Below are 115,343 nucleotides of genomic sequence, written 5' to 3' on the forward strand. Positions count from 1 at the left end.
TGCTCCACCCGCAGCCGCCGCAGCGCATCCTCCAGCGTACGCGCGATCGCTTGCGGGGAGCCGTCGAGCCCCCGCTTGCCGTCAATCTCTCCCAACACGCATTTACTCGCCAGCGTGAATTCGCCGCGCCGGTGCATCAAAGTGCGCCCCAACAGCTCTTCATTGCGGCCGAATCCGTAGATCGCGGCGGTATCGAAGAAGGTCACGCCCGAATCGAGCGCATGCAGCAGCAGCCGCTCCGCCTGCGCCTCATCGGGGCGCGGCAGATAGCCATGGCTCAAATTCATGCAGCCAAGGCCGATGGCGGACACTTCGAACGGTCCGATTTGGCGGGTGGGCAGCTGGGGCATGGGAACGTCCCTTGTTGGTGATGACCGGCGCGGGGTTATTCCGCAGCTTTGCTTTTGACGCAAACCATATCCATTCTCCTCCTACATGCCGTAAGCGCATCATTTTCCAAGGCAGATTGCGGAATTGAAGGATTTCTGCGATACCCTCCCCGGATAAGCTTCAACTTGCCGCTTGGGGACGGAAATGAACGCAGTAGTGGACCAGATTGGCGACCTGGCGGAAGCCGGCGAAAAGATGGTCGAAAGGCTGCGGCGCAAGGCTTTTCTGCCCGACAGTCGCAAGGAACTCAATGTCCGCTTCGGCATAGCGGAAGCTGCGCATCTGCTCGGCTGTTCCACGAATCGGATTCGCATGGCGGAGGATGACGGTCGCCTGCCCCCCGCCCCGCCGACCGAAAATGGCCGCCGCCCCGGTTATACGGTCGAAGAACTGCTGAACATGCGCCAAGTGCTGGGCGCTTCGCCCGAACGCGCGCCGCTCGACATCCCGGCGATCATCGCGGTGCAGAATTTCAAGGGCGGCGTCGGCAAATCCACTGTCACTACCCATCTCGCCCATTATTTCGCGGTGCAGGGCTATCGCGTGCTGGTCGTCGATTGCGATAGCCAGGCGACCACCACCACGCTGTTCGGCTTCAACCCGCATTTCAACATTCAGCGGGAAGAGACACTCTATCCCTATCTGTCGATCGATCCGACGCAGGTCGACCTTCTCTATGCGGTCAAGCACACCGCTTGGCCCAATGTCGATCTGATCCCATCGAATCTCGAATTGTTCGATGTCGAATATGAGCTGGCGGCCGCAGGCAGCGACGGGGGCTCCGTGCTTGCCGCGCGCTTCCGCAAGCTGAAGCAGGGACTCATGGATCTGGCGCGTCATTATGACGTCGTGCTGCTCGACCCGCCGCCGGCGCTGGGCACGATCAGCCTTGCGGTGATGCAGGCGGCCAATGCGCTGCTGGTGCCGCTCGCCGCCACGACGCCCGACTTCTGCTCGACCGTCCAATTCCTCTCGATGATGGATCAGGTCATCAACCAGCTGCAGACGGCCGGGATCGAGGTCGATTATCAGTTCGTGCGGCTGCTCTGTTCGAAATTCGACAGCAATGATCCCAGCCACTCGATGGTCCGCGCGATCATGGAGCAGAGCTTCGGCCCTGCCCTCCTCCCCATCCCGATCCTCGACAGCGCGGAAATCAGCCATGCGGCACTGCGCATGATGACGGTCTATGAGCTGGAGAAGCCGATCGGCACGCCCCGCACGCACAAGCGCTGCCGCGCCAATCTGGACGAAGCCATGGGCCAGATCGAAGCGCTGGTCCGCCAGGGCTGGGGCCGCGTCGCCCCCGCGCGGGAAGAGGATATCGTCAATGCGGCTTGAGGCTTTGTTCGCGCAGAGGCGCAGACGCGCAGAGATTTTGCACTTCGCCGCAGGGGAAACTCTCTCAGAGCTTCGGACCAGTGCCGCCGCTCGCGTTAAAAGAGCGGCTATGCGGCAGGCGCTTCCCCTTTGCGCTTTTGTGCCTCTGCGCGAACCAAAATCAACGCTGTCCTACACGCATATGTTCACCATATGTTCCCCGCGAATCGGAGGACAAGCCCATGGCGCGTAAGCAATCAGATTATCTGGCGGCCTTGCTGTCGGACGAGGCGGAGGCCCCAGCGGCCCCGTCGGCGGCTGAAAGCGCGCCCGCCACAGAGGTGGAAACACCCCCCTCACCTGCCCCGGTTCCCGTCCCCGCGCGTCCCGATCGGATCCGCAGTTCCACGCTGCTCGGCCGCGAAACTGCCCTCGCCCGTCTCGCGTCGGGTGAAGTTCGTCAGGTCACGCAATTGCTGCTCGATCCGGCGAAGGTCCGCATCTGGCGCGGCAACGCCCGGCTCTACCAGCATCTGACCGAGGAAAATTGCCGCGAGCTGATCGACTCGATCATTGCCGAGGGAGGCCAGAAGGTCCCGGCCGTCGTGCGCCGGATCGAAGGCGATCCCGATCATGACTATGAAGTGATCGCCGGCACGCGCCGCCATTTCTCGATCAGCTGGCTGCGCGCGCACAGCTATCCTGAAATGATGTTCGTGGCGCAAGTCGCCCAGCTGGACGATGAAGCGGCCTTCCGCCTCGCGGACCTCGAAAACCGCGCGCGTAAGGACGTCACCGATCTGGAGCGCGCGCGCAACTATGCCGAAGCGCTTGGCGCCCACTATGGCAGTCACCTTACCCGCATGGCCGAACGGCTGAAGCTCTCCAAGGGCTGGCTCAGCAAGATGATCAAGGTCGCGGGCATCCCTGACGACATTATCGACGCCTTCCCTTCCCCCGGCGATGTTCAGCTAAAGCCTGCATACCCACTGGCGCAGGCGCTGGATGACAGCAACGCAGCGCCCGCCATCGGAGCGGAAGCCGCCCGGCTTGCCACGACACAACGGGAACGGCGTGCCGCAGGCGCTCCGCCGATCCCGGCAGCCGAAATTCTCAAGCGGCTGCTAGACGCTCCGCGCATTGCCGTGTCGCAGCCCAAGGAAGAGCCCTTCACCTGGGTCACCCGCTACGGCCGCCCTGCCCTTACGGTGCAGTCGGCCAATCGTCAGGGCGTCACCATCCGCTTCCATGCGGGCTCCGGCGCGGACATGGAAACGCTCGGCCAGGCGCTACGCGATGCACTTGAACATCTGGAGCGCCAGGGATTGGGCCTGCAGCAGTGACGCGCTCGGGGGGGCACCACAACTCAGCCAGCCATCGCTCTTCCCACCTGCGGGAGGGGATTAAGCGGTGGGTCGCGATCGCAGCGAGCTTCGCTGTTTCCCCAGGGAAACAGCCGAGCGTACGACTTATCCCCCTACCCTTCCCCACCCCGTTTCCCCGGGGAAACAACGCAAGCTCCATGCCGCAGATTGGCGGCCGCCCATGAGCCGCGCCGGTAGAGCAGAGATCAACGACCAGTTCGAACTGTTCCTCCCCTACATCGCGGACATGCCGTTGCGCGACCAGCGCGAGATGATGGAGCGCCCGTTCTTCAGCCTCGCCAAATCGAAACGCGTCAAGCCGATCGACTACACGTCTCCTGACGGCAAGGCGTGGGTCCATGTCTCGGCCAATCCCGATTATGGGATGGCCACCATCTGGGACGCGGATATTCTCATCTATTGCGCCTCGGTCCTTGCCGACATGGCCCGGCGCGGCGTCAATGATGTGCCGCGCAAGCTGCATCTCATGCCCTATGATTTGCTGCGCGCTATTCACCGTCCAACCACCGGCCGCGCCTATGAGCTGCTTGGCCAGTCACTCGACCGGCTCGTCTCCACCACCATCAAGACCAATATCCGCGCCGAGAACCGCCGCGAAGCCACCTTCAGCTGGCTCGATGGCTGGACCCAGCTGGTCGATGAACGCACCGAACGCTCGCGCGGCATGACTATTGAACTGTCCAACTGGTTCTATGAAGGCGTGCTGATGCAGGGCGGTGTCCTGTCGATCGATCGCGCCTATTTCGACTTGACCGGTGGCCGCGAGCGGTGGCTCTACAAGGTCGCGCGCAAACATGCCGGCGGGGCAGGGGAGGGCGGTTTCGCCATCTCCATGCCCACCCTGTTCGAAAAGTCCGGTGCGGAAGGGGCCTATCGCCGCTTCAAGTTCGAGATAGCAAAGATCGCCGAGCGGGACCCGCTGCCTGGCTATACCCTCCTGCTCGAACAGGCCGAGGGCAAGCGCGAACCTTCGCTCCGCATGCGCCGCCGTCCTGCCGAAGCGCCGCAACAAGGCACCAGAAGATCAGCCGCTCCGGCGAGGAGCAGCGCGCCCGCTAATCCGGGGAGGTCGCAGGGCGCAGCCACCCTGACCCTCGATAACCCGGTCGAGCAGGCCGAGCCCATGTTCGACGCGCGCGACGTCATCCGCCGCACCGTCACCGGCCTCTCCACCAAGGCGAGCGCTGGCGAACTGACGGACGCGACCCTTGCCACGCTTCGCGCCGACTGTCCGGGCTGGGATTATCAATCGCTGCATCAGGACTTCCGCAACTGGATCGACGCTGATCCGAGCCGCACGCCGGTCAATTATCAGAAAGCCTTCATCGGCTTCGTGCGCCGTTTCCACGAAAAGAACCGCCACCGGCTCTGACCGGTCTTCTCCCGCGACATTCTGCACGCGAAGGCCGCATCGCGCTGCTTTTCCCACCTTGCCGTTCCCGAAGTGTCGGTAGGTTCGCAAGCACCCTGACGGTTGAGAGAGCCACGCCCGCATCTCGCCACTTTTGTCCACAGCATTTGAACGACATTCCAAGGGCGACCCGCAGAACTGATTCAACCATCCCCACGCTGCACGCCCCTGAAGGCGACCTTCGACATTCCAGGAACGCCATACGCACCTTCAGGAACGCTTTCCCGACATTTCAGGAACGCCACACCCGACACTAGAGGAACGCAAACACGATCTTCCGGGAACGGCCCCATTCCCCCGACTCGCGCATTTCGGCCAGATTCTAGGCCCAAAAAAGCTCTGTAACTCTCTAACTTCCTTAGAAACCTTGTAACTTAGGCCGAGATGGTCTTCCTTTTTGGAAGAGAGGATGAAGGCAAATAGGCAGCGGCCTGTCTGCCACTCATGTTCCCAACCGCTCGACCTGCGCCACCAATTTGGTCGCGCCCTGGTGCGAAATCCCGAGCAGCCGGGCGACCGCCGTCTTGCTAAGCCCCGGATAGGCCAGGCCAAGCCGCATCAACAGCGGCGCCTTGCTTCTCTTCGTTACCTGCAATTCCTCCGGCAGCTTCTTCAGCCGCGCTTCAAGCCGGTCCAGCTCCACCAGGCCCGTCTGCGCCTGCCGCCCAATCATCGCCGCCAAATTCTCCGTCAGCGTCTCCACATCCGCCCCAGGAAAGCGTGGCAGATCGACAAAGGAGGGCAATCGCCGCAGCGTCATCCCAGAAGCCTCCAGCGCCGCCGGAACATGCGCCGCAACGACCCAGCCCAGGTCCGACCGGCGTGGATCAAGACGCAGCTGCCGCCCGTCCGCCGTCGTCAGCAGCTGCCCACCGCTCACCGGGGCCGCCAGACTGTCCCTCGCCGCGATCAGCCGCTCTGCAACCGCCGCCAGCCCAGCGGCAGGGTAGGGGGCCTCCACGAGCGCCTGCACCGCCCGCCAGGCCGGGCCAAAGCGCACCAGATCCTCCGGGGCCCACAATTCTGCCTCCTTCCGGTCGTCCAGCAGCTGACGCGATATGTTCAGCGTTGCGCGCGCGATCGGATCGCGGCGACTTTCGCTCGCTGACAGCGCGAAATGGACGAGTGCGGCGATCGAAAGCGGATCGTTCAGCCCCTCGCTATGCCGCGGCGGCAATGTCCTTCCGCAGATCCAGTCCTGCAGATCCTTCACCCCGATCGGCACGGATGCGACCGTCGCTAGCATGGCCGCTCCTTTCAGCCGCGCTCGCGCCAGCCAGATGTCCGCCGCAGCACTGTTGGCGAGCCGCCCGTCAAGCCTCCCGAGCAAGAGCAATGCCTGTTCGGTCGATGATGAAAAAGCCAGCATTTCTCTGCTTTAGCGGCATATGCCATACAACTAAAGAAGCATGTTGGTTGTACCTACTTTTTCCTGCGCCTCAGAGGGCCGTTGCGCCCCTGAACGGTCCAGCCTGCGACACGGGGAAGGGCAGGCAAGAGGCCCGTCGCGGCATCTCCCTGAAAATTAACCATAAAAGTGACAAATTTTCGCCGAGGCGGAGAACCAACTGCCGACTTGAGTGTTGTGGACTTGGATCGATCCCGAAACGGCAAACCGATGGTGACATCGGGACGCAAAGTCTCCGGCCTTGTTTGCAAGGTAGCGGGGCTACCGAAGGAGCGAGGTTCAGGTGATTTGTGCAGTTTTCCGTTGCCATCCATAAATAGATAGTAGGCCGCGTTCCTGCACGCCTTCTGATTGTTCGACCCGTTCGCGTGGCCGTCTGCCCCCGCAGAAATGCGCCGGTCCAGATAGGAGAAGGCTAATGCAAGACGGACATTCCAGCGAACGGAAATCGCGCCGCGGCGCATTTCTAACCCTCACCGCCTGTTCCGCGGCCCTGCTGCTGCTCAGCGCCTGCGAAAGCAACGGCGGCACCCGCTTCTCGAGCGTGGGCGCGGGCTCCCCCGGAGCAGGGTCGGGCGGCAGCGCCGGCGGCGGCGGAACGGGTTCAGGCAGCGGCGGAGGCGGCACCGGCACTGATGGCGGCACGGGGTCCGGTACGGGCGGTGGTAGTGGTACGGGTGGCACAGGCGGTGGCACAGGGGGCGGCACTGGAACCGGGGGAGGCGGCACAGGCGGCACAGGCTCGGGCTCAACCGGCGCTGGCGGCACCCTGGGCGCCGCGCTCCAGCAAGTCTCCCCCGTCCTCGTCACTGCAGGCAACGCCGTCCTGGGCGTATCGGACGGGCAGGGCAGCGTCACCACCCCCGTCGCCACAGCCGTCCCGCTGCTTCAGCCCGTTACCGGCACCATCACCCGCGTCCTTAACGACACAGGAACGGTGCTGGTCGATGCGGGCGAAGGCCGCACGCTGCTGCTGCAAGGCGCGCAGGGCGTCGTCGGCGATCTCGTCAGCATCGATGTCGGCGGCCGGACGGTGATCCAGGGCCTGGACGGAACGACCGGTGCGATCGGCGTCGGCGCACTCGGCAGCACGCAGCCTGTCGGCACGGTGGCGAGCGTCGGCGTCCTCAACGCGGGCAATACGGTGCTGGCGTCCGTCAACGGCGTCGCCGGCGTCCAGGTCACCAACATCAGTGCACCCACGGGCGGCATCGCGACGAACCTGCTCGATGTGGCGCTGGGCGGCAATCAGCTGATCGGCAACGGCAGCCCCGCCGTGATCGAGGCCAATGTCCTGCCCGGCGGCCTGCCCACCAGCGGCACTGGCGGCACCGGGGGCCTGCTCGCGCCGGTCCAATCGGTGGTCGATGGCGTCACCTCCAACGCCTCCGGCCTCACCTCCACCGTTCAGCAGGTGGCGGGCGACGCGCTCGCACCGATTGGCGTTGGCGCAGGCGCAGGCGCAGGCGCCACGGCGGGCGGCACGACAGCGGGGGCCGGGGCAGGGGCAGTCGCGTCCCCCGGCGGCGTCCTCGCGCCGGTCACCGGAACCGTGTCGGGCACGCTCAACACGCTGACCGGCGGACTTGGCCTCACCGCTCCCTGACCGATGATCCGGAGGCGCTATCCTGCGCCTCCGGCCCTTTTCCTTCTCCTCCCCGGGACATCGCTGATGACGGCTGCGCTTCTTTCCGCCGCTGCGCCGCTCCTGCTGGCCGCGCAATCCTCGCCCACGCTTCTCGCGCCTCCGTTGATCGAGCAGGCCACGCAACCGGCCCCTCCGGAGCCCGCCGAGCCGCAAAGCACGCCGCCCACCGGCAATCTCGTCGCGGTCCAGGCCGGTGACGCCGGGACGATCATCCAGGGTATCGACTTCATCGGCGTACAAGCGCCAGAGCCTGTGGCCGCCGCCGCCCGCACCTATCTCGGCAAGCCCGCCTCGACCGAAAATCTGAACGCGCTCGCCCAGGCCATATCCGCCGCCTACGCAAAGAGCGGCATCGCCCTTTACACCGTCGCCATCCCCCAGCAGGACCTGTCCACCGGCCGGGTGAAGCTGTTGCTGGCAGAGGGCTTTGTCGAGGACATCGTATATCCGAATGGGGCGAGCCCGCTCATCCGCGCCTATGCCGAACGGTTGCGCGCGGAAAAACCGCTGACCCGCCGCGCCCTCGAACGTTATCTGTCCCTCATGCGCGACATTCCCGGCGCGAAGGTGGAGGTGAGCCTGCTCCGCGGCGCGAAGGCGGGAGGCGTCCGGCTGTCCGTCACGCCGCAGCGCAAATATAGCGACTTCAGCGTCGGCATCGACAATCGGACTCAGGCGGGGCTCGGCACCGGCCAGCTGCGCGCCTCGGGTCAGCTTTACAGCCTGCTGCGCGACGGCGACCGCACCGATGTGACGCTGCTCGCCGCCACGGACCTCAAACGCTATCGCTATGCGGGGATCAGCCATCAGACGCCGATCGGATCGGACGGCCTGACGCTGGGCATCGCCGCGTCGCATCTCGACACCCGGCTCAAAAATTTCCCCATCACGGGCGAAGCATGGACCCTCGGCGCATCGCTCAGCTACCCCATCATCCGCGGCTATAAGCGCAACCTGACCGTCAGCGCCGGTCTCGACGGCCTCAACAGCGATGCGGCCTTGCTGGGGTCGGTCCTGTCATCCGATCATATCCGCGCGGCCCGCGTCGCGGCGGGCTATTCGATGATCGGCAAGAAAAGCGTGTTGAGCGCATCGCTGGGCGTCGGGCGCGGCCTCGACATTCTGGACGCGCGCGGAACGCCCGGCTTCACCGACGCCGTCTTCACCAAAGTCACCGGCCGCATGGGCTATGACCGCATGCTCGGCAAACGCTTCGTCGGCCGGGTGCGCGTCGCGGGTCAATATAGCGCGGACCGCCTGTCGGGAAATGAGCGCTTCGCCATCGGCGGCCTGGAATTCGGCCGCGCCTTCGACACGGCTGTCTTGAGCGGCGACCGTGGCGCAGCAGCCTCGCTGGAACTCGCCTGGCGCCCGGATATAGCGGCCAAGCTCAAGGACAGCGAAGTCTATGGCTTCGTCGATGGCGCCAAAATCCGCGTCCTCCAGCGCGCCAGCCTGCCCGCCGCCAGCTATGACCTGGCTTCGGCAGGTGGCGGCGTGCGGCTCGCCTATAATCCCCACGCCTCGCTCAGCCTGGAAGGGGCAAAGGTGATCGACCAGGCTTATGATGGCGGGGACAAAGGCTGGCGCTTCAACATAGGCTGGCATGTGAAGTTCCGGAGGTGACGCGTTGTGCCTATCGTCACCCCGGACTTGATCCGGGGTCCCGCTTTTTCTCCGACAGCGCCATGGCAGCGGGACCCCGGGTCAAGCCCGGGGTGACGGACAGAGAACTCCGCCGCAATTCCCCGTCACCCCAGCGGAAGCTGGGGTCTCCTGCGAGGACCCGGCTCTCCCACTCAAAGATCCCAGCGTCCGCTGGGATGACGTCGGCAAATCAACCCTAAAGCGCCGCCTTCCAATGCTCATTCAGCGTCCCACCCACCCCGGCAATCGGATCGGAAGCAGGGAAGGGCAGGGCGGCCATCCTCTCGCGCGCGACAGGGTCCGGCGCATCCCGGCAAATGTCCCATTTCTGCCCGTCCGGATAACCACCCACGACCAGGAAATCCTCGCTGCTCTCCAACGAACAATGGCCCGTGCCAGTGGGCAACAGCAGCGCGTCGCCCGCGCTCACCTCCACCTCGCGTCCGCCCGGACCGCCGATCATCAGCCGCGCCGATCCGGCGGCGATGCCCAGAACCTCATGCGCGGTCGAATGATAATGGTGATAATCATAGATGCCGTCGCGCCACTGCGCGGGCCAGCCATGGCGGGCAAAGGCGTCTTCAAAGGCGCTCGCCGTCTCCTCGCAGGATGACGGGGCGATCGCCCGCCGGTACAGGATGACCGGCAATCGCCCATTATTGGGCACCCAATCATGTTCGGCCAGCAGATAGGTTTCGACCTGCACCCATACCTCCTTCGTTAATCGGGGTGAAAGCGCCGGAGGCCGCATGTCGATCCATCGGCCAGCCCTTATTCTTCCCGAACTTGAAAGCGGCGGCCGCCCACGCCATCTGTCGCGCGGCAAAATTCACGAGGAGGGCTGAACCTACGCCATGACGAACCTGACCGACGTTGCTCCGGAAACCCGTTCTTTTGAGGCGGACGTAGCCAAATTGCTGCACCTGATGGTGCATTCGGTCTATTCCGACAAGGATGTGTTCCTGCGCGAACTCATCTCCAACGCTGCCGACGCCTGCGAAAAGCTGCGCTATGAGAGCCTCAGCGATCCCGCCCTGGCCGGCAGCGACAGCCCCAGCATCACGGTCACGCTGGACCCTGACGCGCGCCAGATCATTGTCGAGGATAATGGCATCGGCATGAGCGAAGCTGAACTGGTCGAGGCGCTCGGCACCATCGCGCGTTCGGGCACTAAGGCGTTCATGGACCGCATCGCCACCGCCAAGGAAGCGGAAGGGACGCAGCTCATCGGCCAGTTCGGCGTGGGCTTTTATTCCGCCTTCATGGTCGCCGATCGCGTGGACGTCTTCTCCCGCCGCGCGGGCTTGGATCAGGCCGCGCACTGGTCGTCCGATGGCCTTGGCACCTACACCGTCCAGCCTGCCGAACTGGCCCAGGCGCCTGACCATGGCACCCGCGTGATCCTGCACCTGAAGGAAGACGCAGCCTCCTACACCGAACGCTATCAGACCCAGCGGATCATCAAGGATCAGTCGGGCCACGTCCCCGTGCCCATCTTCCTCAAGGAAAAGCCCGATGCGGAGGCCGAGCAGATCGCCGACGGCGCAGCGCTCTGGACCAAGCCCAAGAGCGAGATCAGCGCCGAGGACTATACCGACTTCTACCGCAGCGTCGCGGGCCAGTTCGACCAGCCCGCGCTGACGCTCCATTACCGGGCGGAGGGGCTGCACGAATATTCGGTGCTCGCCTTCATTCCCGAAATGAAGCCGTTCGACCTGTTCGATCCCGACCGGACTGGCCGCATGAAGCTCTATGTCCGCCGCGTCTTCATCACCGACGATGCGGAAATCCTGCCGCGTTACCTCCGCTTCGTGCGCGGCCTTGTCGACTCCAGCGACCTGCCGCTCAATGTCTCGCGTGAGATGATCCAGCAGAGCCCGGTCCTCGCGGCGATCCAGAAGGGGGTGAGCAACCGCGTCCTGTCCGAACTGGAAAAGCTCTCCGCCAATGACGGCGACGCCTATCTTAAATTCTGGGACAATTTCGGCGCGGTGCTGAAGGAAGGGCTCTATGAGGACTTCGCCCGCCGCGATCAGTTGCTCGGCCTCGCCCGCTTTAAATCCACGGCCTCCGGCGAAGGCTGGAGCTCGCTGAAGGACTATGCTGCGGCCATGAAGGAGAACCAGACGGCGATCTACTACGCCACCGGCTCCGATCTCGACCGTCTTGCCTCCTCACCCCAGCTCGAAGGTTTCCGCGCGCGTGGGATCGAAGTGCTGTTGCTCACCGATCAGGTGGACAGCTTCTGGACCACCGCTGGCGTCGATTATGACGGTAAGCCGTTCAAGTCGGTGACACAGGGCCTTGCCGACCTCAGCCTCGTGCCCTTCGCCGAAGGGGAAGAGGCCGCGCCCGCCGCGTCGGAAGAAGTGACCGGCTTCATCGACTTCGCCAAGGAACTGCTGAAGGATGAAGTGTCCGACGTCCGCGTGTCGGAGCGTTTGACCGAAAGCCCCGTCTGTCTCGTCGCGGCGGACCATGGCATGGACCGTCAGCTCGAAAAGTTGCTCGCCGCCGCCGGTCGCGGTGGGACGGCGTCAGCACCCGTGCTGGAACTCAACCCGCGCCATGGCCTCATCGCGAAGCTCAGCGCCTTGCAGGACGATTCCGCCCTGCGCGAGGACGCGGCCCGTCTGCTGCTGGACGAAGCCCGCATCGCCGATGGCGAACTCCCCGCCGACCCGCGCGCCTTCGCTGAACGGCTGGGTCGGGTGATGGCGAAGGCATTGGGCTGATCGAAGATGGCTGGCCCGGTTCGCCGGGCCAGCCCATCAGGCCATCGTCACGAATATTTCCGCCTCGATTACCCAGTCGCCGCCGATATTGCGCCATTTCGCGCTGTAGGCGCCCGACGCGACCGGCGAACCCGATCCCGCCGCCACCCCCGTCCATTCTCCCTGCTCCAACGCGATCGGCTCGACGGGGGAGGGGAGGATGCTCGTCGGCGTCCGCGTATAGATGGTGCGTTCCGCCGAGGCGAACTCGCGCTGCCACGCCAGCAACTGCGCCTTGCGCCCGGAAATCACCGCGCTGTCGCTGCCCGTCACCAGGATCGCGTCCCGCATCAACAGCGGCCCGATGGCGGTCAGCTCGCCCTCTGCCAGCGCCTTGTTGAACGCGGCGCGGCGCAGGCGGATGGCGAGGTCGGCGGTTGGGTCCACGGGCATATCCTATTTGATCCTATTTGACCGGATATGCGCACCTGCTTTTTCCAGGCAAGTTTAACTCGCCACTTCCTTCATGGAAAAACCGGCCGCCGCCCTTTCGCATCATTTCGCCGGACCTTTCCTGCCGCCGGGAACGCAGCCTCGCCAAACCCGTTAGGTCCCACAAACACAGCATAGGAGGCGGATCATGGATGCCCGGCGTGTCAGCCTTGGCCTAGGTCTATTCTCAATCGCCCTGGGAGTGGCCGAAATCGCCGCCACCCGCCGCATCGCCCGCGCCCTCGGCACCGACCACCGCGTCGGCCGAGCCACGTTGAAAGCCTTCGGCGCGCGCGAGATGCTGGCCGGCGCGGGATTGCTCGTCGCCCCCGCCCATTCGACCCTCGTCTGGAACCGCGTAGCGGGCGACGCGCTCGATCTGGCCGCGCTCGGCCTCGCCGCCCGCAAGGCTCCCCGCCATCGCGCCGTCTGGGGCGCCATCGCCTTCGTCGCGGGAGCAACGATCGTCGATGCGCTCGTCGCCCGCACCCTCGACAAGAGTACCGGCAGCGCCTTTCCGGCAAGGCGGGGAGCCAGATCATCGGGCAAGGGCGAGTGGTCCCGTTCCGCTCATCACCGAGAACGCCACCCCACCACGATTGAGCCGGACGACATGCCCTTCATCCGCGCGCCCGAAGTGACCCATCATTGACAGGACTATCATCATGATCCGCAAGCTCGCCCTTCTCGCCGGAGCCGGTTTCCTCGCCAAGAAGCTGCTCGACCGTTCGCGCGCAGACACATATTCGCCAAGCCGCAGCAGCACGCAATTTCGCCCGCAGGCAGCAGGCGGCTCCGCGACTTCGACCGGCCACGTGCCCGCCGATCTGCTGGGCGACAGCCATCCCGACGGCACCGTCCGGGCGGAGGATCACTACCGTCCCGATCCCACGGCGCCCGTCCCGCCTGAGGACCGCGAAAGCCTGCGGCCGGTGACCGCTCCAGCTCCCCACGATCCGCCCGGCCGCTGATCCCCTTCTACAAGGATGAAACCGTCCCGGCGCCGCTGCGTTGTGCGCATGAGCAGCGCGCGGCGCGTTTCGGGGTCATGACAGGCGGTGGATTTTCCGATCTTGATCGATAAGGTGGCGGCCGCGCTGAAGGGAGGTGCGGCTGAATGACTGGAATTTTTGATCGCATTTCAACCGGCAACCCCGGACTGGACAGCGTACTTGGCGGCGGTCTGCCGGCGAAACGGCTGTACCTGATCGAAGGCGCACCCGGATCGGGCAAGACCACTTTGGCGCTCCAGTTCCTGTTGGAAGGGGTGAAGGCTGGCGAGCCGGTCCTCTATGTCACCCTGTCGGAAACGAGCGAAGAGCTGTCGGTCGTCGCGGCATCCCACGGCTGGAGTCTCGACAAGGTAAATCTGTTCGAACTGGCGTCGGCGGACTCGGTGCTCGGCATGGGCCGCGATCAGTCTATTCTGCACAGCTGGGAAATGGAGCTGGGCGGCACCATCGAACTGATCCGGGAAGAAGTCGAACGCGTGAAGCCCCGGCGGATCGTCTTCGACAGCCTGTCGGAACTGCGGCTGCTGGCGCAAGACCCGCTGCGCTACCGGCGGCAGTTGCTGTTCCTGAAGCAGTTTTTCGCGCGCCTCGACACGACGGTCCTGCTGGTCGACGACCTAACCGGGGCGACCGGCGTGCGCGACAATCATCTGCACAGCCTTTGCCATGGCGTCATCACGCTCGAGCGGCTGACGCTGGATTTCGGCGCGGCGCGGCGGCGGATGCAAATCCAGAAGATGCGCGGCGTCGAATTTGTCGCGGGCTATCACGACATGATCATCCGCAAGGGCGGCATCGACATATTCCCCCGCCTGATCGCGTCGGAACATCATTCGACTTTCGTCGGGGAACCGGTTCCAAGCAACATCCCCGCGCTCGACGCAATCCTGGGCGGTGGACCTCAACGCGGCACCAGCACGCTGATCACCGGCCCCGCAGGCGCGGGCAAGACGACGCTCGCGCTGCAATATCTGGTGGCGGCATGCAAGCGGGGCGAGAACGCCGTCATCTACCAGTTTGACGAGCGCGTCGGCACGCTGATCAGCCGGGCTCGCGCCTTGGGGGTGGACCTGCAGGCATGGATGGAGGAAGGCAGGCTCTCGATCCGACAGATCGACCCGGCGGAAATCGCTCCTGGCGAATTTACGGCGATGGTGCGGCATGAGGTGGAGGAGCGGGACGCCCGCATCATCCTGATCGACAGTCTCAACGGCTATATGTCGGCGATGCCGCAGGAACAGCAACTGATCCTGCAGCTGCACGAATTGTTGTCCTATCTCAGCCATCGTGGCGTCGTGACCTTGCTGGTCAATCCGCAGCAGGGCTTTTTCGGGTCGATGAACGCCAATGAACTCAACGTGTCCTACATCGCGGACGTCGTCATCCTGCTGCGCTTCTTCGAGGCGGAAGGACGCATCCGCAAGGCGCTGTCGGTCGTGAAGAACCGCAGCGGCGCGCATGAGGACACGATCCGCGAACTGCGCATCGATGCGCAGGGCCTTCGCGTCGGCGCGCCGCTGTCCGAATTCAGGGGCGTGTTGACAGGAACGCCGGAATATCTCGGCTCCTCGATGCCATTGATGGAGGACCGGCCTGGCCGTGCATAAAACGGCATCCCCAGGCCTCAAGGTCCTTGTCAGCGCACCCTATGGCAACGACGCGGAGAGCGTAGCGCAACTGCTGCGCGCCGAAGGACAGCAGGTCCTCATCTGCCCGGCGCTGGCGGATATCGCCGAAGCGATCGATGAGCAGGTGGGCGTGGTGCTCGTCACCGAAGAGGCGCTGTTCGCCGATTTAGGCCCACTCCACCGCGCGCTGGAGGCGCAGCCTGCATGGTCGGACGTGCCGTTCATCCTGCTCGCCGGGCGGCAGGCGGGCAGACTGGCTTCCAGCGAAGCGGTGCGGCGGCGGCTGCCGGACAATGCGCTGAGCGTTATCCTGCTGGAACGGCCGGTCAGCGGCGAATCCCTGATGAGCGCGGTCGCTTCGGCAATGCGCGCGCGGCAGAAGCAGCTGCAGATACGCGACCAGCTCGCCGCGCTCGAGGCGGAACGCAGCCGTCTCAACATTCTCCTCGAAAACCTTCCGGTCGGCGTCGCCTTCGTCAATACCGACGGCAGTACGCTGCTGTGCAATCCTGCCTTCCTTCGCTTCCTGCCGACAGGCGAGATACCGGCGCTTCTGCCGAACGCGGATGAACTGTGGGAGGGCTATGACGAAAACGGGCGGCGCTTCACCCGCGACCGGTTCGTAACGATGCGGGCGCTGAAGGGGGAGCAGGTCACTGGCGTCGAGTTCCTGCACCATCCGCCTGACGGACCTTCGGTATGGACGCGGGTAAGCGGCGTGCCCTTGCGCGACGCGGGCGGCGCTGTGACAGGCTCCATTTCCGTCATCGTCGATATCGATGAGCAGAAGCGGGGGCAGCAGGCGCTTGCGGAGGCGGCGCAACGGCTGGAGCAGGAGGTCGATGCCCGCACGCGGGAACTGCGCGAGGCGCTGGCCCGGCTGGAGGCGGAGGCAGAAGACCGCGCCCGCGCCGAAGAAGCGCTGCGTCAGGCGCAAAAGATGGAGGCTGTCGGGCAACTCACCGGCGGTATCGCACATGACTTCAACAACATGCTGACCGGGATCATCGGCGCGATCGACATATTGAAGCGGCGGATCGCCAGCGGCCGTCTCGAAGATCTGGACCGCTTCATGGACGCGGCCAGCACATCGGCCCAGCGAGCCGCGGCGCTGACCGCGCGGCTTCTCGCCTTCTCAAGGCGGCAATCGCTCGATAGCAAGCCGACTGACATCGGCAATCTCATCCATTCCCTGGAGGATCTGCTGCGGCGTACGATGAGCGAGTCGATCGAGGTGGAGATCGTCTCGGCCGCTCCGCTGCCGCCCGCGCTGGTCGACGCCAATCAGTTGGAAAGTGCGATCATCAATCTGGCGATCAACGCCCGCGACGCCATGCCCGATGGCGGCCGGCTGACGCTGTCCTGCGAGGAACAGGAACTGGACGCAGCCTTTTGCGCGCGCAACCTGGGCGTTACGCCCGGCCGCTATGTGGTGGTTTCGGTGTCGGACACGGGCGTCGGCATGGACGCCGCGACGCTGGAAAAGGTGTTCGACCCCTTCTTCACGACCAAGCCGATCGGGCAGGGAACCGGGCTTGGCCTGTCGATGGTCTATGGTTTCGCCAAGCAGTCGAACGGCCTCGTGCGCATCCATTCGGCGCTGGGCCTCGGCACATCGGTCAGGATCTTCCTGCCGGTGGCCGATGCAGCGCCTGAGCATGATGCAACGGAAAGCGCGCCAATTCATCATGGCGACGGGCAATCGGTGCTGCTGGTCGAAGACGATGAGTCGGTGCGCCTGCTGGTGCGCGACGTTCTGGAAGAGCTGGGCTACAGGGCGACGGAAGCCGCCGATGGCCAGCAGGCGGTGCGCATATTGGAGGAAGGGCAGCGGTTCGACCTCATGATCTCCGATGTCGGCCTGCCGGGCATCAACGGGCGGCAACTGGCGGAGATCGCGCGCGAGCATCTGCCCGACCTGCCGGTGTTGTTCGTGACCGGCTATGCCGAAAGCGCCGCGGCGCGGGGCGGGTTCCTGTCCAACAATATGCAGATGATCGCCAAGCCGTTTCAGATCGAGATGCTGTCGGCCCGCATCCGCGAGATGCTGGAAAGCTAAACCTGGGCTAATATCTTGCCGTGCCACCAACGGCTTGCTCGGACATTGGTCCTTCGGGGGCTGAAGCCGAGGATATCGACATGCCCGTCATTGGCTGGAAACTCGACGAAGCGGAGCGTCCGGGCCTGCTTGAGCGCTTCCCGCCGCTTTGGCCCGATATCATCGCCGACCATATCACGCTGAGCGCCGACGCAAGCGCGAGCGATCCGCTTCCCCAAGAGCGCAGTGCGGCGATTGTGGGCAGCATCAGCGATGGTCAGGGGCTGCAGGCGTTGGTCGTAGCGGTCGGCGGTAGCACGGGGCGGCCGGACGGCAGCGTATATCACATTACCTGGTCGCTCGACCGAAGCCGTGGCCGCGAACCGGCGCAAAGCAATGAGGTGATCGCGGACCTCGGCTGGCGGCGTCTGCCCGATCCTGTCCCGATCCGCATCATCCCCGCCTGGCTTTAAGGCCATGCAGTTGCCTCTCCACTCTGACGTCGGCGATCCCATTGTTGGAGCGATGTTCGATCGCTTCGTCGAGCGGCGCGTCGTGCTGGTCGGCGAGGCTAGCCGTGGGACGAGAAAATGCAATCAGGCCCGTGCCGCCATCACCCGCATCTGATCGCCTGCAAGGCTTCACCATCGTCGGCGATCAGCGATGGCGGTCGAGATAGTCGGCGATGGCATTGACGCTGTGTCCGACCTGTTCGACCGCTTCCTCCAAAAGGGACCGCGATATCTGGAAGCGCTGAGCCCAATATTGCACTTCCAGATCGGAGGTGATCGATACATGTTTAAGGTCGCGGGGCACAGGAGGCGCCCTTTCTTCAAGTGTTGGTCGTGCGTCCAGGCTGGCCATGGCGAAATGCTTTCCTGCGGGATGGATCAGTTCTTATGGGTGCCGCCATGATCCAGCATCTCGATATGATGCTGCACCACCGGCACGATCTGTGCGGCCGCTGCCTTCAAGGGCGCGGCGGAGCCATTCGAGGCATAGCCCTGATGCAAGGCCAGCGCTTCCTTGTGGGCGGCCTTCTGCTGCTGCCAGTAAAGCTGGTCGCGGGTCTTGCCGCTGGCGTCGGTCAGCGCGGCGATCTTGCTCTTCTGATCTGCGGTCATATGCGGCGGGGCGGCTTTCACACCTGCCTTGGCAGCTGCGGCCTTCACCATGGCCGTGCTCTTGGCATGGTCGCGCACCATCATCGTGGCGAAGGAGCGGACCTTCGCATCCTTTGTCGTGCGCAGGACAAGATTGCTCGACGTGCGTTCGAAAAGGTCGCTTGCGCCCGCCGTGGCCACATAGGCGGACGGCGTCTGCGCATGCGCCGCGATGGGCAAGGCCGCGAACAGCGACGCGATGATCAGCGATGTCTTAGGCATCTTGAACTCCTCTCGGCGATAAGAGCGAGTTCCGGGAAATGATGTTCCGGAGGCCACGGAGGAAAGTTCATAACCTGCATTATGGCGCGCCGGATTCGTCGCAGACGGGCCAAAAGCGGCAGGAACCATAGGCGGGGCTGGCGGGTCTGGCGCAGGGAGCGGGGAATGCCTTCCCCCCACGCAACCATCTGCATCAGGAGAGCTTTGCATGGCCCGGAAGATCGGTGAGGACAAAGGCGCGAAAAGCGCAGCCCGCGAGTTTGAAACCAAGACAGGTGCGGGAGGCGAACTGCATCAGATTGCCGGATCGACCGGCGACGTGCTGACGACGCAGCAGGGCGTCCCCATTGCCGACGACCAGAACAGCCTTCGCGTGGGCGAACGGGGACCGACGCTGTTGGAGGATTTCCACTTCCGTGAAAAGATCTTCCATTTCGATCATGAGCGCATCCCTGAGCGCGTCGTCCATGCCCGCGGCTTCGGCGTCCACGGCACCTTCATCCTGAAAGAGAGCCTGGAAGAGTTCACGACCGCCAAGGTGCTGACGGAAGTGGGCGTGAAGACGCCGATGTTCGTTCGTTTTTCGACCGTGGTGGGGAATAAGGGATCGTTCGACCTTGCCCGCGACGTGCGCGGTTTCGCCGCCAAATTCTATACCAAGGAAGGCAATTGGGACATTGTCGCCAACAATATCCCCGTCTTCTTCATCCAGGACGCGATCAAATTCCCTGACTTGGTCCACGCCGCCAAGCAGACGCCCGATCGTGGCTTCCCCCAGGCGCAGACGGCGCATGACAATTTCTGGGACTTTATCAGCCTGACACCGGAATCGATGCACATGATCATGTGGGTCATGTCCGACCGGGCGATCCCGCGGTCCTTCCGCTTCATGGAAGGATTCGGCGTTCATAGCTTCCGCCTCATCAATGCAGAGGGGAAGGGGACGTTCGTCAAATTCCACTTCAAGCCCAAGCAGGGTTTGCAGTCGGTGATGTGGAACGAGGCGCTGAAGATCAACGGTGCCGATCCCGATTTCCACCGCCGCGATCTGTGGGATGCGATCGATCTGGGCAGCCCGCCCGAATGGGACCTGGGCGTGCAGATTTTCGACGATGACTTCGCCGACCAGTTCGAATTCGATGTGCTGGACCCGACCAAGATCATTCCGGAAGAGCAGGTGCCGGTGCAGCGCATCGGCAGCTTCGTGCTGGATGGCCACGTGGAGAATTTCTTCGCGGAGACGGAACAGGTCGCCTTCTGCACGCAAAATGTCGTGCCGGGGATCGGCTTTTCCAACGACCCGCTGCTGCAGGGACGCAACTTCTCCTATCTGGACACGCAATTGAAGCGCCTCGGGTCGCCCAACTTCACGCATATCCCGATCAATCAGCCGCGCGGCTGCCCGGTGCATAATTTCCAGCAGGATGGCCATATGGCGATGAACAATCCCAAGGGCCGGGTGAATTACGAACCCAATAGCTGGGGCGGGCCGCGTGAGTCTCCCGAACGCGGCTACCGCCATTTCGCAGCGGGCGAAGCGGGACCCAAGCTGCAGATCCGGTCCCCCAGCTTCAACGATCATTACAGCCAGGCGCGGCAATTCTATATCAGCCAGACGCCGATCGAGCAGAAGCATATCGGCGACGCGCTGGTGTTCGAACTGTCCAAGTGCGAGCGGATCGACATCAGGCAGAAGATGGTCGCGCATCTGCGCAACATCGATGAAGGATTGGCGACGGTGGTCGCCGGGGGCATTGGCCTGCCGAAGCTGCCCGATCCTGCCCCCGCCGCCGCTACGCCGCGCACCGACCTGCCGCCTTCCGAGGCGCTGAGCATCGTCCGCAACGGGCCGGAAAGCTTTGCAGGCCGTAAGCTGGGCATATTGGTCAGCGATGGCGCGCCGGTAGCGCTGGTGAAGGCGCTGGCGAAGGAAGTGGAGCAGCTGGGCGCGGTTTATGAGATCATCGCGCCGAAGATTGCCGGCGCGGCGCTGGACGATGGCACGATGGTTGAAGGCAAGCAGAAGATCGATGGCGGGCCGTCGGTACTCTACGATGCCGTCGCCCTGATCCTCTCGCCCGATGGCGCGGCGCAATTGGCGCAGGACAAGGCGGCTAAGGATTTCGTCAGTGACGCTTACGCTCATTGCAAGTTCATCGCCTATGTCGACGACGCCTTGCCTTTGATCGATCGCGCCGGGGTCACTGAGGCGGACATGGACGAAGGGCTGGTGCGGCTGGAGGGGCCGGACGATGTCGTGCCCTTCCTGGCGCTCTGCGCGAAGCTGAGGCTGTGGGATCGCGAGCTCAAGGTGGATCTGGACGCCGCGGGTTTCACAGCCGGGCGTAAGGCGCCGGTTAACCCGGATCAGGGAAAGTGAAGCTCACATTAAGTCCTTGATCATTTTGCCGACAGTGCCGCTCAGTTCATCGCAAGATGAACGGGCGGCCAACATGGGTAAAGTTTGGCTTATTCAGGTTGGCTATGCTGGCTGCGGGGGCTGAAACAGGGGAATCACCCATGTTAGGCCAGTTAGCTGCCAGCGAAGCACATTGCCATTTTCGCCCTCACCAGTTTCTGGCTCGCGAGGACGAACAACCCGATGCTATCTATCGAATCGATGAGGGTTGGGCCTGCCGGTACAGGCTGCTGCCGGACGGGCGCAGGCAGATCACCGGCCTGTTTCTGCCCGGAGATATTTGCGAGCCGCATTGGGCCCTGGGCAAGCGCCCTTCGCAACCGATCGTCGCGCTGACCAATGTCCGCGCGACCAGCCTGCCCTTCAGTTCGCATGGCGTGCTGCCCGCCGAAAGCCAGCAGGCCTGTTGGAAAAGCCTGGCCGAAATGATCGAGCGGCAGACTAACTGGCTGGTGACGCTGGGGCGCAAGACAGCGATGGAGCGGCTTGCCCATCTGCTGCTGGAACTGTTCGAACGCATGCGCTCCTCCGGGCTCAGCTATGGCCAGCAATGCGCCATGCCGCTGACGCAGATGGAGATTGCCGATATGACGGGCCTGACGCCGGTGCATGTCAACCGGACGCTGCAGACGATGCGGCAGCGGGGATTGGTGGAGTTGCAGTCCAAATGGCTGCGCATTCCAGATCTGGCCGCGTTGCGGGATGCGGCGGCGCTGACGAGCAACGAGGTGCTGGTCTAGGGGAGGTGGGCCTACAGCAATCACGTTCCTTTCGAGCGCGGTCGAGAAACGGAGAGCAGGGTTCTCGACTGCGCTCGAAAACACGAGACGTCAGGAGCTGGTCTGCTCAGGGCTTCTGAGCTCCCTCATGATCCGACCGCGTATTCGTGGTCGGCTGCACCTTGTCCTGCTTCGTCACGCGTGTGGGTTCGGGATCGCCGCCGCGCGCGGTTCTTTCCTCGTCGCGTGAGCCTATATCGCGGGCGGTATTTCCACCTGCCGCGCTGCCTTGGGCGGGGGCGGGCGGGTCGTCATGCAGGTCGCTGTCGTCGCGGCCTTCACTTCGATTCTGGTCCTCGATCATCATCTTGTCCTTGCTGTGCATTCCCGCCGGAAGCGGGATCGCTGTCAAAATCTTCCGGATTGCCGCCGCCGCCAGCGCCAGCGCCGCTGCCTTCCACGACGCCCGAGCCGGAACGCGCGCGGCGTCCGCGATTATCTTCGCGCCCGGTGGACAGGGGCAGCGGCTTTTCTGCCCGGATGTTGGCGTCTTCGTCGCCCTGATAGATGGGCGGCAGGTCCTTTGACGACTTGTCCCTAGTCATCGGCGCGGCGCGACTTTTCGCCTGCGCCCTCCTGCCCGGCGCGGCTGTCATCCTCTTCGCCCCGGCGTGTCATGGTTTCGGGATTATAATTGGACGGAATGGACCCGCCGCTGCGCGGATCACGCTCCGGCTCACGATCGAGCGTCGCGCTGGGCCGGCGGGCGGCGCCGGGGGGCTGATTTTCTGTCGAGATGTTGGGATTGCGCGTCTGCTGCGTAGGCAGGTCGCGCTTGCTGCGGGTCGGGTCGGTCATCGCTATTCTCCTCGGACGAGCGCGCTCAGGCGAGCTTCAGCCCCTCCTGGTTCATCCGGCGGGTGAGGGTGCTATTTTCCTTATCGCTGATCGCCTGCTTCAGCCGCGGGAAAAGGTCCTGCTCCTCGCGCCGAATATGCTCCTCGATATCGCGGCGGAACTGGGCAAGCTTCGCCTGGAAAGCCGTATGGTCGCGGGTGAGGTCCGTCAGTTCGTAGAGATACTGCTTCACCTGACCATGATCGTCGTTGAGAGCGTCGGCTTCCTCGCGCATGCCCGCGACGCGCATCGCGGCGTAGATAGCATTCTCCTCCTCCATCGCATGTTTGCCGAGCGCATGTTTGAGCTGAGTGAGCAGCATGCTGCGCCTTCCATGCGCGCTGGGGCTGGTGTCGCGCAGCTTGTCGAACAGCGCGAGCGTCATCTTGTGCTCCAGCGCCAGCGCCTTGTCCCACTCGCCCGCAAGCACGGTGGGAGCCTGGACCGCGAACTTGCGTCCGGCTGCACCCAGCAGGGCAAGTCCGGCTCCGATGCCCGCGCCGATCAGCGCTTCGCGGCTTGAGCCGTGGGTGAAACGGTGAAGGGGTGCGTGCGCGCCCATGATGATCCTCCATTTGCCTGAATGGTTCGACAACGACCCTCGCCCGGCCCCGTTCCCCGCCCATTCGATCACAGGAGAAAGCCCCTAACGCAGGTTAGTGAGCGGCGATTTTCGCGCTTTAAAGCGGAACGCCCCATGGTCGCGCTGGTTGGCTGGGGATCAGCACAGACCCGAAAGAGAGAGGAGCGCAGCATGGGTGACATACTGACGCCTGACCAGCAGGACGACGCCCCGGCGACGACCGGAAAGGAAGGAAGCGATGCCACCGCCAAGACGGTGACGATCAACCGCCCCCGGCAGGAGATTTATGAATTCTGGCGAAATTTCTCAAACCTGGCGCAGGTCATGGACAATGTCGTATCGATAGAGACGCTGGATGATCGGCGGTCGCACTGGACGGTCAAGGCGCCGGGCGGCAGCACGGTTGAATGGACCTCCCTGGTGACGGAGGACAGGCCGGGCGAACTGATCGCCTGGATGTCCGAAGAGGGCGCGGATGTGCCCAATAGCGGCCGGATCGAATTTCGCGACGCGCCGGGCGGACGCGGCACATGGGTGACCGCGACCATCCTCTACGATCCGCCGGCAGGCATCATCGGCAAGGTCATCGCGAAGATGTTCCAGCGTGAACCGCACATTCAGGCGCGGCGCGATCTGCGGCGGCTGAAGCAGCTCATGGAAACCGGCGAGATCGCCACGGCCGCGCGGACCAAGGCGCAATATAAGGAGGAGCAGAACTGATGCGCGCGCTCACCTGGCATGGAAAGCATGACGTCCGCGTGGATACGGTGGACGATCCGGAAATCATCAACCCGCGCGATGCGATCATCAAGATCACATCCACCGCCATCTGCGGGTCCGACCTGCATCTTTATGACGGCTATATCCCCACGATGCAGAAGGGCGACATATTGGGCCATGAATTCATGGGCGAGGTGGTCGAGGTCGGGGCGAAATCCAATCTGCAGAAAGGGCAGCGGGTGGTCGTGCCCTTCACCATCAGCTGCGGCGGATGCTTCCATTGCGACAAGCATCAATATTCCGCCTGCGAAAATGGCCTGCCTGCCGAAAACCAGGAAATTGCGCAGACGCTCTATGGTCATCCCATGGCCGGGCTTTTCGGCTACAGCCATATGACCGGCGGCTATGCGGGCGGACAGGCGGAATATGTGCGCGTGCCTTTCTCAGACGTCGGGCCGATCGTGATCCCGGATGGGGTGGAGGACGACAAGGTGCTGTTCTTGTCCGACATCCTGCCCACCGGGTGGATGGCTGCGGAAAATGCGGACATCGAGCCGGGTGATACGGTTGCGGTATGGGGTTGCGGCCCCGTCGGTCTGTTCGCGGTGCAATCGGCTTTCCTGATGGGCGCCGAGCGGGTGATCGCGATCGATCATTTTCCGCGCCGCCTGGAACTCGCCCGCCGCTTTGGCGCGGAGACGATCAATTATGAGGAAAGCAAGACCTATGAAGCGCTGATGGAGATGACCGGCGGCATCGGGCCGGACGCATGCATCGATTCCGTCGGGCTGGAGGCGCATGGCCTGTTCGCCGATAATGTGATCGACCAGATCAAGGTTTCGACCTTCATGGGCACGGACCGCGCCCATTCGATCCGCCAGGCGATCATCGCCTGCCGCAAGGGTGGACGGGTGTCGATGCCCGCCGTCTATGGCGGCTTCGTCGATAAATTCCCGCTCGGCGCCTTCATGCAGAAGGGGCTGACGCTCAAGACCGGGCAAACCCATGTGCAGCATTATATGCCCGGCCTTTTGAACGCGATCATGGACGAAAAGATCGATACCACCTTCCTCATCAGCCATCGCTTGCCGCTCGAACAGGCGGCGGAAGGCTATCGCATGTTCCACGACAAGCAGAATGAAGTGACCAAGATCGTGCTGAAGCCCGGCATGGATCAGGCGCAGCCGGCCTGAAGAGGAGAAGGATCATGGCTTCACGCAAACTCGCGATCGTGACCGGAGCATCGACCGGGATCGGATTTGAACTGGCCCATGTGGCGGCGCAGGAAGGATGCGACCTGATCGTCGCCGCCGACGAGCCCCTGATCGAGGCGGCGGCAAAGGATTTCGCCCGTCATGGCACTGATGTGCAATCGGTCGAAGCGGACCTTTCCACGTTCGAAGGGGTCGATCGGCTGCTTGCGGCGGCGGGCGGACGGCAGATCGATCTTCTGTTCGCCAATGCCGGTTGCGGCATCGGGCACAGCTTTCTGGAACAGGATGTGGCGGCCTGGCGGCGCGTGATAGACACCAACATCACCGGAACACTCTATTTGCTGCAGAAGGTTTTGCGGCAGATGGTGGGGCGCAATGATGGGAAGGTGTTGATAACCGGCTCCATCGCTGGCTTCATCCCCGGCGCTTTCCACGCCGTCTATAACGGGACCAAGGCGTTCATCGACAGCTTCGCGGACGCGATCCGCAATGAGATAAAGGATAGCGACGGGGTCACCATCACGAACCTGATGCCGGGCGCGACCGATACCGAATTTTTCGCGCGTGCCGACATGCTGGATACCAAGGTCGGCACGATGGAGAAGGACGATCCGGCGAAGGTGGCGCGCGACGGCTGGGACGCGTTGATCGCAGGCAAGGCGCATATCGTGTCGGGCTGGAAGAACAAGATCCAGGCCGCCGCCGCTCATGTCGCCCCGGCTGGAGTGCTCGCGGAAATGCACCGCAAGCAGGCTGAGCCGGGGACTGGTAAGGAATGATCGCGCACGGCTGCGCGCGGCTAACCTCTCCACGGTTCAGGGGATAGTTCAAAGCCTATATCCTTCAGCCTATTTGACCTTGCGGCGGACGCGCGGCGCGTTATGAAGAGCGCGCTGGGTCGCGCCGAGGGGGGCTCGCACGGACAGATCCGGCGAGGCTGGGGGATTAGCCTTGAGCGCTGTTTGGAAAATTGGTCGCACGCTGGCGGGGCTTGGCGCCTTGAGCCTGTCTTCCTTGCTGTCGGCGCAGGGCGGGGGCGACCGGCCGTTATTGCAGGACAGTTTCCGGATCGGCAGCGGCGGCGGCGCGCTCTGCCAGGCGCAGAGCGCCAATGGCGACCCTGCCGCTCGCACCATGTTCGATCGCGCCTGGACCGTGGTTTGCCGCGATGCCGCGCGGCCCGTTGGGCAGATTTATGCGCTGCGGCGGAGCGCGGGCGATAGCGACGAGGCCCTGCTGGAAAGGCTGGCGGCATCGCGCGGCGCAGCGGTGAATTGCAGCCCGGCGGGCGGGGTGACGCTGCCCGACGTGGGGCCTGTGACGGTCCGCAATTGCAGCGGACAGGCGGGCGCTTACCGCATTCTGGCGGTGGCCCGCGGCAAGACGCTCTATGCGGCGCAGGGCCTTGCCCCCTACGCAAGCGCGCTCGACCTTGGCCTGCGCACCGTGGTGCTTGGGCGGACGGTTCCGGGCAAGCTGGACATTGTGACGACCGGAGCGGGGAACAGCGCAGCCTTCGCGCGGATGCAGGCGGCTTCGCTCGACGCGCAGACAGTTCTGGCAGAGGGCTATCGCCGCAATGCGTCGGGCAATTATGCGGAAGCCGCCGAATTTTTCGACAGCCTGACCGACCGGCTGGCGCGCGATCCCGACACCCTGAAGCTGAGCCCCGCCGAGCGCGAGAACCGGCGTCATGAATATCTCGTCAATCATGGGCTGCAATTGTCCAATCTTGGCCTGTTTGATCAGGCCGACGCCGCTTTCGCGCAGGCGCGGGCGATCCCCACGGCCGATGTGGTGCAGCTGCGCTTGCGCCGCAATTTCGAGGCGGTGCACCATCTGAATCAGCAGGACCTGCAGGGTGCGTTGGACCTGCTCGACCATGGGCCGGAAGGCGGCGTGTCGGTCGGCGCGGACAATGACGGCGCCGTCACGCTGCCAAGCGAGGTCGCGGCTGAGCTGAGCAACGGGGCGCCGGAAGCCCGCGCGCTGGGTGTGCGCCAGGATGTGAAGCTGACCCCTGGTGAACGGGCCGCGATCCTGGACGCGCAGGCGCAGCAATTGCGGGGGACGATCCTGCGCCTGTCGGGTAAGCCCCGCGAGGCGCGCGCGGTGCTGGCTGAGGCGCTCACCGATGCGCAGCTCATCCGCGATGGCCGTGTGACATCAATTACCCGGCTCCGCGCACAATTGCTGGGCGAAATCGCCCTGACGCATGAGGCCGAAGGGAACTATGGTGCGGCGGAGGGGCAGCTTAGTCAGGCTGTCGCCCTGATCGCAGCGCAATATCCCGAGACGCTGGCGTTGAACGGCGCACGGGCGCGCTTGGGGGCGTTCCTGGTGCGGCGCGGACGGACCGAAGTGGCGCTCAAGATCTATCGCGCGATCACGGCATCGACGGTCGCGAGCCGGGGCACATTGACCGCGATGGCGAACCAGCTGCAGCCCTACTTCACGCTGCTTACCGCTGAGATGCCCAAGCGGCCCGAACTGGCATCGGACATCTTCGAGGCGTCGCAGCTTTTGGTGCGACCGGGCGCTGCCGAGACGCTGGAGCAACTGAGCCGCGAGTTGTCCGCCGGGGACAGCGAAGCGGCGCGGCTCTTCCGCCAGTCGGTTTCCTTGTCGCGTGACGTTGAGCGTGCGCGCATCGCGCTGGCGCAGCTGCGCGAGGAGAGCAAGGACGACGAGGCCACGCGAGAAGAGATCGTCCGGCGGCAGGCGGAAATCGATGCGCTCGCCGGGGATCAGGCCGCCACCCTGACCGCGCTTGCGGCCTATCCGCAGTATCGGGCCGTAAGCCCGCAGGTGCTGACGCTGGGCGAAATGCGGGCGACGCTCACGAACGGGGAGGGCTATTACAAGCTCGCACAGCTTGGTGATGCGCTTTACGCGTTGTGGATCGACGGGCAGGGCGCGACCGGCTTCCGCTTGGGCGCGAGCGCGAGCGGTGTCGCGCGCAAGGTGGCGGCGCTGCGCGACACGATCTCGATCCAGGCTGGCGGGGTGCAGACCACCTATGCGCTGGACCTGCCGGTGGCGCGCAGCCTCTATGTCGATCTGTTCGGGCCCGTCGATCAGCGGCTGAAAGGCGTCCGGCACCTGATCTTCGAACCCGACGGCGCGATGCTGCAGTTGCCCGTCAATCTGCTGGTCGCCAGCCAGCCAGGCGTCGATGCCTATGAGGACCGGGTCGAGAAGGGCGGCGACGAGTTCGACTTCCGCGGCGTCGATTGGCTTGGACGCGATCATGCGGTGAGCACGGCGCTGTCCGCACGCGCGTTCCGCGACGCCCGGCTGACCGCGCCGTCGGGTGCGCCGCAAAGCTATATCGGCTTTGGCGACAATGTTCCCGTTAAGGGGCCCACACTGCCAGCGCTGACCCGCGGCGCTTTACCGGGCGGCGCGGAAGATTGCGGCTGGTCGCCCGCGCAATGGAGCCACCCGATACCGGCGACGGAATTGCGGCAGGCGGCGCAGGCGATCGGCGGGCAGGGCAGCGAACTGGTGACTGGTGCAGCCTTCACCGATACTGCTCTGATGGAGCGCGGCGACCTTGACCATTTCCGCATCCTGCATTTCGCGACCCACGGACTGGTGACGCCGCCGCGTCCGGGATGCCCGGCGCGACCCGCCCTGCTGACGAGCTTCGCGCCGCAGGGCGCTTCGGACGGCTTGCTGCAGTTTGGCGAGATTTTCGACCTCCGCCTGAACGCCGATCTGGTGGTGCTGTCGGCCTGCGACACGGCCGGCGCGGCGGGGGCGGCAACCACGCGGGCGGCGGGGCTTTCGGGTGGCGGCGGCGCACTCGACGGGCTGGTGCGCGCCTTCATTGGTGCAGGAAGCCGGTCCGTGATCGCCAGCCATTGGCCCGCGCCGGAGGAATATCAGGCGACCGAGCGGCTGATGAGCGGACTGTTCGCCGCAGCGCCGGGCGAGCCGGTCGCCGAAGCGTTGCGCGCGGCGCAGATCAGGCTGATGGACGATGCCGACACGTCTCATCCCTTCTACTGGTCGGGCTTCGCCGTCATCGGCGATGGCGCCCGGCCGCTAATCGCCCGGCGCTGAGCCCTATGGCGGCGCGGGGCCTGCTGCGCCGGGGTGCGCGCGTGATGCAGGATGCCGGGCGCGGGCGGCTGGCGGGCACTGTGTTGCTGCTGTTCCTGGCGCTGTTCGTCGCCGGATGGGACTGGACGCGACCGCTGGGCGGCGCGGGGTCTCAGCGCGAGATGCCGACCGCCGACGCCGAACGGGGCCTGTATGATTGGCGGGTTGCGACCTTCGCGCCGCGCGTCGGGCAGGATCAGCGGGTGCTGATGGTCGTCTATGATGACCAGACGCTGATCGCGACGCGCAAGCGGTCGCCGCTCGATCGCGGGCTGCTCGCCCGGGCGCTGCGCAACCTGGATGCGATGGGCGCGAAGTCGATCGGCATCGATATCCTGTTCGATCAGCCGCAGGACGAGGATGGCGAACTGCTCGCCGCCCTCCACGCGATGCGCACCCCGGTATGGCTGGGCTATGCGAACTTCGGCGATAACCGCGAGCAGATCATTTTCGAGCAGCAGCAATATCTCGACCGTTTCATCGCCCAGGCGCGTACCGACCGGGTGCGGCCCGCGAGCATCAGGCTGGAGACGGACGCCGACAATGTCGCGCGCAGCTGGCCGCGCCCGACCGGCGGTCAGCCGCCGCTGCTGTCGCTCGCGATGCAGCCGTCGCCGCGCTTCGCCGAGTATCGCGGCGCGATCCGTTTCCGCATGCCGCTGCGCCAGGCGGACGGATCGGAGGAGCCCGTGATCCCGAGCCTGCAGATCGATCTGCTCGCCGATCCCGCCATGGCTCCCGCGCTCGCGCCGATGGTGAAGGGGCGGCATATGCTGATCGGCGGAGACATTGTCGATATCGACCAGTTCGAAACGCCGCTGTCCGGACGGCAGGCCAAATCGACCATGATCGGGCTGGAAGTCCATGCAACGATGCTGACGCAGCTGCTCGACGGCGCGCTGCTGCCCGCAATTCCGGGATGGGCGATGTGGGCAGCGGCGGCCCTGGTCGTGCTGGCAGCGGGGCTTACCAGCCTGGCGGAGTTGCGTTGGTTCTGGCTTGCGCCCGCGCTGGCCGTCCAGGCGTCGGCGATTGCGGGCTTGCCGCTCTGGCTTCAGGCGCGGGGATGGGACACGAAGGGGCTGCCCGCGGCCGGATGGGCGCTGGGCTGGGTAATCGCCTTTGCGGCGGTGAGCGCAGCGGCGCGCGCGGTAACCTCGCAGCAGCGCCGCTTCGCGCAGGCGGCGCTGGGCAAATATCTCCCCCGCGACATTGCGGCGCAGATATTGGCGGAACCTGAAAAGCTGGCGCTGCACGGCGAAAAGCGGCCGATCTTCACCCTGTTCACCGATCTGGAAGGCTTCACCAAGCTCAGCCACGCCATCGCGCCGGAAATGGTGGCGCAACTGCTTAACCGCTATCTCGACATGTTGAGCGATGTGGTGCTGGCGCATGGCGGGACGATCGACAAATTTGTGGGCGATGCCGTCGTCGCCTTCTGGGGAGCGCCGATCGCGCGGGACGATGATGGCCGGAACGCCGCGCGCGCCGCTTATGCGATGTGGCAGGCGGGGGAGGCGTTTCGCCGCGACCTGCCGCCGGGCGTGCCGCCGATCGGCCGGACGCGTGTCGGACTGCACCATGGCGACGCTATCGTCGGCAATTTCGGCGGCGAGGGGCGCATTCAATATACCGCTCTTGGCGACAGCATGAACACGGCCGCCCGGCTTGAAGCGGCGAACAAGGCGCTGGAGACGGCGGTGCTGGTGTCGCGCGAGGCGAAGGAGCGATCTGGCCTTGGGTGGTGGCGGCCCATGGGCCGCGTAAGGCTGCGCGGGCGAGCAACGCCGGTCGATCTGTTCGAACCCGCCCCCGATTTCGCCGAAGAAGACCGCGCGCTGCTGACGGAGGCTCTGGCGGCTTTCGATGCTGACGATAGCGAAGCGCGTGCGGCCGCGCTGGTGCGGATTAAAGCCTTGGCGGATCGGCATCCGGAGGATGCGGCGCTCGCCAATATGGTGTATCGCTATGAATATATTGGGGATGGAGGAACTTATGGTCTGGGCTAAGCGGGCGGGGGCGCTGATCGCTGTCGTCCTCATCAGCGTGACAGGCACCGCGCTGGCGGACACTTTGGTGGTGCGTGCGTCGGGGCCATCGGCGCGCAGCTATCCGCCCGGCGCGAAGCTGGCCGAGGGCGGATCTCTACTGCTGAAGGCCGGAGATGTGGTGACACTGCTGGACGCGAAGGGTACGCGGACGCTGCGGGGACCGGGACGCTTCGGCGTGACGGCGACGGCTACTGCGCCCGCCACCAATGTGACGCTGGCGGCGCTGCTGGATACCAAGCGGGTGCGACGCGCACGGACCGGAGCCGTGCGGGGCGCTGTGGGCGAAGCGCCTCCGGTGCTGAAACGGCCGAACCTATGGCTGGTCGATATCGCGCAGCCAGGGGCGCTTTGCGTCGCTGATCCGGCGGCGGTTCGCCTCTGGCGCGCAGATGCCGCGAAGCCGTTGAGCATGCGGATCAGCGGCGGTGCGCAGGCTGCGGTGAATTTTGCGGCAGGGGAAGCGATTGCCGCCTGGCCCTCTGCGCTGCCGGTGAAGGATGGCGCGACCTATCGCCTGGAGACAGGCGAGCGTTCGAACGAAATCCGCTTCGCACTGTTGAGCGCGGGTGATGCCGGACTCGATACGACCGCATCGGCGCTGATCGCGCGAGGGTGTCAGGCGCAGCTTGATCTGCTGATCGATACCGCGGCGCGTTAAGGGCTTGATAGCCGGGCCGGGGAAGGGCACAGCGCCCGCACCCGGACGGTCGCAGGACAGGGATGACAGGCCATAAGGCCGCTTTCCGGTCACGCTTTGGGGGAAATGGAACGTCTATGGGCTTGCTGGGGGCAGGGGCAATCAGTTTCACGCGGCGCGCGCGATTGGCGCTCGCTCTGACCGCGGTCGCGCCGATCGCGGCCATGGCGCAGGTCGCGCCGCGCGCCCCGACGCGGGAGGAACTGTCACCTGCGGAACGGCAGGGTGAAGTCGCGCCGCAGGGCAGCCGCCTGACGGTGGAAGGCGGAGTCGAACGTGCCCCCTGTCCGCTTGCTGACCCGCGTTTCGCCAATGTGACTGTGAACTTTGCCGCCGTGCGGTTCGATGGACTACGCGGGGTCGAGCCGGAGGCGCTGAAGGACAGCTGGAGCGATCTGGCGGGGCGCGACGTGCCGATCGCCAGTCTGTGCGAAGTGCGCGACCGGGCGGCGACCGCGCTGCGGCAGATGGGCTATCTCGCCGCTGTCCAAGTGCCCCCGCAGCGCATCGAAAAGGGTGGCACCGTCCGCTTCGACATATTGATGGCGCGGCTTGTGGCGATCGAAGTTCGCGGCGATGCGGGTAATAGCGAGCGGCTGATCGCGGCGCATATGGAGGCGCTGAAGGGGCAGCCGCTGTTCAATGTGCATGAGGCGGAGCGACATCTGCTGCTGGCGCGCGACCTGCCGGGCTATGATGTGCGGCTGGCGTTGCGTCCGGCGGGGACGGCTCCGGGCGAAGTGGTCGGCGAGGTAACGGTGGTGCGCCGCCGGGTTGAGGTGGACATCAATGTCCAGAATCTCGGCAGCCAGGCGGTGGGGCGCTTCGGCGGCCTGGCGCGGGTGCGATTCAACGACCTGACCGGCATGGGCGACAGCACGGTGCTCAGCATCTTCAATACCGCGCAGCCTGATGAGCAGACGGTGCTGCAGGCCGGGCACAGCATGGCGCTGGGCAGCGACGGGCTGCGGTTGTCGGGCGATTTCACCTATGCGTGGAGCAGGCCGGATATCGATGGGCTGGACCTTTCGTCAAAGACGCTGATCGCCACGGCGGGGCTGTCCTACCCAATGGTGCGGCGTCAAGTGCATACGCTGCTGGCGAGCGGCGGGTTGGAGGTCGTCGATCAGGATCTGCGCGTCGGCTCCACGCCTTTGTCGCGCGACCGGCTGCGGGTGCTGTTCCTGCGGCTGGAGGGCGAGATGATCGATCCCGATAGTCTGGTCAGCACGGCCGGCTATTCCGGGATCGAGCCCAAATGGCGGATCGGCGGCAATGTGGAGCTGCGCCAGGGTCTGGCCGGGCTTGGGGCGAGCGAGTCATGCGGCAATGTGGCGGCTTGCGTGCCGACGAGCCAGCTGGGCGGGGATGCCTCGGCCTTCGTGATGCGGGCCGGGCTGCAGGCGGAATATCGGCCCATTCCGGAACTGACCTTCGCGCTCGCACCCCGAGCGCAATATAGTCCCGATCAGCTGCTATCCTATGAACAGATCAGTGCGGGCAACTACACGGTCGGGCGCGGCTATGATCCGGGCGCATTGACGGGCGATAGCGGCGTGGGGATCGGGGCGGAGCTGCGCTACGGACGGATCACGCCCAAGGGGCCGGGCGCGATCGCATTGCAGCCTTTCCTCTTCTTCGACGCGGCGTGGGTCTGGCATCAGAGCGACAATTTCGCGGGGCTCGATCCGCAAAAGCTTTATTCAGCCGGTGGCGGGGTGCGGGCGACCTGGGACAATCATGCGCGGATCGACCTGACCGTCGCGACGCCGTTGCGAAAGACGGGTTTCCAGGCGGAGCGGGGAGACACCCGGTTGCTGTTGTCGGTGACGACACGAATCTTGCCATGGGGGCGGTGAACATGAAGAAGCGCAGCTCATTTTCACCCTTGACCCTGCTCGGCCGCGTTAGCGCCATTGCGCTCGCCATCGGTTGTGGCGCGGGCGCGGCGCAGGTCCAGAAGGCAATGCAGGGCACGCCCACGATCGTGTCGGGTGACGTCTTCATCTCGCAGGGGACTTCGGGAGGCACCACCGATACCGTATCGCTGAATTCGTCCCAGGCGGTCATCGACTGGACGCCTGATGAGAAAACAGGGACAGGTCCGATCGATTTTCTGCCCAGCGGGAATACGGTCAGCTTTTCCGGTTTTAGCGACTTCACCGTCCTTAATCGCATCCTGCCAGTAGATGGCAACAACCTGCCAATCTCCCGCGTAATTGAACTCAATGGCACCGTGCAGAGCCGCGTTGGCGGTCTGTCCGGCGGCAAAGTCTGGTTCTATGCGCCCGGCGGGATTGTCGCGGGGCCGACCAGCGTCTTCAACGTCGGATCACTGGTGCTGACCAGTAACGACATCGATATGACAGGCGGGTTGTACGGCAGCGGCGGGGAAATCCGCTTCCGGGGACCGGCCGACGGTCTGACGTCGGTCGAAGTACGCAGCGGCGCACAGATCCAAGCGCTGTCGAGCGGCAGCTATGTCGCGCTGGTCGCGCCGCGGGTGGTGCAGGGCGGGACGGTGCAGGTCAACGGATCGGCCGCCTATGTGGCGGCGGAAGCGGCGGACATCACCATCAACGGCGGGTTGTTCGACATCAGCATCAGCGCCGGGACGACGGACGCCAACGGCGTCGTGCATACTGGTTTGACCCAAGGGCCTGCCGCGACTGTATCAGAGGTGCAGCATGTGTTCATGGTGGCGGTGCCGAAGAATAACGCGCTGACCATGTTACTGTCGGGCAGTCTCGGCTATGACGCGGCGGATAGTGCCGTCCAGGCGGGCAGCGCGGTAGTGCTGTCGGCGGGCTATGATGTGAGCGGCGGCGCGGTGGGCGCTCGCAATGTCACGGCGACAGGCCAGGCGAATGTCAGCCTGTCTGCGCAGCAAGAGATAACTGTGCGAGTTGGCGCGGGCGGAGCAATCGCGGCAACTGGCAACATGGATGTGACGGCTGATCGCGCCATCACCCTACGCGCGGATCAGGGCGGCAGCATCAGCGTCGGCGGCGATCTGGACCTTAGCGCGGGAACAGGTGGCACGGGCGGCAAGATAGATGTGCTGACCTATGGCGGCAGCGCAACCGCGGCGGGCAATGGGCAGATCAGCGTAATCGGATCGATGCGGCTGGACGCGAGCGCTTTCGGGGCGGGGACCAGCAGCTTCAACGCGCAGGTGCTGGCGGGCGGGAGCGCGACCGGTGGGCAGATCAATGTCATCGCCAATGGCGGGGCGATCAGCGCGGCGGACCTGACCGCCAACGCCCGAGCGTCGAGCGGGGGCGGCAGCGACAGTTCTGGCGACGCGACCGGCGGCGCGATAACCGTATCGGCGCTGACAGCCGCAGGGCCGAGCGGGGCGCTGGGCGGGACGATCAGTTTCGGCAGCATGTCGCTGATCGCGTCGGCCGATGTCGATTATGATTTTTATTTCGATACCATCAGCGGCGGCAAGGCGACGGGCGGGACCATCGGCGTGACGGCGGCGGGCGGCAGCATCGCGGCCGATGACATCGCTATCTTCGCCAGCGGGTTTGGGGGCGACGCGACCGGCGTAGCGGGAACCGGGACGGGCGGCAGCATCAGCCTGTCGTCCAGCATGGCCAACGGCCTGCGTGGCAATCTGGCGGTGGCCGGGTGCACCAATGAATGCTTCGTCCGCGCCGAGGGTAGCGGCGGTTATGGCGCGAACGGCGCGAATGCGGCGGGCGGGACGATCCAGGTCAATGCGACGGACGCGGACTTCAGCATCGGCGGCAGCCTTTATCTGCAGGCGGGAGCGATCGGCGGCGGGGCCAATGGCGGCGGAAGCGTCGGGCGCGGGGGCGACGGGCTGGGCGGGGCGATCGCAGTGGAAAGCCGCGCCGGAGCGGCAGGCAGCGCCATCATGCGCTTTGGCGCGATCACGGCATTGGCGGACGGTGGTTCGGCGCAGAATGTCGAGGGCCTCTATCTCAATCAAGGCGATGCCGGGAACGGCGTCGGCGGATCGGTCAATTTCCTGGTGGCGGGGGGGAGCTTCACGGCGGACAGCCTGCTGGCCGACGCCTTCGGGCAGGGCGGGACGTCCGACATTAACTGCCCGTCATGCGGCGATGGCGTCACGCCATATCAATCGGGCATCGGCCAAGGCGGGACGGCGCAATTCCTAATCAGCGGAGGCAGCGCCACCATCGCATCGCTGACGCTGGCGGCGGGCGGGATCGGCGGCGGCGCGGTGGCGGCGAACGCGGCGGACGAGGTGTCGAGCATAGCGGGTCGCGGCATTGGCGGCACGGCGCTGCTGGAATCGCGCGGCGGGGTGCTGAACGCCGATGGCGTCACGATCGAGGCCAATGGCGCGGGCGGCGCGGGTTTGAGCGGCAATTTCAATGGGCCGAACGGCGGGAATGGCGGCGCAGGCGCGGGTGGTTCCGCTGGGCTGTTGATGGCTGTGGGTGGTACGGGCCAGATCAACATCAGCGAAGGCGTCAGCATTCAGGCGCAGGGCTTGGGCGGCGCTGGCGGTTCGGTGATCACCGATTTTTCGAGCGGGCAATATGTCGCGGGTGTTGGCGGCGGCGGGACCGGCGGCACGGCTGACCTGACGCTGGCGAGCGGGACGCTGAGCGCGCCTTCGATCACAGTGTCGGCGGAAGGCGTGGGCGGCGATGGCGGCAATAATGACAGTGACGGGCCCGGCGGCGCGGCAGGCAATGGGGTGGGCGGCACGGCGCGCGCCGCTTATCTGAACGAAGGCCACAGCATCGGCGCGCTGACGGTCAAGGCCGATGGGCAGGGCGGGCTGGCCGGGATCAACGGTGCTTATGACAGTTTCACCAAGACTTATGTCTTCGGTTCTGGCCAAGGCGGCGCGGGCGGCGCGGGGCAGGGCGGCAGTGCCAACCTGCTGATCGACGTCGATCCGAGCTTCGCCAGCCTGATCGTCAGCGCGGATGGTTTTGGCAGCGCGGGTGCGATCAGCGGCACGGGCGGGGCTGGCGGTGTCGGGACCGGCGGCGTCGCGGCGCTCTACATCGCTTTTGGCTCGACCAGCGTCAGCGATGAACTGAGCGTGTCGGCTTCGGGCTTCGGCGGCAGCGGGGGCTCTGGCCAGATCGGCGCGGGCGGGCGCGGCGGCGACGCCTTTGGCGGCAGCGCGACGATGGGGCTGAGCGGAGCGTCTACTTCGCTCGACGCCGGTAATATCAAAGTGTTGGCGGAGGCGCTGGGCGGCGCGGGTGGATTGGCGGGGCCGCAGGGCGGCCTTGGCGTTGCGGGCGCGGATGGCGGCAATGCGCTGGGCGGCACGGCTTTGTTCGCTGTCAGCGCAGGAGCGAACGCCATTACTGGCGCGACGCTGACGTTGAGCGGCAATGCCACGGGCGGTGCCGGATCGGTGGGGCAGGACGGTCCCGCCGCGGGTGCGGGCGGCAATGGCGGACAGGCGATCGGCGGTGCGGCAACCCTGCGCATCGATGGCGGGCGGTTGCGGGTGAACAGCAGCTTTTCGACGCTGCCGCCCTACAGCATCACGGCGGTGGGCCAGGGCGGCGCGGGTGCGAATGGCGGCGTCGCGTTCAGTACGGGCGCGGCCGATATCGGCGGCAATGGCGGTTCGGGCGCGGGCGGGACGGCGTCTTTCGAGGCGGCCGATGCGGACTTTGTGCTGGGCGATCTTTCGATCTTCGCGGACGGGTTGGCCGGGCTGGGCGGCGCAGGCGGCGTTACCGGGCCGACGAGCGGCGGGACGGCGCGGCTGACCAATGGCGGCAGCGCGGTGCTAGGCGCAGGCGCACAGCGGCTGCTGGCGTCGCTGTCGATGACAGCGAATGGTGACGCGGGCGGAAGGATCAGCTTTGCCGACAGCAGCAGCGCGGCGGGCGGCGGCCTTCGCATCGCCGGGCCGATGAGCCTGAGCGCGAGCGGGACGGTCGTGCCGGGCTTTACCGGAATCAGCTTCGCCGCGTCGGGCAATCCCGTCACGGTCGGCGGGACGGCCGATTTCACGACGCAGGGGCCGCTGAGCTTCGCCTTTGACGGCGGGGGCGCCTTGGCGGTGGCGGGCGCGCTGACCGGCTATTCGGGTACGGGCGTCACGATCACCCACGGCGCGCGGTCGGCGGGGCTGGACAGCATAGCGGCGGACAGCATCCTGCTGACCACGGCGGGCGGCATCAGCGTTACGGGCGGGGCTTTGCGGTCGGCCGGGCTGCTGACGATGCTCGCGCGGGGCGGCGACATTGCGCTGTCGGGCGGCAGCGCTCTGGTGGCGGGCGGCGACCTGCGGCTGTTCGCGCAGGGCAGCGTCAACGGCGCTGGCGGGGCGGCGAGCGCTGGCGGACGGGCGGCGATCGGGCTGGGCGGCGCGGGCAATATCAGCCTCGCCAGCCTTTCGTCGGGCGGGCTGCTGGACAGGGCGGACGCCAGCGGCAATGCGCTGGGCGGGACCGGCATTGCGATCGGCGGCGATTTCGCGGTCAGCGGCGGGCTGACCATCGGGGCAGGCAGCGGTACGCTGTCGGCTGCGACCATCGGTATCGGTACGCTGACGGCGGGCGGCCAGACGCTCACCGCGCCCGGCGGCGTGCAGATCGGCAATGCGGTGATGACCGGCAACCTGATCGTCAACGGCGGCCTGCAACTAGGCGGCGCGGACATTGGCGGCCTGTTGCAGCAGCGCGGCGCGACGGCTGTGTTTGGCGGTGCGGTCGCTGCCGGGACGATCGATGTGGACGCGGGTAGCATCAGCGCCAATGGGCTAAACGCGCGGACGGGCGACCTGCTGTTGCGCTCCGCCACGGGGCTCAGCATCAATGGGGCAAGGGCGGCTGGCTCTGCGCTGCTGGATGCGGGCGCGGGCGATCTGGCCGTCAGCGACATCGTGGCGCAGGGGCCGATTTCCGCCTTTGGCCGCAACATCAGCCTGGGATCGAGCGGTGCGGTGGTCATCGCCGATGCGCTGGCCAGCGGCAATATGCTGCTGAACGCGGCGGGGCTGGTGGCGGTGACGGGGCAAGTCAGCGGGCAGGCGGTGACGATCGGGTCCAGCGACATCGTGATCGGCCCGAATGGTCGGGTCGATGCGGCGGGGCTGCTGCGTTTCAATGCGCTGGCGGGTGCGGCGATCGGCGGCGGCGATGTGACCGCTGGCTACAGCCTGTCAGCGGTGGAGCTGGGCCGGGTGTCGGCGAGCGACATCGCGATCGGCGCAGGCGGTGATGTGATCGTCCGCGACCTGACGATCGGGACCGGCGTGCTGGCAAGCGGCGGCGTGCTGAGCATCGGGACGCCGGGGCTGTTGCGCGTGCAGGGCGCTGTGGCGCTGACCGGGCGGAGCGGGCAGGGCGGGCTGACGCTGTCGGCTGGTCAGGCGGTGCAGGTGATCGCCGGGCAGGGATCGATCGACATCAGCGACGCCAATGGCGCGCTGGGCGGGGTGCTGAGCATTGACGCGCCCGCCATCTATGCCGCGACGCCGGCGGCGATCGCGGACGTGCAGGCGGCAGGATCGCTGGGTGCGCGTGAGTTGCGGCTGGCGCAGAGCGATGGGCTGGCGCTGGACGCGGGAATGCTGCGGGCGGGGGCGATCCGGCTGGCGGCAAGCGATGGCGTCTATATCCAGAATAGCAGCCTTTCCACCGACTTTGCCGACCGGCGGGGCTTCACCGCGAACAGCCTGACCATCATCGCCGGGACCGGGAGGCCGCAGATCGCGATCAACGGGCGGCTGGCGCTGGGCGGCGGCTTGTTCGCGACGGGGCTGGACACGATCCCGCTGGTGGCGATCGACGGGCGCTATGCCGCGGGGTCGAAGATCAACGGTTGCTTCATCGGGGCTGGAGCGTCCTGCACCGGGATCAGCCTTGATAACCGCGATACGTTTGACGGGCTGCTGGACCCGGCGGTGTCGGTGACGCGGATCTTCCCGCTGACGCTGATCCAGCTGCGCGATATCGTGACGCAGGGCTATCCGCCGTTGATCGACGAGCCGGTGACGGGCGCGGGCAATGAGGATCTGTGGGACCGGCCCTGCGGCGAGCCGGGGGAGGAGGCCTGCCCCGCGCAATAAGAGGAAATAGCGGTAAGAATCAGGATTGAAAGGGCGCGGCGGACGCGGCAAGAGCGATGGTGCGCAGGGGGGCGTGGACATGGGGGGCGTTGTAAGCGGCAGGATGAGCAGGCGCGCGGCTGGCATGATGCTGGCGGCGGCGATGCTGTTCGTGCTGCTGCTGGGCGGCCTTTGGGCGAGCGGTCTGCGCGCGGCGGATGCGCCCGGCGGGCGGGCTTTTGTGGGTGTCGCTTCCTGTGCCGGATCGACCTGCCACGGCCGGATGGAAGGCGATGGCAAGGTCGTGCGCCAGGATGAGTTGATGCGCTGGCAGGAGCCTTCGACGCCGGGCGGCGCGCATAGCCGGGCCTTTGCGGTGCTGTCCGGCACGCGCGGGCGGCAGATCGCTGCGACGCTGGGGCTGGGCGATCCGACGGCGGCGCCGGCCTGCCTCGGGTGCCATTCGACGCCAGCGGCGGCGCGGGGGGCGCGCTTCCTGACGAGCGACGGCGTGGGTTGCGAGGCATGCCACGGCCCGGCAGGCGGATGGATCGCGTCACACTATGCTGTCGGGACCAGCCATGCGGGCAATGTCGCGGCGGGCATGATCCCGCTTGACCGGCCACAGGCGCGGGCTTCGGTCTGCCTCGATTGCCATTTCGGCAGTGACCGGCCGGGGCAGTTCGTCGATCACCGCATCATGGCGGCGGGGCATCCGCGCATTTCCTTCGAACTGGATCTCTTTTCTTCCATGCAGGCGCATCATGACGAGGATGCGGATTATGCGCGGCGCAAGGGGCGGACCGACAGCCTGAAATTCTGGGCAGTGGGGCAGGCGATGGCAGTGGAACGCGCGCTGACCCTCTATGCCGGGGCAAAGGGGACGGAAGGGGCCTTCCCCGAATTCTACTTCTTCGATTGCCAGAGCTGCCACCGCCGCATCTATGACCAGGCGGAGTGGAGCAAGACATGGGAAGTGAACCCCGGACGCCCGATCCCGGCGGGCATGCCGCCCTTTAATGATGAGAATATGATCCTGCTGTCGGCGGCGGCGCGGGTGGCCGCGCCGGGACTGGCGGGGCGGTTCGATGCGGACAGCCGGGCCTTCCACGCGGCGATCGCGACGGACCGGCGCGGGGCTGTCGCGGCGGCGGGCAAGCTGGCGGCGAGCGCGCGGGCGCTGGGCGACGCCTTTGCAAGCGGCGGTGTGAAGGGCGACATGGCCTTCGCCATCGTGCGGGAGATTGCGGGCGGGGCGATTGCGCCACGCTTCACCGATTATGAAGGATCGGTGCAGGCGGTGATGGCGATCGATACGCTGCTGAACGCCATGGTGAAGTCTGGTCAGGTGACGGTGGGTGCGGCTGCGGGCATCCGGGCGGATGTCAACCGCGCCTATGCGGCGGTGAAGGAGCCCAACAGCTATCAGCCCGCCGCGTTCCGCAGCGCCTTAGGCAGCGCGGCGCGCAGCATTGGAGCGTTGCGGTGAGCGGCTTGCGGCACAGGTTGAGCGCTTTCGCGGCGCTGGCGGGATTGATGCTGGCGTCCTGTGGCGGCGGCGGTGGTGGCAGCGGCGGGAACGGAGGCGGCTCCACGCCGACCCCGACGCCGCCTGCGACACGGCTTTATGCCGATCCGGCGCAGGAGGCGCTGACCGTCGCCGATGTCGAGACTGTCGTCGGCCATGCCGTCGCGGAGGCGCAGGCGCGCAGCCTGCCCGCGGTGATTGCCGTCACCGACCGGGTCGGCAATGTGCTGGCGGTGTTCCGCATGAACGGCGCGCGCGCGACCGCGACGACCAGCGCCGCGCCCAACGGACAGAATATCGACGCGCAGAATCTGACGGTGCCGGCCGAAGCGGGGGCGATCAGCAAGGCGATCACGGGCGCTTATCTGTCGAGCGGGGGCAATGCCTTTTCGACGCGCACGGCGAGCATGATCGTGCAGGAACATTTCCCGCCCGCGCCGGGCACGGTAGGCCTTGAAAGCGGTCCGCTGTTCGGCGTGCAGTTCAGTCAGCTGCCCTGTTCGGACCTGTCGGCGCGCTTCCTGTCATCGGGTGCGCAAGCGATGATCGGGCCGAAAAGGTCGCCGCTGGGGCTCGCGGCCGATCCGGGGGGCTTTCCGCTCTATAAGAATGGCGTCGTGGTCGGCGGCATCGGGGTAATGGCGGACGGGGTCTATGGGTCCGACCCCAATGTGACCGATACCGACAATGATCCGGAAGAATATATCGCGATTGCCGGGACGCTCGGCTTTGAAGCGCCCGACAGCATCCGCGCCAACCGGATATTCGTGGACGGGACCTCGCTGCGCTATTCGGATGCGGATTATTCAGGCTTGCTGCGGACGGGCGCGACGAGTTTCGCCGCGATCAACGGCAGCGCCGGGAGCCTGGTAGCGGTGCGCGGCTATTATGGCGATCCCGCCCCGATGGTGTTGGCCGGTGTCGCTTATGGAGCCGAGGCTTCGGGCGTGCGGGCTTCGCGGGCGGCGGAATTTTCCAATCGCGACGCCTTCGTGCTGACGGACGGCGCGGGGAATAACCGCTTCCCGATCCGCGCCGCCAGCGATGCAGGTGATGTGGCGCAGCCGCTGAGCGCCGCCGAAGTGACGGCGGTGCTGGAGGAAGCCTTCGCCATCATGAGCCGCGCGCGGGCGCAGATCCGGCAGCCGCTCGACAGCCGGGCGCAGGTGACGATCAGCGTCGTCGATACGCGGGGCGCGGCGCTGGGCATCGTGCGGTCGCCTGACGCGCCGATATTCGGCACGGACGTCAGTCTGCAGAAGGCGCGGACGGCGGCTTTCTTTTCGAGCAGCCATGCCGCGCCCGATCTGCTGGCGAGCAGCAGCGCGGATGTGGCGGCGTTCGTCGGCAAGGCGCGGACCTTCCTGAACGATCCCTCTGCGCTGACGGGCACCCATGCCTTTACCGACCGCGCCAACGGCAATCTTTCGCGACCCTATTTTCCCGATGGGGAGGTGGGCCGTCCGAACGGGCCATTCTCCCGCCCCATCGGGCAGTTCAATCCCTTCTCCACCGGGCTGCAATCGGCGCTGGTGGTGGGCGATCTTGCCGCGCATCTCGCCTATGTGACCGGCGCGAGCGCGACCGACACGCCGCAGCGCTGCTCGGCGGTGACGGGCGTCGGCGCAGGCAACCGCATCCAGAACGGCATTCAGATCTTCCCCGGGTCGGTGCCCATCTATCGCGGCAATATACTGGTTGGCGCGATAGGCGTGTCGGGCGACGGCATTGATCAGGATGACATGATCAGCTTCCTGGGGGCGCATAATGGCGGCGCGCGGTTGGGCGGCCTCGGCAACGCCCCGGCGGCGATCCGCGCGGACCAGATTGTCGTCGATCTGGGCAATGCGTCGGTGCGGCTGCGCTATGTGAGTTGCCCCTTTGCGCCCTTCCTCGACACATCGTCGCAAAATGTGTGTCAGGGGCTGTAGCGATGGGGCTTGCCGCCTTCCTGCCGCTCTTTGCGCTGGCGCAGCCGGGCGAGCCCGTGCCGCCGCCTCCGCCGGACAATTGGGAAGAGATATTGAATCCGCCCGCTGTCGGCGCGGATGAGCAGTCGATCGAGGGGCGACGGCGGCCGGGCTATGAAGCGCCGCTGCCTGAGGCCGTGACGCAGGACAATAAGGGCGCAGTTCGCGCGCCGCCGCCCGAGGCGTTTCCGGTGGATCAGGTGCCGATCCCCGATCGCTGGCGGCTGATTGAATCGCTGGGCGTGGTCAAGGAACGCTGGTTCGATCCCTATGGCCAGAACACGCTGAAGGGCGACCGGCCGATCGACCGCGAGAAGGCGAAGTGGCTGCCGATCAAGGGCGACGACTGGTTCTTGGTCGCCAATGCGGTGAGCGATACCGTGGTCGAGCCGCGCACCTTCCCCATTCCCGTCGGCGTGCAGACGACGGAACGGCCGGGCAGCATCGATGTGTTCGGCAAGGACGCCAGCTATGTGCTGAGCCAAACCTTCATCGGCGGCGTGGCGCTGATCAAGGGATCGACCGCGTTCAAGCCGCCGGAGATCGAATATCGCCTGACGCTCGCCTACAACATCAACCATGTGAATGTGCCCGAACGGCGGGTGCTGTTCGTCGAGCCGTCCAAGCCTTCGCACCGCACCGACCATTTTCTGGGCGTGCAGGAATTGTTCGTCGATTATCATCTGGCGAACACGTCGGACCGCTATGACTTCCGGTCGATCCGCGTGGGCATCCAGCCTTTCCAGTCGGATTTTCGCGGCTTCCTGTTCAACGATCAGCAGCTTGGCATCCGGCTGTTCGGCAATCGCGACAACAACCGGTTCCAGTTCAACCTCGCGGCCTTCTGGCGGTTGGAGAAGGACACGAACAGCGGCCTCAACAGCGTGGTGCAGTCGCCGCGCCGGGACTGGGTGTTCCTGGCCAATCTTTATCGGCAGGATTTCCTGATTCCGGGGCTGACCAGCCAGATCACCGCCGTTTACAATATGAACCGCGAGGCGGGGCGGATCGAGATTGACGATAATGGCTTTCCGGTGCGGCCAGCCCTGCTGGGCGACCTGCGCGGGCGGGATTATGATGTCGTCTATCTCGGCTATAATGCCGATGGGCGGATCGGACGGATCAACCTGACGGCGTCGATCTACGGGGCGCTGGGGGAGGATCGGAACAGCTTCTTTACATCGAAACCCGCGCAGATCAGGGCGTTTTTCGCGGCGGGCGAAGCGAGCATCGACAAGGATTGGATGCGCTTCCGGTTGTCGGGCCTTTATGCGAGCGCCGACGGCGATCCGCATGACAACCGCGAAACCGGCTTCGATGCGATCTTCGAGAATCCGGTCTTTGCGGGCGCGGACACGAGCTACTGGATCAGGCAGACCATCCCCTTCGCAGGTGGGGGGCGCGTCATCGGGATCAATGGGCGCAACGGCATATTGAACTCGCTGCGATCGTCCAAGGAGCAGGGGCAGTCGAATTTCAACAATCCCGGCACGATGCTGCTGGGCGCGGGGGCGGATTTCGATGTGCTGCCGGAACTGCGGCTGTCGGCCAACGCGAACCATCTGTGGTTTGAAAATACCGCGACGCTGCAAGCGCTGCGGAATGAGGGAAGCATTCCCAAATCGATCGGCTGGGACCTGTCCACCGCCGCGATCTGGCGGCCGCATGCGACGCAGAATATCGTGTTCCGGCTTTCCGGCGCGACCCTGCTGCCCGGCGCGGGATTTCGCGATCTGTTTTCCAATAGCGAGCGCAACCGTGAATATTATTCGGTGCTCGGCAATTTGATTTTGAGTTATTGATGCGGCCGTTCTTCGCCTTCCTGTTGCTGATCTTCGCCGCGCTGACGGTGCCGGTGATGATCCTTCACGCGTCGGATGCGGAGAAGCCGGTCGAGCGGCACTATAGCGTCACCCCGCCCGCGCCGATGAGCCAGACGGCAGATCAGGTCGCGGTGAAGTCGGACGGTTGCTACAGCTGCCACACCAAGACCGACGAGCCGAGCATGCACGCGACGCCCGCGGTGATGCTGGGTTGCGTCGATTGTCATGGCGGCGATCCGGCGGTGCGCGGCGATCCTTCGCACGGCTTCGAGGACCCGGCCTATGTGGCGGCGCGGGACAAGGCGCATGTGCTGCCGCGCTATCCGGGAAGCTGGCATTATCCTTCATCGGCCAATCCCAAGCGCACCTACACGCTGCTTAACCGGGAAGCGCCGGAGTTTGTGCGCTTCGTGAACCCGAGCGATTATCGCGTCGCGCGGGAGGCGTGCGGGTCGTGCCACATGCAGACCATCGAGGCGGCGGAGCGGTCGCTGATGGCGTCGGGCGCGATGCTGTGGGGCGGGGCGGCCTATAATAATGGCATCGTGCCGTTCAAGAACTACATCTTCGGCGAGGCTTATACCAAGGATGGCAAGCCTGCGAAGATCGTGTCGCCCGGATCGCCGCCGGGCACGCTGACGGCGGAGCAGAAGGCGCGCGGGGCGCTTAGCGAACTCTATCCCTTGCCCAATTGGCAGGTGACGCCGCCGGGCGATATTTTCCGCGTGTTCGAGCGAGGCGGGCGCAATATCGGCACGCAGTTTGCCGAGATCGGGTTGCCCAATCCGACCGGGTCGATCCAGCGGCTGGAGGAACCGGGGCGGCCGGACCTCAAGCAATCGAGCCGGGGGCCGGGGACAGGCCTGCGCGTCGCGATCCCGGTGCTGAACCTGCACAAGACGCGGCTCAACGACCCCTATATGTGGTTCATGGGGACCAATGATCAGCCGGGCGATTATCGCCATTCGGGCTGTTCGGGATGCCATGTCGTTTATGCCAATGACCGCGAGCCGCGCCATAGCCTGATCTATGCGCCATATGGGCGCGACGGGCAGACGGCCACGGTCGATCCGACCATCGCCTCGAAGATGGAACATGGCGCGTTGAAGGGCGCGCATGACGAGAAGCCCGATCATCCGATCGCGGCGGCGAAGGAAAGCGGGCACCCGATCCGCCATACATTCACGCGCGCCATTCCGACCGCGCAGTGCATGAATTGCCACATGCACCAGCCCAATATCTTCCTGAACAGCTATCTCGGCTACACCATGTGGGACTATGAGTCCGACGCGCCGTTGATGTGGCCCAAGCAGCAGAAATATCCCACGGCGGCGGAAGTGCACCAGACGCTGGAGCGTAATCCGGAAGGGGCGGGGCCGCGCGGCAAATGGTCGGACCTCGATTTCCTGCGCAACGTCTATGACCTGAATGACAAGGCGAAGGATACGCAGTTCGCCGACTATCACGGCCATGGCTGGAACTTCCGCGGCGTGTTCAAGCGCGACCGGGAAGGCAATCTGCTCGACGCGGACGGGAAGGTCGTGTCGAACGACGATCCGGAGAAGTGGCGGAAAAAGGGCGAGGGCAAGTTCGTCCAGCCCGGCGTCAATCCGGGCAAGTCGGTGCACCTGATGGACATTCATGCCGAGAAGGGGCTGCAATGCGCGGACTGCCATTTTGCGCAGGACAGCCATGGCAACGGCTTCATTTATGGCGAGGTGGCGAACGCGATCGAGATCGGGTGCAAGGATTGCCATGGCACGGCGGACGCCTATCCGACGCTGCTGACCTCTGGCCCTGCCGCGCCGCCCAAGGGGACCAACCTTGCCCTGTTGCGCAACCCGGACGGGAAGCGGCGGTTCGAATGGTTCTATGACGCGAGCGGGCGGCGCAAGCTGATCCAGCGGTCGATCGTGGACCCGAGCCTTGAGTGGGAGGTGAGCCTCGTCAAGGACTCGGTCGATCCCGCCAATCCGCATTTCAACGCCAAGGCGGCGCGCGCCAAGCTGATGAGCCGGTCGGGCGCAGAGGATGGCAGCTTCGCCTTCGGTCCGGGCGTCGCGAAGGAAGACCGCGCGCATGGCGATGACAATATGGCCTGCTTCACCTGTCACCTCAGCTGGACGACCAGTTGCGGCGGCTGTCACCTGCCGATCGAGGCGAACTGGAAGACGACGCTGCACCATTTCGATGGCGAAGAGACGCGCAACTTCGCCACCTATAACCCGCAGGTGGCGCGGGACGAGATGTTCCAGCTCGGCAAGCATATGACGACCAAGGGGAATGAGACTGCGCCCGTCAGGTCGACCTCCGCGCTGGTGCTGTCATCGACGAACATCAACCGTGAACGCATCTATATCCAGCAGCCGCCGATTTCGGGCATCGGCTTCTCGTCCCAGGCTTTCGCGCCGCACTTCCCGCATACGGTGCGACGGACGGAGACGAAGACCTGCTCCGACTGCCATCTGTCGGCGAGGGACGACAATAATGCGATCATGTCGCAGCTGCTGTTGCTGGGCACGAACTTCGTCAATTTTGTCGGGCTGAATGCCTGGACCGGGCTGGAAGGCGGGTTCGAAGCGATCCGTGTCACCGAATGGGACGAACCGCAGGCGGTGATCGGCAGTTACCTCCAGAAATACGCCTATCCCGATTATTGGAAGATGCATGTCGAGCAGAATGGCCGCGAGCTCAAAAATTGGGTCCGCGGCAAGACCTTCGACAAGAAGGTCTCGGGCGAGACGCAGGCGGTCGAGGAATTCCGCAATGTCGTGAAGGGCACGGCGGGACGCGTCGGCTGTCTGCAACTGCGCGGCGAATATATGTTTGTCGCGGAGGGCAAGGGCGGCTTCCGCGTCTATGACGTCGCGTCGATCGCCAACAAGGGCTTTTCCGAACCGGTGGTGAGCGGGCCTTTCTCGAAGCTCGGCCACAATACGGGCGTCGCGACGAAGAATGCGACCTGCATGGCGCTGCCCACGAACCAGCCCATCAATCCGTTGCGCAACACGAAGGAACTGCGCGAGATCAACCAGGAGCAGGCGTTCCTGCCGATCTACAGCTATGCCGCGGTGACGGACAGCGTCGAAGGGCTGATCATGGTCAATATCGAGACCATGGCCGATGGCGAGTTCCGCAACAATTTCCTGAAACGCGCCGTGACCTGGAACCCGGATGGCGTGCTGAACGGCGCGCGGCATATCCAGCTGGCGGGGCAGATCGCCTATATCACGGCTGAGGTGGGGCTGGTGGTCGTGGATTTGAGCGATCCGCTGCATCCGCGCCTTGCCGCCGTGCGTCCGCTGAAGGATGCGCGCGCAAGCGCCATCCAGTTCCGTTATCTGTGGGTGACGGATGCGGAGGGGCTGAAGCTGTTCGATGTGACGAAGCTCACCGATCCGGTGGCGGTGCCATCCGCGACGGTGCCGCTGAAGGACGCCCGCCGCATCTATCTGGCGCGCACCTATGCCTATGTCGCGGCGAAGGGCGAGGGGCTGGCGATCGTCAACATCACCAGTCCGCTGCGGCCCAGTGTCTATCGGAAGGAGACGTTCGGCGGGCAGATGACCGATGTGGAGGATGTGATCGTCGGTACGACCAACGCGTCGCTGTTCGCCTATGTCGCGGACGGGCGTAACGGCATGAAGGTGATCCAGCTTACCAGCCCCGCGAGCCAGCCCAATTTCTACGGCTTTTCCCCCGCGCCCAAGCCCGAACTGATCGCCTGGGCGAGAACACCCACGCCCGCCGTCGCGCTATCCAAGGGGCTGGACCGCGACCGGGCGGTCGACGAGACGGGCGGCCAGATCGCGGTGTTCGGCCGCATCGGATCACGGCCCTTCACACGGCCGGAGATGGAGCGGCTCTTCCTGAACGGGAAGGGCGTGCCCTACAAGGTCAGCGACGATGTGGACATGAGGGCGTGGAGGCCGCCACTTTTGCGGTGAGTGGGGCAGCGCTGTCGGGTCCGGCTCCTGGCTATCAGCAAAGATAAATTCACCTCCGCCGCAAGAAAGGGCAGGATCGCACTTCAACCAGCGGGAAGAGCTATCATGCCCAAGATGCGCAAAGCGCGTCGCGGGACAGCGCATAACGACATTCGTATTCTGGGCGCCAGGAAAGCCACGGCCCTGGCGACCGAGTGAGGGGCCGGTCCTTATTCCGGCCTTTCGCCCATCAGCATCCGCACCAGCGGCTGCATCTTTTCGTCGAACTTGGCCAACGTCGCGCGGTTGCCTGCGGTTTCGAAATGGGTGACGAGGCCCGCGCCGGTCCAGCGGTGGAGGGCGTAGGCGGGGGCGTCGGCTATGATCATGGGGCGGTCATCGGGTGCCTCCGCATCCATCGGCCGCAGGTCCAGGGCGAGTTGCGGCGCGGTTGAGGAGCAGATGGCGACGGTCGTGCCCTTCCACGGGGCGGTGATGGTGCGGTGGAGGTGGCCGCAGATGAGGGCGGCGATGTTGGGGCGGCCCTCTATCGTTGCGGCGAAGCGCTGGACCCAGGGTTCGTCCGGATGCGTGTTCATCCAGTCGATGCCCACTTCCACCGGCGGGTGATGCATGACGATGAGGGTGGGGATGTCCGCATCCTCATCGAGCCGGGCGGTCAACCAGGCGGCGCGGGCGTCACAGAAAGCGCCGCCGTGGCGGCCCGGTTCCAGCGTATCGAGGATGATGATGCGGTGGCCCTGTAGCGGGACGACATAATGGACGAAGCCGCCGTCCTGCGGGACATGCGGGAAGATCGCTGCAAAGTTGGCGCGGTCGTCATGATTGCCCATGGCGTGCCAAACGGGGAAGGGGCACTGGCTGAAGGCGTCCGCCAGCGCCCTGTAGCTTTCAAGGTCGCCATGGTCGGTGAGGTCGCCGGTTGCCAGCAGCAGGTCCGGCCGGTTGGGCCCGTCGATCAGCGCGCGCAGCACCTGGTCTAGCCGCTCGCGGTTCAGTTCGGCCGGATTGCCGGGATCAAAGCCGAGATGAATGTCCGTGACCTGCGCGATCAGCATGGTCTTCGTTCCCCCCTCAACTGTCGCCGCCAATGCTGCGCGGCCTGTCCGCCTGCTCTCTTCTGACGGCACTGTTGGCGGGCGTCCATGGAGCGCCTTCGCCGACATGATAGCTGTGGCACATGGCGCAGCTGGACGGCACGTCCGCCTTCGACTTCTCGCCGCCATGGCAGGTGCGGCAGCTGTCGATGCCGGGCAGCAGCAGCTGGCGCGCGTCGTGGGATTTCGGCGCAGCGTGACAGCTTTCGCACGTCTCCGTGCTGTGCGCCTTATGGTCGAACCATCCCTTCATCATGTAGCGCATGGGTTGATGGACCGGCGTCACCTGCCAGCTGCCATTGTTGGTGATGATGTGGCAATCGTAACAGGCGCCGCCCTTTGAAAACACGGCGCGGATGGCGTCGTCCGCGCGGGAGGGGCGGGCGGCGGCTGCCCCGAAATAGGCGTGATAGACGCGCCCTTGCGCATAGTCGCCGGGGCGGCGGCGGGTCATGCCGCCGAGCGCCAAAGGCTGAGCGGGGGCGGTGGACCGGTAATAAGCGCGCAGGTCGGCGATCACCTGTTCGGGCTGGCCGTGGCGCAGCGTGCGCACGGTGCCGCCGATCGTTTCAAAGGCCAGGCTGTGGCAGGATTGGCAGTCGCGCTCCATATCGACCGGCAGGAAGCGCACGCCGTCAGCGGTCGGGCGGTGACAATCCTTGCAGGCGAGTGCATCGCCATAGCCGCCCAGCGTGCGCGCCATGCGAGCGACGCCGCCGGTCTTCGACAGGTGGATATCGTGCGGGAATTTAAGGCCGCTGTCGTCCATCGGCCTTGCGTCGAGCGAGGCGCGGGTGAAGCTGGGATGCTGGCCCGGATTATATTGGACGAGCGCCGTGAATTGCGGGTGGGCGGTGCCGAAGTCGCTGGCGTTCGCGAGCTTCGTGTCCTTCAGGCGATCCTTCAGGCTGCCATGGCAATCGGTGCAGAAAGCCTGAGGCGTTGGCTGCATGGGGCCAGCGCCTTCATGTTCGCGGTGACAATCGACGCAGGCGCCCTCAGGCAGCTTGCCGAAGGTCAAGGCGACGAGGTTGAGGAATTGGCCGCCGATGCCCGGCTCCGCGCGCGCCATGCCGATGCGGGCGGCAGGGGCATGGTCATGGACGGACTTGTGACAGGTCTGACAGGCGGAATCGCGGACGGAAACGAACGCCTTCTGATGGCAGGTCTCGCATTTGCCTTCCAGCGCGTGGTGCGCCTGGCTCAAGGGGCCTGACGACCATGCGCCGTCGCCCTTCACGCTGTAGATGTTGCGCGTGTCGTCGGCGGGGCGGGTGGCGTAGCTGTAGATCGGAACGGCGAGGAAGCCGATCAGGATGGCGAGGACAAGGCTCCAGGCGGTCAGGCGCTTGGGTGGGGCAAGCCGCGACAGGGAGAAGACGCGGGCCTCCTCCTTTTCTTCCGACGCTTCCGATACGGCATCGACGCGGCGGATGGTAAGGACGGTTGCGCCGTCCTCTTGGCTGACCGTGATGCGATGGCCGCCGAAGCGCAATTCCGCGCCCTTGGCGGTGTCGATCTCGCCGCTGCGGGTGGTGCGGCCCTCTATCTCGAAGCCGAGCGTGCCGGTCGCGCGGACGCGGATGGTGCGCCCATCGATCTGTTCAATGCGTGCGTGATCGGGCTCCAGCGCCAGATCGGGCAGGTGGATGTCGTTGGTCGATGCGCGGCCGAGCGAGAGCTGGGGCTTGGCGAGCGTCGCGCTGCGGACGATCTCGCGTCCGTCTGCGGTAAGGCTGATCTGGCGGACTATGAAGCTCATTGCGCTCACCAGTAGAAGAAGACGCTGACGATGTGCGCGGTGAGCGCGGCGAGCAGGGCGAATGTGGCCGGGACATGGACGTAGAGCCATATCTCCAGCAGCGCCTTCAGCTTCAGGTGGCGGCGCAGGCGGGCGAGCATCGCCTGCTTGCGTTCAAGCAGCGCGTCGATCTTTTCCAGTGGCGAATTGCCGGTATCCGGATGATCGCCGGTCCAATGCCGCAAGCTCGCCTGCGCGGCGGCGGTGGCACAGCGGGGATAGCGGCCGGAAAGGCGCGCGATCAGGCTGCCACCGAAAGGATCGTCTTCAAGGGACAGGCGGACGAGGGCGGCCTGATCGTGCGGGAGCGGCTGAGCTGTGTCATGCAGCTGCCGATCGATGGCGCGGATCGCTTCGAGCATCTGCACCTGCGTCATTTCCGCGCGGTTGTTGCTGAGTGCGGTGGGGAGCGCCGCATAGACGGTGATGCCGAAAATCCCTGAAAGGATCACCAGCATCATCAGCACATAGGCGAGGGTGTGGACGTTCCAGCCCAACTGGAATCCGGTATGCAGCGTGCCGATGACGATGAGGCTGAGGCCGAGGTAAACATGCGCGCTGGTCCACGCCTTCAGCGACCAGCGGCCGCGCGTCATGGCGCGCTTGCGCAGGCCGAGCAGGGTGAGCCAGACGATCAGGCCGACGCCGATCGTGCCCATGGTATAGCCATACCAGCTGCCGCCATTATGATGCGGCGTGATATCGATCATCAGATAGCTGGCGATGGCGAGGATGCAGATCAGCGTCGCGATCTTCAGCCAGCGGAAATTGGCGTGGCGCAGGAAGCCGTCATGCAGGGTTTCGCCCTTGGCGCGGCGCGGTTGGGAGGACGCGCGGGTCGCCATCAATTCGCTTGCCCATCGAGGCGGGCGACGGTCAGGAAATCTTCCGGCGACACGCGGATGGCCGCGCCAGTGGGGCAGGCGCGCACGCAGGCGGGGCCGCCGTCAATGCCGGAGCACATGTCGCATTTGATCGCCTTTTTGGGCTTTTCGACGCCCGGCTCGGCATGTTTGTAGCGCCACTTCTTGGACGGTTCGCCGGGTCCGGGGCCCGCGCCGAAGAACATCCAGCTCAAGAGGCCCGGTTTCTTGGGCGGCACGCTGTCCATGCGGATCACGCCATAGGGGCAGTTGCGCTGGCAATTGCCGCAGCCGATGCACGTCTCGTCGATGAAGACTTCGCCGTCCGGGCCGCGATGGATGGCGTTGGGCGGGCAGTCGGCCATGCAATGCGGATGCTCGCAATGGCGGCAGCTGGTCGGCACATGCAGGTGCGCGTAGGTGCGCCCGGCTTCCCGGTCGAGGCGGGACAGGCCCTCATGACTATCCGCGCACGCCTTTTCGCAATTGTCGCAGCCGACGCACAGATGCTCGTCGATGAGGAGGACGTCGGTCGCTTCGCCAATGCCGTTATCGACCAGGAATTTGGCCGTCTCGCTATACATGTCGACGACGGTGGAGAAGCTGTCCTTGCGGCTTTCGATGAAGGCGTTGACGTCCTGCCGCGCGGCCATGTCCCTGCGGGCACGCTCCAGCAAAGCGGGCTTGGCGGCCATCAGCCGAGCGAAGGCATCGCCGTTGAGCTTGATGACTTCGGACTTGACCGTCGCCTTCACCGTGGCGGTGCGCGGCCCGCCCGCGATCAGCGCCATTTCGCCGACATAGGACCCAGCGGGAAGGTAGGAGAGGAAGACGTTCTTGCCGCCGATCTTCTTCTCCACGATCATGGAGCCCACGCGGATCACATAGATGTCGTTGCCCAACTCGCCTTCGGTCAGGATCGCCTCGCCCGCCTTCACCGTCTGGATTTCGGCGCTGTCGAGGACTTCGGCCAAGTCGGCAGGCGTCAGCCCCGCACCGAACATCTGGAGCAACTGCCGCTCGGTCGAGATGCGGGTGATGGCGCGCTTGGCGGGCGGGTTGGAAGACATGAGCTTCAGCGCCGCCGTCCGCGACACCTCCACCATGACCGAGTCCGTGCCTGCGCGCACGGTCGAGCCGCGGCGGCGGCCGGAAATCAGGCCGACTTCGCCGAAGATCGATCCCGCCTCGATCGGCACGTTGGTTCCGGGAGCGACCTCTACCAGCGCCTGCCCCCCCGCAATGCCGAAAAGCGATGAGCCGGGGTCATGCTTTTCGAAGATCACTTCGCCAGCGCGGTAGGCACGGACTTCGCTGTCGAGCATGAATTCGCGCATCTGAAGCGGCGACAAGCCCTTGAGGATGGAGACGTTGGTGCGCAGGAACTCCAGCCATTCCGCGACCGAACGCTTTTCCGGCAACGCCGCGAATTTGGCGGCGAGAATAGGTTCGTCGGCCGGCTTCAGGTCGCGATTGCCGTTGATATATTCAACAACGTCATAGCCCTGGTTCATGCAGTGCTTGATCAGCGGATAGCCCGCCAGCGCACCGATGACGAAGATGCCGGGCGCGGTGCTTTCGAACACCGGCGACAGCTTCGGGAAGGCGAGCCGGTCATTGCTCGTGAACTCGATCCCGCAGTTTTCGACGAAGCCGCGCGGCGGGGCTGACCCCATGCGGGCGATGATGCGGTCGCACTTCAGCTTCACCTCGCCATCGCGGCTGTCGAGCGTGATGAAGCCCGGCTCGATCTTCGCCGTGGTGCTTTCGGTCATGATGGTGAGGCGACCCGCTTCGGCGGCCGCCATCAGCCCCTTGACGTTGGCGGGCTTGGCGCTGGCGAATTCGGTGGAGCGGTTGAGGATGGTGACGACATTGCCCTGCGCCTCGTCGGCGGCGAGGCCCATGGCGTTCTCGATCCCCGCGTCCCCGGTGCCCACGACGAAGATATGTTCGTCATTATATTCCGCCGGGTCGTCCAGCTGATATTGGACATGGGGCAGCTCCGCGCCCGGCACGCGCATCAGATTGGGATTGCCCTGCGTGCCGATCGCCATGATGACGGCGTCCGCGATGATTTCGCGGCCGTCGCTGAGCGTGAGCCGGTAGGGCGGGGCGAGGCGCTGTATTTCCTTGGTATCCGTGGTGCCGTCGCGCTTGCGCTCCACGATCTTCTGCACGCTGCCGGGGATCGGATCGCCGGTGCCGGTGATCGCCTTCACCTCGGCATTATAGGCGACGTTTATGCCTTGGGCTGCAGCCTGCTCGTTCCAGCGGCCAAGGATCGCTTCGCGCTTGCCAGCGTCGAAATCGAAATCGGAACGCAGCACGAGCTGACTGGGCGTCGCCATCACATGCTTGCCCTTCTGATATTTGAAAATCGTGTCGGACAGATGGTCCGTCTTTTCGATCAGAAGATGGGGGATGCCCAGCTGCGCCGCGCGCGCGGCCGCGCTCATCCCCGCCGGTCCCGACCCGACGATCGCGATACGCACGCGGTCAGTCACTTATGTCCCCCCTCTTGCGAGATCACCCGCAGCCCCGGCCATGCCCCTGCCGGTTTATGATGCGCGGATCAAGTCTTTGGGCACTCTATCAATTCCGTCGCGTCACGCTAGAGAGCAGTTGGTGATTATCGGGGGTGTTTAAGGTGGCGAAGCTGAGCGTGGGACGCATGGCTCTGATCGGGGCGGCCGGGCTGGCGATCGTGTCGGTCGGCTATAATGTCTGGCGCGACCGGCCGCAGGAAAAGGAAAGTGCCGCTTCCGCGCCCTTCGCTGCGGCGGGGCAGCAGCCATCCGATCCTGAAAGCGTCATCCGGGGCTTGCAGGATCGGGTGGGCGCCAATCCCAATGACGCCGAAGGCTGGCAGATGCTCGGCTGGGCCTATTTCGAAAACGGCCGCCACGCTGATGCCGCGCGCGCCTATCGCCGGGCGGTGAAGCTCGCTACCGACAATGCGACCTTCTGGTCCTCGCTCGGCGAAGCGGTGGTGATGGCGAGCGAACATGACCCCATGCCGAAGGAAGCGGCCGAGGCCTTCGACAAGGCGATCAAGCTCGATCCAAAGGAACCGCGCGCCCGCTATTTCCTGGCCGTGCGCAAGGACCTGGCGAAGGATCATGAAGGCGCGATCCGCGACTGGCTGGCGCTGTTGGCCGACACGCCGCCCGGCGCGCCGTGGGAAGCGGACCTGCGGCGGACCATCGAGCAGGTGGGCAAGATCAATGGCATCGACGTGAGCAAGCGGCTGGCGGCGGTGAAGCCCACCGCGCCGCATCCCGATATGGGATCGATCGCCACGGCCGCGATCCCCGGCCCCAGCCGCGAACAGATGCAGGCTGCGGCGCAGCTTCCCAAGGGGCAGCAGGACGCGATGATTGAAACCATGGTGTCGGGGCTGGAGGCCAAGCTGAAGGCGAACCCGACCAATGTCGATGGATGGATCATGCTGATGCGCAGCCGCATGACGCTGGGCGAAACTGCGAAGGCGCAGGCGGCGTTCGAGGCAGCGCGGAAGGCCAATCCGGCGCAGGCCGGCAGGTTGCGGGATGAGGCGCGGCTGCTGGCGGTGCCGGGGGTCTAGGAGGGCGCGTAACGCCCCAATTTTATGCTCGTCACCCCGGATTTGATCCGGGGTCCCGCTTCTCTTCCTCCTCGGCGTTCAAGTTGAGCGGGACCCCGGGTCGGGTCCGGGGTGACGGATGGAGGATGGATAAGGCCGCATAGGAAGGCGGAACACTCGCCCCCTTCACCCGTTGCCCTTCTGAAATGACAGCCGACCCCGCGATTTTCGACCCGCCGCCGGACTCCGTGGCCTTCTACACCGAAAGCCTCCAGCATCTGGTGGAATCCGGCATCCCCTTCATGCTTTCGGGCACCTATGCTCTGGGCTGCCATACCGGCATCGTGCGGCCGACCAAGGACCTGGACGTCTTCTGCAAGGCGGGCGACGCGCCGCGCATCCTCGCCTACTTCAAGCATCTGGGGCATGAGGTGGAGTTCGAGGACGAGCGCTGGATCGGCAAGGTCTGGAAGGACAAGAACTTCTTCGACGTCATCTACAACATATCCTCCGCCAGCCTGCCGGTGACGGAGGAATGGTTCCGCGAAGAAGATCATGCCCAAGTCTATGGCATCAACGTCCGCATCACGCCGCCGACAGAATTCATCCTGTCGAAGATCTTCATCCAGGACCGCTATCGCTATGACGGCGCGGATGTCGTGCATGTGATCTTGCGCCAGCATGATCGCATCAACTGGCAATGGCTGCTGGACGCAATGGAACTGCACTGGGAACTGCTGCTGATCCATCTGCTCAATTTCCGCTTCATCTATCCAACCGAACGTCATTGCATTCCGCTGTGGCTGTTCGAGGAATTGCTTGGCCGCTTGCAGACGCGGGCCGAGCTGCCGGTGCCCAATATCCGCGTCTGCCGGGGGCGGCTGCTGTCCCCGCGCGACTATCTGATCGACATCACCGAATGGGGCTTCGCCGATGTGGTCGGCAAGGGCCTTGAGGAGAGCCATGACCGCAACAAATGAACCCGCGCGGCATGACGGGCTGACGCTCGCCGCGATCGGCGACCTGCATGTCACCGACATGTCCGAACATCGCTATCGCGCCATGTTCGAAGAGATATCGCAGAAGGCCGATGTGCTGGCGCTGTGCGGCGACCTCACCAATTTCGGCAAGACGCGCGAGGCGGAGATATTGGCCGAGGATTTGCGCGCCTGCACCATTCCCACCGTCGCGGTGCTGGGCAATCATGACTATGAATGTGGCCAGCCCGAAGAGGTCGCGCGCATTCTGCACGGCGCGGGCGTCACCGTGCTGGACGACCAAGCGGTGGAGATAAAGGGCGTCGGCTTTGCCGGGGTGAAGGGCTTTGTCGGCGGTTTCGGCCGGGGCGAATTGGGCGCGTTCGGCGAGGCGGGGATCAAGCATTTCGTCGAGGAGGCGATCAACGAAGCCCGCAAGCTGGAAAATGCGTTGCGCTCGCTGCGGACCGACCGCTGCGTCGCGGTGCTCCACTACGCCCCGGTCGCCGACACGGTCCAGGGCGAGCCGATGGAGATCTATCCCTTTCTAGGGTCGTCCCGTCTGGCCGAAGCGATTGACCGCTTCGACAATGTGCGTTTTGCCGTGCACGGCCACGCCCATCGCGGCGCGTTCGAGGGCCGCACCCCACGCGGCGTGCCCGTCTATAATTGCGCGCAGTTCGTGGTGTCGGAGAAGTTCGACCGCCCCTATGCCCTGATCGCGGTTTGAGACTGGATTGCTCTGGGTGATCCGTTCGCTCGATATGAACGGTCAGGCCCCAAGCTAGACGCAAGCCCCACTTGACCCACTGGTAGCTTTAGTCGCTCGCAATCTCAACCAATATGATAGAGAGACGATGAAGGTCCACAGGATAGATCTTCATCATGCTAAACCAGTTCACCCTCCCACAGCCGCGCCCCTTCATTTTGACCGTTCCGGGCCTGATGAACAGCGGGCCGGGCCATTGGCAGACCATATGGGAAGCCGAGCTTCCCAATTGCCGCCGCGCCGAACTGGGCAGCTGGAACCGCCCGCATCGCAATAGCTGGGTCAGCAACCTCAATGATGCCATCGCGCGGGTGAACGGCCCGCTTATCCTGGCGGCGCATAGCCTGGGATGCCATGCGGTCGCCTGGTGGGCCGCGCTGGAATGCAGCGAATGGAGCGACAAGATCGCAGGTGCGCTGCTGGTCGCACCGCCGGAGGTGGATGGCGGCAGCATCGATTCCCGGCTGCTGGGCTTTGCACCCTCGCCCAAGGCGCTGCTGCCCTTCCCCTCGATCGTCGTGGCGAGCCGGGACGATCCCTATATCCGGTTCGAGCGGGCGCGGCAGCTTGCCCGATTTTGGGGCAGTCGTTTCGCCGATGCCGGGCAGGTGGGGCACATCAACGCCGATTCCGGCCTTGGCGAATGGCAGTTCGGCCAGTTCCTGCTCTCCCGTTTTAACCGCAAGGGCGCTGCGGAGGATCAATCGAGCCCGTGGGGCAGCGGTTTGCAGGAGTTGAACAGGCTAGGGCCGGAGGCGCAGTTCAACGCTTGAACATCGTAAGATACATGTATATCACCATACTTCATGGTAAAAACATATGTATCTTCACGGCGGCTGCCCGCTGCGTGCCTCGCCCTCTGCTGGAGCGGAACGGGCTGGGCGGCCTCTGACGGTTCCGCGTTCAAATTGAGCGGCAGCGTTCGCCTGCGCTATGAAACGATCGATGGGCAAGCGCGCGCCGGATTCGACGCCGAAGATTCGCTGGCGAACATTCGCACGCAATTGCTGGCGGAATATCAGGATAATGGCTGGCGGCTCGGTGCGGAACTGTTCGACAGCCGGGTATGGGGCGAAGACCCCGGCACGCCGATCTCGACTAATGAGGTGAATGCGCTGGAACTGGTCCAGGCTTATGTGGCGCGCGAATGGAAGGACCGGTTTGGCAAGGGCAGCAGCCTGGGCGTCACGCTCGGCCGGATGACGTTGAACCTCGGTTCGCGGCGGCTGGTGGCGGCGGATGATTATCGCAACACGACCAACGGCTACACCGGCATCCGCACCGACCTGACAGCGGCGAAGGGCTGGAAGGCGACCTTCATCTACACCCTGCCGCAGATGCGCCGACCCGACGATGCGGAGGGCGTGCGCGATCAAAAGGTCCGGCTCGACAAGGAAAGCTTCGACCTGGTGCTGTGGGGCGGGCTGGTCAGCAAAGCGAAGCTGATCGGCCCCGCCATGCTGGAGGCCAGCTATTTCCATCTGGGCGAGCGCGACATGCCGGGCCGCCCGACGCGGGACCGCTCGCTCGATACGCTGGGCGGGCGGATCATGGCCGACCCCGCGCCCGGCAAGTTCGACTATGAGGTCGAAGCCTTCTACCAGTGGGGTAGCGTCAGCGCCTCTCTGTCGCCGACCGCCCCACGTCAGGACGTCAGCGCCAGCTTCGTCCATGCCGATGCGGGTTACACCCTGTCCGACAAGTGGAAGACGCGCCTGTCCGTCGAGTTCGACCGCGCGAGCGGCGACCGGCCCGGCGGCAGCTATGGCCGGTTCGACACGCTGTTCGGTATGCGCCGCGCGGACTTTGCGCCCGCCGGTCTCTACAACGCCATCACCCGCGCCAACATCGTGACGCCGGGCGTCCGGGTGGAGGCTACGCCCGACAAGCGGCTGGACTGGTTCCTCTCTTACCGCGCCATGTGGCTGGACTCCGCGACGGACAGCTTCGCGACCACGGGCGTGCGCGACGCGACCGGGCGGTCCGGGAAATTCGCCGGGCATCAGGTCGAAGGGCGGATACGCTATTGGCTGATCCCGGCGCGGCTGCGTTTCGAATATGACGGGCTGCTGCTCGCCAAGGGCCGGTTCCTGCGTGACGCGCCGAACGCACCAGCGCGTAAATGGACGCGCTATTCCTCCTTCAATCTGACGGCCAGCTTCTGATCCCGCCAATCTGGTGACGATTTTCGCTTGATCGGCCGGCTGAATCGGCCGGTCACACCGTTCCGGTTCCAGTTCGGCGCAAATCGCAACGACATTGCTCTAGGCCAAAGGCTTCGAACGCCATCTTCTGGCGGCGCAGGGCGGCATTGGGGCAGATGATTTTCGATAGGGCCATGGCGGGGCTGAAGGGACTTGCGGCGGCAGGGTTGCTCGCGGCTTCGCTTCCCGTTGCGGCGCAGGTGGCCGGGCCTGGCGAGGGGGCGTCGGCTCCGGTGATCGATCGCGAGCGGCCGGATCGGGTCGCGCCCAGCATCGCGCCCGCCACCGCCGCGCCTTCCGCCGCGCCCGCCCCTGTCGTGGGGCCGGTGGCGGAGCCCGCCGCTGGCGTCAAACTGGCGCGGGTCCATTATATGGGTGCGTCCCTCCTCGCCGCCCTGCTCGACCGGGCGGTTGCGCCTTTGATCGGGCGGCCGTTGACGCGTGAGACTTTGCAGGCGGTCGCGAAGGCGGTGGGCGATGCCTATGCCCGCAGCGACATCGCCTTCTACGCCGTGTCCATCCCCGCGCAGGTTCCGGCGGGCGGCCAGTTGATCGTTCGCGTCCTCGAAGGCCGGGTGAGCGCTTATCAACTGGCGGGACTGTCCCTCAGCATGCCGGTCAAGCTGATCGAAGCGCAGATGCAGCGGGTGAAGCGCGACACGCCGTTGCGCAAGTCCGTGCTGCAACGGGCGCTTGGCCTGCTGCGCGACATTCCAGGGCAGAGCGTCGAAGCGCGCGTCCGGCAAAGCGGCGGCGAGGGCGAACTGATCCTCGATCTCATCATCAAGCGCAAGCAGGTGCAGATCGGCCTGTTGATCGACAATAGCGGTGTCAGCAATGTGATCGACGGGGTGCAGGCGCAACTGTCCGTGACCGCGAACGGCCTGCTGCGCGAAGGCGACAGCACGCGGGTCGCAGGCTATCTCCCCTTCTACCCCGACCGCTATCAATTCTATTCCCTCAGCCACAGTACGCCGATTGGCAGCAACGGGACGACGCTGACCGCCAATATCGCCCATATGGAAAGCCGCGTCCGTGACCGTCCGATCGAGGGTGAGGCGACACTGGCGGGGCTGACGGTCAGCCACGCGCTGATCCGGACCAATCGCAGCAATGTGACCGTCAACGCCTCGCTCGACGGCATCGACAGCAGCAATTATTTCCTCGACGTGCGCTTCGGCGATTATCGGTCGCGCGCGGTCCGGCTGGGCGCATCGTGGTCGCAATCCGACGCGCGATCGGGCCATGCGCTGTCCGCCGTTATCAGCCAGGGCGTCGGCATCCTGGGCGCGCGAGCCTTTACCGGCTTCTCGGAAAAACAATTCACCAAGGTCAACGCACAGGCCGTGGCCGTGCGCAGCCTTTCGAAAACGCTGTCGCTCAAGCTCACCGCGAAGGCGCAATATTCGGCGGACAAGCTGCCGGTGACGGAGCGGTTCGCATTGGGTGGCCGGGGCGCGGGCATGGCGTTCCGCGTCGGCACGCGCACGGCGGAACAGGCGCTGGCGGGCGGCGCAGAATTCAGCTGGACGCCCGCGCGCGCCCCGCCTCTGCAGAAGGCCGCGCTGTTCGCCTATGTCGATGGCGCGGTGGCGCATGAGGTCGCCCGGCCATTTTTCAGCCTGCCCGCCCGGGATTTCTCGCTCGCTTCCGCTGGCGGCGGCGTGCGCATCGGCATCGGCGCGAAATGGCGCGCCAGCGCGGAGCTAGCCGTGCCGGTCAAGCGCATCGAGAGCGGAGATTCCCGCAAGGCGCGCTTCTTCTTCGGGATCGGGCGGGCCTTCTGACCGCTATTTTGCGTGTACGCAAAGGACATCAGCCATGAACAATGTGTGGGAGGTCTGGCCGTCCGCGCTGACGGCCGCCGAATGTGACGCGATCATCAAGCGCGCGGATTTCTACGCCGATCAATCAGCGACGGTCGGTTTTGAAGAAAGCAGCCGCAGCGACGCCGCCTATCGATCCTCCACCATCCGCTGGTTCGATCCCCTGCGCGAAAAGGACATCGTCCAGCGCATCATGCAATTTGTCGAAGCGTCGAATCGCACCAATTTCGGCGTCGATATCGTCGCGCCCTATGAGGTGCAGTTCACCGAATATCATGGGACGCAGCAGGACAAATATGACTGGCATCAGGATGTGTGGCTGGAATCCTCCCGTCCCTTCGACCGCAAGCTGTCGGTCGTCGTGCAACTGTCCGACCCCGACGACTATGAAGGTGGCGCGTTCGAATTCTTCTGCGTCCAGCAACCCGGCGCGACCTTCGCTCCCCGGGGTAGCATGCTGATCTTCCCGTCCTTCCTGCAGCATCGCGTGCTGCCCGTGACGAAGGGGCTGCGACGCAGCCTGGTCACCTGGGTGGAAGGTCCCCGCTGGCGCTAAGCCCCCCCCCCCACCACTGTCATGCTGAACTTGTTTCAGCATGACGGCTGCGGCATGAGCAGCATTTTGCGACAAACGTAACCGTTCTGGAGCAACCTACTGAGGATTGCTTTCCCAGAGAGACCATGAGCGTGGGCGGACTTTTCCGGCATCATGGCTGGAAATCCCGAGAATTTCCTGCCCCAATGCCGCCTTTGCTTACTCCCACATGCCCTTTGCGAACGGCCCTGCCGCCCCGAACAGCTTACTCTCGCTACTCTCACCAGATCGGTGATTTCAAAACGCGCCAGAAGGATTTCCCATGCTTAGCCTTGTGTCGTTGCGAGTTGATCGCAGTGAAACAGGGAGGTTCTTCAATGTCCTTAGTCGGACCAATGCGGTCTGGTCGGCGTGTGCTGTGGTGCGCCACGGCGATCCCGCTCTTTCTCTTGAGCGCTTGCGCGGATGGCGTGGGCTTCGACATCGGCGCGGGTGGCGGGCAGACGCCGTCCGGCCCCTCAGGTCCCTCAGGTCCAACCGGCCCCTCAGGTCCAACCGGGCCGACAAGCCCGAGCGGCCCCACCGGCCCTAGTGGTCCGACCGGCCCAGGTGGCCCAAATGGCCCGACGGGACCCGGCGGTCCGACTGGCCCAGCTGGCCCCACCGGTCCAGGAGGTCCCACCGGTCCCGGCGGCCCCACAGGTCCCGGCGGTCCTACGGGTCCTGGCGGCCCGACCGGCCCGACTGGCCCGACTGGCCCAACGGGTCCCACCGGCCCAACGGGTCCCACCGGCCCAACCGGTCCCGGCGGCCCAACGGGACCCGGCACCACCACCACAGGTTCGCTCATCGGCATTTCCGTAGGTGATCAGGTGGTGACCGGGCCAACAGGACCCGGCTCACTCGTCGGCGTCAATGTCCTGCCGGGCTCGACCCCCGCGACGGGCAGCGTCGCCACCGTCGATCTGCTGACCGGCGACGGCACAGTGGCGCAAGTCGCTCTGCCGACCACCCCGGAAGCCGTGCAGCAGGGTCTGGCCCCGGTCGGCACCCTTGCCGGGACGCTGCTGGGCGAGCAGGCGGGCAACGCGGTGACGCAGCTGACCGACGGCCTTGCGCCCACGGTCACGACGGTTACCTCCACCGTCAATCAGGTGACGGGGCCGTTGCTGGGCACGGTAAACGGGGCGCTTGCCCCCGTCACAGGCCCGCTGCTGGGCAGCGATGGCGCGCTCGCCCCCGTTACCGGGCTGGTCGAAACCGTTGCGGGCGGCCTCACCGGCGCGCTCGATGGCGGCAGCGGTGCGCCCGGCTCCTTGCTCGGCGGCCCCTTGGTTGGAGCCAATGTCGGCGGCGAAGCCGTAACCGGCCCTTCCACGAGCGGCACGCTGGTCGGCGTCAATCTCCTGCCGTCCGCCACCTCGCCGGCTGAAGGGCAGCTACTGACCGCCGACGTGCTGACGCAGGGGACGATCGTTGACGTCGCCGTGCCGACAACGCCCGCGGGTGTCGAGGCGGGCCTCGCCCCGGTCGGCAACCTTGTCGGCGGCCTGCTGGGCAATGAGGCAGGTGCGGCGGTCGATCAGGTCGTGACCGGCGTCGCGCCAGTGGTCGCAACCGTTACTTCGACAGTCGATAGCGTCGTGTCGCCGGTACTCGACGCCGTGAACGGGCTGGCTCCCGCCCTTCCGACCGGCGGCGGCAGCGGCGGAGAGTCGCCGCTGGCTCCTGTCACTGGCCTGCTCGGCGGCGTCCTTGCTCCGGCGACGGGCGGCGACAGCCCGACAGCGCCCGTCACCGGCCTGCTGGGGGGCCTGTTAGGGCGCTGAGCCACCCTAAGCGGAGGGAGAGGAGGCGGCAGGCCCGCCGCCTCCTCAAACTCACCCACCTGGCACTTTGAAGCTGATTTACGGGAAGGAGATGGCTTTGTCGAAAACCCATCAGACCGAGCATCTGCTGGTCATCCGGCTCAACAATTTTCTGGCGATAGAGACGACCTTCGGCGCAGAGGCCGCCACTGGAGCCATGGAGCATCTGCGCCGCTCCGCCGAACGGCATCTCGGCCGTATCGACGTGCGCCGCGTCGATCGTGATGAGATCGAACTGCTGGCGCGCTATCCGCTGATGCAATGCCTGCCGGTCGAAACGCTTGTCGACACGCTCTGCGCCGCGCTGGCAGCCGAACCGTTCCGGTATCAGGATCACGATATCTTGCTGTCGGTGTCGGCCGGCCATGCCTTTGCCGGAGGACCGCTTGGCCGCGTCCAGGAAAATGAGGCGCGGCTTCGCCTCGCCGCCTCCACTCTCGCCGCCGGCCAGATCGCCGGGCGATCGCAGGACAGCACAGCCCTCTATCGCAAGGACATGGCGGAGGCGGCGGCGCTGCTCAAATGGGCGCGCCGCGGCGCGACCTTCTTCACCTGGCGGCCGGTGTCCCGGCCCGGCGATAATGGAACCATTCTCTATTATGAGGCGGTGCTGCGGCGCGTCGGCCATATGGGCGAGCAGATCGACTGCGCCGATGCCTATGCCGCGCTGGAGCGGCTGAACCTCGCCCATCTGATTGACCGGCGGCTCGTCTGCGACGTGCTGCGCGAACTGGAAAGCGATTCCACCGCCTGCCTATCCGTCGCGATTTCAGCGCAAAGCCTGTCGCTCAACCTGCATGGCGAAGGGGTGGGTTGGACCGACCTCATGGACCGGCTGAAGCGCGACCCTCGTCTCGCGCGGCGGCTGGTGATCGAGATCAGCGACAATAGCGGCATGCCTTGCTTCCGCGATGCCCTCGCCTTCGTCCGCGCGCTGAGGAGCCTGGGCGTGCGCATTTCGGTCGCGCGCTTCGGGTCTGGCCACGCGTCGATCGGTCAGCTGATGGCGCTGTCCCCCGATGTGGTGAAGCTCGACGGTCCCTTCCTGCACACCGCCTATGAATCGGAACGCAACCGACTGCGCGTCGGCCATCTGCTGGGGCTCGCCCGCACGATGAGCCCGACCGTGATCGTCGATGGCGTGGAATCGCCCTGGCACCTGCACCTTGCCGCAGAGGAAGGGGCGGAGTGGGTCGCCGGATCGCATCTTGGCCGCCCCAGCCTCCGGCGCGGGTGGCTGAACGCGGACTATGGCGACAGCGTCGCATCGCTCGCCGCCTTCAACGGCGCGCTGCATCAGCCGCCATCGGGCGGCGCTCATTCCTTTTCCCGCTAGGCGGCGCAAGGCCGCTTTGCGTGCACGCAAAAAGCAAAAGGGGCATATGACCTTGTTCAAACTTCATTCGGATTTGCGGTGCGCGGCGATCACAGCCGTCGCGGCCTTGCTCACAATGGCGCAGCCCGCATCGGCCGCATCTTATGGGCCCTATGCCAGCACGCCGGGCGAAGCGTCACTGGCGCAATCGCTCGACAGCGCACCACCCAGCGCCGACCGCGCCGCAATGCTGGCGAGCATCGACGCGCTGCCCGACGCAGCCGCACGCGCCGATGCGCTGGGCCAGCTGACGCCGCGCAGCTATGCCCTGCTCCCGCGCCTCGCCATCCAGTCCATGGACGCCGCCGACCGGGAGATCCGCCACTATCTGGCCGAACGGCGCAGCATCGCGATCGATGCACCCGCCGACGCGCCGGTCTCCGGCGATCGCACCATCCACATGATGCTGACCGGCGGGGTCAAGCAGGCGCGCTATAATGCCGGGTTTGACCGGCCGGAGGCGCGATCCGACAGCCGCTCGCTGCGCTTCGCCATCGATGTGAGCCCGATCCCCGACCTGATCGTCGGCGCGACCCTGGGCATTGACGGGATCGACGCCCGGCTCGACCCGGCGCAGCGGCCCCGCATCACCCTCTTCAACAGCCAGATCGGCCCCTATGCCAGCTTCCACAAAGGCCGTTTCTATGTCGATGCGACGGCCGCCTATAATTTCGCGGAATATAAGCTGCGGCGGCAGGTCGGCTGGACCGGCTTTTCCGATCGCTTGCGGGCAGCGGCCGACGGCGACGGCTGGGCCGCGTCGGGCGAGGCGGGCGCGATGCTGCGCGCGGGGGCGGTGCGAGTGCAGCCCTTCGCCGGGCTGCAATCTCGTCATGCCGATGTGGGCGGCTTGCGTGAAGGCGGCGGAGCGGCGGCGATCGAGGTCGCGGGCTATCGCACCCGGCTGATGCGCGGAACGTTGGGCGCGCGCGCTTCAACCAATGTGACGGCCGGCGCCTGGACCCTCCGCCCGACGATCGAGGCGCAATGGCAGCGGGAATTGCGCAAGCGGCCCGATAGCCGGATCGAGGCGCGCTTCGTGGCGGGCGACCTCCCCATCTTCTCGCTGCGGCCCGAACGTCTGGATCGCGACGCCGCGCTGGTGAGCGCCAGCATAACCGCGACCCACAGCAGCCGCACCTCCGTGCGTCTTGGCTATGGCGGCGAATTTTCCAGCGACCGCCGGGCCCACGCCGCCACGCTCTCGCTCAGCAGGCGCTTCTGACGCGCGCAGTTCCACCAAAACGGACCCAATCGCGGAGGCGAAAGATGCGATCTGGCGCTAATGGCATGGGCGGCAATGGAGGAAGGGCGAAGATGGCGGGCTTGATCCGGGACATATTGGCGACCTTGTCTCGGGACGGCGCGCCCGCTCGTCCCATCCTCGCCGAGCAGGAGGCGCTCAGCCGATTGGAAGAGCGGCTGACCAGCTTCGCCCAGACCGCGACGGATAGCCGTGCGCCGATGCTGATCCGGCCCGACGACTGCACGGTATGGGACGGCAATCCACGCGATCAGCCGGGCTTGAACCCGGATAGCTGCCGTTCGCTGATCGAATCCATCGCGGCGGAAGGGGGCAATCGCATCCCCGTGCTGGTGCGGTTCAATGCCGATGGTTCGGAACAGCCCTATCAATTACTGGTGGGCAGCAGGCGGCGCTTCGCCATCGACTGGCTTAATCATAATGGTCGCCCCGAACTGCGGCTCAACGCGCTGGTGGTCGATCTGTCCGATGAGGAAGCCTTTCGCCTCGCCGATATCGAAAATCGCGAGCGGGCCGACATCTGCGAACTGGATCGTGCGCGCAGCTATCAGCAGGCGGTGGACCGTTTTTACGGCGGGGTGCAATCGCGCATGGCCCAAGCCCTGGGACTGTCGAACAGCCAGCTCAGCCGCTTGCTCGCTCTCGCGCAATTGCCGCAGGAGGTGATCGGCGCCTTCGCCACCAAGGAGGAATTGAAGGTCCGCTATTCCGAACTGCTGACCCCGCTGCTGCGCCGCACCGAGCAGCGCGCCGACCTGATCGCCGAGGCGCGCCGTATCGGGGAAGAGCAGCAGGCGAGGGCGGCTGGAAAGGGGCAGATGCTGCCGTCCGCGACGGTGCTGTCCCGCCTGCGCGAAGCCGCCGCCCGGCGGCCGCGCGCCGCGACCGACATAGAAATTCTCGCCGGTGGGGAGCGCATTGGCCGGGCGCGCCCGGCGAAGGGCAGCATCATGCTCGACGTCAATATAGCGAGCGACGCTGATCTTGACGCCTTGTTCGCCACCTTGCGCGAAACCATATTGGCCGCGCGCGCAATGGCGTGAACGGATGTGCCCGGTTTTTGCGTACGCGCAACGCCTGCTTCCGCCAGTGTGGAACCCGGCGTTGCAATGCGCAGTGTTAAGCGGCCGTTCAAGCTGATTGGCGATAAGTAACTTGCACCGGCTGGTGGCTTTGCGTAAAATGTTGCCCATCAGTTATCACGGTCGGGCTGGACGCCATATGGTGGCATATGGCGGGATCGGCCCCTTTCTGCTATGCAGGCACCGAGTGAGAGGATCGGAATAATGGCCAAATCGTCGGACTATCGTCTGGGAGAATTTGAGTTTCCCCGTGGCTGGTTCATGGTGGGCGAGAGCGCGGAAGCGACGAATGTGCCCAAGGCGATGCGCTATCTGGGCCAGGACATGGTGATGTACCGTGGCGAGAGCGGCAAGGTCTATGTGACGGAAGCCTATTGCCCGCACATGGGCGCGCATCTGGCGAAGAACACGACGAGCTATATCGTGCGCGACGGCGAGCAGATCGAGGGCGATTCGATCCGCTGCCCCTTCCATGGCTGGCAGTTCGGGCCGGACGGCGCGTGCAAGAACATCCCCTATTCCGACTTCGTGCCCAAGGCGGCGAAGCTCAAGACCTTCCCGGTGGTGGAACGCGCAGGGACGGTCTGGATCTGGCATGATCCCGAGGGCCTGGAACCCAATTTCGACCTGCCTGACTTTGGCGGCCATTATGATGCGCCGGGCTGGGTCAACTGGAAGATCGACTATATGGGCGATCTCGACATCCACCCGATCGAGGTCGTGGACAATATGGCCGACTTTGGCCATTTCGTGCCGATCCATGGGGCGAAGGACTTTGTCTATTTCGCCAATGAGTTCAAGGACCACATCGTCCACCAATATTATGCCGCCGGGCACCGTACGCTGGTGACCAACCCGGATGACGTGCTGACGCTCGACACCTGGTACACCGGCCCGTCCATCCTGCAGTCGGAGATGGAGGGGACGTTCAACAGCTTCATCCTCATCACCCACACGCCGATCGAGGATGGCAAGATCCGCGTCTGGCATGGCCTGATGGTGCAGGTGAATGACGGTAGCGCGCCCGTCACCGATGACCTGCGCGAAGCAGCGCTGCAATATCAGGAAGGCAGCCGCCTCGCCTTCGCCCAGGACGTGGAGATCTGGCAGAACAAGAAGGCCTGCCTCAACCCGCTCGTGATCCCGAGCGATGGCCCCTATGGCAAGGTTCGCACCTGGTACAAGCAATTCTACAACCCCCGCGACAAGACCCCCGACCTGCACAAGCGCACCAACGGCCTGCATGTGACGCTCGACAAGCGTAACTCCACACAGGCTGCCTGAGCGCCGGGTGAGGGCCGCTGCTCCGGCGGCGGTCCAGCGGAATTCGTGACAAGATGCCGTGCATGACGGCCGGAGGAGGAGAGATAAGATGGCGACTTTAGCAGCAGAAGCACAGGATTGCGTCCGGTCGATGGGGCATGTCGCCCTCTTCTATCCCACTGCCGAAGACGGCCCGGCCGCGGCCAAGCTGCTGAAGCTGCTCGGCTTTGTCGAAACGCAGATGCTGCCCTTCCCCAATGGCAATTTCTATCGCTTCGTCGTACATAACCAGCATAGCGGCCGTGGCGACGGCATCTTCTATGTGTCGGCCCTTCCTCCCGCACAGGCGGCGGTGAACAAGGCAGCCCGTGAAGCGCTGGGCTATGGCACGGATAACGAGCATGAGGCGGTCAAGGCCCTGCGCGATGCCGTGAAGGCTGACCCGGAATATACCTTCCATGTCGGCACGCTGGTCGATTCCCTCGAAGTAGTCGAGAAAATGACGCTCGACCTCATCGAAGCGAACAAGAATGACCCCGACCTCAAGGGCCGCCTGAACGTCACGGTGAACCGCCCGCGCCTGGGCAATGCCGAAATCGACGCACGGCTCGACGCCTCGCCCGCATTCGGCGACGTCAAGCGCTACGCCTATGGCCGCAACGGCCTGCAGCTGTTCGTGGAAACCGACCTGCTGTCGAGCGGTCAGATCGGCGACACGCTGATCCTGGAATTCGACTATGTCTGGCCGGGCTATGACAGCCACATCCTGTCGGTGGTCGAACTCTGATCTGTTAAGTGGAGCAGGAGGAAAGGCCATCCCAGCGAAAGCTGGGATCTCCTGCCTCTACGCCGCGCTCACCCGCCTTCAGACCCCCAGCGTCCGCTGGGGTGACGGAGAACCGCGCCGCTACTCCACCATGATCAACGTCAGATTATCCCGCCCGCCGGCCTCCAGTGCCGCCGCCATGATCGCGTTCATCACCTCGCACGGCTGCCCGCGCATATAGGCGGCGATCTGCCCGTCGCTCAGTTCCGTGGTGATCCCGTCGGAGCAGAGCAGGAAGCGGTCGCCACGGCCAAGATCGACTGAGCACAGTTCGACCTCCACCGCATCATCCACGCCCAACGCGCGGGTGATGACATTGGCCTGCGGATGGCGCGCCGCCTGCTCGGCATTGAGCGCCCCCGCATCCAGCAGCTGCTGCACCAGACTATGGTCGTGCGTCAGCCGCTCCAGTTCATCATCGCGAAACCGATAGACGCGGCTGTCCCCCGCCCAGAAGATATGGGCCCGTCCTTCGTCCAGCCACAGCCCCGCGACCGTGCAGCCGCCACGCTGTCCCCGGTCCCGCATATGCGCCCGGATTCCACTGTTGACGGTCTGCAGCGCCCCGCCGATCGCGCCAAGGTCGATCGGCGTAGTGGCGTCGCACAGGGCCGCCAGCGCCCGGACCGTCATGGTCGCGGCGACATCGCCCGCATCATGCCCGCCCATGCCGTCCGCGATCGCCCAAAGGCCCTGTTCGGGCGCATCGAGATAGCGGTCTTCATTCAGCAGCCGGACCTTGCCCACATGCGTGCGGGCCACCGAATGACGCGGCTCCCCCACGCGGCCGGGCGTGGCAGCGCGCAGGGCGCTCATTGCGCGTCCCCTTCCTGCCGCGCGCTGGTTTCGCCATAAGCCGCGACGAAGGCGTCGTTCAACGTCCCCGCCTCGCCCTCCAGTTCCGCCGCCAGCGCCGCATGCCGCCTGCACGCTTCATCCCAGCAGACCGCCGCCTTGCCCTTCAGCAGCGAAGCTTGTCCCTGCGTCGCCGTGGCGATGGCGGCCGGATCGAAGCTGGCGACGGCCGCGCCAAGGCTCTTCTGAAAGCCGTGGAATGTCGCCACCAGATGCTTCTTGATATCGCGGAAGGAGGCGTTGAGCGCATCCGGCCCCGACAGGAAGCTGCCCTCGCTGGCCAGCAGCAGGTCGATCGCAAGCCGCTGGGTAGGGGCCCATTTGAACGGATTATTGTCCGCGCTGGTGATGACCGTCTGCGCGAGCTGATATTGCCCGCGCACCCGGTCGCGCTCCGCCAGCAGGTCGCCTACGCCCAGCACCATCTGGCGATAGACCGCGCCCGCGCGGCGCAGGATCTCCGCCGGATCTTCCGCGCTGAACTGCGCCGCCTCTATCCCCGCCCCTTCGCAAAAGGCGTCGAACATCGTCCCCGCCGTGATCGGCGGCAGGCTGGGGGCATCGGTCCAGTCGCTCGGCACATCGATGCGGTGGCCAAGCGGGGGCGTCATCAGCAATGTGCCATTTTCCGCAACGCTGCCCGCCGTCGCCTGCGGCGCATGATCGGCCGCCAGGCGGTAACGGCCGAGCAGGATGGATTGGGGCGGCGCGATCGGAATATCCTCGCCGATCGGCAAGCGTTCCTCGGTGGCCGCATCGAACACGCCGTTCGCGCCGGTGCAATGGAGCAGCAATTGCCCGTTTTCGACCCGCATGGTGAGGTGCGCCCGCGAAATCTCCCGGTCCGGGTCGATCATCACCCAATCGGAAGCCGGGTCGCGCCCGACCGTCAGCACGCCTTCCGCCAGGAAGCGGGCGTCGACCGGAGTGAGCGCATCATCCTTGTTGAACAGGCGGAAGATATACATCAGGCCACCTTCTTCTGCGACTTTGCCGCCGCATCGGCAGCCGTCATCGGCTCGATCCGTGTCATCAGCATCGCGCGCTCCGCATCGGCCAGCGCGGTCGCCACATTGTCGTGCCGGTCGGCGAGAGAAGCCACCATACGGTTCATGGAATCGAACAGGCCGCCAATCTCGTCCTTGCGCCGGTGCGATATGCGGAAGGACAGATTGCCCGCCGTCACATCGTCCAGTGCACGCCGCAGGCGGCGAAGCGGGCGGCTCCAGATGCGCACCGCGGCGGTGCTGCAAATGGCGAGCACCAGCGTCACGAAGATCGCGAAACCGGCGAGCAGCAGGGTGGCGGTGCGCTGCGCCGCGTCCAGCGATCCGCGCTCGATGATGACATCCACCTTGCCGAACGGAACGCCGGCATAACGGACCGGCTGCACGAAGCGGAAACCGCTCCGCGTCTGCGTGACGGCCGGCTCGACGGCGTTATAGCGCTTGCCCAGCAGGCGGGGGTTGCTGGACGCGCGGATGATGTTGCGTTCATCCGCAATGACCAGATTGCGCAGCCTGGGGTCGCTCGCCGCTGCGACGGCGAAAGCCTGCAGCGGGGCCCAATCCTGTTCGGCGGCCGGACGCCCGGCATTTTCCGCGACATGCAGCGCCGCGTTGCGCGCGACGAATGACGCGATCGAGGAGCCGGAGGTCAGCGCCATGTCCTGCATGACCGCCTTTTCCCGCTGCACGACGAAATCGACGCCGGTGCCAAGGGCCAGCAGCGTCGATACCCCCAGCAGCAGCGGCATGCGATACCGCTGGATCACGCCTTCCTGCTGCTGGTCCAGTTCGCCCGTCGCCGCGTCAAATTCGCGGCGCAGCGCCTGCGCCACCTGCGCAGCGTCGGCGAAGCGCTGGTCCGGCTTCTTGGCCAGCAGCTTGCCGATCAGGAAGCGCAGCCCCTTGGGGCAGTCGGGCACATGGCGCGCAATTTCCAGCGGCTGTTCCTGGGCGATCTGGATGGCGAGCGTGGCAAGCCCGGTGCCGGTAAAAGCGATCTTCCCCGTCACCATTTCATAGAGGACGACGCCCAGCGAGAACAGGTCGGAACGCCCATCGACCGGCAGGCCCAGCGCCTGTTCCGGGCTCATATAACGCGGCGTGCCCAGCACTGCGCCCACCTGCGTCCGCGAAGCATGGCGCTGCGACGCGGCGGCATCGCGTGCGTCGATGCGGGCGATGCCGAAGTCGAGCAGCTTGGCCGTCCTGCCATTGTCGCAGATCAGGATGTTGGACGGCTTGATGTCGCGATGAACCACCCCCTGCGCATGGGCATAGGCGAGCGCGCTGGCGATCTGCGCGCCCAGCATCGCGACCTTGTCCGCCGTCATGCGCCCGTTGGCCGCCAGCAGATCGTCCAGCGGCACGCCATCGACATATTCCATCGCGATATAAGGCGTCCCGTCGGCCTCCCCCACATCATAGATGGTGACGATATTGGCATGGCTCAGCATGCCCGCCGCGCGGGATTCGCTCAGGAAACGGCGCGCCACTTCGCTGTCCGACCGGAATTCGGGCTTCAGCAGCTTGATCGCGATCGGCCGGTCGATGCTCGGGTCATGCGCGCGATGGACATGCGCCATCGCCCCTTCGCCAATCGGTTCGTCGATCCGATATCGTCCGATCCAGCTCATCTCTTCGGGTCCATTCTGGCTGTTCATCGCCGCGCCCTCACCATCGCCTGGAGCCGCTTGGCGCGATCCAGGTCGCGCTGGATCAGCGCATTGCCTGGGTCGAGCCGCAGGGCCTGGCTCAGCAGGCCGACCGCGTTGCCGACCTGCCCCTTGTTAAGCGCGGTGAGCCCGGCCGAGCGCAGCTGTGCGGCGCGGCGGGGATCCGTGGTGCGCGGCGCGGGGGCGGGGCCCGGTGCGCTGGCGGAGGGCGCGGGCTTCGGCGCAGGGGCGGGCGCTGGTTCAGGGCGCGGCCGGGGCGCGGGGGCTGGCGTTTCCTTCGGCCGGACGCCGGGCACGCGGATCGTCTGGCCCGGCTTCAGCGAAGCGGGCACGGCCACCTGATTATAGCGGGCCAGCAGGTAGAATTTCATGCCGTCGCCCAGGAAACGCTGAGCGATGCCCTGCATCGTGTCACCTGCCTCGACGCGGTAGGCGAAGGACTGCGCCCCCAGCGTCGCGACCGGATCGGCGCTGAGGCTGTCGAGCAGCGCGCGCGAACGGGTGTCCGTGGGATCGCGCTTCAGCATCATGTCCAGTTTCTTGCGCGCGGCCTTTTCCTCGCCCTGATTGAGCAGGGAGACGACATCGCCCAGTTCCTGCGCGTTGCTGACCTGCTGCACCATGGCGGGCCGGGGCGCGCTGCCGCCCGGCTTGGACGCGCAACCGGCAAGGCCCACCGCCAGAAGTAAAAGAGCTGGTGCGAAAATCCTCATCCGGCGATCCTTGCGTGCGGGGCTTTTCTGCCGGGAAAGGGCAGGGTGTTGGGGGTGAACAGGTTGGTGATGGCCTGCCCGTCGCGGGCAAAGGCCAGGAAATCAGGTTCGGGCATCGGGCGGGCGAAATGAAATCCCTGGAACAGTTGGCACCCATGACGGCGCAGCCACATCATTTCTTCGGCACGTTCCACGCCCTCGGCCAGGACGCTGATGCCAAGTCCTCGGCCCAGCGCGATGATGGACTGGCAAATCGCCTGGCAATCGCGGCGGCTGTCCACATCGGTCACGAACTCGCGGTCGATCTTCAGCTTGTCGAACGACAGCTTCTTCAAATAGCTGAGGCTGGAATAGCCGGTGCCGAAATCGTCGATGGAAATCGCCACGCCCAGCGCCCGGATGCGTTCGAACAGCAGGGCGGCCGTGCGGGAATCCGCCATGGCGATCGTCTCGGTCAGCTCCAGCTCCAGCAGGCGCGGCGGCAGTCCGTGGCGACTGAGCGTCCGTTCGACCAAAAGGTCAAAGCCGTCGCGTTCCAGCTGATGACCCGATACATTGACCGCGATCCTGACGCTGGGCAGGCCCGTCGCCGACCAGCTGCGCGCCGCGCGGCAGGCGGCGTCCAAAACCCATGTGCCGATCTCGCCAGCTAATCCGGCCGCTTCGGCCAGCGGGATGAACTCGGCGGGGGAAACCAGCCCACGAACCGGATGACGCCAGCGGATCAGGGCTTCCGCGCCGCACACCGATTGGCTGCGTCCGTCGAGAAAGGGCTGGAACCATAATTCGAACTCGCCGCCCGTGATGGCGCGGCGCAAATCCTGCTCCAGCGCAAAGTCGCATCCCGCCGCCTGCGACAGCATCGTTTGCGTTGGCCCCAGCGAACCGCTGTGCCGCGCGGCCAGCGCCGAAAAGGCGCGGGAGAGCAGCTTTTCCGCCGGAGCGGTTTGCGGGTCACACGGCATATGGCCCATCCGGATGACGGGCAGCAGTTCCTCGCCGCCGATCAGCATGCGGTCCTGCAACGCATAGGTGATCGCCTGCAGCGCGGGGGCCGCTTCGCCTTCGGACGCGTCCGCGAACCAGAGCGCGAAATGCGCCCGATCGACATGGGCGGCGATCCGCGTTGTGCCTGCCATGCGGGTGATCCGCTGCGCGATCTCGGCAAGAACCTGATCGGCCTTTTCCGGATCGATGGCGCTCAGCCGGTCGAAATCGGCAAATTCGATGATGCCCAATATGCCGGGGCCTTCGCTCATCGCCTGGACTAGACTTTCGCGCGTGGGCAGGCCCGACACGCCATGGCGTTGCACCAGGCGCTGGGCGATGGAGCGGTTGACCTCGATGAGTTTCAGCACCTGCGCATGAACCGCGCGGCCGATGGGTAAAGCGCCTGGCAAGCCAAGCGATCGCCCGATGCGGATCAGCCAGAAGCTTTGGGCCGCGGCAAGGCAGAGGGCCGCGCCGATCAGCGCCAACGCGCCGGGCAGGATGAGCTTGGGAATGGCCAGCGACAGACCGGCAAGAGCGATGCAAAAGCTGGCTGCCAGCCACCACCATGGCCGGTTTCGCCCTCCCTGCACCTTGCGGTCAATGCCCGGCATGATCACCCTTTCGAGTGCCATGCAGTAGCGGCAATTATGAAACAGATGATTAAAGGAGAGCGCGCGATCTCAACAGCTTGACTAACCTGTGTTAGATGACAGAGGTTAAGATTCTGTCTTCTTCCCGTCCTCGATCCGGTAGGACAGCCAACGCAGCGCCATCCCCATGATCGACGTCAGCATCCCCGCCGCCAGGCACAGCGCCAGCGTCGGGTCCTTCTGCGCGCTTTTCCATGAAACGATGCCCAGCAGGACCACGCTGAGCGTCGAAATCGCATATCCGGCGGCTTTTATCGCTGCACTTTTGATCATTTCGCTTCGTTGAATGTTTCTAATTGTTGCTGGTTCCGAACGACCAGCGGCAATGGACGAGAGAAACATCATGGATCGCATCTTTACCGCCATCGCCACGCGGATCGCCTCCGCCGCGGGCCAACCATTCAGCTTTGCGCTGGCGCTGGGGCTCATCCTTGTCTGGGGCCTCAGCGGGCCGGTATTCCACTATTCCGACACTTGGCAGCTCGTCATCAACACCGGGACGACGATCATCACCTTCCTCATGGTCTTCCTGATCCAGAACAGCCAGAACCGCGACGCCGCGGCGATGCAGGCAAAGCTGGACGAAGTGATCCGCGCCCTTGATGCAGCGCGCGAACAGTTCATCGGCATCGAACATCGCAGCGCGAACGAGGTGGAGGAAATCCGCGCCGCGCTGGAAAAGGAGGTTGGCTGCGACGATGGCAAGGCCGGGACCGCCGACGACAGCGTCGAACATGTGCTGCAGCGGACCTGAGCCCGCTGCGCCTTATCCGAACTGCTTGATCAGCGAGGGCGTGGTGCTGTCCGCCCCAACCTCCGCCACAATCGCATAGGCCGCGCGCGCCACGACCTCGGCCTGGCTGAGCGCAGCGGGCATGGCGCTGCTGGCGGTCTGTTCCGCAGCGGCGCTGGCGGCAGTCTCCACCGCCGCGCTACGGGAAAAGAAACCCGCGTCGGACAGCAGCCCGTCGAGCGAATGGGACGGAGCCGACACTTGCCCGATATCGGTCCGGGCCGGGGGCGAATAGACTAAAGCCGCCTCTGGCGCTGCCGTCATAGGGGGTGGAGCGCTCGTCGTTGTGCCGCTGGTCCCGCTGGTCTCACTCGACGGCGCAGGGGTAGGCGCAGGGCTGGGCGCCGCCGGTTCGGTGGTTGCCGCAGGCGTGGTGGTTGTGGTGGTGCTGGTGGAATTTTTGGCGTTCCAGTTGGACCAGGCATTGCCGTTGCTGTTGATGCTGACCACGTAAATCTCCGACCGTCCCCGCGGCCGGGCTAGCGCGGCGCATCTTCCAGGCCGTGAAAGGACAGAGTCAGCGCGCCGTTAAGCATGGGCCCGGCGGCTCACGCCCCCAGCCACCACAGCACCCCGATCAGCGACAGCGAAGCGAGCGTCGTCGTCAGCATCACCGCCCAAGCGCTCAGCTCCATCGCCCACCGGCCCGCCTTGCCCGCCAGCACGAAACTGGACGCGCCGCAGGGCATCGCTGCCATCAATATCGCGACCTTGGCCCAGAGCGGCGGGATTGGCGGCAGCATCCACAGGATCGCGGCGGTGATCACCGGCTGGGCCAGCAGCTTCAACGCCACCACCCGTCCGATCGGCCCGGGCGTCGCGGTGCGCCGGGGCAGGGCGATGAAGATGCCGATCGCCGTCAGCGCGCAGGGCGCGGTCGCCTGCGCCAATGTCGCCATCAACACGTCGGCCGGGCCGGTCAGCGGCAGGCCCAGCACCGACCAGATACAGCCTGCGACCGACAGCAGGATCAGCGGACTGCGAACGGTCGATCGCGCCGCCAGCTTCAGGCCGGTGGCCAGACCATGGCCCTGCGCTGCCGTCACCTCGCTCATCACCAGCCCGACGGTGAAGACGATCGACGAATAGATCAGCATCGTCACGGACACCGGCGCCACCGCCTCCGGCCCCCAGGCGAGCGTCGCGACCGGCAGGCCGATGAAGCCGGTGTTACTGAAGCAGGCGCACAAAGCCGCGATGTTCGCATTCGATCCCGACCGCCCGAACCAGCGCGCCACGGCGAAGGCGAGGCCATAAGTGACCAGCGCGCCCAGTATGACGGCGGCGAACATGCCCGGCACGGCCAGGTTGCGCGGGTCCATATGCGCGATCGAACGGAAGGTCAGAACCGGCAGCGTGATCGCGATGACGAAGCGGTTGAGCACCTCGAACGCGCGGTCGCCCAATATGTCGTAGCGCCCGCAAATATAGCCGATCAGGATCAACCCGAAGACCGGCATCAGCGCGCCGAAGATCATCACCGCCATGAAAGTTCGCGTCCCTCAGCATGGCTGCCCTCACGCCGCCACGGTGCGCCCCTATGGCAAGTTTGGCGCAAACGGAAAGAGCTTTATGTGCAATTGCGCATGCGCCGACGGCAATCCGCCCTGCGCCGGTTCAGCGCCCGAACTGCGCCGCGCTCGTCTCGAAACTGCGCCGCGCCGCCTCCTCCAGTGGGAGCTGGCGGAAATCGTCGGACAAAATCTCGACGCCATAGGGGCCGTCATAGCCCGCCTCGCCCATCGCGCGGATGAAGCCCGGCACATCGAACTCGCCCTCACCGCACAGCTTGCGATGACACATCGTATCTTCGGTGATGCTGTCCTGCATCGCCATCATGGCGTCGCACAGTTCGGCCGCGATGATGAAGCGGGCAGGGACCTGCGTGACATCCGCCACCGCGCCGCCCGATCGCACGACATGCCATATGTCGATCAGCAGCCCGCCATTGGGCGCGTCCGCCGCCGCCACCATGTCCAGCGCGGCGTCCAGATTGGGCAGCGTGGAAAAGGGCAGCATTTCCAGCCCGACCATCAAGCCATGCCCCGCCGCCTCGTCGCACAGGGCGGCGAATTCGGCGGCCAGATCCGCGCCTTGCGGATCATCAGTGCGGAAGGGCGGGATCACCTTCACATGCCGCGCCTCCAACGCGTCGGCGGCGCGGAACATTTCAGCCCGCGCCCTGTCCGACCGCGCCCGCCGATCGCCCGTGGCGAACCAGTCGTTCAGGAACTCCAGCTCGACCAGCTGCTGCCCAGCATCGGCCAGATGCCGCCTCAACGCCGCATAATCGCGACCGCTATCCTGCCAGGCGACCAGGTCGCGCCACCAGAAGCCCGTTCCGGCATAGCCTGCCCGCGCCGCTGCCTCGATCCGGTCTTCCAGCGGAAAGCGGCCGAGATTGTCGCGCCGGTCGGCGCGCACGTCGCCGGCCGTCGTCCAGCAGGTCGCGATCAGCTGCGGCGCGCTCATCCGGCCGCTCCGGTCAGTCCATCCGCGGCGGTTCGATGCCCGCATTGCGGCACGCATAGTCGAGCAGCGCCGAATAATCCTTCGTCGCATAATCGCCCGCCCGCGCGCCGCCGAACACGGCATGAGCAGCCGCGCCCATGGGCAGGCCGACGCGGTTTTCCGCCGCCGCGTTCATGGCCAGGCTCAGGTCCTTGAAGGCGAGGTCGATGGTGAAGCCCGGCTCCACATCGCCCTTCAGCACCTTGTTCACCATCAGCACATGGAACTGGCCGTTGCGCGCGGTGGTGTTGCCGGTCACATCATGGATGGTCTGAATGTCGAGGCCGAGCTTCGTGCCCAGCGCGATCGATTCCGCCACGATCTGCGCGGTGGACAGCAGCATGAAATTGTTGATCACCTTCATGCGGCTCCCCATGCCGGGCTTGCCGCAGCGGAAGATGTCGGTGCCCATCGCCTTCAGCGCCGGTTCGACGCGCGCGAAATCGGCGTCTTCGGCACCCACCATGAACAGCGACTCTCCGCGCTCTGCGTGCAGCGCAAGGCGGCCGATCGGTGCATCCACGAAGGAAATGCCCTTGGCGCGGCAGGCTTCCGCCACCCGATCGGTGCCCTTGGCGTCGATGGTGGAAAGGTCCATCAGCAACGCGCCGGCGTCGATATTGGCCAGCACGCCATCCTCGCCCAGCACTACCGCCTCGACATGCTGCGTCGCGGGCAGCACGGTGATGACGATGTCCTGGCCCCGGCTCGCCTCGGCGACATTCGCGGCCTTCTTCGCGCCCAGCTCGGCGACCTTGCTCATCTTCGCATCGTCAATGTCATAGACGGTGACGGCAAAGCCCTTGCGCTGCAGGTTCGATGACATGGGCAGGCCCATCGCGCCCAGGCCGATGAAGCCGATCTTCGTGGTCATTCTAACTTCCTCTCAAATCTTGGGCCGGGCGGTCCCGGCACGATGAACCAGTAGCTACATCCGTCACCCCGGACTTGATCCGGGGTCTCTCTTCTTTTTACGGCGCGGTGGAGGCAGCGGGACCCCGAATCAAGTCCGGGGTGACGAGGAACTGTGCCGTCGGCACCTTCCCCGCGCCCCCCGCGCCTCTGCGCGCAAAATCAATGCAGCTTTTCCGCGATAACCCCCGCCTCCACAAGCGCCGCGATCTGTCCTTCCGACAAACCCAGCACGTCGGTCAGCACATCGCGCGTATCTTCGCCCGAACGCGGCGGCGCACGGCGATAATCCGCCGGAGTTTTGGAAAACTTGCCCGGATAGCCCAGCACCTTGACCGGCGTGCCGTCCGACCGGACCATGTCCTTGATGACGCCGCGCGCCGCGATATGCTCGTCGGCCAATATGTCGGGGATTTCGTTGACGCGCCCGCCGGGCAGCTTGGCCGCCTCCATCGCTGCGATCAGATCGTCCGACTTCCACTTCGCGATTGCGGGCCGCATTTCGTCCTGCAACGCCTTGCGGTTGGGCGAACGGTGGCCATTGTCGATGAAGCGCGGATCGTCGGGCAGGTCGGGACGGCCGATCAGTTCGCAAAAGCTGCGGAACTGGCGGTCATTGCCCAGCGCCACCAATATGTCCCCGTCGGAACAGGAGAAATCCTGATAGGGCACGGTATTGGGATGCTCATTGCCCAAACGCCGGGGGATCATGCCGCCGTTCAGATAGTTGGATGCCTGGTTGGCGAGCAGCGACACCTGCGTATCCAGCAGGGACATGTCGATATGCTGGCCTTCCCCGGTGCGGTCGCGATGGGCGAGCGCGGCGAGGATGGAGATGGCCGAATAAAGGCCCGTCACCAGATCGCTGATCGGAATACCGACCTTCATAGGCCCGCCGCCCGGCTCGTCGTCGGGACGGCCGGTGATCGACATGAGGCCGCTCATCCCCTGGATCAGGAAGTCGTATCCGCCGCGATCCTTGTAGGGGCCATCCTGCCCGAAGCCGGTGATCGAACAATAGATCAGCTTCGGGTTGACCGCCGACAGCGACGCATAGTCCAGCCCATATTTGTTGAGCCCGCCGACGCGGAAATTCTCCACGACGATGTCGCAATCCACCGCGATCTGCCGGATCAGTTCCGCGCCGCGCGGGTCGGCCAGGTTGATCGCGACCGACTGCTTGTTGCGGTTGGCGCACAGATAATAGGCCGCGTCCTTCGACCCGTCCTGCAGGAAGGGCGGCCCCCAGCGGCGGGTATCGTCGCCCTGGCCGGGCTGTTCGATCTTGATGACCTCCGCGCCCAGGTCGCCCAATATCTGCGTCGTCCACGGCCCCGCCAGCACGCGGGACAGATCGAGGACCTTGATCCCGGCCAGCGGGCCGGTCGGCGTCTGCTTGTCGCTCACTTGTTCTTGAACTCCGGCGCGCGCTTGCCCAGGAAAGCGGCGATCGCTTCATGATGGTCTTCGGTAAAATGGGCGAGCGACTGATAGCCTGCCGCCATTTCCAGCAGCGTCGTCAGTTTCATGTCCGCCCCTTCGCGCATCAGCCGCTTGGCCATGCGCGTGGAATGGCCCGGATTGGCGGCGATCTTGCCCGCCAGTTCCAGCGCCCGGTCCATCAGCTTGTCGGCGGGCAGCACTTCGGCCACCAACCCATATTCCAGCGCGGTCTTCGCATCGATCGCATCGCCGGTCAGCGTCATGATGCTGGCGCGCTGCGGCCCGATCAGGCGCGGCAGCAGCCATCCGCCGCCGCCGCCCGGAATGATGCCCAGCTTCACATAGCTTTCCGCGACCACGGCCGTGTCGGCCATCAGGCGGATGTCGCACATGCAGCTGATGTCGAGGCCCAGGCCGATCGCCGGGCCGTTGATCGCGGCGATGATCGGCACTTCCAGTTCGTGGATCGCCGGGCCGATCATCTGCACGCTGGTGCGATAGGCGTTGCGGATTTCATAGGGCGTGCCGCCAAACATGCCGCTGCGTTCGGCCATATATTTGACGTTGCCGCCCGCGCTGAATGCCTTGCCGTTGCCGGTCAGGACGATCGCCCGCACCGATGTGTCGCGCACCATCTGGCGGCAGAAATCGACGATTTCCTCGCTATGGGCGACTTCGGTGATGGTGTTGCGCTCATCGGGGCGGTTGAAACGGGCGATGACGACGGGGCCGTCGCGCTCGACGAGAAGGAACGGATCCAAGCGGGACTCTCCCAGGGCAGTATAAAAGACGCGGCACGCTAGGCGCGGACCTTCGCTCAAGCTAATATTGATTTTCGAAGATCCGATATATGGAAGCTATCATGGAACTGCGTCAGCTCCGCTACTTCGTCATGCTCGCCGAAACCGGCAATTTCCACCGTGCGGCGGAACGGCTGCACATGTCGCAGCCCCCGCTGACCGTCGCCATCCGCAAGCTGGAGGAGGAATTGGGCGCGGCGCTGTTCGCCCGTAGCGCGCGCGGGGTGACGCTGACGGCGGCGGGCCGGGCCTCGCTGGAAATGGCGCGGGCGACGCTGGCCCAGGCCGACCGCTTCCGCGAAGCCGCGCGCGAAGGGGCGGCGGGGGAGAGGGGGCGGCTGCGCGTGGGCTTCGTCGGTTCGGCGACCTTCGAACTGCTCCCGCGCCTCATCGCCGAATATCGCCGCCGCTACCCTGCGGTCGAACTGGTGCTGGAGGAAGCGACCAGCGCGGAAATCGCGCGAAAGCTCGCTGCTGCGGAATTGGACGTTGGCCTCGTGCGCCTGCCGCTGTTGCAGATCGCGGCGGTGGATACGCAGGTGATCGACCCCGATGAACTGCATGCCGCGCTTCCTGAGGGCAGTCCCTTCGCCGACGCCGACAGCGTTGAACTGAGCGATCTGGCCGAGCAGCCCTTCATCCTGCAAAGCCGCATCAGCGTCCTTCATTCGATCACGCTCACGGCATGTCAAAAGGCCGGCTTCATGCCGATCGTCGCGCAGGAGGCCGCGCAGCTCAGCGCCGTCCTAGCGCTCGTCCGCTCCGGGCTCGGCGTGGCGCTTGTCCCCTCCCGCGCCGCAGGATCGGTGCCGCAGGGCGTGCGCCTTGTCCGTCTCGCCAGTCGCGTCCCTGTCCTCACCGGCGTCGCTCTGCCCCGCGACACGCCCAGTCCGCTCGCGCGAAACTTCGCTGCCATTGCGTCTGATAGCCCTTGAGTATCGAAATGGCCTAATTCGATATTGGACTATCCATTCTCAAAACGCGATTTACTCGCCACTTCCTTCTTGGTTTCACGAGGCCGGCTTGTTCGAAACACTCACCCTTTCCGCCCTGCCGCCCGAGGATGAGGCGATCCGCCCCGCCCTGCGCGCGCTGATCGCCGAAGCCATCGCCGAACTGCCGGTACACCGCCGCGCCCGTTCCTGGCAGGGTTTCGACGCCTCTTTCAGCCGCAAGCTCGGCCAGGCCGGTTATCTCGGCCTCTCCCTGCCCAAGGAATATGGCGGCATGGGCCGCGGCCCCTTCACCCGCTTCGTCGTGGTCGAAGAACTGCTCTCCGCTGGCGCTCCGGTCGCCGCCCACTGGATCGCCGACCGCCAGAGCGGCCCGCTGATCTTGCATTATGGCACCGAAGAGCAGCGCAATTTCTACCTGCCCCGCATCTCGAAGGGCGAAGCGCTCTTCTGCATCGGCATGAGCGAACCCGGCTCCGGTTCCGACCTCGCCAGCGTCCGCACCCGCGCAGAGCAGCAGGCGGACGGCAGCTGGCTGCTGAACGGCCAGAAGATCTGGACCACCAACGCGATGCACGGCGATTACATGATCGCCTTGGTCCGCACCTCGGGCACCAGCGCCGACCGGCAGCAGGGCCTCTCTCAGCTGATCGTGCCGCTGAAGGCGCCCGGCGTCACCATCCGCCCGATCGTGGATCTGACCGGCGACGCGCATTTTGCCGAAGTCTTCTTCGAAGATGTCCGCCTGGCCCCCGACGCGCTGATCGGTTCGGAAGGGCAGGGGTGGAAACAGGTCACCGCCGAACTCGCCTTTGAACGCAGCGGGCCGGAACGCATCTACTCCTCCGTCGTGCTGATCGACGCTTGGGTCCGTCACCTGGAAGCGGTTGGGCGGAAGGACAGCGCCACGCTGCGCCTCGTCGGATCGCTGATGGCGCAGCAGGCGGTGTTGCGCGAAATGTCGCTCGCCGTCACCGCCCGCCTCGTCGCGGGCGAGAGCCCGGTCGTCGAAGCGTCGCTGATGAAGGACCTCGGCACCAGTTTCGAACAGGCGGTGCCGCAGCTGATCGGCGATGACCTGGCCGCCAATCCGGATGAGCCGGTCGATCCCGAACTCTACCGCACCTTGCTGTATGTGACCTATGCCGCGCCCAGCTTCTCGCTGCGCGGCGGCACGCGTGAAATCCTGCGCGGCATCATCGCCCGCGGCCTTGGCCTGCGCTGAAGGGAGCCATTCCATGGACATGTCCGAACTGATCGATCCCTTCGCTCGCCTGATCGAAGATATCTGCACCCCCGCCGCGATCCGCGAGATCGAGCAGGGCGGCGACACCGCCGCGATGTGGAGCGCTTTCCTCGAATCCGGCTTCCTCGATGCCTTGGTCGCTGAGGAATCGGGGGGCGCTGGCCTGTCGCTCAGCGACGCCGCCCCGCTGATCGCCCTGCTCGGCCGCCATGCCGTGCCGCTGCCTGTCGGGGACACGATGGTCGCCCGGGCGCTGCTCGCAGCTGCTGGCGTCGAAGCACCCGAAGGGCCGATTGCCATCGCAACGGGGGCGGGGCCCGCGCCCTTCGCGGCCGTGGTTTCGCATATCCTGTCCGGCACGCCGGACGCGCCCGTAGTGACTGCCGCCAGCGTCGAGCCGACCGGCGTGCCGCATGACGGCGGCGCTTATGTGAGCGGGATTGACGGCAAGGCCCTGCGCCCGATCGCTGCCGTGCTGCGCGCCCTGCTGATCTCCGGCGCGGCGGAGCGCGTGTTGGAAATGACCGTCTCCTACGCCAATGAACGCGTCCAGTTCGGCAAGCCGATCGGCAAGCAGCAGGCGGTGCAGCAACAGCTGTCCGTCCTGGCGGAACAAGCCGTCGCCGCCCGTATCGCCGCCGCTATCGGCGCTCGTGCGGGCGTGCAGCCCAAGCTCGCCGACGCGGCCATCGCCAAACATGGCGCGAGCCTTGCCGCAGGGCAGGTCGCCGCAATTGCGCATGCCGTTCATGGCGCGATCGGCATCAGCGAGGAATACGACCTGCAACTGCTGACGCGCCGTCTGCACGGCTGGCGTCTAGCGGACGGGTCGGAAGGCTATTGGGCGGGAGTCCTGGGCGACTTGCGCATGGCCGAACCTGCCAAACCGACCGCTGACTTCATCCGGGGCGCCTGATCGGCAATCTTCCGAGGCTAGGGGTTGTCGCGCGTCGGTCTTGAGCGCTAAGAGGCGCAGCCAGCAGCCCTGGCTGCGCCCGGGGCAGATGATCCGTGCGGCGCAGCGCCTGAGGTAAAGGACCATATCCCATGACCAATTCGACGCCCTATCTCATCATCGACGGTCAGGAGCGCAAGCAGGGCTCGCTCGGCACGATTCCGCTGGTCAATCCATCGACCGAAGAAGTGATCGCGAACATCCCGAGCTGCGGGGCGGAAGAAGCGCTTGAGGCTGCCCGCCTTTCGGTGGAAGGCTTCGCCCAATGGTCCGCTATTGCGCCATTCGACCGCAGCAAGATCATGCGCCGCGCCGCCGACCAGATGCGTGCGGAGGTCGAGGAAGCGGCCGCTGAGATCACGCGCGAATGCGGCAAGCCGCTGGTGCAGGCGCGGGGCGAATGGATGGCTTCGGCCGATCTCCTCGACTGGTTCGCCGAAGAGGGACGCCGCGCCTATGGCCGCCTGATCCCCACTCGCGCGAGCGACATGCGCTGGGCCGTGCATCGCCGCCCGGTTGGCCCGGTCGCGGCCTTCACCCCCTGGAATTTCCCTGCCTGGACAGTGATGCAGAAGGTCGCCCCGGCACTGGCCGCGGGCTGCTCGGTCGTGCTGAAGCCGGCTGAAGAGACGCCCAGTTCCGGCTACCGCATCGGACGCGCGCTACTGGCCGCCGGGCTGCCGCCGCGCGCCTTGAGCGTCATCTGGGGCGATGCGCCCGCCATTTCCGCCGCTTTGTGCGCTGCGCCCGAAATCCACAAGGTGACGCTGACCGGCTCGACCCGCGTAGGCCGCATCCTGGCGAGCGCAGCCGGGCAGCACCTCAAGAAGGTGACGATGGAACTGGGCGGCCATAATCCCGTGATCATTGCCCGCGATGTTGACCTGAACACCGTTGTCCCGCTCGCGGCCGAATTCAAGTTCCGCAACGGCGGCCAGGTATGCGTGTCGCCGACCCGCTTCCTGGTCGAAAAGCCGCTCTATGCCGATTTCGTGGCGGGCGTTGCCGAAGCCGCAAGCAAGCTGCGCGTCGGCGACGGGATGGATGCCGACACGCAAATGGGTCCGCTCGCCACCGCAGGGCAGCTTTCGAAGATCGAGGCGTTGGCCGCCGACGCCGTTCAGCGCGGCGCGAAGCTAGAAACGGGCGGGTCGCGGATCGGCAATCGCGGCTATTTCTTCCAGCCCACCGTTCTGTCCGGCATGACGCCTGAAATGGACGCAATGAACGAGGAGCCTTTCGGCCCGCTGATGCTGGTGATGCCGGTCGATGACATAGACGCCGCGCTCACCGAAGCCAATCGCCTGCCCTATGGCCTGGCGTCCTATGCCTTCACCAACAGCCTGAGCACGGAACGCAAGATCTCCGAACGGATCAATGCGGGCATGCTGGGCCTCAACCATTATGCGATGGCGATGCCCGAAACGCCCTTCGGTGGCGTGGGTGACAGCGGCATGGGCTCCGAAGGCGGCATCGAAGGCATGGATGCCTATCTGCGGCCCTTCCTGGTGACCGCGAAGATCGCCTGAATTTCCGGCGATCGTCTGAACTAGCTATCATCAGCGGTCCTCCGGCACCTGACCCAGGTGGCGGAGGACAAGCTATCTAATCGCCCGCCCCGCCGTGGGCGGCGTCTCTCGATGCATCGTCAGCCCTTCCCAGCTCACTCCTGCATGGGAGTGCGGCCCTTTCCGCGTGCGTCCGAGCGACTTGAACATTCAGCTTGACCGGGAAACTGCCTAGTTTACCAACAACCCTAAGAATAATGAGAAGGAGAGGACGTCGTGAGCGATTCTCAAGGCGCGGCTGTAGGCGGAAATGAAGCGCTGCCGGCCACAATGCCGCTGGCCCGCGTGCATGGCGCGGGGGACATGCGTGTTGATGAGGTCCAGGTGCCAGCCATTGGCCCGCACGATGTGCTGGTGCGGGTCGGTGCAACGGGCGTTTGCGGCAGCGATCTGGGCTACATCGCGGCGGGCAATATGGGCGGCGCGCCGCTCACCGAGCCGTTGCCGCTGGGACATGAATTTGCAGGAACCGTCGAGCAGGTGGGAAGCGAGGTCCGCGACATAGCGCCGGGCCAGCGCTGCGCCGTCAATCCCGACACAGGATTGATCGGCAGCGGGGGACCCGGAGCCTTTGCTCCCTTCATCCTGATAAAGGACGCGCGCATAGGTTCTGAAATTTGCCCGATCCCGGACAATTTGCCGCTGGAGAAAGCGGCTTTGGCGGAGCCATTGTCAGTGGCCATGCACGGCTTGAACATCGGCCACGTCCGGCCAGGGGACAAGGTTGCGGTGTTGGGAGCGGGGCCGATCGGGCTATGCACCGTCATCTGCCTTCGTCACCGCGGCGTAAGCGACATCCTGATCGCAGACCTCTGCGATGCGCGGCTGGAAAGGGCGCGACAGCTTGGCGCGGTGGTCACCGTGAACCCGTCGCGCGAGGCCCTGAGCGATGCTGTCGGCAAAGCGCATGGAACAGGTGAACGCTACGGACTGCCTTTCGTGGGAAGCGATGTCATCATCGACGCAGCGGGATCGCAGCAGGCTTTGAGCGAACTGCTTGAACTGGCGAAATATCAGGCGCGCGTGGTCATCGTCGCGCTGCACAAGAAACCGATGCCCATCAATCTATGGAAGCTGATGGCCAATGAAGTCAGTATTTCCGGATCGGTTGCAGACAGCCGGGCGGAGGAGTTTAACGAGTGCGTCAAAATGCTCGCTGACGGGGTGGTGAATGTCGATCCGCTGATCAGCCATCGCATGGATTTCAGCCAGCTGGATGAAGCGTTCCGCACCGCTGCCGACGCCGACGTGTCGGCCAAGGTCATCGTCACTTTTTCGTAAAGAGCGTGAGGCGCAGCATAACCGCGTCCCGCTGGAGAGGGTTGGAAAATGAGTGAAGTTGAGCTGCGCGAGCCGCAGGAAATCCGCATCGATGACATGGCTGACCCGGTGATTACCCCGGCGATCCGTGCCGCCCGCAACGGCCCGCCAAACGAGCCTGACCGGATGACCGTAGATGAAGTGCTCGCCCGTGCGGTCGCCGAAGCCGACGGCCTGGATGATTTCGGCGAGGACCAAAGTTTTCGCGAGCGCATGGCGGTGACGCTGCAGGCTTGGGAGGAAGACGAAGGCCTTGCCCGTGGGGGGCGGATCACGCTGCTGAACCATCTGGTGCGCGTGATGGTCAACCGCCTGCGCATTGAGGATCTGGTCAAGCGGCACCCGGAGATATTGGAGATTAAGATCGACCGGCCGCTGTTCATCGCCGGCCTGCCGCGTTCTGGCACCACGCATCTCGTCAACTGGCTCGCCCGCGACGAGCGGCTGCGATCGCTGACTCTGTGGGAGTCGGAGGAGCCGGTTCAGTTGCGCGAACTGGCACCCGGCGAGGTCGATCCCCGCGAGCTTCGCAGCGCGGAGATTTGGGGCGCGTTTGAAGCGATGCTGCCGCACATGGCCGCCATGCACGGCATGGACGCGGCTTCGATCCATGAGGATAATGAACTGCTCTACATGGATCTCAATTGCTACAGTTGGGAGTTTCAGTCCCGGATTCCCCGGTGGACCGACTATTATTTCGCGCATGATCGCACAGCCAGCTACGCCTATGAAAAGAAGGTGCTGCAGGTCCTGACCTGGCACCGCGGACCCAACCGCTGGCTGCTGAAATCACCACAGCACATGGAAAATCTGGCGGCGATCAAGACGGTGTTCCCCGACGCCACCATGGTCATCACCCATCGCGATCCGATCGCGGTCCTGCGGTCGTTGACCACGATGCTGGGCTATAGCGACCGTATCCGCCGCGATCCAGTGGACCCGCCCGCGCTCGCCCGCCTTTGGCTCGACCGTATCGAAAGGCTGCTGCGCGCCTGCGTCGATCAGCGCGGCGCATGGGGTCCGGATCAATCGGCCGACATCCTGTTCCACGAATATATGTCCGATCAGGAACGCGTTATGCGGCAGGTCTATGATCTGGCTGGGCTGGAACTGACACCGGACGTCGAGGCGCAGCTGCTCGGCTATCTCGACGAAAACCCCCGCAATAAACATGGCAAGGTGATCTATGATCTGGAAGGCGTCTTCGGGCTGAACGAAGCGGCCGCCCGCGAACGCTTCGCCTTCTATTATGAGCGCTTCCCTGTGCGGCATGAGGACTGAGATGACGGCCGATAGCAATTCTGCCGTTGCTCCAGTCGGCCGTGCCGACCAGACGCTCGCGAAAAAGCGCCGCCTGCTGCAGATAGCGCGTGAGGAGTTCATCCGGCAGGGCTATCGCGCCGTCACCATGGACGCGATCGCCCAGGCGGCGGGCGTGTCCAAGCGCACGCTCTATCTGTGGCATGAGGATAAGGCGGCGCTGTTTCGCGCTTGCCTGAACGCGGGGGTGGAGCGCTTTCCGCTGCCGCAGTTTAGCGATGCCGCCGCGCCAGAGGCCGACCTTCGCGCCTTTGGCACGGAACTGTTACGGGAATTCATCCGGCCATCGACCGTCGGAATGGCCCGGCTGCTGATGCGGGAGGCGCATGAATTTGCTGAGTTCGGACCGCTGATCCGGCGTAGCAGGGACGATTATCTGGCCGAGCCGCTCGCTGATTATCTGGAGCGGGCGGGCGTGGCGCGCACGGACAGCGGACGCGCGGCCATGCTCCTGTTGTCGATGATTTTGGCGCCGGTGCACAACGCGCTATTGATCGACGATGCGCTGCCCGATGAGCAGGAATGCAAGCTGCATGTCGATCTGGCGGTACGCACCTTTCTGCGTGGAGAGAGGAAGATTCCCGCGCAGCGGCGGCGGCTTGACCGGCACAACCGCTGTTGCTATTAAAAGTGAGTGTTTACTTACTTAGTTGTTTTTTGAGTCGGAGAGGAAGAAAATGGCTGAACATGCTGAGGGCGCGGTGATTGCAAGGGATTGGCACGACCGTAGCCTGCCGCTCGCCGACACCGAAGAATTGCGCAACGCCCTGGAAGAAGCGAACATCCAGACGTTGCTGATGGTCTATGTGCATCTTACCCATGATGCAGTGATGCTGGATATTTTCAGCAACTATATCAAACCGCCCTTCGCTGTGCCCGGCACCGAAATTCCGGCCGAATATCTGCAGGAGTTGCGCTCAAAACTGCTGCATGTTCTGACCACTCCGGGTGCCGCGCGAGAGGATGATCCATCCGACGCGCTGATACAGCGGATGATGAGCGTCGGCGTCGGCGAAGAAGTGGCCGATGAATTTCTGCCGCTGCTGTTTGACCAGATCGGCTTGAAGCTGCCCAAGCCCCGCAAGGAAATCGAAGGGCGCCCTGCGCCGAAGTCCGATTTCAAGGTGCTGGTGATAGGCGCGGGCATGACCGGCCTTGCCGCTTCGCTCAAGCTGGAGGAAGCCGGCTACGAGCATATCGTGATCGAAAAGAACCCGGAAGTTGGCGGCACCTGGTACGAAAATCGCTATCCGGGCGTCGGCGTCGACACGCCGAGCCACTTCTATTCCTATTCCTTCGAAATCACGCCGGAATGGACGCACTACCATCCCAAGGGCGTGGACATGCAGAAATATCTGCTGCACGTCGCCGATAAATATGAACTGCGCCGCAACATTCGCTTCAACACCGAAGTTGTCGCCCTGCGCTATGATGATGCAGAGGCTGTCTGGAACGTAACGGTCCGTGGCAAGGATGGCAGTGAGGAAGTGATCCGCGCGAACGCCGTGATCAATGCTCATGGTCCGGTCAACCGTTGGAAATGGCCCGACATCCCTGGCCGCGAGGATTTCCAGGGCAAGATCATGCACACGGCTAATTGGGACCCGGCCACACGGCTTGAAGGCAAGCGCGTCGGCATCATCGGCACGGGCGCAAGCGCCGCGCAGCTGATCGGCGCGATCGCCGATCAGGTCAGCGAACTGACCGTGTTCCAGCGCACCCGCTACTGGACGATCTACAATCCCGAGATCAATCATGAAGTGTCGCCGGGCATGAAGTTCGCCTTGCGCTATATCCCGCACTTCCGTGAATGGTTCCGTTTCCGCGTTTACTGGTTCGCGGCCGACGGCCTCTATGCGAACGTCGTGAAGGACCCGGAATGGCCAGTGGACAGTCCGTCGGTCTCCGCCATGAACGAAGGCGCGCGGCAGTGGGCGCTCGCCCATCTTGAGGCGAAGTTCCACGACCGCCCCGATCTCAAGGAAAAGATGACGCCGGACTTCCCGATCTTTTCCAAGCGCATCATTCTGGACGCGGGCTGGCTCGACGCGCTCAAGCAGCCCAACGTCACGCTGGAGCAGGGCGGCATCGAATGCTTCACCCCCAAGGGCATCCGCCTGAAGGACGGGACGGAGTATGAATTCGACATCATCATCTGCGCCACCGGCTTCGACGTCGCCAACATGATGGGCAAGCTGGAAATCCACGGCAAGGGCGGTCGGTCGCTGCGCGATGAATGGGGCAAGGACGATCCGCGCTCCTATCTGGGCGTGACCGTGCCGGGCTATCCGAACTACTTCATGACGGTGGGCCCGAACAGCGCGCCGAACCATGCGGCGGGCCAGAACCTGATCTCCGAAGCGCAGGTGAACTACATCATCGAATGCCTCGATTGGATCAACGCCAGCGGCGCGCGCGCCGTGGAGCCAAAGCAGGAAGCGTTCGAGACCTGGAACCGCCAGGTCGATGAACAGATGAAGAATATGATTTGGACCCACCCGCGGGCGAACAGCTACTACAACAACTCGAAGGGCCGCGTCTTCCTGTCTTGGCCGTGGCGTCTTGTGGACCTGTGGAACCAGACCCGCGGGCCTGTGAAGGAAAATTTCGAACTGCATTGAGCAGCTTCGATGGATCGATAACAGGTGAGAGCCGGTCCGGAAGGGCCGGCTCTCACTGTTTAAGAGGCATCATTTGCGGGTTTGTATCAACTCGACGTCCGCTCGCTTCGGGCGCAGTCGAGAAGTCTCGCAAATAGCGCGCCACGACTTCACTCAGCACAAAAGGCGGAGGTGAACGTGCGTGAGCGGGCCGATGCTCAGCCGGAAACCGTGTATCCCCCGTCCACCGCCAGCGTCTGACCTGTGATCCACGCCGCGCCGGGGCTCGACAGAAAGAGAATGGCGTTGGCGATGTCCTCGGGTTCGCCGGGCCGTCCCAAGGGAGTGCGCGCCAGCGTGGGCGCCATCCAATCTTCCTGCGCGAAGGTGCCTTCGGTCATGCGGCTGCGCGTCAGCCCGGCGGCGACGGCGTTGACGCGGATGCCCCGTTCGCCCCATTTCACCGCCAGGGTGCGGGTCAGGCCGACAAGGCCGGTCTTGGCCGCGCCATAACCGGGCACGATCGGTATGCCGAAATAGCTGCTCATCGACGCGATGCCGATGATGCTCGGCCCTCCCGCGATACGGCTTTGTGCGAGAAGGTCGGCGCTGCGTCGGGCCATGCGGAATGCGCCGATCAATAGCATGTTGACGGCCCGCGCGAACACATCCGGCTCATATTCGTCGAGGCCCAGGCTTGGCAGCGCCATCCCGGCATTGTTCACGAGTATGTCGAGCTTCGGAACGCTGGCCGCCACCGCATCGATGCTCTCGCCATCCTCTACGTCCATCCGCAGATAGCGATAGTCCGACAGATCAGCGTCATAATCGGCAGCATCACCGCGCGTGCCGGTGATGGTCACATCCGCGCCTGCTTCGCTATAGGCCGCCGCCGTCGCCGCGCCGATGCCGCTGGTGCCGCCGGTCACAAGCACATGCGCCCCGGAAAAATCATAGGATGGGTTCGTCATCATATAGCCTCCACTTCCACCCAGCGGCCTTCCGCCGCGGACAGGCGCGCGGCGTCCAGCACTGCCTGCCCCGCCGCGGCGTCACGGAAATCGCCCGCCGGGTCGGGCAGGGGCGGTGCCCGGCCTTCGATCTTGGCCTTCATCTGGGCGAACAGCTTGGCATAGGGCGCGACATCGAAGCCCTGGGTGTGCCAGCGGTCCATTTCCGTCTGGATTAGCTCCTCGATGGCGAACGGTTCGGGCACAGGGTTCACAAGTTCGGCCGGCATCGGAATCTGCCGCTCGCCGTCAGCATCTTTGATCCAGACTTCCTCCGGGTCGCCAAAGGCGCTGCCGGACTGGATCCAGGCCGCGCCTTTCGTCCCCGCCACCTTGGTGGCCATGACGAACGGGCCGGGAAAGCTCATCGCCGCCTCGATCACGCCGAGGCAACCGCGTTGGGTGCGGAACTGGACGTTGTAATAATCATCCGAGGTCATCGCGGGGCGCGTGGTGGTCAGCTTGCGCAGGATCGCGTTGACCGCGACGATCTCCCCGAGAGTGGAGCGGACCTGATCGATCATATGTGTGCCGAACGCGCCCAGGAAGCCGCCGCCTTGCGCGGCATCGGTCCACCAGTCGGCGAGCGGTTCTTCCTCTCCGCTTCCCGGCTGCTGATAAATGCGGCTGAACATCAGCGGATCGCCGATCAGGCCGTCCTGCACCACCCGGCGCAGCAATGCCTGCGCGCTGTCGAACCGGAACTCTGCGCCCAGCGCGTGGACGATCCCGGCCTTTTCGGCCGCGGCCAGCATTTCGCGTGCCTGGGCCAAGTCGCGCGCAAAGGGTTTTTCGCACATGACATGGCGGCCTGCTGCGATCGCCTGCATGACGGGCGTATAGTGGGCGTGCGGCGGCGTGGCTACGGTGACGAGCTGGATGGCGGGGTCGTCGGCCAGCACCTGCTCCAGATTATTCGATGCAAGCGGGATATTGAGCGGAGCCGCGCGCTGTGCGGTGCGCTCCCGGTCACGTCCGACGATGGCGCGCACCTCGAAACCAGCGTCGCGCAGTGCGCGAACATGCGTGAACAGGCCAAAGCCTGTGCCTACGACGACTGCGCCGATGGGCGCTTCCTTGCCGGTCATTTTGTCTCTCTAGCCTTTCTGATGATGTCGCGGGCGGCTGGCGCCCATGAAGCGATGGCCTGCGCCATCGGCATTCCGCTTACGTCCTTGGAGAAGACCTCGACGGAGAAGGGGGCTGTGCTACCGATCTGATCCAGCGTGCGGATGAAGCGCGTCAGGTCAAAGCTTCCCTCGCCAGGAACCAGCCGGCCGGTCATTGTTTCGTGCAGCAGGTCAGCGTCCGGCTCTGCAGGGGCATCATTGATCTGCACTGTATGAATGCGCGATCCTGGTATCTTCTCCAACAGGTCGAAGCTCGACCCGCTGCGGAAGAAGTGCCAGCTATCGACCGTCAGCCCGCCGTTCGGCCGTCCCGCCGCCTGCACGATCGTCCATGCGCTCGCCAGATCAGGGATGCCGCCAAAGGGCAGGAATTCAATATGTGCTTTAAGACCATGGGGCGCCGCTAGATCGCACAGATGCGCGAAGGCTTCGGCCGCCTCATCCAGAGACGGGGAAACCCCCATCATCTCCACGGCCGTAACCGATGGCGCGCCGATCCGCGCAGCGGTTTCCACCACGCGCTCGGCTGTCAGCGACTGGAGCAATCCGGCCAAAGGTGTGCCGTCCCCCACGCGGCGATGGCTGGGCAACCAGCAAGCGGTGCAATCGATCTCCATCACCGTCAGGCCATGATCGGCGATCCGCGCCGCGATCTCGGACGCCTTCATCCCCGCTTCTTCCAGCGACCAGACGTCGACCGGCATCAACGATATGCCCGCAAAGCCCGCCTCACGCGCAGGGGCGAGCCGTTCCAACAGCGGCACATGTACGAAGGGCGGGCCGGACAGAACGAGCGGCAGATCGTCTGTCACGCCGCCTCCAGCCGGAAATTCAACTCCAGAATGATCCCGTTCCGCTCTTCGACGAACAATTGGCAGAGGTTGGCGGGCGGATAATCCTTTCGCACCACGAAAAGCCCAGCGCCGTCCAGCCGCGCGAGCATGGTGGGCAGGTCATCGCATTCCAGCGCGACATGATGCACCGCTCCGCTGCCCCGCGCGGGGGTGAAAGGCAGCGCATCGTCGCTGGGGTAAGCGGCGTCGACTGGACCGATATGCACGATCGCGCGCCCGTCCGGATCGTGGATCCAGCAGCCTTGATCGATGGAAGGTGAGCCAGGCGCAGCCTCCGCCCGCAGGCCCAGGACATCGCGGAAAAAGGCCGCCGTGCCGGGTACATCGGCTGTGCGGATATTCACATGGTCAAGACTTTTCACGGCCATGGGGTCAGTCCACGAACTGGCCGGTGGCGGTCGCAGCCTCCGGCTTGAGTGCCGTCAGTCCTTCAACCTCCAACTGCGCCAGAGGCAGGCGCCACAGGTTAACCGCCGCGGTGCTTTCGGTTCGCACCAGCCGCAGACCCCAGATGCCTTTTTCATGCGCGTAGGAATTCACCCAATTGCCGCCCAGGCCCGGATCATGCTCGGCGATGATGATGCGCACGCGTCCGTCCGGCTCGGCGGCGAAGCGGTAATTATTCACCCATCCATTGCCGTCTTCGAACGTGTCGAGATTTTCCTGCCAGATGTTGCAGATCTGGAAGTTCCAATATTCGCAGTTGGGCGGCACAAATTCCAGCACCAGCGCTTCGTCCAGCCGCTTTTCCCACCCGCCAAAGGCAACATGGCGGTCAGGCACGCCGCCGTTCGACAGATATTGAGCGCGGCTGTAGTCCAATCGGTTGAGCTTCGCGGCGAAATTGCCCTGCGTGCCGTTCCACCAGTTGCGGACCAGTTCGGCATAGCCCAGAACATTCTGGGCTGCCCAAGCCAGGTTGTTGGCCATCAGCGCGGGCGTGACCGGCTCCGGCGCTGCGCCGTCCAGCCGCTCGATGCGCATATCAGGCGCGATTTCCTTTTCGCGGTCGCTCCAGACCAGGCGGATGAGGATGCAATTCGTGTCAGGCTGCAGCTTCAGCCAGTTCTTGCCTTCGCCCGGATCCTTTTGCGACAGGATGATCTCGAACGTCCCATCGTCTTCGATGTGAAGCTGCTGACTCCCCAGAAAGCCGGTGGTCTTGAGGTTGGCAGGGTCGAATTGCTTGAGGCCATCGACCCCCAGCGGCGCCCAGTCGCGCGCACCCGCATCCTCCGGCGCGGGCGCTGTCAGCAGCGCTAAAACGAAATAAGGAATCGTGCCGCGTTTGCCGATGATGCGATAATCGCGCGCCTCGTCGAACTGGCACATCAGATGGTCCTGATCGACCGTCTGCACGTTGATCGACTGCCGCCACACCATGTCGCGCAGCCGAGGCCGGGTCGGTTCGGCATTTTCGATCAGCCGCTCGAAACCTGACCGGGCGAGGCGAGTGAGGAAACGATACCATTCCGCTCGGTCCAGGTCGGAAGGATCGTCGCCGAAACGGTCGATCATCCGACCCGCGACCTTCAGGACGTCGCAGAAATCGTCCCAGGATTGCCCCGAAAGCAGCCTCTGCGCCGCACGCGCCTCGGCCTCATTCATGTCCCTTGCTTCTCTGAGCGCGTCAGCCATCGCGGCGCATCCTCTTCCTATTTTGATGCGGGGAAGGTGCCATCGCTCAGGCCCGGGTGCCAGCCTTTCTTCTGTCGATCCCGTGCCATTATCCTTCCTGTGTGACGCAAAAGGCGTCCGCACGTCGGTGAACGCCTCGCATCCCGATCGCCATCGCCGCCTCTTCATAGAGCCGGCGTCCGCACCGGCTGCCGAGCAGTCGCGGCGAAACGTGCCGCGAAGCCGACGAGGAGAAGAAAAAAGGTCGTTTCGGTTGTGCAAAATACAACATAATCAATGTGTTAGACTCACGTCGCAGTGGAACGCGTCGCGGGTAGCGCTCTGAGCATGGAAGGAGAAAGCCTAAAGCCAATTAGCCTGCCACAGAAAACAACAGGGGTTGCATCATGACAAAATCATCGATCTCGCGCTCGCTTGCGGGCGCTCTGTTCGTCTGCTTCTTTCTGGTTTGTGTCAGCGCTTGGGGCTTGACCTCGAACGCCAGCTTTTCTGATCCCGATAAACCCACCTCGCCGCCGGCAACATCAACTGCTGTTGCCGAGTTCGGCACGTCGGATTTCCTGCGCTCCGCAATAGAATCCGCATCCATTCAGCAGTTCGCCAGTTCCGACGCTGCTGTTGCTTCATCCCCCTCGTCGGAAGGCTCAGGCGACTTCGCCAATTTCGATTTCGCAGGCGGCACCCGCTATCCGGATCAGGCCACCGCGTCCGTTGGTCCCGCCACCTACCGGCCTGCCGCCACGGTAGCTTATGTCCCGATCTCCCTGGACCGCCCGACGCCGAATACCGTCATCGCCAGGGTCATGACAGAAGATGGCACGGGATTGGTGCGCGGCGTCGCGGGCGTGAACTACCAGCCCATCTATAAATCCGTCATCTTTCGGCCGGGCGATCCGCTCACCAAGACCGTTGAAGTGCCGATCATCCTCGGGGTGCCTCAGGCCGACTTCATCGTCAGGTTCGTAGAGGCGCCTTGGGGCGGGAAGATGGGCACCGATCGCGCCTATGTGCAGTGCGATTTTCAGAAGGAGCCCACGCCTGCGCAGACAGCGGGCCGGGAGCCGCGAAGCTTCACGCCGAGCGGAACGCTTCAATGGCGGATGAGCCGGGATACGCTGAAATGGTCCGATGCAGGTCATGACAAAGCTTGGTCGACCAAGCTGCCGAACGGCAGGGCGCAGCCCGGCAATCAGGAAACCGGAATTTATCTCGACGGCTGGTTGTATCGTGACGCGGGGATAGAGGCCCCCCTGCGTTACACTGACGAAGGGCTCGTCATGCACAGCCAGAAGCTGAAACAGCCGCTGGAGTGGGATGGCGTGGCCTATAATTATGGATCCGTCGTCCTCAGCGGTCATAACACCAAGCCTGTCCAGATCGGCTATGGTCAATATGAGTTCACCGCCAAAATGCCTGACCGGCGCGGTTCCTGGCCCGCCTTCTGGCTGATTTCGACAGCTGGTTGGCCGCCGGAGATAGATATTTACGAAGGCTTCGGTTTCGAAAGCTGGTGGGATTTCGATCGTTACACCGCCAACACCTTGCATGGAGGTGCCAACATCACGCGCACTTTTCAGCAAGGGATATTCATGAACACCGAAGAGGTTTACGGCATCGGCGGGTTCACCAAGGGCTTCCACAGCTTTGCTGTCGATATCCAGCCCGATTACATAACCTGGTTCATCGACGGCAAGGAAACCTACCAGGCGGTCAATCCCTTCGCGGGCTTTCGCTGGTATCCGATCATGGATGTGGCAGTGAAAACAACCGGCGATTATGCCGACGGGTCGGGCGACATGATCGTCAAGGATATCAAGATCTATTCCAATTGAAGCGACGGGGTGGGCCCGCCCACCCCTTCACCCGTCAACGATCCTTGCGCGCTCGCAGCCCGTGCAGAAACAGGAATGCGCACTCTCTCGCGTAAACATCCCGGTCTTCTTCCGCGGGCGCAGTCATGGCAGTGAAGAACCGCACGGCAAAGGTCGCCAGCGTGTAGAAGATGCGGGTAGCAGACTGGCTCGGCCGGGGTAGGCCAAGCGTTTCCAATTGACTTTCCAGCGCCGTCCCCAGGCAACGCACTCGCCCTTCATAAAAGAGCCGGGCGAGATCGGGGATGAAATCAGCTTCCACGACGAGCAGCCGGTGCATTCGGATGCTGGCCGTTTCCAGATGCCGGTCCAGCGCCTCTCGGGCTAGGGCGACGAGCGCAGCCTCAGGGTCGCTACTGGCAGCGACTGACTCGAACGGCTTCCGGCTTGCTTCGTAAATGTCGCGCTGGATGATGTAGCGCAGCAGATTTTCCTTGTTACCGAACTGGCGGTATATGGTTGCCTTGCTGACCTGCACCGCTGCCGCGATCCTGTCGATGCTGGCACGCCGATAGCCATGTTCCAGAAATTCGGATGTGGCCGCATCCAACAGCGCGAACAGCTTTTCTGCGGAAAGCCGCAATGCGGTAACGCCTTCCCGAACTGGCGGCTCGATCAACGGAAATGGGGCCTGTTCCCCGCCGCCGTCTTCCACGCTGCGGTAGCCGTCCAGAAACAGGTGCACAGCCTTGTCGACAATCTGTCGTTGCGCAGCCTTGCCAGGCAGTTGCATGCCCAGAAAATAGCGCGCGCCCTCCACCGCAGTGCCGCCGAAACGAATGGCCATGGCGAGCGGGTCGCAGGCGATGATCGTGCCGTCATCGATCAGCTTCTGGAGATAGCGGGCGAGGGGCTCGGAAGAGGCCAGGCGCTTTTCGTGCAATTCCGCCGCCAGTTCCGGAACATGGTTGGCCGCTGCGATATTGGCCCGGAACAGGCCGAAATTCACCGGCTCGGCAAAGCCTTCGAAAAGGCGCATCGCATAGCGTGTCAGCGTGTCTTCCGCATTCGCGTCACTATCGATGGTGGTGAGGTTGAGCCATGCGCCACTCAATTTGCTCCGGACGGCAGCTTCGAACAGGGCGAGCTTGCTGGGGTAAAGCTCATATATGCTCTGCTTGCTCATATGCGCGACGGCGGCAATCCTGTCGACGCTCGCTCGCTCGAAGCCCTCGGCTAGAAAGACTTCGCCCGCCGCATTCAGGATTTGCGCCCTGCTGTCACGCTCGGTGGGGATGGGTAGAGAGGTAATTTCGACCATGCAAATTCATCTTAGTGGCCGTATGAGGCGAGACGTCAACGGGCAAAGCCGAAAAGTGCATGCAATGCCTGCGGCATGAAGGCCGCAGGCATTGGAACAGGTCCGCTCAGGGCGCCGTACCGGCGGCCCCCGGCTTTCCCACCACTATATCAACCTTCTTGATCTGCCCGGGGAAGCGACCGCCTGCAACATAATCGGATGTTACCGGCGTGTCGGCGTCGAAGCCGATATCGAGCGTGTCGCTCATTTCCGGCAGCTTCGAGATGGTCCGCGCGACCCGCCCCTGTGCGACCATGTTGCCATTGGCGCTGATGATCATCTCGCCCCCGGCATTCGCGCCGCCATCATAGCGGAAGTCGAACACCAACCGGTTCTGCCCAGCCGCGAGCGGTTGCGCCGCAGCGACCTGCGATTGGTCGCCCGGCAGTTGTGATGCCGCGATCAGGGCCACCGGACGGCCGTCCTTCAGATAGAAGCTCCATCCGCCAAACTTGCCGCCGAGCGCGACCAGCACCCCGGTCGCAGGCTCCTTCGGCATGTCGATGTCCGCAGTGATGCGGAAACTCCGCGCTAATAGCGGAGCGGCGCTGACGGACGGAATGCTGATACCAGCACCCCAATAGCTGTAGGTCGAACGATGCGGCCGTTGGCTCTCCGCCGCCTGGAAGCGGGCCAGCGTCATCCGGTCGTCAAGCGGCAGAACCTGGTTCTGCTCCGCTTCCTTCCGAAAGAGCGCCTGCATCTCCTTCAACCTCGCAGACTGCGTTCCCGCCAGATCATGCGCCTGCGAGAAGTCCTTCCGCAGATCGTACAATTCCCACTTATATTGGCTCGGCAGGACAGAGCCGTCGCCGCGCTTCCATGGCAGATTGATCGGCGTGGTGCTGGCCAGCCAGCCCTGATGATAGATGGCATGGTTGCCCATCATCTCGAAATATTGCGTCTCGTGCCGCTCAGGGGCTTTGGGGGCATCGAAGCTGTAGGCGAAACTGACCCCATCGATCCGCTGCTGCGCGACGCCATTGACGCTGTCTGGAGCCTTCAGGCCAGCCGCTTCCAATATGGTCGGCATCACATCGGTCACATGGGTGAATTGCGACCGGATGCCGCGCGCCTTGATATGATCGGGCCAGGATACGACCAATCCATTGCGCGTACCGCCCAGGTGAGAGGCATATTGCTTGAACCAGGGGAAGGGCGCGTTCGTCGCCCAGGCCCAGCCATAGCCCCAATTGCCTACCGCGTCGGGGCCACCGATCTTGTCGAGATTGGCCAGTAGCAGCCTGTCATCCTCCTGCATCGCATTGGCGAAGGCGGACATGGGGTTGGAGCTGCCATTTGCTCCCCCTTCGGCGGCGGAACCATTGTCGCCTTCGATGAACATCACCAGCGTATTACCGCTCTCGCCCATGCGGTCGAGTTCGTCGAGGACCCGGCCGATCTGCGCATCCTGATAGGCGAGCATCGCCGCATAGACTTCCATGAACCGCGCATTGATCCGGCGCTGGTCCGGAGTGAGTTCGCTCCACGCCATCAGGCCTTCAGGCCGGGCCGTATCCTTGGTGTTGGCGGGAATGATGCCGAGCCGCTTCTGGCGGCCAACTGTGTCAGCGCGCACCGCATCCCATCCCTTGTCGAACTGGCCCTTGAACTTCGCAATCCAGTCCGCCGGGGCCTGGAGCGGGGCGTGCGCCGACCCGGTTGCATAATAGAGGAAGAACGGCTTGTCCGGCGCTGATGCCTTCTGATTATGGATCCACTGGATCGCCTCGTCGGCCAGAGCTTTGTCGAGCACTCCTTCCTTCAGCGTGGGTATGGAGCTGGTGTCACGATAAAGCGCAGGCGTGAACTGATTGGTCTCGGCCGACATGAACCCGTAGAAATGTTCGAAGCCAAGGCCCGTCGGCCACATGTCGAACGGTCCCGCAGGCGAGACATCAGCTTCCGGCGCATTATGGTGCTTGCCCACCATCGCCGTATTATAGCCATTCTGACGCAGCACCTCCGCCACCGTCGCGGCGCTCTTCGGCAATATGTTGGTATAGCCGGGGAAGCCCGTCGACAGATTGGCGACGATGCCATTGCCAACCGCATGATGATTGCGCCCGGTCAGCAGCGACGCGCGCGTCGGCGAACACATGGCCGTGGTGTGGAACCGGTTATACACCAAGCCACGCGCCGCCAGCCGATCCAGATTGGGCGTCGGAATCGGTCCCCCAAAGGTGGACGCCGCGCCAAAACCCACATCGTCGGTCAGGATCAACAGCACATTGGGCGCTCCTGCGGGAGCGGTAACAGGCTTGGGAAAGGCGGGTGTTGAATCGGCATAAGTCTGACCGATCTTACCGGCAAACGGGGCTGCCGGGGCCGGCAAAACCGTTTGCGCGGCAAGCGGGGACGCGCTCGCGAGCAGAGCTGCGGCAAGCATTTTTCTCATTTCAGCAATACCTCGGTCTTCCGGATGTCTCCGTCGAATGAATGGCCGTTCGGATAATCGATCACCGTTGCCCCGGTGTCGTCCCCAACGTCGAAGGTTTCGCCGAGCCCGGCAGGGATCAGGAATGTACGGTCAATGCGCCCGCGTGCGACTTCGCTCCCATTGACGCTGATGCGCATCATTCCGCCGCGGCCGAAGCCACCGCCGTCATAGTCGAACGCATAGCTGATCCGGGCCGGACCCGCTGCCACCGGCGCAGCGGCCACGACGTCCCATTGGTGGCTTGGCTGCTGCGTCAGCGCCATATGGGCGGCGGGCTTCCCATCCTTCAGGTAGAAGCTCCAGCCGCCAAACTTGCTGCCCTGCGCGATCAGCGGGCCGTTGCCGCCGCCCGACGGTATCTCGACATCGGCGACAATCTCGAAGGAGCGTCCACGGATCATCGGAGCCGCGCCTTCGGCGACGCTGATGCCCTTGCCCCAATAGGTGAAGTTCTTGCGGCGCGGCATGAAGGCGATTTTCGAAGCGGAGGAGCGGTCGAGCGTCTGGCGGCCGTCCAGCGGGAAGACGTTGTTCTTCTGCGCCTCCGCGGTCCAGAGCGCCTGAAGTTCCTTCAACTTCTCCGGATAGCGCGCCGCCAGATTGCGGGACTGCGCGAAATCCTTGTCCAGATCATAGAGTTCCCAATCATAATCCATAGGGGAGGTGTCGAACGACCCCATCTTCCACGGCATGCGCACAGGCGTGGTGCTGGCCATCCAGCCCTTGTGATAGATGGCGCGGGTGCCGATCATCTCGAAATATTGGGTGTCGTGCCGCTCTGGAGCTTTGGGCGCGTCGAAGCTGTAGGCGAAGCTGACGCCATCGATCCGCTGTTGCGCGACGCCGTTGACGCTCTCCGGCGCCTGAATCCCGGCCGCTTCCAAAATGGTCGGCATCACGTCGTTCACATGGGTGAACTGCGATCGGATGCCGCGCGCCTTGATATGGTCGGGCCATGAAACGACCATGCCGTTGCGGGTGCCGCCCAGATGAGAGGCGATCTGCTTCATCCAAGGGAAGGGGCCGTTGGTCGCCCACGCCCAGCCCACCGGGAAATGGCCGTAACTGTCCTTGCCGCCGAACTTGTCGATCATGCTATTCAGCCAGGCCATGTCCTCCGTCGCACCATTGGCGAAGGTGCCCAGTTCATTGGTGCTGCCCTGCATCCCGCCCTCGGATGAAGCGCCGTTGTCGCCCTCGATAAACATGACCAGCGTCTTGCCGCTCTCGCCCATGCGATCCAGCTCGTCCAGCAGGCGGCCGATCTGCGCATCCTGATAGGCGAGCATGCCTGCATAGACTTCCATCATTCGCGCATAGACGCGCTTCTGATCTGGGTTCAGGCTGTCCCAGGCGGGAATATCCTTGATGCGCGGTGTCGCCTTTGTGCCGGCCGGGGCGATCTTCATCGCGATCTGGCGCTTCAATGTTTCTGCGCGCACCGCGTCCCAGCCCTTGTCGAACTGGCCCTTGAACTTCGCGATCCAGTCGGCTGGCGCCTGATGCGGCGCGTGCGCGGTGCCGGGGGCGTAATAGAGGAAGAAGGGCTTTTCGGGCGCGGCCGCCTTCTGCGCGTGGATATAGCCTATCGCCTCGTCCGCGAGGTCCCGGTCGAGGATATAGGTCGGGTCCTTGTCATATTTCTGTTCGGCGGGCGCATTGCCGCGATAGAGTTTGGGGGTCCATTGCTCCGTATCGCCGCCCAGGAACCCGTAAAATTGTTCGAAGCCGAGGCCCGTCGGCCATTGGTCGAATGGACCGGCGATGGAGCCCTGCTGCGCCGGGACATTATGATGTTTCCCGAACATCGCGGTGTTGTAGCCATTCTGGCGAAGCACCTCGGCGACGGTCGCCGCGCTGCGCGGGATCATCGACCAATAGCCGGGATAGCCCGTCGCGATATCGCTGACCACGGCATTGCCCACCGCATGATGGTTGCGTCCGGTCAGCAGCGATGCGCGCGTGGGCGAACACATGGCCGTGGTGTGAAAGCGGTTATAGACAAGGCCGCGTGCCGCCAGCCGATCGAGGTTAGGCGTTGGGATCGGCCCGCCAAAGGTTGACGCCGCGCCAAAGCCCACATCATCGGTGAGGATCAGCAGCACATTGGGCGCCCCGGCAGGAGCAGTGACGGGCTTGGGGAAGGCGGGAGTAGAATCGGCATAAGTCTCGCCGATCTTTCCCGCAAACGGCTCGGGCGTACGTGGCAGCACGGTCTGCGCGGCGACCGGCGCTGTGCTGCCCAGCATGAGGGCCAGGAATCCCGCTCGAACATTCAGCGCTGACCGTTTTCGCATTGCTCATCCACTCCATCCGTTCAGTTTCTTGTACGGAATAGTTTCGTACGAAGCAAGCTGGCGAGATGAACGAAGTCAAATAGGCGGAGATAAACCACGAACCATAGCGCTGTGGTGGAGACTAGCGTTGCGTCCGGCAGAACGACTTTAAGGCAGCGGATCGGCCGAACTAATCGAACGGGATTGACCGGAAAGTTATAGATTGATAACTTTCCATGGTCGATAGCGCTGCTGCCCTGTGGGCGGCACGAGTCGCTCGCCCGTGAGAGGAGTAAGGAAGTCATGCTTACCGATGCGCAGAAGCGCCATCTGTCCAATATTCTGCAGCCGGTTTCGCCCCCGCGCGAGCTGCACAATGTTTACACCGAAGATCAGCGCCGCCGTTTGCTGGATGTGGTGCACAGCGGCGCCTGGAAGCTGATCATCGCGCAGCATTTCCCGAATGCCGAGGCGCTGATCGCCACTTTTGCTGGCGGTTTCCCCGAAGGGTTCGAACCGACGTTGGACATGTTCCTGACGCCGACCTTCCGCGGCTTCTACGCCAATTATTCGACCTGCATGTTCCCGGAAATCCAGGACACCTTCTACAATCCGACCTTCCTGGAATATGCGAAGTCCTATTGGAATGCAGATTATGCCAAGCCGCAGATGATGCTGTTCAATGTGAACGGCCCGTGCGGCAACAAGGATCCGGGCCATCTGGATTCGCCCAGCTTCCGCGGTGTGCGCTATGAAAACTCGCCGACCTGGTTGTGCTCGATCATGGGCCGTTCGGGCCTGTTCCAGGACTATCTGATCAAGATGGCGCAGGTCATCACCTGGTTCAGCCATGATCCCAACAGCGGCTTCACCTACTGGCCCAAGGGTCCGCTGGAAAAGCCCGCCCGTCTGCAGCCGCCGGTCTATAACCGCGGCGTACTCGTGCAGAATGAAATGCTGGTGCATCGTGGCGAGGCCAATGGTCCGCTGGAGCGCCAGAACCCGAAGGGCCTCGGCTTCGACTCGCTGTTCAGCGGCGAACCGGGCAACCCCGACGGCTGGCTGGTCAAGACCGGCGATCAGGTCATCGAGCGCTATCACACCGACGATCTGCGCTTCCTCGTTCACTGGTCGGCGGAAGTCTTCGAAGACTATGCCGAACTGAAGAAGAACATGGATGGTTCGGACAATCTGACCTACGATCAGGTGTTCGACACGCTGATCAAGGATGTCCGCTCGCGTGGTATCCAGATCGAAACGCCGACCGATCCGCTGAACGACCCCGCCTTCATCAAGGCGCTGAACGACGCCTATGACTATGGTGGTCCGGCCGAATATCCGGTCGAAGCGCCGCGCGAGATGGTCGCGGCCTGACCTGACCGGCAGAAATGGAAGGGGCGCCGCATTCCGGCGCCCTTTTCTTTTGCGTCAATCCGACGCCGGTTCCACGTCTTCGGGTCCCCAATAGGCTTTCAAACTGGTGATCCGCCCTTCGGCATCGAATGTGCACACGTCGAGCGAGCGGATCAGCAGGCGCGGGCCTTCGGGCGGCTGGAATGTGACGTCGAATACCAGCACGGCGGCGTTGGCGTGCGACCCCCGGATCGGTGCGACGGGCCGGATCTTCGTCTTGAAAGCGACGGTATCGCTGAACCACGCAGGGAGGTCATCTCCGCTTTTCGGCGGCGAACCGACGGGGTCCTCGATCACCGCCCCCGGCGCGAACAGCGCTAGCACACCGTCGCGGTCTCCTTGATTGATCCTGTCGGCATAGGCTTGAAGCGTGGCTCGCATTTGCGCCTGGCTGGGGAGGACCGCTTGAGCGGCTGGCTCGGTCATTAGGCTACCTCATGCTGAAGCGGTGATAATAGGGAGACACCGCGCATTTAACATATGAACTTGCACTTTGTCTGTCGTTTTGCGTAGTAGGATGCAGATTTGAAGGTTCGGACGATTGGTGCAGGCTGGTGACTCGCCGCGCTTGATGCTAATCGGTCTGGCAGCGAGAGGATTATAGCATGGCCAAATCGTCGGACTATCGTCTGGGAGAATTTGAGTTTCCCCGTGGCTGGTTCATGGTGGGCGAGAGCGCGGAAGCGACGAATGTGCCCAAGGCGATGCGTTATCTGGGCCAGGACATGGTGATGTACCGTGGCGAGAGCGGCAAGGTCTATGTGACGGAGGCCTATTGCCCGCACATGGGCGCGCATCTGGCGAAGAACACGACGAGCTATATCGTGCGCGACGGCGAGCAGATCGAGGGCGATTCGATCCGCTGCCCCTTCCATGGCTGGCAGTTCGGGCCGGACGGCGCGTGCAAGAACATCCCCTATTCCGACTTCGTGCCCAAGGCGGCGAAGCTCAAAACCTTCCCGGTGGTGGAACGCGCAGGGACGGTGTGGATCTGGCATGATCCCGAGGGCCTGGAACCCAATTTCGACCTGCCTGACTTTGGCGGCCATTATGATGCGCCGGGCTGGGTCAACTGGAAGATCGACTATATGGGCGATCTTGACATCCACCCGATCGAGGTCGTGGACAATATGGCCGACTTTGGCCATTTCGTGCCCATCCATGGGGCGAAGGACTTTGTCTATTTCGCCAACGAGTTCAAGGACCACATCGTCCATCAATATTATGCCGCCGGGCACCGCACGCTGGTGACCAATCCGGATGACGTGCTGACGCTCGACACCTGGTACACCGGCCCGTCCATCCTGCAGTCGGAGATGGAGGGGACGTTCAACAGCTTCATCCTCATCACCCACACGCCGATCGAGGATGGCAAGATCCGCGTCTGGCACGGCCTGATGGTGCAGGTGAATGACGGCAGCGCGCCCGTCACCGATGACCTGCGCGAAGCAGCGCTGCAATATCAGGAAGGCAGCCGCCTCGCCTTCGCCCAGGACGTGGAGATCTGGCAGAACAAGAAGGCCTGCCTCAACCCGCTCGTGATCCCGAGCGATGGCCCCTATGGCAAGGTCCGCACCTGGTACAAGCAGTTCTACAACCCCCGCGACAAGACCCCCGACCTGCACAAGCGCACCAACGGCCTGCATGTGACGCTCGACAAGCGTAACTCCACACAGGCCGCCTGAAGGAGAAAAAGATATGGAGAGAAGTGAACGTCCGGTAGCCATCGTTACCGGTGCCAGCCGTGGTGCAGGCCGCGGCATCGCAGTTGCGCTGGGCGAAAAGGGCTACCGCGTCTATGTCACCGGCCGGTCCATCCGCGAAGGCGATGCGGAACTGCCCGGCACCATCGGCGCAACCGCTGCCCAGGTGGATAAGGCGGGAGGAGAAGGCCGCGCGGTTCAGGTGGACCATGCCGATGACGGTGCGGTCGCTGCGCTGTTCGACCGGGTGCGCGAGGAAAGCGGCCGGCTCGACATATTGGTCAACAACGTCGCCGCCTTGAACGATGATCTGGTGAAGCCCGGTCCCTTCTGGGAAAAATCGACAGGCCTTGCCGACATTCTGAATGTGGGCCTGCGCTCCCATTATTTGGCAAGCTGGCATGCGGCGCGCATGATGGTTCCCGCCGGAAGCGGCCTCATCGCCTTCACTTCTTCCTTCGGTTCCGTCTGCTACATGCACGGCGCAGCCTATGGGGCGCAGAAGGCGGGCGTGGACAAGTTCGCCGCCGACATGGGTGTGGATTTCCGCGGCACTGGCGTTACCGCCATCGCGCTCTGGATGGGACCTCTGCTCACCGAACGCAGCGCACGCACGCTGTCGGAGCATCCTGAGCAATATGAGAAGTTCATGGCCGACGCGGAAACGCCGGAGTTCAACGGCCGCGTGATTGCGGCGATCCATGATGATCCGAACCGCGACGAGCTGAACGGTCAGACGCTGATCACGGCGGAAATCGCGCAGCGCTACGGCATCACCGAAGCGGGCGGCCGTACGCCACCCTCCTACCGTGCAATGCTGGGCGACCCCCGTATTCCGCATCCTGCGATCGTGGCCTGAGGGGAGCGTCGATGGACCTGGGCCGCCGGTTTGCAGGCAAGTCGATTATCGTCACCGGCGGCGCGTCGGGCATAGGCCGCGCGACTGCGCTCCGCCTCGCAGCAGAAGGCGGGCGAGTGCTGGCGGTCGATCTGGATGAAAAGGGGTTGGACACGCTCCGACAGGAACAGCCCGGCATCGCCACCCGCGCCGGCTCCGTCGCTGATGAAGCGACGGCCCGTTCCATCGTCGCCCAATGGGTCGAGGAGGCGGGCCAACTGGACGTCCTGGTCAACATGGCCGGGATCATCCGGTCGAGCCACGCCGCCTCGACAGATTATGATGCCTTCATGTCCATCATCGCGGTCAACCTGGGCAGCACATTCCTCATGTGCCGCGAAGCCTTGCCGCATCTGGAAAAGACCGGCGGCAACATCGTCAACGCCGCGTCCACCTCAAGCCATTTCGGCCACCCCTTCCTGACGGGATACGCCGCCAGCAAGGGCGCCGTATCCGCCTATACGCAAAGCCTCGCCTGGGAATATGTGAAGCGGGGCGTACGGGTGAATGCGGTGGCTCCTGGCGGCATCGAAACCCCGCTGGCGAGCAGCGTGCAAACCGCCATGGTGGAAGGCGCCGATTGGGAGTTGTATAATCATCTCAGCCCGATCAACGGTTTTGCCGTCCCGGACAAGATCGCGGGCGTCATCGCCATGTTGGCGAGTGAGGATGGAGGGCACATGAATGGCGCAATCGTGCGTGTCGATGGGGGCGTTCACGCCTGATGCTGTAAGGTTCGCAGCGGGTCGCCGGCCATGACGTCCGTTGCGGCCGCCTTCTGCCTCGATCATCTGTCGCTTGTCGATCTGGATGCGCTGACGGTGATCGATGCGGCGGCCCATGCGGGCTTCGCCGCCGTCAGCCTGTTCGTCACACCCATTCCGATCAGCCCGACGCATGATCTTGTCATGGATAAGGCTGCGCGGAAGGCGGTGGTCGCTGCCTTACGTGAAACGGGCTTGAAGGTCGGGATCGTCGAACCCTTCATGCTCGACGCTGACCCTGACTGGCTTCTGCTGGAACGCAGCGCTGAACTGACGGCCGAGCTTGGCGGCACTGTCAATATCCTGGGCGTGGACGAGGATCATGCGCGGCTGCGGGAGTCGCTGGGGCGGATGGCGGATATCTGTCGGAGAACGCAGGTTCCCGCCATCATCGAAGCCTATCCGCTTTCCGCGATCCGCTCACCCGCTCAGGCGCTGGGCTTCGCGCAGGCATTGGGTCCGGAGGTGGGCCTGTGCATCGATACGCTGCACGTCATCCGCAGCGGCGGCAACTGGGACGACGTCGCCGCACTGCCACCAGAACGCATCCGCCACGTTCAGTTGAACGACGGACCACTCGCAGCACCGCATGATAGGGTGAACGAAGCTGTCTTCGACCGGCAATTGCCGGGGCAGGGGGAATTCGACCTCAGGTCGCTTCTTCCCTTGCTGCCTGAGCATGCGCTGATCGCGGTCGAAGCGCCGTCGCGCGCGCATCGCGGGGATCAACCGCATGAGCGCGCGGCGCTCCTGATGCAGTCGATGCTGAAACTTTACGCCGCGGCCTGACGGGCGGAGAGACTCTCTCCGCCCGGTTCGTCCTACTTACTCCGCCGCCAGCGTCGTCTGTTCGCGAAAGTAGGGGATCACCTTCTCACCGATGTTGCGGATCGTTTCCATGATTACGTCATGCGGAATGCCGCCCATCTGGAACATGAAAAGGATTTCGTCGGCGCCGGCATCCTGAAGGCGCTTGATCTGCCGGATGCAGTCCTCCGGCGTGCCATAGGCGTCATCGACCACTTCGAAGCTTTCGGTATGATGGCCGCCAACGGCGATCTTTTCTTCCGACAGCCAGGCTACGGTCTCTTCCTTGTGGCGTTGCAGCGCGGCCAGGCTTTCGCTGGCGTCCAGGTCCTCGACGTCGGGGGCGGGGCCGCCCGAATACCAGTGACCGAGCGATTCAACGAAGAAACGCTGTCCGCGCAGGCCGATGCGGCGGGCCTTTTCGCGATCTTCCAGCACGACCGCAGGGCAGAGCGCGGCAAGATGCTGGGTCGGACGGTAACCGACCTGATCTTCAGCTTTCCGGTTGGCGAAAGCCTCGCGATAAATGGCGTTCTTCTTCGCAATATCCTCAGGCCCCGCAAAGCCCAAAACCAGCGCACCGATGCCGCGCGAACCGGCGGTGACCAGCGTGTCGGCGCGGGTGCAGGCCATGTAGATCGGCGGATGCGGGTCCTGCATCGGGCTCGGGTGGATGGGACGGAAGGGGATCTTAACGAACTGGCCGTCATGTTCGATCTCGCCATGCTTCAAGATCTTGGGGATCAGATACATGGACTCGTCAATCATCGGCGGCAGGTCTTCGAGATTATAGCCGAAGGTGCCGGCTTCCTGCTGCGTTCCGCCCTTGCCCATGCCGAAGTGCACGCGGCCGTTGGACAGGATGTCGAGCGTTGCGATACGTTCGGCGACCTTTACGGGATGGTTCATCGCGGGCGGCAGGCAGACCACGCCATGGCCGATGCCGATGCGCGAGGTGCGGCCGGCGAGATAGGCCAGGAAGGTTTCTGGCGCCGACATATGGGCATATTGGGTCAGCGCGGTATGTTCGACCGCCCAGATCGTGTCGAAGCCCATTTCCTCGGCGTAGATGGACTGTTCGACGATGTCGCGGAATACCTGCTGTTCATTCGCGCGCGACGTATCGGCCATCTGCGCTTCGTAAATGATCGAGAATTTCATCATCTTCTCCACAATTTTCTTGTCGTGGAGCAAGGCTATGCTCGGCGCCAGGTGGCCGCATCATCCAAATGGATCAGATTTCATATTCGCTGCCGGCAGCCCTAAGCAATGTGATGAGCTGGACCTGGCGATGGGTGCCGGTCTTCGCGAATATGGCGCGCAGGTGGGATCGGGCAGTATTATAGGCGATGTCGAGCGCAACCGCCGCGTCGGTGAGCGATGCGCCCTGTGCCAGAAGGAGCGCCAGCCCCGCCTCGGCGCGAGTTAGCTGAAATCGTTCGCGCAGCGTTTCTTCGGACAGCCCTCCCGGCCTGCTCGGATCGGCGATGAACAGGGCGAGCCATGCTCCATCCCCATAGGCCGAGGAAGGAACCGCGCGGGCGCGGGCATGGAGCGGCTGCCCGTCGCCCTTGGCGACTTCGAACAATATCTCCTCGCCCGCTGGTGGGGGAGACGCGAGAATGCGGTTGATCGTGGCGGCGGCGGACCCCGTCCGGGGTTGCAGCTTTCCGCTCTGCTCTGCCACGACATCGGCTTCCTCCAGCATCCTCATGGCGACCGCATTACGCCGCAGGATACGGCCTTCACGGTCCAGGATCAGCGTGGCGACAGCCAGGCCCGCCATGGCGCTGCTGAACAGCTGACTTTCCGCCTGAGTGGTGGTGAGGCGGGCGTGCAAGTCCAACGCGATGCGCAGATGCGGGATCAGGCGGGTGAGTACCGCCCGTTCGGTATCGCCAAACTCGCCCTGATCATCATCCCGCGTCAGGCGCAGGCGGACGGCGACATCGGGCGGCCGGTGAAGGTCGACGCCCAATATCTCCACACTATGCGCCACATTCAACCAGTCGCGGAATCGCGCAGGGATATGGCTGACAAAGTCGCGGAAGGACACGACCTGTCCTTCGGGCAGGCCAACAAAGGGGTCGGCCTGCGATATTTTTTGATATTCCTGAGTCCGTTCCGGGTCAGCGCCGGGCGTCACATGTGCGTCGATGCCGGCATGCCCGCGGCCGATGAGCAGCGTGGCGAAGGTTGTATCGGTTGCGGCCGCGAGCGCGCGCAGGAAATCTTCCCAGGGCGGTGATCGGGTCAGTCCGCCATAGAGGGTTTCGAGCAGGTCGGCGAAGGCAGTGTCGTCGCTCATCGATCAGATCATCCGCCTTGGCCGCGACGGCGGGTTGCGCCGTCGCGGCTCTGCTCCCGGGTCAGCGCCGCAGGGCCAGCGTGATGCTGTAACGGCGCGGCGGCGAATAATAGGCTTCGGTAAAGCCGAAGCTGGTGGAAGCGTCATAACCCGCCGTGATGATGCGGCGATCGGTGATGTTATCGACCCCCGCCCGGACCGACAGACCGCTGTCCGCAAAGCGCAATTCGGCGCTCGCGTTGAGGATGGCGTGGTCGGGCTGCCGCAGCAGCGGCGTATTTTCCGCATCAACAAAGACCTGGCTCTTATAGGCGGCGTCGAGCCGGAAGACCGCCTCCACATTTTCGCTCAGCGGCGCCTGATAAACCGCGCTCGCATTGGCGGTGATGTCGGGCGCCTGCTTCAGCTTGCGGTTGCTGACGTCCGTCGGCACGCCGTTGATCACCGACACATAGTCCAGATATTTGGCGTCGAGCAAGCCGAGCGCGCCCGTCACGGTGAAGCGCGGCGAGACCTTGAACGCGCCTTCCAGCTCGATGCCCTGGATGCGCGACCGGCCGGCATTCTCATTGCGAACGACGATCAGGCCGGTGGTCGGGCTGACCGTCGAGACCAGTATCTGCTGATCGCGATATTCGTTGCGGAACACGGCGAGGTTGATTGTGGCGATGCCGCCGAAGCCGGCCTTCAGACCCGCCTCATAAGCGGTCAGATATTCCGGATCATAGGAGCCGATTTCCTCGACCGAAGTCGGCCGCCCGTTGAACCCGCCCGACCGGAAGCCGCGCGAATAAGAGGCATAGGCCATCAGGTTCGGCCGGAACTTGTAGGAAAGCGACGCGCGAGGCGTGAAGGCGTCCCAGCTCTTTTCAAGTGTATAGCTCGGCGTACCCGCCAGCAGCGGTTGGCCCGAATAAATGCGCATCGCCGACTGGAAAAACTTCTTCTGCTCCCAGGTATAGCGCGCACCCAGTTCCAGCGAGAGGCCGTCCACCAGCTCATAGTTGCCGTTGGCGAAAATCGCGAGATTGTCGGTGCGCTGGCGGTTGCGGAAGTCGATGTTGAAGTCGAGTGAGGAGGCCGGGATGGCGAAGCCGGGCGCGATGGGGAAGGGGTCCAGCCCCGCCGCGACCAGCGCCGGGTAGAGCCCATCCGCCACGATCAGCCTGGTATTGTCGCGCGTCTTCTCGCGATAGGCGAACGCTCCCAGCAGCAATGTGCCGCGCCCGCCCAGGTCGAGCGAAAGCTGCAGTTCCTGGCTGATCTGCCTCGCGCGTTCGTCATGGATGTCGCCCGCATAGTTGATCGTAGCCGACGCGTCGCCATCACGCCCGAAAAGGGCATCGACGTAGCGGTAAGCGGTGATGGATTTCAGCGTCGCGCCGCCAAGTTCCTTGGTCAACGTCAGCGATGCGTTGACCGCGTCCGTCTGGTCCTTGTTCAGCGCGGGCGTGCTGTCCGTCCGGTCTATGTCGCCGGGCACCGTGCAGCAGGGACCAAGGAAGGTCGATTGCAGGATGGAAAAGAAGGTCGGCGTGAAGGCGATCATGCTGTGCGGCGCGCTGTGCTGCCGCCGGTGCAGCCCATCGACCTGCAGCACGGCATCCAGTCCCTCGCCGTCATAATGCAGCGCCACCTTGCCCGCGACGACATTGCGGTTGCCCAGATTCTTGCCCGATGGGATCTTCTGCCAACCCTCGCCGAACTCGCCCAGCGCCGCGACGCCCAACGACCAGGTGTCGGACAGCGGCGTTTCGGCATAAACGCGCCCGCGCACCGTATTGAACGACCCATAACGCAGGTCGGCTTCGATCTTCTGGTCGCGCCCCGGGATGGCCGACACGATGTTGATAGCGCCGCCCACGGTGTTTTTCCCGAACAGCGTGCCCTGCGGTCCGCGCAGCACTTCGATCCGGTCAATGCCCAGCAACTCGGTCGTCGCGCCAAAGGTGCGCGCGACATAGACGCCGTCAATATAGACACCCACCGCCGGGTCGGACGTGATGATGAAGTCATTTTCACCGACGCCGCGAATGAACGGCGCGATGCCGCCGCTGTTGCCGCCCTGGCCCGGCGTGAACTGGATATTGGGCGCGATCTGGCTGACCTGCGTCACATTGT

At 64.6% G+C, this 115,343-nt stretch carries 93 protein-coding genes and 1 riboswitch (2 of these 94 running past the window's edge); of the genes, 55 read left to right on the forward strand and 38 right to left on the reverse strand.

Going from position 1 to position 115,343, the window contains the following annotated elements; translation table 11 throughout:
- Window positions 1–350, reverse strand: partial view of an aldo/keto reductase gene (locus tag ACZ5Y5_RS17930; protein ID WP_464810774.1) — the start only. Its footprint begins 661 nt before the window's first position; only the first 350 of its 1,011 coding nucleotides appear in the window; it begins with the start codon at window positions 348–350; its stop codon lies beyond the left edge, outside the window.
- Between the two features lie 184 nt (window positions 351–534).
- On the opposite strand from ACZ5Y5_RS17930, the gene ACZ5Y5_RS17935 reads away from it, so the two are divergent.
- The 3 genes from ACZ5Y5_RS17935 (at window position 535) to ACZ5Y5_RS17945 (ending at window position 4,467) form a co-directional block, all read left to right on the forward strand.
- Window positions 535–1,731, forward strand: coding sequence for an AAA family ATPase (locus ACZ5Y5_RS17935; RefSeq protein WP_464810775.1), 1,197 nt, complete (start codon window positions 535–537; stop codon window positions 1,729–1,731).
- 221 nt (window positions 1,732–1,952) lie between these two features.
- Complete coding sequence (locus ACZ5Y5_RS17940) at window positions 1,953–3,053, forward strand: ParB/RepB/Spo0J family partition protein (RefSeq protein WP_464810776.1); 1,101 nt, start codon at window positions 1,953–1,955, stop codon at window positions 3,051–3,053.
- Window positions 3,054–3,255: 202 nt separating this feature from the next.
- Window positions 3,256–4,467, forward strand: a complete 1,212-nt coding sequence (locus ACZ5Y5_RS17945) for a replication initiator protein A (protein ID WP_464810777.1) — start codon at window positions 3,256–3,258, stop codon at window positions 4,465–4,467.
- 481 nt (window positions 4,468–4,948) lie between these two features.
- Here ACZ5Y5_RS17945 and ACZ5Y5_RS17950 read toward each other — a convergent pair whose 3' ends face one another.
- Entirely contained in the window at window positions 4,949–5,875 is a 927-nt protein-coding gene (locus tag ACZ5Y5_RS17950) for a hypothetical protein (RefSeq protein ID WP_464810778.1), read from the reverse strand.
- 230 nt (window positions 5,876–6,105) lie between these two features.
- A riboswitch (cyclic di-GMP riboswitch) is annotated at window positions 6,106–6,183 on the forward strand.
- A gap of 149 nt (window positions 6,184–6,332) precedes the next feature.
- Here ACZ5Y5_RS17950 and ACZ5Y5_RS17955 point away from each other — a divergent pair.
- Together ACZ5Y5_RS17955 and ACZ5Y5_RS17960 are read left to right on the forward strand one after the other, a co-directional pair.
- On the forward strand, window positions 6,333–7,520 hold the full coding sequence (locus tag ACZ5Y5_RS17955; RefSeq protein WP_464810779.1) for a hypothetical protein: 1,188 nt from the start codon (window positions 6,333–6,335) through the stop codon (window positions 7,518–7,520).
- A 66-nt stretch (window positions 7,521–7,586) separates the two neighbouring features.
- Window positions 7,587–9,188, forward strand: a complete 1,602-nt coding sequence (locus ACZ5Y5_RS17960; RefSeq protein WP_464810780.1) for a ShlB/FhaC/HecB family hemolysin secretion/activation protein — start codon at window positions 7,587–7,589, stop codon at window positions 9,186–9,188.
- Window positions 9,189–9,405: 217 nt separating this feature from the next.
- On the opposite strand, the gene ACZ5Y5_RS17965 is transcribed toward ACZ5Y5_RS17960, so the two are convergent.
- Window positions 9,406–9,915 carry a cupin gene (locus ACZ5Y5_RS17965; protein WP_464810781.1) on the reverse strand — a complete coding sequence of 170 codons (510 nt, stop codon included), beginning with the start codon at window positions 9,913–9,915 and terminating at the stop codon, window positions 9,406–9,408.
- 148 nt (window positions 9,916–10,063) lie between these two features.
- Here ACZ5Y5_RS17965 and htpG point away from each other — a divergent pair, with 148 nt between their 5' ends.
- Window positions 10,064–11,944, forward strand: a complete 1,881-nt coding sequence (gene htpG, locus ACZ5Y5_RS17970; RefSeq protein ID WP_464810782.1) for a molecular chaperone HtpG — start codon at window positions 10,064–10,066, stop codon at window positions 11,942–11,944.
- Window positions 11,945–11,980: 36 nt separating this feature from the next.
- Here htpG and ACZ5Y5_RS17975 read toward each other — a convergent pair whose 3' ends face one another.
- The gene (locus ACZ5Y5_RS17975) at window positions 11,981–12,370 is read right to left on the reverse strand and encodes a nuclear transport factor 2 family protein (RefSeq protein ID WP_464810783.1); all 390 of its coding nucleotides are present in this window, start codon (window positions 12,368–12,370) and stop codon (window positions 11,981–11,983) included.
- A gap of 193 nt (window positions 12,371–12,563) precedes the next feature.
- On the opposite strand from ACZ5Y5_RS17975, the gene ACZ5Y5_RS17980 reads away from it, so the two are divergent.
- From ACZ5Y5_RS17980 to ACZ5Y5_RS18005, 6 genes are all read left to right on the forward strand, one after another.
- Window positions 12,564–13,067 carry a hypothetical protein gene (locus ACZ5Y5_RS17980; protein ID WP_464810784.1) on the forward strand — a complete coding sequence of 168 codons (504 nt, stop codon included), beginning with the start codon at window positions 12,564–12,566 and terminating at the stop codon, window positions 13,065–13,067.
- A 13-nt stretch (window positions 13,068–13,080) separates the two neighbouring features.
- Window positions 13,081–13,386 carry a hypothetical protein gene (locus tag ACZ5Y5_RS17985; protein WP_464810785.1) on the forward strand — a complete coding sequence of 102 codons (306 nt, stop codon included), beginning with the start codon at window positions 13,081–13,083 and terminating at the stop codon, window positions 13,384–13,386.
- A gap of 146 nt (window positions 13,387–13,532) precedes the next feature.
- The gene (locus ACZ5Y5_RS17990; RefSeq protein WP_464810786.1) at window positions 13,533–15,035 is read left to right on the forward strand and encodes an ATPase domain-containing protein; all 1,503 of its coding nucleotides are present in this window, start codon (window positions 13,533–13,535) and stop codon (window positions 15,033–15,035) included.
- A complete protein-coding gene (locus ACZ5Y5_RS17995; RefSeq protein ID WP_464810787.1) occupies window positions 15,028–17,115 on the forward strand; it encodes a response regulator in 2,088 nt (695 codons plus the stop codon). Before ACZ5Y5_RS17990 ends, ACZ5Y5_RS17995 begins: the two co-directional genes overlap by 8 nt.
- An 80-nt stretch (window positions 17,116–17,195) precedes the next feature.
- Window positions 17,196–17,567, forward strand: coding sequence for a hypothetical protein (locus tag ACZ5Y5_RS18000; RefSeq protein WP_464810788.1), 372 nt, complete (start codon window positions 17,196–17,198; stop codon window positions 17,565–17,567).
- A 4-nt stretch (window positions 17,568–17,571) separates the two neighbouring features.
- Window positions 17,572–17,721 carry a hypothetical protein gene (locus tag ACZ5Y5_RS18005; protein ID WP_464810789.1) on the forward strand — a complete coding sequence of 50 codons (150 nt, stop codon included), beginning with the start codon at window positions 17,572–17,574 and terminating at the stop codon, window positions 17,719–17,721.
- A gap of 30 nt (window positions 17,722–17,751) precedes the next feature.
- Here ACZ5Y5_RS18005 and ACZ5Y5_RS18010 read toward each other — a convergent pair whose 3' ends face one another.
- Both ACZ5Y5_RS18010 and ACZ5Y5_RS18015 read right to left on the reverse strand, forming a co-directional pair.
- Window positions 17,752–17,958, reverse strand: a complete 207-nt coding sequence (locus ACZ5Y5_RS18010; RefSeq protein WP_464810790.1) for a DUF3606 domain-containing protein — start codon at window positions 17,956–17,958, stop codon at window positions 17,752–17,754.
- A gap of 26 nt (window positions 17,959–17,984) precedes the next feature.
- Window positions 17,985–18,479, reverse strand: coding sequence for a DUF4142 domain-containing protein (locus ACZ5Y5_RS18015; protein ID WP_464810791.1), 495 nt, complete (start codon window positions 18,477–18,479; stop codon window positions 17,985–17,987).
- Window positions 18,480–18,687: 208 nt separating this feature from the next.
- Here ACZ5Y5_RS18015 and ACZ5Y5_RS18020 point away from each other — a divergent pair, with 208 nt between their 5' ends.
- Both ACZ5Y5_RS18020 and ACZ5Y5_RS18025 read left to right on the forward strand, forming a co-directional pair.
- Window positions 18,688–20,859, forward strand: coding sequence for a catalase (locus tag ACZ5Y5_RS18020; RefSeq protein ID WP_464810792.1), 2,172 nt, complete (start codon window positions 18,688–18,690; stop codon window positions 20,857–20,859).
- Between the two features lie 140 nt (window positions 20,860–20,999).
- Entirely contained in the window at window positions 21,000–21,638 is a 639-nt protein-coding gene (locus tag ACZ5Y5_RS18025; protein WP_464810793.1) for a Crp/Fnr family transcriptional regulator, read from the forward strand.
- Window positions 21,639–21,744: 106 nt separating this feature from the next.
- Here ACZ5Y5_RS18025 and ACZ5Y5_RS18030 read toward each other — a convergent pair whose 3' ends face one another.
- Genes ACZ5Y5_RS18030 through ACZ5Y5_RS18045 form a run of 4 tightly spaced genes read right to left on the reverse strand, consistent with a single transcriptional unit; the run spans window position 21,745 to window position 23,076 of the window.
- Window positions 21,745–21,981 carry a hypothetical protein gene (locus tag ACZ5Y5_RS18030; RefSeq protein ID WP_464810794.1) on the reverse strand — a complete coding sequence of 79 codons (237 nt, stop codon included), beginning with the start codon at window positions 21,979–21,981 and terminating at the stop codon, window positions 21,745–21,747.
- Window positions 21,956–22,222 (reverse strand): hypothetical protein, encoded by a 267-nt coding sequence (locus ACZ5Y5_RS18035; protein WP_464810795.1) that lies wholly within the window; start codon window positions 22,220–22,222, stop codon window positions 21,956–21,958. Before ACZ5Y5_RS18035 ends, ACZ5Y5_RS18030 begins: the two co-directional genes overlap by 26 nt.
- Window positions 22,215–22,475 (reverse strand): hypothetical protein, encoded by a 261-nt coding sequence (locus tag ACZ5Y5_RS18040; RefSeq protein ID WP_464810796.1) that lies wholly within the window; start codon window positions 22,473–22,475, stop codon window positions 22,215–22,217. Before ACZ5Y5_RS18040 ends, ACZ5Y5_RS18035 begins: the two co-directional genes overlap by 8 nt.
- 25 nt (window positions 22,476–22,500) lie before the next feature.
- Window positions 22,501–23,076: a hemerythrin domain-containing protein gene (locus ACZ5Y5_RS18045; RefSeq protein WP_464810797.1), complete on the reverse strand. Its 576-nt coding sequence runs from the start codon at window positions 23,074–23,076 to the stop codon at window positions 22,501–22,503.
- Window positions 23,077–23,268: 192 nt separating this feature from the next.
- Here ACZ5Y5_RS18045 and ACZ5Y5_RS18050 point away from each other — a divergent pair, with 192 nt between their 5' ends.
- The 12 genes from ACZ5Y5_RS18050 (at window position 23,269) to ACZ5Y5_RS18105 (ending at window position 49,183) form a co-directional block, all read left to right on the forward strand.
- The gene (locus ACZ5Y5_RS18050; RefSeq protein ID WP_464810798.1) at window positions 23,269–23,817 is read left to right on the forward strand and encodes an SRPBCC family protein; all 549 of its coding nucleotides are present in this window, start codon (window positions 23,269–23,271) and stop codon (window positions 23,815–23,817) included.
- On the forward strand, window positions 23,817–25,010 hold the full coding sequence (locus tag ACZ5Y5_RS18055) for a zinc-dependent alcohol dehydrogenase (RefSeq protein ID WP_464810799.1): 1,194 nt from the start codon (window positions 23,817–23,819) through the stop codon (window positions 25,008–25,010). Before ACZ5Y5_RS18050 ends, ACZ5Y5_RS18055 begins: the two co-directional genes overlap by 1 nt.
- A gap of 14 nt (window positions 25,011–25,024) precedes the next feature.
- Complete coding sequence (locus tag ACZ5Y5_RS18060; protein ID WP_464810800.1) at window positions 25,025–25,810, forward strand: SDR family NAD(P)-dependent oxidoreductase; 786 nt, start codon at window positions 25,025–25,027, stop codon at window positions 25,808–25,810.
- 220 nt (window positions 25,811–26,030) lie between these two features.
- The gene (locus ACZ5Y5_RS18065) at window positions 26,031–29,099 is read left to right on the forward strand and encodes a CHAT domain-containing protein (protein WP_464810801.1); all 3,069 of its coding nucleotides are present in this window, start codon (window positions 26,031–26,033) and stop codon (window positions 29,097–29,099) included.
- A gap of 5 nt (window positions 29,100–29,104) precedes the next feature.
- Entirely contained in the window at window positions 29,105–31,147 is a 2,043-nt protein-coding gene (locus ACZ5Y5_RS18070) for a CHASE2 domain-containing protein (RefSeq protein ID WP_464810802.1), read from the forward strand.
- Window positions 31,134–31,847 carry a hypothetical protein gene (locus tag ACZ5Y5_RS18075; protein WP_464810803.1) on the forward strand — a complete coding sequence of 238 codons (714 nt, stop codon included), beginning with the start codon at window positions 31,134–31,136 and terminating at the stop codon, window positions 31,845–31,847. The genes ACZ5Y5_RS18070 and ACZ5Y5_RS18075 overlap by 14 nt, the downstream gene beginning before the upstream one ends.
- A 116-nt stretch (window positions 31,848–31,963) precedes the next feature.
- On the forward strand, window positions 31,964–33,745 hold the full coding sequence (locus ACZ5Y5_RS18080) for a ShlB/FhaC/HecB family hemolysin secretion/activation protein (protein WP_464811603.1): 1,782 nt from the start codon (window positions 31,964–31,966) through the stop codon (window positions 33,743–33,745).
- Window positions 33,746–33,747: 2 nt separating this feature from the next.
- Entirely contained in the window at window positions 33,748–39,936 is a 6,189-nt protein-coding gene (locus ACZ5Y5_RS18085; protein WP_464810804.1) for a histidine kinase, read from the forward strand.
- Window positions 39,937–40,015: 79 nt separating this feature from the next.
- Window positions 40,016–41,404: a multiheme c-type cytochrome gene (locus ACZ5Y5_RS18090; RefSeq protein ID WP_464810805.1), complete on the forward strand. Its 1,389-nt coding sequence runs from the start codon at window positions 40,016–40,018 to the stop codon at window positions 41,402–41,404.
- 47 nt (window positions 41,405–41,451) lie between these two features.
- Window positions 41,452–43,374 (forward strand): heme-binding protein, encoded by a 1,923-nt coding sequence (locus ACZ5Y5_RS18095; protein WP_464811604.1) that lies wholly within the window; start codon window positions 41,452–41,454, stop codon window positions 43,372–43,374.
- Window positions 43,375–43,376: 2 nt separating this feature from the next.
- Entirely contained in the window at window positions 43,377–45,215 is a 1,839-nt protein-coding gene (locus ACZ5Y5_RS18100) for a hypothetical protein (protein ID WP_464810806.1), read from the forward strand.
- Window positions 45,215–49,183, forward strand: a complete 3,969-nt coding sequence (locus ACZ5Y5_RS18105) for an LVIVD repeat-containing protein (protein WP_464810807.1) — start codon at window positions 45,215–45,217, stop codon at window positions 49,181–49,183. Before ACZ5Y5_RS18100 ends, ACZ5Y5_RS18105 begins: the two co-directional genes overlap by 1 nt.
- Before the next feature lie 209 nt (window positions 49,184–49,392).
- Here the strand turns inward: ACZ5Y5_RS18105 and ACZ5Y5_RS18110 are convergent, their stop codons facing one another.
- The 4 genes from ACZ5Y5_RS18110 to ACZ5Y5_RS18125 are packed head-to-tail and all read right to left on the reverse strand — an operon-like array spanning window position 49,393 to window position 55,451.
- Entirely contained in the window at window positions 49,393–50,241 is an 849-nt protein-coding gene (locus ACZ5Y5_RS18110; RefSeq protein ID WP_464810808.1) for a phosphodiesterase, read from the reverse strand.
- Between the two features lie 16 nt (window positions 50,242–50,257).
- Window positions 50,258–52,042, reverse strand: coding sequence for a cytochrome c3 family protein (locus ACZ5Y5_RS18115; RefSeq protein ID WP_464810809.1), 1,785 nt, complete (start codon window positions 52,040–52,042; stop codon window positions 50,258–50,260).
- A 5-nt stretch (window positions 52,043–52,047) separates the two neighbouring features.
- Window positions 52,048–52,926, reverse strand: a complete 879-nt coding sequence (locus tag ACZ5Y5_RS18120; RefSeq protein WP_464810810.1) for a hypothetical protein — start codon at window positions 52,924–52,926, stop codon at window positions 52,048–52,050.
- Window positions 52,926–55,451, reverse strand: a complete 2,526-nt coding sequence (locus tag ACZ5Y5_RS18125; RefSeq protein WP_464810811.1) for a cyclic nucleotide-binding domain-containing protein — start codon at window positions 55,449–55,451, stop codon at window positions 52,926–52,928. Before ACZ5Y5_RS18125 ends, ACZ5Y5_RS18120 begins: the two co-directional genes overlap by 1 nt.
- Before the next feature lie 143 nt (window positions 55,452–55,594).
- Between ACZ5Y5_RS18125 and ACZ5Y5_RS18130 the strand changes: the two genes are divergently transcribed.
- From ACZ5Y5_RS18130 to ACZ5Y5_RS18190, 13 genes are all read left to right on the forward strand, one after another.
- Window positions 55,595–56,530, forward strand: a complete 936-nt coding sequence (locus tag ACZ5Y5_RS18130; protein WP_464810812.1) for a tetratricopeptide repeat protein — start codon at window positions 55,595–55,597, stop codon at window positions 56,528–56,530.
- A gap of 185 nt (window positions 56,531–56,715) precedes the next feature.
- Window positions 56,716–57,489, forward strand: coding sequence for a nucleotidyltransferase family protein (locus ACZ5Y5_RS18135; protein ID WP_464810813.1), 774 nt, complete (start codon window positions 56,716–56,718; stop codon window positions 57,487–57,489).
- Entirely contained in the window at window positions 57,473–58,216 is a 744-nt protein-coding gene (locus tag ACZ5Y5_RS18140; protein ID WP_464810814.1) for a metallophosphoesterase family protein, read from the forward strand. The genes ACZ5Y5_RS18135 and ACZ5Y5_RS18140 overlap by 17 nt, the downstream gene beginning before the upstream one ends.
- A gap of 155 nt (window positions 58,217–58,371) precedes the next feature.
- Entirely contained in the window at window positions 58,372–59,028 is a 657-nt protein-coding gene (locus ACZ5Y5_RS18145) for an RBBP9/YdeN family alpha/beta hydrolase (protein ID WP_464810815.1), read from the forward strand.
- A gap of 33 nt (window positions 59,029–59,061) precedes the next feature.
- On the forward strand, window positions 59,062–60,420 hold the full coding sequence (locus tag ACZ5Y5_RS18150) for an alginate export family protein (RefSeq protein ID WP_464810816.1): 1,359 nt from the start codon (window positions 59,062–59,064) through the stop codon (window positions 60,418–60,420).
- 173 nt (window positions 60,421–60,593) lie between these two features.
- Window positions 60,594–62,246, forward strand: coding sequence for a ShlB/FhaC/HecB family hemolysin secretion/activation protein (locus tag ACZ5Y5_RS18155; RefSeq protein WP_464810817.1), 1,653 nt, complete (start codon window positions 60,594–60,596; stop codon window positions 62,244–62,246).
- Window positions 62,247–62,280: 34 nt separating this feature from the next.
- On the forward strand, window positions 62,281–62,841 hold the full coding sequence (locus ACZ5Y5_RS18160; RefSeq protein WP_464810818.1) for a 2OG-Fe(II) oxygenase: 561 nt from the start codon (window positions 62,281–62,283) through the stop codon (window positions 62,839–62,841).
- An 854-nt stretch (window positions 62,842–63,695) separates the two neighbouring features.
- On the forward strand, window positions 63,696–64,649 hold the full coding sequence (locus tag ACZ5Y5_RS18165) for a hypothetical protein (protein WP_464810819.1): 954 nt from the start codon (window positions 63,696–63,698) through the stop codon (window positions 64,647–64,649).
- A 97-nt stretch (window positions 64,650–64,746) separates the two neighbouring features.
- On the forward strand, window positions 64,747–66,024 hold the full coding sequence (locus ACZ5Y5_RS18170) for an EAL domain-containing protein (RefSeq protein ID WP_464810820.1): 1,278 nt from the start codon (window positions 64,747–64,749) through the stop codon (window positions 66,022–66,024).
- 46 nt (window positions 66,025–66,070) lie between these two features.
- Complete coding sequence (locus tag ACZ5Y5_RS18175) at window positions 66,071–67,288, forward strand: autotransporter outer membrane beta-barrel domain-containing protein (protein WP_464810821.1); 1,218 nt, start codon at window positions 66,071–66,073, stop codon at window positions 67,286–67,288.
- A 92-nt stretch (window positions 67,289–67,380) separates the two neighbouring features.
- On the forward strand, window positions 67,381–68,370 hold the full coding sequence (locus tag ACZ5Y5_RS18180) for a ParB/RepB/Spo0J family partition protein (protein WP_464810822.1): 990 nt from the start codon (window positions 67,381–67,383) through the stop codon (window positions 68,368–68,370).
- Window positions 68,371–68,613: 243 nt separating this feature from the next.
- On the forward strand, window positions 68,614–69,693 hold the full coding sequence (locus ACZ5Y5_RS18185) for a Rieske 2Fe-2S domain-containing protein (protein WP_464810823.1): 1,080 nt from the start codon (window positions 68,614–68,616) through the stop codon (window positions 69,691–69,693).
- A gap of 88 nt (window positions 69,694–69,781) precedes the next feature.
- On the forward strand, window positions 69,782–70,459 hold the full coding sequence (locus ACZ5Y5_RS18190; RefSeq protein ID WP_464810824.1) for a hypothetical protein: 678 nt from the start codon (window positions 69,782–69,784) through the stop codon (window positions 70,457–70,459).
- Between the two features lie 120 nt (window positions 70,460–70,579).
- Here the strand turns inward: ACZ5Y5_RS18190 and ACZ5Y5_RS18195 are convergent, their stop codons facing one another.
- From ACZ5Y5_RS18195 to ACZ5Y5_RS18220, 6 genes are all read right to left on the reverse strand, one after another.
- Window positions 70,580–71,314 carry a PP2C family protein-serine/threonine phosphatase gene (locus tag ACZ5Y5_RS18195; RefSeq protein WP_464810825.1) on the reverse strand — a complete coding sequence of 245 codons (735 nt, stop codon included), beginning with the start codon at window positions 71,312–71,314 and terminating at the stop codon, window positions 70,580–70,582.
- Window positions 71,311–72,321: a type VI secretion system-associated FHA domain protein gene (locus tag ACZ5Y5_RS18200; protein WP_464810826.1), complete on the reverse strand. Its 1,011-nt coding sequence runs from the start codon at window positions 72,319–72,321 to the stop codon at window positions 71,311–71,313. Before ACZ5Y5_RS18200 ends, ACZ5Y5_RS18195 begins: the two co-directional genes overlap by 4 nt.
- Entirely contained in the window at window positions 72,321–74,021 is a 1,701-nt protein-coding gene (locus ACZ5Y5_RS18205; RefSeq protein ID WP_464810827.1) for a protein kinase domain-containing protein, read from the reverse strand. The genes ACZ5Y5_RS18200 and ACZ5Y5_RS18205 overlap by 1 nt, the downstream gene beginning before the upstream one ends.
- Entirely contained in the window at window positions 74,018–74,746 is a 729-nt protein-coding gene (locus ACZ5Y5_RS18210; RefSeq protein WP_464810828.1) for a LysM peptidoglycan-binding domain-containing protein, read from the reverse strand. Before ACZ5Y5_RS18210 ends, ACZ5Y5_RS18205 begins: the two co-directional genes overlap by 4 nt.
- Window positions 74,743–76,371 carry a bifunctional diguanylate cyclase/phosphodiesterase gene (locus ACZ5Y5_RS18215; protein ID WP_464810829.1) on the reverse strand — a complete coding sequence of 543 codons (1,629 nt, stop codon included), beginning with the start codon at window positions 76,369–76,371 and terminating at the stop codon, window positions 74,743–74,745. Before ACZ5Y5_RS18215 ends, ACZ5Y5_RS18210 begins: the two co-directional genes overlap by 4 nt.
- A gap of 84 nt (window positions 76,372–76,455) precedes the next feature.
- Window positions 76,456–76,734 (reverse strand): hypothetical protein, encoded by a 279-nt coding sequence (locus ACZ5Y5_RS18220; RefSeq protein ID WP_464810830.1) that lies wholly within the window; start codon window positions 76,732–76,734, stop codon window positions 76,456–76,458.
- On the opposite strand from ACZ5Y5_RS18220, the gene ACZ5Y5_RS18225 reads away from it, so the two are divergent.
- Window positions 76,733–77,143 (forward strand): low affinity iron permease family protein, encoded by a 411-nt coding sequence (locus ACZ5Y5_RS18225; RefSeq protein ID WP_464810831.1) that lies wholly within the window; start codon window positions 76,733–76,735, stop codon window positions 77,141–77,143. The genes ACZ5Y5_RS18220 and ACZ5Y5_RS18225 overlap by 2 nt on opposite strands.
- A 12-nt stretch (window positions 77,144–77,155) precedes the next feature.
- On the opposite strand, the gene ACZ5Y5_RS18230 is transcribed toward ACZ5Y5_RS18225, so the two are convergent.
- The gene (locus ACZ5Y5_RS18230) at window positions 77,156–77,446 is read right to left on the reverse strand and encodes a hypothetical protein (protein ID WP_464810832.1); all 291 of its coding nucleotides are present in this window, start codon (window positions 77,444–77,446) and stop codon (window positions 77,156–77,158) included.
- 22 nt (window positions 77,447–77,468) lie between these two features.
- Between ACZ5Y5_RS18230 and ACZ5Y5_RS18235 the strand changes: the two genes are divergently transcribed.
- Window positions 77,469–77,636, forward strand: a complete 168-nt coding sequence (locus ACZ5Y5_RS18235) for a hypothetical protein (RefSeq protein ID WP_464810833.1) — start codon at window positions 77,469–77,471, stop codon at window positions 77,634–77,636.
- 94 nt (window positions 77,637–77,730) lie between these two features.
- On the opposite strand, the gene ACZ5Y5_RS18240 is transcribed toward ACZ5Y5_RS18235, so the two are convergent.
- From ACZ5Y5_RS18240 to ACZ5Y5_RS18260, 5 genes are all read right to left on the reverse strand, one after another.
- Window positions 77,731–78,669, reverse strand: coding sequence for an AEC family transporter (locus tag ACZ5Y5_RS18240; protein WP_464810834.1), 939 nt, complete (start codon window positions 78,667–78,669; stop codon window positions 77,731–77,733).
- A gap of 130 nt (window positions 78,670–78,799) precedes the next feature.
- Window positions 78,800–79,654: a sugar phosphate isomerase/epimerase family protein gene (locus tag ACZ5Y5_RS18245; protein WP_464810835.1), complete on the reverse strand. Its 855-nt coding sequence runs from the start codon at window positions 79,652–79,654 to the stop codon at window positions 78,800–78,802.
- Between the two features lie 13 nt (window positions 79,655–79,667).
- On the reverse strand, window positions 79,668–80,567 hold the full coding sequence (locus ACZ5Y5_RS18250; RefSeq protein WP_464810836.1) for an NAD(P)-dependent oxidoreductase: 900 nt from the start codon (window positions 80,565–80,567) through the stop codon (window positions 79,668–79,670).
- Window positions 80,568–80,767: 200 nt separating this feature from the next.
- The gene (locus tag ACZ5Y5_RS18255; protein WP_464810837.1) at window positions 80,768–82,012 is read right to left on the reverse strand and encodes a CaiB/BaiF CoA transferase family protein; all 1,245 of its coding nucleotides are present in this window, start codon (window positions 82,010–82,012) and stop codon (window positions 80,768–80,770) included.
- The gene (locus ACZ5Y5_RS18260) at window positions 82,009–82,809 is read right to left on the reverse strand and encodes a crotonase/enoyl-CoA hydratase family protein (RefSeq protein ID WP_464810838.1); all 801 of its coding nucleotides are present in this window, start codon (window positions 82,807–82,809) and stop codon (window positions 82,009–82,011) included. Before ACZ5Y5_RS18260 ends, ACZ5Y5_RS18255 begins: the two co-directional genes overlap by 4 nt.
- A gap of 101 nt (window positions 82,810–82,910) precedes the next feature.
- Here ACZ5Y5_RS18260 and ACZ5Y5_RS18265 point away from each other — a divergent pair, with 101 nt between their 5' ends.
- The 8 genes from ACZ5Y5_RS18265 (at window position 82,911) to ACZ5Y5_RS18300 (ending at window position 92,831) form a co-directional block, all read left to right on the forward strand.
- Window positions 82,911–83,783, forward strand: a complete 873-nt coding sequence (locus ACZ5Y5_RS18265; RefSeq protein WP_464810839.1) for a LysR family transcriptional regulator — start codon at window positions 82,911–82,913, stop codon at window positions 83,781–83,783.
- Window positions 83,784–83,871: 88 nt separating this feature from the next.
- Window positions 83,872–85,026 (forward strand): acyl-CoA dehydrogenase family protein, encoded by a 1,155-nt coding sequence (locus ACZ5Y5_RS18270; RefSeq protein ID WP_464810840.1) that lies wholly within the window; start codon window positions 83,872–83,874, stop codon window positions 85,024–85,026.
- A gap of 13 nt (window positions 85,027–85,039) precedes the next feature.
- Complete coding sequence (locus ACZ5Y5_RS18275) at window positions 85,040–85,963, forward strand: acyl-CoA dehydrogenase family protein (RefSeq protein ID WP_464810841.1); 924 nt, start codon at window positions 85,040–85,042, stop codon at window positions 85,961–85,963.
- Between the two features lie 131 nt (window positions 85,964–86,094).
- The gene (locus ACZ5Y5_RS18280) at window positions 86,095–87,531 is read left to right on the forward strand and encodes an NAD-dependent succinate-semialdehyde dehydrogenase (protein ID WP_464810842.1); all 1,437 of its coding nucleotides are present in this window, start codon (window positions 86,095–86,097) and stop codon (window positions 87,529–87,531) included.
- Between the two features lie 255 nt (window positions 87,532–87,786).
- Complete coding sequence (locus tag ACZ5Y5_RS18285) at window positions 87,787–88,851, forward strand: zinc-dependent alcohol dehydrogenase (RefSeq protein WP_464810843.1); 1,065 nt, start codon at window positions 87,787–87,789, stop codon at window positions 88,849–88,851.
- A gap of 48 nt (window positions 88,852–88,899) precedes the next feature.
- Entirely contained in the window at window positions 88,900–90,171 is a 1,272-nt protein-coding gene (locus tag ACZ5Y5_RS18290; RefSeq protein WP_464810844.1) for a sulfotransferase family protein, read from the forward strand.
- Window position 90,172: 1 nt separating this feature from the next.
- A complete protein-coding gene (locus tag ACZ5Y5_RS18295) occupies window positions 90,173–90,838 on the forward strand; it encodes a TetR/AcrR family transcriptional regulator (protein WP_464810845.1) in 666 nt (221 codons plus the stop codon).
- 49 nt (window positions 90,839–90,887) lie between these two features.
- Window positions 90,888–92,831 carry a flavin-containing monooxygenase gene (locus tag ACZ5Y5_RS18300; RefSeq protein ID WP_464810846.1) on the forward strand — a complete coding sequence of 648 codons (1,944 nt, stop codon included), beginning with the start codon at window positions 90,888–90,890 and terminating at the stop codon, window positions 92,829–92,831.
- A 197-nt stretch (window positions 92,832–93,028) separates the two neighbouring features.
- On the opposite strand, the gene ACZ5Y5_RS18305 is transcribed toward ACZ5Y5_RS18300, so the two are convergent.
- The 5 genes from ACZ5Y5_RS18305 to ACZ5Y5_RS18325 are packed head-to-tail and all read right to left on the reverse strand — an operon-like array spanning window position 93,029 to window position 97,442.
- Complete coding sequence (locus ACZ5Y5_RS18305) at window positions 93,029–93,781, reverse strand: SDR family NAD(P)-dependent oxidoreductase (protein ID WP_464810847.1); 753 nt, start codon at window positions 93,779–93,781, stop codon at window positions 93,029–93,031.
- Complete coding sequence (locus ACZ5Y5_RS18310) at window positions 93,781–94,908, reverse strand: Gfo/Idh/MocA family protein (RefSeq protein WP_464810848.1); 1,128 nt, start codon at window positions 94,906–94,908, stop codon at window positions 93,781–93,783. The genes ACZ5Y5_RS18305 and ACZ5Y5_RS18310 overlap by 1 nt, the downstream gene beginning before the upstream one ends.
- Complete coding sequence (locus ACZ5Y5_RS18315) at window positions 94,905–95,762, reverse strand: sugar phosphate isomerase/epimerase family protein (protein ID WP_464810849.1); 858 nt, start codon at window positions 95,760–95,762, stop codon at window positions 94,905–94,907. The genes ACZ5Y5_RS18310 and ACZ5Y5_RS18315 overlap by 4 nt, the downstream gene beginning before the upstream one ends.
- Entirely contained in the window at window positions 95,759–96,172 is a 414-nt protein-coding gene (locus ACZ5Y5_RS18320; RefSeq protein WP_464810850.1) for a VOC family protein, read from the reverse strand. The genes ACZ5Y5_RS18315 and ACZ5Y5_RS18320 overlap by 4 nt, the downstream gene beginning before the upstream one ends.
- 4 nt (window positions 96,173–96,176) lie before the next feature.
- Window positions 96,177–97,442 carry a DUF1214 domain-containing protein gene (locus ACZ5Y5_RS18325; protein WP_464810851.1) on the reverse strand — a complete coding sequence of 422 codons (1,266 nt, stop codon included), beginning with the start codon at window positions 97,440–97,442 and terminating at the stop codon, window positions 96,177–96,179.
- Window positions 97,443–97,828: 386 nt separating this feature from the next.
- Between ACZ5Y5_RS18325 and ACZ5Y5_RS18330 the strand changes: the two genes are divergently transcribed.
- Entirely contained in the window at window positions 97,829–99,274 is a 1,446-nt protein-coding gene (locus ACZ5Y5_RS18330) for a family 16 glycosylhydrolase (protein WP_464810852.1), read from the forward strand.
- Window positions 99,275–99,308: 34 nt separating this feature from the next.
- On the opposite strand, the gene ACZ5Y5_RS18335 is transcribed toward ACZ5Y5_RS18330, so the two are convergent.
- The 3 genes from ACZ5Y5_RS18335 to ACZ5Y5_RS18345 form a co-directional block, all read right to left on the reverse strand.
- Entirely contained in the window at window positions 99,309–100,574 is a 1,266-nt protein-coding gene (locus tag ACZ5Y5_RS18335; protein WP_464810853.1) for a TetR/AcrR family transcriptional regulator, read from the reverse strand.
- 106 nt (window positions 100,575–100,680) lie between these two features.
- Window positions 100,681–103,002: an arylsulfatase gene (locus tag ACZ5Y5_RS18340; RefSeq protein WP_464810854.1), complete on the reverse strand. Its 2,322-nt coding sequence runs from the start codon at window positions 103,000–103,002 to the stop codon at window positions 100,681–100,683.
- A 5-nt stretch (window positions 103,003–103,007) separates the two neighbouring features.
- Complete coding sequence (locus ACZ5Y5_RS18345) at window positions 103,008–105,350, reverse strand: arylsulfatase (protein WP_464810855.1); 2,343 nt, start codon at window positions 105,348–105,350, stop codon at window positions 103,008–103,010.
- A gap of 282 nt (window positions 105,351–105,632) precedes the next feature.
- On the opposite strand from ACZ5Y5_RS18345, the gene ACZ5Y5_RS18350 reads away from it, so the two are divergent.
- Window positions 105,633–106,703 carry a hypothetical protein gene (locus tag ACZ5Y5_RS18350; RefSeq protein WP_464810856.1) on the forward strand — a complete coding sequence of 357 codons (1,071 nt, stop codon included), beginning with the start codon at window positions 105,633–105,635 and terminating at the stop codon, window positions 106,701–106,703.
- Window positions 106,704–106,757: 54 nt separating this feature from the next.
- Here ACZ5Y5_RS18350 and ACZ5Y5_RS18355 read toward each other — a convergent pair whose 3' ends face one another.
- On the reverse strand, window positions 106,758–107,168 hold the full coding sequence (locus ACZ5Y5_RS18355) for a nuclear transport factor 2 family protein (RefSeq protein ID WP_464810857.1): 411 nt from the start codon (window positions 107,166–107,168) through the stop codon (window positions 106,758–106,760).
- Between the two features lie 179 nt (window positions 107,169–107,347).
- Here ACZ5Y5_RS18355 and ACZ5Y5_RS18360 point away from each other — a divergent pair, with 179 nt between their 5' ends.
- Genes ACZ5Y5_RS18360 through ACZ5Y5_RS18375 form a run of 4 tightly spaced genes read left to right on the forward strand, consistent with a single transcriptional unit; the run spans window position 107,348 to window position 110,896 of the window.
- Window positions 107,348–108,427 (forward strand): Rieske 2Fe-2S domain-containing protein, encoded by a 1,080-nt coding sequence (locus ACZ5Y5_RS18360; RefSeq protein ID WP_464810823.1) that lies wholly within the window; start codon window positions 107,348–107,350, stop codon window positions 108,425–108,427.
- A gap of 13 nt (window positions 108,428–108,440) precedes the next feature.
- Complete coding sequence (locus tag ACZ5Y5_RS18365) at window positions 108,441–109,304, forward strand: SDR family NAD(P)-dependent oxidoreductase (protein ID WP_464810858.1); 864 nt, start codon at window positions 108,441–108,443, stop codon at window positions 109,302–109,304.
- Window positions 109,305–109,315: 11 nt separating this feature from the next.
- Complete coding sequence (locus tag ACZ5Y5_RS18370; RefSeq protein WP_464810859.1) at window positions 109,316–110,068, forward strand: SDR family NAD(P)-dependent oxidoreductase; 753 nt, start codon at window positions 109,316–109,318, stop codon at window positions 110,066–110,068.
- A gap of 30 nt (window positions 110,069–110,098) precedes the next feature.
- Window positions 110,099–110,896 carry a sugar phosphate isomerase/epimerase family protein gene (locus tag ACZ5Y5_RS18375; protein WP_464810860.1) on the forward strand — a complete coding sequence of 266 codons (798 nt, stop codon included), beginning with the start codon at window positions 110,099–110,101 and terminating at the stop codon, window positions 110,894–110,896.
- Between the two features lie 36 nt (window positions 110,897–110,932).
- Here ACZ5Y5_RS18375 and ACZ5Y5_RS18380 read toward each other — a convergent pair whose 3' ends face one another.
- The 3 genes from ACZ5Y5_RS18380 to ACZ5Y5_RS18390 form a co-directional block, all read right to left on the reverse strand.
- Window positions 110,933–112,075 carry an LLM class flavin-dependent oxidoreductase gene (locus ACZ5Y5_RS18380; protein WP_464810861.1) on the reverse strand — a complete coding sequence of 381 codons (1,143 nt, stop codon included), beginning with the start codon at window positions 112,073–112,075 and terminating at the stop codon, window positions 110,933–110,935.
- Between the two features lie 73 nt (window positions 112,076–112,148).
- Window positions 112,149–113,222: a helix-turn-helix transcriptional regulator gene (locus ACZ5Y5_RS18385; RefSeq protein WP_464810862.1), complete on the reverse strand. Its 1,074-nt coding sequence runs from the start codon at window positions 113,220–113,222 to the stop codon at window positions 112,149–112,151.
- A 61-nt stretch (window positions 113,223–113,283) separates the two neighbouring features.
- On the reverse strand, window positions 113,284–115,343 hold the 3' portion of the coding sequence (locus ACZ5Y5_RS18390; protein WP_464810863.1) for a TonB-dependent receptor. Its footprint extends 205 nt past the window's final position; 2,060 of the gene's 2,265 nt are visible here — the last part of the coding sequence; its start codon lies off the right edge, out of view; its stop codon occupies window positions 113,284–113,286.

It is taken from the genome of Sphingobium sp. TomTYG65 (assembly GCF_055395525.1).

Coding starts and splice junctions, on each gene's coding strand:
- ACZ5Y5_RS17935 (WP_464810775.1), top strand. CDS start 535: ATGAACGCAGTAGTGGACCAGATTGGCGACCTGGCGGAAGCCGGCGAA.
- ACZ5Y5_RS17940 (WP_464810776.1), top strand. CDS start 1,953: ATGGCGCGTAAGCAATCAGATTATCTGGCGGCCTTGCTGTCGGACGAG.
- ACZ5Y5_RS17945 (WP_464810777.1), top strand. CDS start 3,256: ATGAGCCGCGCCGGTAGAGCAGAGATCAACGACCAGTTCGAACTGTTC.
- ACZ5Y5_RS17950 (WP_464810778.1), bottom strand. CDS start 5,875: ATGCTGGCTTTTTCATCATCGACCGAACAGGCATTGCTCTTGCTCGGG.
- ACZ5Y5_RS17955 (WP_464810779.1), top strand. CDS start 6,333: ATGCAAGACGGACATTCCAGCGAACGGAAATCGCGCCGCGGCGCATTT.
- ACZ5Y5_RS17960 (WP_464810780.1), top strand. CDS start 7,587: ATGACGGCTGCGCTTCTTTCCGCCGCTGCGCCGCTCCTGCTGGCCGCG.
- htpG (WP_464810782.1), top strand. CDS start 10,064: ATGACGAACCTGACCGACGTTGCTCCGGAAACCCGTTCTTTTGAGGCG.
- ACZ5Y5_RS17980 (WP_464810784.1), top strand. CDS start 12,564: ATGGATGCCCGGCGTGTCAGCCTTGGCCTAGGTCTATTCTCAATCGCC.
- ACZ5Y5_RS17985 (WP_464810785.1), top strand. CDS start 13,081: ATGATCCGCAAGCTCGCCCTTCTCGCCGGAGCCGGTTTCCTCGCCAAG.
- ACZ5Y5_RS17990 (WP_464810786.1), top strand. CDS start 13,533: ATGACTGGAATTTTTGATCGCATTTCAACCGGCAACCCCGGACTGGAC.
- ACZ5Y5_RS18000 (WP_464810788.1), top strand. CDS start 17,196: ATGCCCGTCATTGGCTGGAAACTCGACGAAGCGGAGCGTCCGGGCCTG.
- ACZ5Y5_RS18005 (WP_464810789.1), top strand. CDS start 17,572: ATGCAGTTGCCTCTCCACTCTGACGTCGGCGATCCCATTGTTGGAGCG.
- ACZ5Y5_RS18010 (WP_464810790.1), bottom strand. CDS start 17,958: ATGGCCAGCCTGGACGCACGACCAACACTTGAAGAAAGGGCGCCTCCT.
- ACZ5Y5_RS18015 (WP_464810791.1), bottom strand. CDS start 18,479: ATGCCTAAGACATCGCTGATCATCGCGTCGCTGTTCGCGGCCTTGCCC.
- ACZ5Y5_RS18020 (WP_464810792.1), top strand. CDS start 18,688: ATGGCCCGGAAGATCGGTGAGGACAAAGGCGCGAAAAGCGCAGCCCGC.
- ACZ5Y5_RS18025 (WP_464810793.1), top strand. CDS start 21,000: ATGTTAGGCCAGTTAGCTGCCAGCGAAGCACATTGCCATTTTCGCCCT.
- ACZ5Y5_RS18030 (WP_464810794.1), bottom strand. CDS start 21,981: ATGATCGAGGACCAGAATCGAAGTGAAGGCCGCGACGACAGCGACCTG.
- ACZ5Y5_RS18035 (WP_464810795.1), bottom strand. CDS start 22,222: ATGACTAGGGACAAGTCGTCAAAGGACCTGCCGCCCATCTATCAGGGC.
- ACZ5Y5_RS18040 (WP_464810796.1), bottom strand. CDS start 22,475: ATGACCGACCCGACCCGCAGCAAGCGCGACCTGCCTACGCAGCAGACG.
- ACZ5Y5_RS18045 (WP_464810797.1), bottom strand. CDS start 23,076: ATGGGCGCGCACGCACCCCTTCACCGTTTCACCCACGGCTCAAGCCGC.
- ACZ5Y5_RS18050 (WP_464810798.1), top strand. CDS start 23,269: ATGGGTGACATACTGACGCCTGACCAGCAGGACGACGCCCCGGCGACG.
- ACZ5Y5_RS18055 (WP_464810799.1), top strand. CDS start 23,817: ATGCGCGCGCTCACCTGGCATGGAAAGCATGACGTCCGCGTGGATACG.
- ACZ5Y5_RS18060 (WP_464810800.1), top strand. CDS start 25,025: ATGGCTTCACGCAAACTCGCGATCGTGACCGGAGCATCGACCGGGATC.
- ACZ5Y5_RS18070 (WP_464810802.1), top strand. CDS start 29,105: ATGGCGGCGCGGGGCCTGCTGCGCCGGGGTGCGCGCGTGATGCAGGAT.
- ACZ5Y5_RS18075 (WP_464810803.1), top strand. CDS start 31,134: ATGGTCTGGGCTAAGCGGGCGGGGGCGCTGATCGCTGTCGTCCTCATC.
- ACZ5Y5_RS18080 (WP_464811603.1), top strand. CDS start 31,964: ATGGGCTTGCTGGGGGCAGGGGCAATCAGTTTCACGCGGCGCGCGCGA.
- ACZ5Y5_RS18085 (WP_464810804.1), top strand. CDS start 33,748: ATGAAGAAGCGCAGCTCATTTTCACCCTTGACCCTGCTCGGCCGCGTT.
- ACZ5Y5_RS18090 (WP_464810805.1), top strand. CDS start 40,016: ATGGGGGGCGTTGTAAGCGGCAGGATGAGCAGGCGCGCGGCTGGCATG.
- ACZ5Y5_RS18095 (WP_464811604.1), top strand. CDS start 41,452: ATGCTGGCGTCCTGTGGCGGCGGCGGTGGTGGCAGCGGCGGGAACGGA.
- ACZ5Y5_RS18100 (WP_464810806.1), top strand. CDS start 43,377: ATGGGGCTTGCCGCCTTCCTGCCGCTCTTTGCGCTGGCGCAGCCGGGC.
- ACZ5Y5_RS18105 (WP_464810807.1), top strand. CDS start 45,215: ATGCGGCCGTTCTTCGCCTTCCTGTTGCTGATCTTCGCCGCGCTGACG.
- ACZ5Y5_RS18110 (WP_464810808.1), bottom strand. CDS start 50,241: ATGCTGATCGCGCAGGTCACGGACATTCATCTCGGCTTTGATCCCGGC.
- ACZ5Y5_RS18115 (WP_464810809.1), bottom strand. CDS start 52,042: ATGAGCTTCATAGTCCGCCAGATCAGCCTTACCGCAGACGGACGCGAG.
- ACZ5Y5_RS18120 (WP_464810810.1), bottom strand. CDS start 52,926: ATGGCGACCCGCGCGTCCTCCCAACCGCGCCGCGCCAAGGGCGAAACC.
- ACZ5Y5_RS18135 (WP_464810813.1), top strand. CDS start 56,716: ATGACAGCCGACCCCGCGATTTTCGACCCGCCGCCGGACTCCGTGGCC.
- ACZ5Y5_RS18140 (WP_464810814.1), top strand. CDS start 57,473: ATGACCGCAACAAATGAACCCGCGCGGCATGACGGGCTGACGCTCGCC.
- ACZ5Y5_RS18145 (WP_464810815.1), top strand. CDS start 58,372: ATGCTAAACCAGTTCACCCTCCCACAGCCGCGCCCCTTCATTTTGACC.
- ACZ5Y5_RS18150 (WP_464810816.1), top strand. CDS start 59,062: ATGGTAAAAACATATGTATCTTCACGGCGGCTGCCCGCTGCGTGCCTC.
- ACZ5Y5_RS18155 (WP_464810817.1), top strand. CDS start 60,594: ATGGCGGGGCTGAAGGGACTTGCGGCGGCAGGGTTGCTCGCGGCTTCG.
- ACZ5Y5_RS18160 (WP_464810818.1), top strand. CDS start 62,281: ATGAACAATGTGTGGGAGGTCTGGCCGTCCGCGCTGACGGCCGCCGAA.
- ACZ5Y5_RS18175 (WP_464810821.1), top strand. CDS start 66,071: ATGACCTTGTTCAAACTTCATTCGGATTTGCGGTGCGCGGCGATCACA.
- ACZ5Y5_RS18180 (WP_464810822.1), top strand. CDS start 67,381: ATGGCGGGCTTGATCCGGGACATATTGGCGACCTTGTCTCGGGACGGC.
- ACZ5Y5_RS18185 (WP_464810823.1), top strand. CDS start 68,614: ATGGCCAAATCGTCGGACTATCGTCTGGGAGAATTTGAGTTTCCCCGT.
- ACZ5Y5_RS18190 (WP_464810824.1), top strand. CDS start 69,782: ATGGCGACTTTAGCAGCAGAAGCACAGGATTGCGTCCGGTCGATGGGG.
- ACZ5Y5_RS18195 (WP_464810825.1), bottom strand. CDS start 71,314: ATGAGCGCCCTGCGCGCTGCCACGCCCGGCCGCGTGGGGGAGCCGCGT.
- ACZ5Y5_RS18200 (WP_464810826.1), bottom strand. CDS start 72,321: ATGTATATCTTCCGCCTGTTCAACAAGGATGATGCGCTCACTCCGGTC.
- ACZ5Y5_RS18205 (WP_464810827.1), bottom strand. CDS start 74,021: ATGAACAGCCAGAATGGACCCGAAGAGATGAGCTGGATCGGACGATAT.
- ACZ5Y5_RS18210 (WP_464810828.1), bottom strand. CDS start 74,746: ATGAGGATTTTCGCACCAGCTCTTTTACTTCTGGCGGTGGGCCTTGCC.
- ACZ5Y5_RS18215 (WP_464810829.1), bottom strand. CDS start 76,371: ATGGCACTCGAAAGGGTGATCATGCCGGGCATTGACCGCAAGGTGCAG.
- ACZ5Y5_RS18225 (WP_464810831.1), top strand. CDS start 76,733: ATGGATCGCATCTTTACCGCCATCGCCACGCGGATCGCCTCCGCCGCG.
- ACZ5Y5_RS18220 (WP_464810830.1), bottom strand. CDS start 76,734: ATGATGTTTCTCTCGTCCATTGCCGCTGGTCGTTCGGAACCAGCAACA.
- ACZ5Y5_RS18230 (WP_464810832.1), bottom strand. CDS start 77,446: ATGACGGCAGCGCCAGAGGCGGCTTTAGTCTATTCGCCCCCGGCCCGG.
- ACZ5Y5_RS18240 (WP_464810834.1), bottom strand. CDS start 78,669: ATGGCGGTGATGATCTTCGGCGCGCTGATGCCGGTCTTCGGGTTGATC.
- ACZ5Y5_RS18245 (WP_464810835.1), bottom strand. CDS start 79,654: ATGAGCGCGCCGCAGCTGATCGCGACCTGCTGGACGACGGCCGGCGAC.
- ACZ5Y5_RS18250 (WP_464810836.1), bottom strand. CDS start 80,567: ATGACCACGAAGATCGGCTTCATCGGCCTGGGCGCGATGGGCCTGCCC.
- ACZ5Y5_RS18265 (WP_464810839.1), top strand. CDS start 82,911: ATGGAACTGCGTCAGCTCCGCTACTTCGTCATGCTCGCCGAAACCGGC.
- ACZ5Y5_RS18275 (WP_464810841.1), top strand. CDS start 85,040: ATGGACATGTCCGAACTGATCGATCCCTTCGCTCGCCTGATCGAAGAT.
- ACZ5Y5_RS18280 (WP_464810842.1), top strand. CDS start 86,095: ATGACCAATTCGACGCCCTATCTCATCATCGACGGTCAGGAGCGCAAG.
- ACZ5Y5_RS18290 (WP_464810844.1), top strand. CDS start 88,900: ATGAGTGAAGTTGAGCTGCGCGAGCCGCAGGAAATCCGCATCGATGAC.
- ACZ5Y5_RS18295 (WP_464810845.1), top strand. CDS start 90,173: ATGACGGCCGATAGCAATTCTGCCGTTGCTCCAGTCGGCCGTGCCGAC.
- ACZ5Y5_RS18300 (WP_464810846.1), top strand. CDS start 90,888: ATGGCTGAACATGCTGAGGGCGCGGTGATTGCAAGGGATTGGCACGAC.
- ACZ5Y5_RS18305 (WP_464810847.1), bottom strand. CDS start 93,781: ATGACGAACCCATCCTATGATTTTTCCGGGGCGCATGTGCTTGTGACC.
- ACZ5Y5_RS18310 (WP_464810848.1), bottom strand. CDS start 94,908: ATGACCGGCAAGGAAGCGCCCATCGGCGCAGTCGTCGTAGGCACAGGC.
- ACZ5Y5_RS18320 (WP_464810850.1), bottom strand. CDS start 96,172: ATGGCCGTGAAAAGTCTTGACCATGTGAATATCCGCACAGCCGATGTA.
- ACZ5Y5_RS18325 (WP_464810851.1), bottom strand. CDS start 97,442: ATGGCTGACGCGCTCAGAGAAGCAAGGGACATGAATGAGGCCGAGGCG.
- ACZ5Y5_RS18330 (WP_464810852.1), top strand. CDS start 97,829: ATGACAAAATCATCGATCTCGCGCTCGCTTGCGGGCGCTCTGTTCGTC.
- ACZ5Y5_RS18335 (WP_464810853.1), bottom strand. CDS start 100,574: ATGGTCGAAATTACCTCTCTACCCATCCCCACCGAGCGTGACAGCAGG.
- ACZ5Y5_RS18340 (WP_464810854.1), bottom strand. CDS start 103,002: ATGCTTGCCGCAGCTCTGCTCGCGAGCGCGTCCCCGCTTGCCGCGCAA.
- ACZ5Y5_RS18345 (WP_464810855.1), bottom strand. CDS start 105,350: ATGCGAAAACGGTCAGCGCTGAATGTTCGAGCGGGATTCCTGGCCCTC.
- ACZ5Y5_RS18350 (WP_464810856.1), top strand. CDS start 105,633: ATGCTTACCGATGCGCAGAAGCGCCATCTGTCCAATATTCTGCAGCCG.
- ACZ5Y5_RS18355 (WP_464810857.1), bottom strand. CDS start 107,168: ATGACCGAGCCAGCCGCTCAAGCGGTCCTCCCCAGCCAGGCGCAAATG.
- ACZ5Y5_RS18360 (WP_464810823.1), top strand. CDS start 107,348: ATGGCCAAATCGTCGGACTATCGTCTGGGAGAATTTGAGTTTCCCCGT.
- ACZ5Y5_RS18365 (WP_464810858.1), top strand. CDS start 108,441: ATGGAGAGAAGTGAACGTCCGGTAGCCATCGTTACCGGTGCCAGCCGT.
- ACZ5Y5_RS18370 (WP_464810859.1), top strand. CDS start 109,316: ATGGACCTGGGCCGCCGGTTTGCAGGCAAGTCGATTATCGTCACCGGC.
- ACZ5Y5_RS18375 (WP_464810860.1), top strand. CDS start 110,099: ATGACGTCCGTTGCGGCCGCCTTCTGCCTCGATCATCTGTCGCTTGTC.
- ACZ5Y5_RS18380 (WP_464810861.1), bottom strand. CDS start 112,075: ATGAAATTCTCGATCATTTACGAAGCGCAGATGGCCGATACGTCGCGC.
- ACZ5Y5_RS18385 (WP_464810862.1), bottom strand. CDS start 113,222: ATGAGCGACGACACTGCCTTCGCCGACCTGCTCGAAACCCTCTATGGC.